The organism is Mesorhizobium sp. B4-1-3, from assembly GCF_006439355.1.
Taxonomy (GTDB): Bacteria; Pseudomonadota; Alphaproteobacteria; order Rhizobiales; family Rhizobiaceae; genus Mesorhizobium.
Genome location: NZ_VFTG01000009.1, coordinates 56,014 through 168,189, shown reverse-complemented (window position 1 = coordinate 168,189; position 112,176 = coordinate 56,014). Strand labels below are relative to the sequence as shown.

The window sequence follows — 112,176 nt, the reverse complement described above, 5'->3', positions numbered from 1 at the left end:
CCGAACCTGTACCGGCCGAATAGCGCTTCAGCTCCTCATGCAGGAAATCCGCCACGCGGCGGATGCGCATGCTGGTGCGTACGTCGCGATGCATGGCGAGCCAGACGGGGAGGACCGGCAGGGGCACATCGGGCAACAGCTTTTCCAGGTCCGGAGCGCGGTCGGCCAGCGGCTCCTGGCCGATGCCGATGCCGTTTCCCGCCCGCACCGCCTCCCACAGCACGATCTGGTTGTCGGTCCTGAAGCGGAAATGGCTGCGGCCGACCGGAACGCCGAACGCGGTGAAGCCGCGAATGATCTCGTCGCTGCGGTCGAAGCCGACCAGGGCGTGCTGGGTAAGGTCGGCGGGTGTTTCCGGGCGGCCGCGCCGGTCGAGATAGGCGCTTGCCGCGCATAGGCAGAGCGGAATGTCGGTGACCTTGCGCGCCAGCAGCTCGTTCTGCGCCGGCCTGACCATGCGGATGGCGATGTCGGCATCGCGGCGCAACAGATTCTCGACCTGATTGGAGGCGACGATCTCGACCTCGATGCCCGGCTCTTCCTCGCCGAGCCGTGCCATCATCGGCGGCAGCACGAAGGCGGCAACCACCTCGCTAGCCGCGATGCGCACCGTGCCTTCGATCGCCTCGACCGAACCCAGCGCCAGCAGCGAGAACGCATTGGCCTGCTCGCTGACCGCCCGCCCGCGCTCGTAGAGCGTGCTGCCGGCTTCCGTCAGCTCATAGCCGCGCCGCCCGCGTCGGAACAGTGTGATGCCGAGAGCGGCCTCCAACTCGGAGATATGGCGGCCGAGCGTCGGCTGGCTGGCCGCGAGCCTGCGCGCGGCGCCCGACAGACTGCCGGTCTCGGCGACCGCGACAAAACTCTTGATCAGGTTCCAGTCGAATTCCTTCATTCATTCTTGAATAACAAATCGCCGATTTCAGTCAATTTCAATTCGTCGATGAAGGCACCAGATTGGCTTGGCAAACGCAAACAACGGAGAAAACACATGACCAAGATCGCAATCCTCGGCGCCAATGGGCGGCTCGGCCGCTTGGTCGGCAAGGCCTTCATCGACGCCGGTTTCGACGTGCGCGCCGTCACCCGCACCGGCAAGGTTCCTGCGGAACTGAAGGGCGCCACAGCAGTCGCCGGCGACGCGCTCGACCGCGCATCCCTGATCCGCGCAACGCAAGGCGTCGACATCGTCTTCAACGGCCTGAACCCGATCTACACCGACTGGGGCAAGTGCATGCCGATGGCCGAGAACGTCATCGCCGCCTGCCGCGAAAATGGCGCGCTGCACCTCTTCCCGGGCACGGTCTACAATTACGGCTCGCCGATGCCGCGGGTGATCACCGAAGCGACACCCTTCCATCCGACGACCGAAAAGGGTCGCATCCGCTGCGCCATGGAAGACCTCTTCCGCGGCGAGGCCGAAGCCGGCCGCGTGCGCACCATTGTGCTCAGGGCGGGCGACTTCTTCGGCGGCACCGGTTCGGGCTCCTGGTTCGACCTCGTCGTCGCCGCCAAGATGGAGAAAGGCGTCTACACCGCGCCCGGCCCGGCCGATCTGACGCACGAATGGGCCTACTTGCCGGACTTCGCCATCGCCTTCGTGGGCCTGGCGAAGAACCTCGACAAAACGGGCTTCTTCGAAGCCATCAACTTCCCCGGTCACGCCATCACCGACCTCGACATGAAGGCGGCGGCCGAGAAGGCGCTCGGCCGCAAGCTGAAGCTGTCCTTCATGCCCTGGTGGGTGCTGCGCGCCGGCAGCCCGTTCGTGGCCATGTGGAAGGAGATCGTTTCGATGTCCTATCTGCGCTTCGAGGCCCACCGGCTGGTCTCGACGCGGCTGGAACAAGTCATCGGCGAAATCCCGCTTACCCCGCTCGACCAGGCGGTGGAGGAAGCCTTGCAGGATATCGGTCTCGCCGTCGCAGTCTCGCGTCAGGCCGCCTGATCAGATCCGACCCATCAACAGCAGGATCAGCAGCACGATAAGGATGACGCCGACAATGCCGGACGGTCCATAACCCCAGGAGCGGGAATGCGGCCATGCCGGCACGGCGCCGATCAGGATCAGGATCAGGATTATTACGAGAATTGTGCCGATCGTCATGAAAAACCCTCGCCGTCTGGTTGAACTTCGAGGGAACAATGCAAAAAGCCGCCTAGGAGTTCCCGGGCGGCTTTTTGCCTTGGTACCGCGAAACCGCTCTATTCCGCGGCTTTCGGAAAGGCGACCTCCGGCTCGACGCCGGCATCGCTGGCCGCCTCGCCCGTCGAGACCTCGCCCTTGCCGCGCCGGAACAGGCGGCTGAGCCAGCCGCGCCGCTGGCCGGGCTTCACCTTGGCGCGGGTGAAGACCATCAGCATCGACGGCGTCACCACCAGCGTCAGCAGCGTCGCGAAGGACAGGCCGAAGACGATCGCCGAGGACAGCGAAATCCACCATTGCGTCGACGGCGCGTTGATCGTCGTCTCGTGATGGAAGATTTCGAGACCAAGGCCGAAGGCGATCGGCAGCACGCCGAGGATCGCCGACACCGCCGTCAGCACCACCGGACGGGCGCGTTCACGGCAGGTCTGCAGCACCGCTTCCATCTTGTCCCAGCCTTCCTCGCGCAGCCGGTCATAGGTGTCGATCAAAACGATGTTGTTGTTCACCACCACGCCGGCCAGCGCGATCACGCCGATGCCCGACATGACGATGCCGAAGGCCTCGCCTGTCAGAAGCAATCCTAAGAATACGCCGATCGTCGCCATGACCACGCAGGACAAGACGAGCCACACGCTGGTGAACTTGTTGAACTGCGCCAGCAGCACCAGGAAGATCAGGAAGATCGCCGCGCCAAAGGCCTTGCCGAGGAAGGCGCTGGCTTCCGCGCTGTCCTCGTTGGAGCCGGCGAGCTTCCAGCGGATGCCGCTGCCGAGATCCATGTCGGCGACGGCCTTGGTGACCTGTTCCTGCACCGCCGCCACCTGCGCGCCGGCGCTGACATTGGCCTGCACGACAACGGTGCGCGCGCCATCGATGCGGTTGAGCACGCCGACAGTCGGCTCAGGCTTCCTGACGACGAAGTTCGAGATCGGCACCGACCCTTGCGGGGTCTGCACGCGCAGCTCGTCGAGCGTCGACAGGGTGCGGCGGTCCTCCGGCAGGCGAAGCCGGATGTCGACCGCGTCGTCGGCCCCGGCTGGCCGGTACTCCGACAGCTTGAGGCCGTTGGTCACCAACTGCACCACCGTACCGACAGAGGTCGGGCTGATGCCGTATTGCGCCGCCTTGGCGCGGTCGACCTCGATCGCCCAGTCGACGCCGGGCGGCGGCAGGCCGTCCGAAATGTCGATGACGTTGGGGATCTTGGCGATGCGTGCCGCCACCGCGCGCGCCTTGTCGTCGAGCCCCGCCGGATCCGCGGCCGAGAGCCGGATCTGGATCGGCTTGCCGGTCGGCGGGCCGGCTTCGGGCACGCGCACCTCGACATCGACTCCGGGAATGCCGGCCATCACGCCGCGTAGATCGTCGAGGATCTGGTTGGCGGATTTGCGCTGGCGCCAGTCGACGAACTCATACTGGATGACGCCGACCACGTCCTCGGGAATGTCCTGGCCGCCGCCCTGCGTCTTGCCGACGCGGGTGTAGACCGACTTCACGCCCGGCCAGCCGAGCAGCCGGCTTTCCGCCGTTTTCGTCGCCGCATCCATTTCCGCCAGCGAGAGATTGCCGCGCGCATGCACATAGAGCAGGCCGTAATCCGGCTCCACGCTGGGGAAGAACTCCACGCCGGCGCCATATTTCGAATAGGCGAAGCCGACGCCGACCAGGAGCCCGACGGTGAGCAGGATGACGGTGACCGGGAAGCGTACCGCCTGCTTGACGACCGCCATGTACCAGCCGTCGCGATTGCCCCCCTCTTGATGCTCCGGCGCCTTGGCGAAGATCGCGCCCAAAGTCGGCGCGAAGACCAGCGCGTAGAGCATCGAGGCCGACAGCGTCACGATCAGCGTGATCGGCATGTACTTCATGAAGTCGCCGATGATGCCGGGCCAGAATAAGAGCGGCGAAAAGGCGGCGATGCGCGTCATCGTCGCCGCGATCACCGGTCCGGCCATGCGCTTGGCGGCGAGCGCGAAGGCATCCGCCTTGGGCACGCCCTCGCTCATGCGCCGTTCGGCGAACTCGGTGACGATGATGGCGTCGTCCACCAGCATGCCGACAGCCAGGATGAGGCTGAACAGCACGATCATGTTGATCGTGTAGCCCATCATGGCGAGCAGCAGGATGCCCATCAGGAAGGACGACGGGATGGCAAGGCCGATGAGCAGCGAGGCACGCCCCGACAGCGCGTAGAGGATGACGATGAACACCAGGATGACGGCGATCATCACATGGTTCTGCAGATCGCCCAGCAGCTGGTTGACGAAGACCGACTTGTCCTGCGTGTAGGTGACGTGCATGCCTTCCGGCATCGTCTTGATGAAATTGTCCGACACTTCCCGGACATGGGTCAGCGTGTCGATCAGATTGGCGCCGATGCGCTTCTTCACTTCGATGGCGATGGCGGGCCTGCCGTCGAGGCGGGTGACCGTCTCGGCGTCCTTGAAGGTCGAGCGTATGGTCGCGATGTCCTTGGCCTGCACCACGGCGTTCGGCGTGGCGACCACCGGCAGGTTGGCGACATCCTCGGGCGTCTCGATCAGCGACGGCACCTTGACCGCGTATTTGCCTTCCGAGCCTTCGAGATTGCCGGCCGCGACCAGGCTGTTGGAGGAAGCGACGCCCTGGATCACCTGGTCGAGCTGCAGTCCGTAGGACGAAAGCTTCACCGGATCGATGACCACTTCGACGAGATCGTCGCGCGCGCCCTGCAGCGAGCCTTCGAGCACGCCGGGCACTTCCTCGATGCGGTCGCGCAACTCGCGCGCAGCCGATGTCAGCACGCGCTCAGGCACGTCGCCGGAAAGTGTCACGACCAGAACCGGGAATTCCGAGACGTTGACCTCGTTGACCGTCGGCTCCTCGGCCGCCTGCGGCAGGTCGGCCTTGGCGTCCTGCACCTTGCTGCGCGTATCCTGCAGCGCCGTCGCGAGATCGGTCTGCGGCTGGAATTCGACCAGTACATAGCCGCCGCCCTGGAAGGCGGCCGAACGCATCTCCTTGAGCCCCTTGAGGCTCTTGAGCTTGCTTTCCATCGGCCTCAGCAGCAGCCGCTCGGAATCCTCCGGCGAGATGCCCTGATAGATCAGGCTGACATACATCATCGGAATCGGAACGTCGGGCTCCGCTTCCTTCGGCGTCGACTGATAGGCGACCCAGCCCGCGACGAGCAGGAACAGCAGCGCCGAAATCGTGAGGCGGGCGTTGTTGATGGCGAGTCTGACGATATCCATGACTTCGGCCTGTTATGCTTCAAAGGCTGCGGACCGCCATCGCCGGATTGGTCCGGCAATGACGCGTCGTGCTTTACTGCGTGCCGGCGGTGGCTTCGCTGATCAGCTTGTTGATGGTCGCCTGGTCGGCCTCGACGGGCTTCACCAGGTCGCCTTCCTTCACCAGTTCCTGGCCGGCGACGATGATGCGCGCATCCTCCGGAATGCCGCCCAGCACCAGGCCGTGCGGCGTGTCGTCGACGAGGTCGATCGGGAAGAATGCCACCTTGTCGTCCTTGCCGACGGCGCGGATGCCGAGGTCGCCCTTGTCGCCCAGCGTCACCACCGAGCGCGGCAGCATGACCGCATTGGTCGGCTCGGCGCTGAGCGTGATCTCGGCCGTCATGCCGGCAGGGATGGAGCCGTCGGCATTGGGGATCGCCACTTCGACGCGAAAGGTGCGGGTCTGCGCCGAGGCGTCGCGGCTGATGTAGCGGACCGTGCCGGTGACCTTCTGGTCGTTGACCAGGCGCACATTGGCCTCGTCGCCGATCTTGACGTAACGCAGGTCGCGCTCGCTGATCTCGCCGCGTGCGATGACCGGGTCGAGCTTCAGGATCGTCGCCACCTCGCCGCCCTGCATCACCGAGCTGCCGAGCTCGACCGGGATGCGATCGATGACGCCGTCGAATGGCGCCTTGACCTCGTTGCGATCGAGTTCGGCCTGCGCAGTGTCGAGCTGCGATTGCGCCAGCGTCAGGTTCGAGCGGGCGGTGTCGAGCTGCAGCTTCGGCAGATTGCCGGTCTTGGCCAGGCGCTCGGCGGCGTCGAGCTCGGCCTTGCGCTGGACAAGAAGCTGCTTGGCGTTGTCGACGTTGGAAATCTTCTCTTCGGCCGCGAGCATCAGCACGAGATCGCCCGTCTTGACGCGGTCGCCCTGCTTGACCGGCAGCTTCTCGATAACGCCGGCGACGCGCGTCGCCAGCACGGCGCGCTTGTCGGCCTCTGTGAGACCCGAAATCCGGATCGCCCGCGCGAAGGTCTTGCGCGGCGGCGTGACCACCGCGACGGTACGCAATGCCGCCTTCGGCTCGGCTTCTGCCTTGCTCGGCTTGACCGCCTCCGGCTTGCCGGCGTCGGCTTGTCTGTCGGTAGTAGCCGACTTGCCGGTGGTGACCGACTTGTCGGCGGCGCTGCCGACGGAGGAAAACTCGCCAGTTCCCATCCAGGCAGCGAACCCGATGAGCACGGCAATGGCTGCAAGCTTGTGAAACCTGATTTTCGGCATCATCATTTTTCCGTAGCAGGACCTGGCGAGGTCGGCGCTTCCGACTTGGGCGCGCGGCCGATATGGGTGTGCGCGGGGCCTAGTTCAATTTGCCGTGATCGGCGGACGCGCGCTTCTACCTGAAAGTTGCGGCGCAATATAGTCGGAAAAGTTGCGGGAACATTGCGGCGTGGAACGCTGTGCCTGGACAAACGCAGGCTTTTCCGCCAGTCGGCTGGCGCTTTTTGCCGCCGCGACGGTAGGTTTCCCCAAGGTTACTGGCAGCAGCCGTCAGCATGATGCGAAAAATCGTCCATAAGCCGTGGCAACCACCCGGTTGGAGTGCAGTCTCGCCCCGCTATGGCCGGGTTGAAGCTGTCAAGTGACGAGGTTGAGCAGCCGCAAGATACGCTCGAATGTCCTGCCGTAAGGCGGGCGCAGCAAACCGCCGGCACTGAGCTTCGACTGGATGAAGATCGGCTTTTCCTTGCTGAAGGTGCGGAACCCCCATTCGCCGTGATAGGCGCCGCTACCGCTCTCGCCGACGCCGCCGAAGGGCTGCCGCTCCTGCACCAGATGCAGCATGCAGTCATTGATCGTGACGCCGCCGGCCACCGTCTCGCGCATCATCCTCTGGCGGTTGGCGCTGTCGCTGCCGAACCAGTAGAGCGCCAGCGGCCGCTCGCCCCGGTTCACATGCTCGATGGCCTCGTCGATCGTGTCATATTCGACGATCGGCAGCACCGGCCCAAAGATCTCCTCGCGCATCAGCCGCAGATTGTCGCCGGGGTTGCGCACCAGCACCGGCGCCATCTTGCGGTCGCTGACGCCGAGCGTCTCGTTGGCCGGGTTGACCTCGATGATGTTGGCGCCGCTATCGCGTGCCTCGGCGACCATGTCGCTCAGCCGCCGGTGATGCCGCTCGCTGACGATGGCCGTATAGTCGGGATTATCGCCAAGGCGCGGATAGAGCTTGGCCATGGCGACCGTGAATTTGGCCGCGATCGCCTCGCCCTGGCCTTGCGGGACCAAGAGATAGTCCGGCGCGATGCAGGTCTGGCCCGCATTGAGCAGCTTGCCATAGGCGACGCTGGCGACCGCCGCGTCGAGGTCGCAGGAGGAATCGAAGATCGCCGGTGACTTGCCGCCGAGCTCGAGCGTCACTGGCGTCAGATTGGCAGCGGCGGCCAGCGCCACCTGACGGCCGACGGCGGTCGAGCCGGTGAACAGGAGGTGATCGAAAGGCAGCGATACGAATGCCTTGCCGACATCGGCGTCGCCGATTATCACGCTGACCTCGTCGGCGGCGAAATATCTTTCGACCAGGCTTGCGAGCAGGTCCGAGAACTTCGGCGTCAGCTCCGACGGCTTGATCATGACGCGGTTGCCGGCCGCGAGCGCCGCGGTCGCCGGCGCGACGGCGAGCTGGAACGGATAGTTCCAGGGCGAGACGATGCCGACGACGCCGAGCGGCTGCGGCAGGAGGCGATTGCGGCCGGGCAGGAACGGCAGGCTGGTGGCGACGCGCCGCTGGCGCATCCAGGCGCCGAGATGCGACAGCGCATGCCTGATGCCGGCCCGCACGACGAACAATTCGGCAAGCCGCGTTTCCTCGGCCGAGCGTGCCGAGAAATCGCTGTCGATCGCGGCACATATCTCGGCCTCATGCTTTTCGGTAAGCGCCAGCAGGCGCTTCAGCCTGTCCTTGCGCGCGTCCAGCGTCGGGAACGGCTCTTTCTCAAAGGCCCTGCATTGCGCTTCAAACCGGACCCCGAGAGCGTTCTGTCTGGTCTGCAGCATCGCGACCTCCCGTTTACGTTCAGGTAAGTTACATCGCCCGGACAACCGAATCCAGCATTGCCCGGGTTCCGTTGGGGAATGCTCCGGCGGTGCCCGATCCGAGCGCCTCAAATATGCGTTTGGCACCCGTCATCGACATAGGAAAGCGACCGGTCCGCAAACGGCCCTTTTCGCCGTTCATGCTTTAATCGGGCGTGCGTAAACGGTCCTTGGCGATGGTGCGGCGCGTGGCAAAAACCGCAAGATCGGTCGAGCGCCTCATGTCTGCGCGGCTTAGCTGGTGCTGCCACGGAGAATAACGATGAAGGCGGCAGTTCATAACCACCATGCCCGGATGCAGCGGGTGCTCGATCACATAGACCGGCATCTGGACGACGATCTGAACTTGGACGCGCTGAGCGGTGTCGCAGCCTATTCGAAATATCATTTCCACCGGCAGTTCACCGCAACTTTCGGGCTATTCGTGCATCGCTACATCCAGCTCGCCCGCATGAAGCGCGCTTCATCCCGGCTGGGCTACGCGGACGCCGAAAGCGTCACGGACATAGCGATGGACGCCGGTTACGACGCACCGGATGCCTTCGCCCGCGCCTTTCGTCAACGGTGCGGACAGTCGCCGTCGTCGTTTCGGAGATCTCCCAACTGGGGGTCGTGGCTGATGGCCTTCGGGCCTCTGGACAACGCGAGGAGAAAGCTCATGCAGATAATTTTCACCGATGACGACGTGACGATCCGCGACGTGCCTCCCACCCCGGTGGCGATCATGGAGCATCGTGGGGATCGGGCGATGCTCGGCGACACCATCCAGCGCTTCATCGCCTGGCGCAAGGCAGCTGGCCTGTCGCCAGAGACGAGCCCGACCTTCAACATCTTCCGTTCCGAGAGATGTCCCGCTGTCGCGGCCGACTACAGCATGGACATTTGTGTCGGCACCGACCAGCCGATCGCGGCGGACGACAAGCAGATGAAGGCCGGCGTGATCCCGGGCGGACGTTGCGCCGTGCTGCGCTACCCCGCCAATACCAATAATCTGGAGCCGGCAGCACTCTACCTTTATCGGGAATGGCTTCCCGCCAGCGGCGAGGAAGCACGCGACTTTCCGATCTATTGCCAGCGACGGCTGTCCTTCCTTCCGGAACTGTCGGTGCCCGAGATCGTCGTCGAGCTCTTTCTGCCGCTGAAATAGCGCGGCGGGAATGCGGCCTTTCTCTTCCGGTCGCAAGAACGGACCGGCCGCTATCCACCCGATCTCGGTCTTACGGGGGCTGACGACCTAGCAATCAGGCGCGCCGCCGCGCGGATTCCGGCTTGATGCGCGCCGCCAGGAACTCCTTGACGCGACGCCCCGGCGCCGGACCGCGCAGCGGCTTGAAGCCGTCGTCGAGCTCGCCCGAGAGATCGAGCGTGGCGCGCTGGCCGACGGCGTCATAATTCTCTTCCAGCCAGTCGCTGGCCGCACTTCGGCCGAGGTCGCGCAGATAGGCGATGAAAGCCCATTCGGCATTGACCTTGGACGACGCCGAGAGGTCCTTGAAGGCCTCGTCGGCATCAATGCGGTGCATGCGGATGTCGCGGTATTCGCCATGCGGCAGGCGCCCGGCCGCGATCAGTTCCTTGACGAAGGCGATCGAGCGGAATTCGCGCAGCAGACCGGCATTGAAGGTGATCTCGTCGATGCGGTTCTGGATCTCGTTGGCGCTTTTCGGCGTGCCTTCGCGCACCACCGGATTGATCTGCACCAGAAGCACGTCCTCGGTCGCCGCCGTCTTGAAGAACGGATAGAGCGCCGGATTGCCGCCATAACCGCCATCCCAATAGGGCACGCCCTTGATCTCGACGGCGCGGAACAATTGCGGCAGGCAGGCCGACGCCATCACCGTGTCGAGGTCGATCTCGCCGTCGGAAAAGACGCGCAGCTGTCCGGTCTCGACATTGGTCGCCGAGATGAACAGCTCCATCGACTTGCAGGCGCGCACATTGTCGAAGTCGATCTCCTTCGCCACCACATCGCGCAGCGGGTTGAGGCCGAGCGGGTTGGCGACATAGGGCGAGAACACCCGCGACATCGTGTCGAAGAAGACATAGCCGGGCGTGTTCTCGATCGACCAGTTGCCCCAGACCACGTCCCACGGCATGCGCTGCACGGGGCTGAAACGTCCCTTCGAGGCCACCGCCCGCCAGAAATCATCGAGCTTCTTGCGCGCGCCTTCCACCCCGCCCCGGACGAATCCGTCGGCCAGCGCCACCGCGTTCATGGCGCCCGCGCTGGTGCCGGACACCGCCGCGATCTCCAGCCGCCCATCCTCCAGCAGACGGTCAAGCACGCCCCATGAAAAGGCGCCGTGCGAGCCGCCGCCCTGGAGCGCGATGTTGATCTTCTTCTTTTCCTCCGCCTTGCCGTTCTTCGCCATGGCGTTCCCTGTCTCGATGCGCCGCCTGCCGCCGCGTCATTTGGACGGAGCTGGCGCGGTCAGCCTATGTTGCAGTGCAGCATATAGGGATGGACCAAGGCAAGAACACGAACACGCAAGCGTTATTATGGCATTTTCCTCGCCCCGCGCTGCGGGAGCGAGGAACTACCTCTCAGGCGACCAGATCCGGCACCGGCCCGACATAACGCGACTGCGGCCGGATCAGCCGTCCGGTCGCCTGCTGCTCGCGGGCATGCGCAATCCAGCCGGCGACACGGCCAGCGGCAAAGACGTTGGAGAACGCCTCTTTCGGGAAGCCGACCGCTTCGAGCAGAAGCGCGGTGTAGAACTCGACATTGGTTTGAATGGAGCGCTGCGGCTTGGCGATCCTGAGCACCTCGAGCGCCGCCTGTTCCACTGTTTCGGCGAGGGCTAGCCGGCTACCCGTTTCGTTGCGGGAGCCGAGTTGCCGCACGACCGCTTTGAGCGCATCGGCGCGCGGATCGCGCACGCGGTAGATGCGATGGCCGAAACCCATGATGCGCTCGTCACGCGCGATCTGGTTGCGGAGCCAGGCGGTCGCATCGCCGCTCGCCTCGATGGCGTCCAGCATCTCGATCACCGGCCCCGGCGCGCCGCCATGCAGCGGGCCTTTCAGCGCGCCGAGCCCGGCCAGGATCGCCGAGGTCAGGCCGGCCTGGGTCGACGCCACGACACGGGTCGCGAAGGTCGAAGCATTGAGCCCGTGGTCGCAAACCGTCACCAGATAGCTGTCGAGCGCCTTGGCAAGCGTCGGCGAGGCGATGCCGGCAAGCATCCTGAGCATGTCGCCGGCATGATCGGCTTTTTCGTCGGGAGCGACCGGCGTCTCGCCCCGGCCGAGGCGCAGCAGGGCCGGCGTCAGCACGGCCGGCGCCGCGATGAGCCGCAGCGCGTCGGCAAGCCCGTCGCCGTCCGGCAGGACGGCCATGCCCGCTCTCATGCCGCTGTAGATGTCGAGCGGCGCAAGCTGGGTGAGCAGCGGTTTCACACGATCAAATACGTCCACCCGCGCCTTGCCGATCGCCTTTTCCAGTTCGGCATCGCTGGGAAGATCGTCGAAGAAGCCGTCGAACAGCAAATGCACCACCTGCGCGTAACGCCAGCGGCCGGCGAGCCCCGCCAGCGAATGTCCTCGGATGGTGAGGTGCCCGCCCGAACCGTCGACATCGGAAAGCACCGTGTCGGCCGCCACAACATCATCGAGCCCATTCGCCATGATCGTCTCCTTGACCTTTTGTGCTTTGCAATTAATGCTCGCCAATCAATGCATCAATCTTGATCAAGATAATCAATGTAAGGCGGCAAATGACGGAGTGGCTGACGCGGGAGCAAGCGCTGGAGCGGCTGAACATCCGGCCGCAGACGCTTTATGCCTATGTCAGCCGCGGCCGCGTCGGCATGAGGCCGGACGACGCCGACCCGCGCCGCAGCCAGTACCGCGCCGACGACATCGCCGCGCTTGCCACGCGCCGCGATCGCGGAAGGAGTCCGCAGGCGATCGCCGAAAGCGCCATCGCCTGGGGCGAGCCGGCCATCGCCACCTCGATCTCGACGGTGCTGCATGGCCGCCTCATCTATCGCGGCAAGGACGCGGTGGAATTTTCGACGACGGCGACGCTCGAGGAGACCGCCGGACTGCTGTGGACCTCCGACCGTGCGGTATCGTTCGTCTCGCTGACGCCGTCAGCCGCCCGGCAAAGCGGCACGCCGACCGCCTTCGCCCGGCTCTCGGCGCTTGCGGCCGAAGGCTGGTCATCGCTTGGCCGCAGGCCGGCCATGCTGCAGGAGGACGGCGCCGCCGCGACCAGCGCGCTGGCAACGGCGCTCGGCGCAACGCCGGGATCCGAACCCGTGCACATCAGGCTGGCCCAGGGCTGGTCGATCGAGGCCGCCGGCGCCGATCTCATCCGCAAGGCGCTGGTGCTTTTGGCCGATCACGAGCTCAATGCCTCGACCTTCGCAACCCGCGTCGCGGCCTCCACCGGCGCGCCGATCGCCGCCTGCCTGCTCGCCGGCCTCGCGACGCTCACCGGCCCGCGTCACGGCGGCGCGGGTGCCGCGGCGATCGCGCTGGTCGAGGACGCGGAGCGGCTTGGTGCGGACGAAGCGGTCGCCCGCTGGCTGGCGCATGACCGCCCGCTGCCCGGCTTCGGCCATCCGCTTTATCCGGAAGGCGACCCGCGCGCCGAGGGCGTTTTCTTTGGCATGGAGGTCGACGACGGGCTGTCGCGGCTGCGCAAGGCGGTCCTCGCGGCGACCGGCCTGCACCCCAACATCGATTTCGCGCTGGCCGCGATGACGCGTAGCCTCAATCTTCCCGCCGACGCGCCGTTCCGCCTGTTCACGCTCGGCCGCAGCGTCGGCTGGACCGCGCATGCCATCGAACAGGTGACCAGCAACCGGCTGATCAGGCCCCGCGCCCGCTATGATGGGCCGGTCGAGAGACCGGTGAGCCACGGGTAAAGCGCGTCAGGGTGTCGAGATTCAGGTCAGGCTGAGTCGAGAACGCTGGCTTCCGAGAACCGGAGCGGAACGTACTTTTGGGTACGTGAGCACCGGAAGCAGAGGAAGCCGTCGTTCGCAGGCCGGCCTCACCTGAATATCGGCACACCCGTCAGGACATCGTGTCGAGCTTGCGCTGCATGGCCGCGATCTGCGCCTTCAATTCCTGCAGATCGTCGGACTTCTCTTCCTTCTTCGGCGGCTCGGCCGGCGCGGGGGAATTGCCGCCGGCGGGCGGGAACGGCGTGAACATGCGCATGGCGTTCTGGAACATCTCGACATTGCGGCGTGTCTGTTCCTCGAGCGCCTTCATCGGCGTCTTCATCATGTCCATCGGCGTCTTGCCGAAGGCGCCTTTGAGCTGCTCGCGAAACCGCTCCTGTTCCTTGGAGAAGGCGATCATCGACTGTTCGAGGAAGCTCGGCACGATCATCTGCATCTGATCGCCGTAGAAGGAGATGAGCTGGCGCAGGAACGGGATCGGCAGCATGTTCTGCCCGTCCTTGTTCTCCAGCTCGAAGATGATCTGCGTCAGCACCGGGTGCGTGATGTCATCGCCGGTCTTTGCGTCCTGGACCGTGAACTCCTCGCCCTTCTTGACCATCTCGGCCAAATCCTCGAGCGTCACATAGGTGCTGGTGCCGGTATTGTAGAGCCGGCGATTGGCATACTTCTTGATGACGATCGGGTCGTCTTTTGCGGCCATCCGTATCCTCCCCAGGACACCGGCACCTTTAGGAGTAAGCGGCCGGTAACGATTGCGCCCTTTGACGAGGATACGCGCAAAAGCGTCACAATTCCAAGCGGTTTGTGCACTGCGGCATCATTTAATGCTGCACAGCCATTGCAAAATCCATCGCATGGCCGACGTCACGTTACCGCGACTGGCGCGCACCCTGCTTGCCACGCATGACGGCCATGCCCATTTCCGGTTTGACTCAGGGGTTCGAACGGGCAAGAAAGTCCTAAAGCGATCTCGAAAATACGACACCTCGAAGTCTGGAGAAGAAAATGTCCGCTTCCAATTCCATCGTCGTCGCCAGCGCCGCCCGCACCGCGGTCGGCTCCTTCAACGGCAGCTTCGCCGCAACGCCGGCGCATGAGCTCGGCGCCGTCGTCATCAGGGAACTCCTGGCGCGTGCGAAGGTCGAGGCGGCGGAAGTCGACGAGGTTATTCTCGGCCAGGTGCTGACCGCCGCTCAAGGGCAGAACCCGGCCCGCCAGGCCTCGATCAATGCCGGCCTGCCGAAGGAGACCACCGCCTGGGGCCTCAACCAGGTTTGCGGCTCGGGCTTGCGCGCCATCGCGCTCGGCATGCAGCAGATCGCCACCGGCGACGCCAAGGTGATCGTCGCCGGCGGCCAGGAATCGATGTCGCTGTCGCCGCATGCCGAGCATCTGCGCGCCGGCGTTAAGATGGGTGACTACAAGATGATCGACACCATGATCAAGGACGGCCTGTGGGATGCCTTCAACGGCTACCATATGGGCAACACCGCCGAGAACGTCGCCCGCCAGTTCCAGATCACCCGCGAAACCCAGGACGAGTTCGCGCTGGCCTCGCAGAACAAGGCCGAGGCAGCGCAAAAGGCCGGCAAATTCAAGGACGAGATCGTCGCTTTCACCATCAAGGGCAAGAAGGGCGACACCATCGTCGACCAGGACGAGTACATCCGCCATGGCGCGACGCTCGACGCCATGACCAAGCTGAAGCCCGCTTTCGACAAGGACGGCACGGTCACCGCTGCCAATGCGTCCGGCATCAATGACGGCGCCGCCGGTGCCCTGCTGATGACCGAGGCGGAGGCCGCCCGCCGCGGCATCACCCCGCTGGTGCGCATCGCCTCCTGGGCGACCGCCGGCGTCGATCCGGCGATCATGGGCACGGGTCCGATCCCTGCCTCGAAGCGGGCGCTGGAAAAGGCCGGCTGGTCGGTGAAGGATCTCGATCTCGTCGAGGCCAATGAAGCTTTTGCCGCGCAGGCCTGCGCCGTCAACCAGGGCATGGGTTGGGACCCCTCGATCGTCAACGTCAACGGCGGCGCCATCGCCATCGGCCATCCGATCGGCGCTTCCGGCGCCCGCGTCTTCAACACGCTGGTCTACGAGATGCGCCGCAGAAGTGCCAAGAAGGGCCTTGCCACGCTGTGCATCGGCGGCGGCATGGGCGTTGCCATGTGCGTGGAAGCGCTGTGAGCTAGCGAATAGGGAGTAGCGAGTAGGGAAGAAAAAGCGTCGCGCGGCGGGATATCAAATCCCCTACTCGCTATTTGCTACTCCCTGTTCGCTCTCCCACCAACAGGGAGGAGAACATGAGCAAAGTAGCAATCGTCACCGGCGGATCGCGCGGCATTGGTGCGGCGATATCGGTCGCCCTGAAGAACGCCGGCTATTCGGTCGCGGCCAACTATGCCGGCAATGGCGAAGCGGCGCAGAAATTCAAGGCCGAGACCGGCGTCCCGGTCTACAAATGGTCGGTCGCCGACTACGACGCCTGCGCCGCCGGCATCAAGCAGGTCGAAGCCGATCTCGGTCCGGTCTCTGTGCTGGTCAACAATGCCGGCATCACCCGCGACGCCATGTTCCACAAGATGACGCCCGCGCAGTGGAAGGAAGTGATCGACACCAATCTCTCCGGCGTCTTCAACATGACGCATCCCTTGTGGAGCGGCATGCGCGACCGCAAGTTCGGCCGCGTCATCACAATTTCTTCGATCAACGGCCAGAAGGGCCAGATGGGCCAGGTCAACTATTCGGCCTCGAAAGCCGGCGACATAGGCTTCACCAAGGCGCTGGCCCAAGAGGGGGCTCGCGCGGGCATCACCGTCAATGTTGTCTGCCCCGGCTACATCGCCACCGACATGGTCATGGCCGTGCCGGAAAAAGTGCGGGAATCGATCGTCGCTCAGATTCCGGTCGGCCGCCTCGGCGAGCCGGAAGAGATCGCGCGCTGCGTCGTCTTCCTGGCTTCCGACGAGGCCGGCTTCATCACCGGCTCGACCATCACCGCCAATGGCGGCCAGTACTTCGCCTGACATCGTTTGTCGGCAAGGCGGCTCCGGCGCCGGGGCCGCCTCTTTCGCCAGCTGCAGAGCCGGCGCGACACCTTGCCTCAATTCGGCACGCAAAAGTTAACGGCACGACCGCGGTCGGTGAACAACCCTTCTGACAAACTGTGAATCCTCGGTGGGTAAGCTGTGGAAAACACCATATCTAGGGGCGAACAAACCGGGAAAGTCGCCGGATCGCTGATTCGTCGCCGATTCGTTCCGGCTTTGGCCGAAAAGTTAACGGCGGGCGACCCAAAGCTCGCTAAAATCGTTAAAAGTGATTAAGAAAGTTCAATAATTTCATAATCTTGACGGCGCGTCCCGAGCCGACCGCGACCGTTTCCGGCAAAGGTTAACGGCGGTCCAGCTCCAGCGAAGGCGAAGCATGAATCGGGCCAATTTCCCGATTCAGCATGTGGTGCGACTCGTCGTCAAAAAATCCACATATAGCCGTGAACAAAACCTGAATCAGAGCGAGTCAGCGATTCGTCGCTGATTCGTTCCAGACTCGTTCCAGCCGTTAACAGCAGCCGGTTTTGACCGGTGCGTCCATTCCCGCCTGCCCCCAGAAGAACATTCCGCTTTCGCTCGGCGTCCTAAATCCCTATGTGTCGGCTGTCACACGCGGCGGCGCCGCCGCGCCTCCGACCAAAAGCATGATCCCGAAAAGTGGGAACCGGTTTTCGGAAAAAGATCATGTTTAAACAATCAAAGCGGCAGAAACACTTATTTCCGAGCCGATGAACATCCAGCCGAAACACTCCCAGCCGCTGATCCTTTCGGGCCGCGACGTGACGGCCGTGCTAGGCCCTACCAACACCGGCAAGACCCATCTCGCCATCGAGCGCATGGTGGCGCACGAGACCGGCGTCATCGGGCTGCCGCTGAGGCTGCTTGCCCGCGAGGTCTATGCGCGCGTCTGCGAGAAGGTCGGCGCCCACAAGGTGGCGCTGATCACCGGCGAGGAGAAGATCGTGCCCGCTGGCGCGAGGTATTCAGTCTGCACCGTCGAGGCGATGCCGCGCGAGACCGACGCCGCCTTCGTCGCCATCGACGAGGTGCAGCTCGCCGGCGATCTCGAGCGCGGCCATATCTTCACCGACCGCATCCTGCATCTGCGCGGCCGCCAGGAGACACTGCTCCTGGGCGCGGCCACGATGCATGGCATCCTGCAGCGCCTTCTGAAGGGCGTGTCGGTGGTGACGCGGCCTAGGCTGTCGCATCTCGCCTATGCCGGCTCGAAGAAGCTCACCCGGCTGCCGCGGCGCACGGCGATCGTCGCTTTCTCCGCCGACGAGGTCTACGCCATTGCCGAGCTGATCCGCCGCCAGCAGGGGGGCGCCGCCGTCGTGCTCGGCGCGCTCTCGCCGCGCACCCGCAACGCGCAGGTGGAAATCTTCCAGTCCGGCGATGTCGATTATCTCGTCGCCACCGACGCCATCGGCATGGGCCTGAACCTCGACCTCGACCATGTCGCGTTCGCCCAGAACCGCAAGTTCGACGGCTATCAATATCGCAACCTGACCGCCGCCGAGCTCGGCCAGATCGCCGGCCGCGCCGGCCGGCATCTGCGTGACGGCACGTTCGGCGTCACCGGCCAGGTCGATCCGTTCGACGAGGATCTAGTCGCCAAGATCGAGGCGCATGATTTCGACCCGGTGAAGGTGCTGCAATGGCGCACCGCCGATTTCGATTTTTCCAGCCTCGACGCGCTCAAGCGCTCGACCGAGACCAATGCGCCGGTCGAGGGGCTGACCCGCGCGCTGCCGGCTGTCGACGCGCAGGCGCTGGAGCATCTGTCGAAGGATGGCGACATCCGCGCTTTGGCAACCGGCAAGGAGCGCGTCGCGCTGCTCTGGGAAGCCTGCGCGCTCCCCGACTACCGCAAGATCGCGCCGGCCCAGCACGCCGACCTCATTGCCTCCATCTATATGGACCTTGCGCGCCATGGCCACGTCGATGAGAATTACATGGCCGAGCAGGTGCGGCGCGCCGACACGACGGAAGGCGACATCGACACGCTGTCGCACCGGATCGCGCAGATCCGCACCTGGACTTTCGTCTCCAACCGCCCTGGATGGCTGGCCGATCAGCTACACTGGCAGGAAAAGACGCGCGAAATCGAAGACAGATTGTCGGATGCGCTGCATGAGCGGTTGACGAAACGCTTCGTAGACCGCAGGACTTCCGTCCTCATGCGGCGCCTTAGAGAAAATACCATGCCTGAAGCCGAAATCAGCCCTACCGGAACCGTCCTCGTCGAAGGCCATCATGTCGGCGAGCTGCAAGGGTTCCGCTTCACCGCCGACCAGAGCGCCGGCGGCGAAGACGCCAAGGCGGTGCGCACCGCCGCCCAGAAGGCGCTCGCGGCCGAGTTCGACGCGCGCGCCGAACGCTTCGCCGCCTGCGCCAATGGCGACCTGGCTTTGGGCTCGGATGGAATCCTGCGCTGGATCGGCGCACCGATCGGCACGTTGGTCGCCGGCGAGGATGCGCTGAAGCCGCGCCTGGTCTTGCTTGCCGACGAGCAGCTGACCGGCCCTGCCCGCGACAAGGTCGCGGCGCGTGCCGAGCGTTTCGTCAATTTTCAGATCGAGTCGCTTTTGAAGCCGCTGGTCGACTTGAAGAATGCCGACCAGATCACCGGCATCGCGCGCGGCATCGCCTTCCAGCTGGTCGAGCATTTCGGCTTGATCAACCGCCGCGACATCGCGGAGGAGATGAAGTCGCTCGACCAGGACGGCCGTGCGGCGCTCCGCCGCCTCGGCGTGCGCTTCGGCGCCTACCACGTCTTCGTGCCGGCGCTGATCAAGCCGGCTCCGGCGGGACTGGTGACGCTGCTTTGGGCGCTGAAGAACGACGGCAAGGATAAGCCGGGCTTCGGCGACGTGGTGCACGCGCTGGCCTCCGGCCGCACCTCGGTGGTCATCGACCCGGCCTTCGACAAGACCTTCTACAAGCTCGCCGGCTACCGCAATCTCGGCCGGCGCGCCGTGCGCGTCGACATCCTCGAGCGGCTTGCCGACCTCATCCGCCCGGCGACCAACTGGAAGCCCGGTCTCGGCCAGCGTCCGGACGGCGCCTATGACGGCCACGCCTTCATGGTGACGCCTCCGATGATGTCGATCCTCGGCGCCACGGCCGACGACATGGAGGAGATCCTGAAAGGTCTCGGCTATCGCTCCGAGGCCAAGCCGGCCGCCGAGGTGAAGGCGAAGCTCGACGCGCTGGACGCCGCCGCCCGTGAGCAGGCAGCGGCCAAGCTCGCTGCGGAAGAGATGGCGCCTGCCGCGCAGGCAGCGGCGGCCGAAGTTGCCACGACTGACACGGTTGCCGAGACATCGGCCGAGGGTTCCGAGCCGGCCGCCGTCGAACCCGTAGCCGAAGCTCCCGCTGACGCCGTTGTGGAAGCGGCGGCGGAACCCGCCCCGGGAGAGCTGGCGGAAGCTGCGGCCGAGGTCCCGGAAGAGGCCTACCCCGCAGAGAACACTGTGGTGCTTGAATCGACCGAAACCGCCGAGGCGCCCACCTCCCCCTCTATGGATGAGGTCGCGGCCCGAAGCGACGCGGGTGGGGGTGACGACGCAGGCAGTGCCGATACCAGCGACGCCGGCGCTCCCCCCGCCCCGGCGCTGCGCGCCGACGCTCCCCACGAGGGAGAGGGTAAGGCTGGCGAAGCCCTGGCCGAAGCCGAAGAACCCAAGCCTGTCCTTCTATGGCGCCAGGCGCGTTTCGATCATCAGCGTCCGCGCCATCGCCACGACAACCGCCGCGACAATCGTCCGCGCGCTGGCCAGCCTGCGCGCGAGGCAGGCGCCGGAGGCGGCCAGCCCGGTGACAAGCCGGCACATGAAGGCCGCCGCGACGGCGCCGGGAAGCCGCGCTTCGACCGCTCGAAGTTCAAGCCGAAGCCGGAAACGGGCGACCGGCGCGAAGGCAGACCGCAGGGCGAACGCCCGGATCGCTACGAAGGAGGCCGCCGCGAGGGCCGGCCCGACTGGAAGGGCAACAGGCAGGACGCCAAGGGTAACGCTCCTGGCAGCAAGCCCGCCTTCCAGAGCAGGCCACGCGAGGAACGCCCGCAGCGCTTCGACCCGGATTCGCCTTTCGCCAAGCTCGCCGCCTTGCGCGACCAGCTGAAGAAATAGGTTCGAGCATGATCCCAAAGAGTGGGAACCGGTTTTCGGGCAAGATCATGCTCTATCAAAGAGCCAGCATGATCCCGAACCGAAGGACCGCGTCAGCGAAAAGCGGGAACCGGTTTTCCGATAAGATCATGCTCCGACGAAGCTAGCCCCGATGGTTGGAGAAGGCCGCCAGCGCATCGACAAATGGCTGTTCTTCTCGCGCGCGGTGAAATCGCGCTCGCTGGCGGCGAAGGTCGTCGTCGCCGGACGCGTGCGCATCAATCGCGACAAAGCAGCGCAGGCCTCCGATCTGGTCAAGCCCGGCGACGTGCTGACCATCACCCTCGAGGGCCGCATTCTGGTCTGGAAGGTGGTGAATTGCGGCACGCGGCGCGGACCGGCCGACGAGGCGCGGCTGCTCTACGAGGACATGTCGCCGGCGCCGACGCCCAAAGACGGGGCGGTCCCGGACGCCATTCCGGCGCTGCGCGACGCCGGCAGCGGCCGCCCGACCAAGCGCGAGCGGCGGCAGACCGACCGTCTGCTCGGCGACGAATGAGACAAAACCGGCCCGGGGCGCGGCCGGGGCAATTCCGGCAAAAGCGAGCAGCGGTCCCCCCCTGGTGACTTCGATGCGCTCTTCCGGCGGAATTCCTTTCCGGCCCTCCGGCTCCGCCGGCAATCCCTACCCTTGCATGCGGCGGGCAAAGGCGTTACCTCAGCCAAAAAGCCCAACAAAATGGGACCTTCCGGAGCCTGCAATGACCTATGTCGTGACCGATAATTGCATCAAATGCAAATATATGGACTGCATCGAGGTCTGTCCGGTCGACTGTTTCTACGAGGGCGAGAACATGCTCGTCATCCATCCCGACGAGTGCATCGACTGCGGCGTGTGCGAGCCCGAATGCCCGGCCGACGCGATCAAGCCGGACACTGAGGGCGGCCTCGACAAATGGTTGCAGATCAACTCGGAATACGCCGAGAAATGGCCCAACATCACCGCCAAGAAAGAGCCGCCGGCAGACGCCAAGACCTTTGACGGCGAGACCGGAAAGTTCGAGAAGTATTTTTCGGCGGAGCCCGGGGAAGGCGATTGATAGAGCGGCCGGCAACACCGGCATGACGCGACGTAACGGGACCGATACAATTACTGTCTTGACAGGCAGCGCTGCCGCTTGGGGTTAGCGAATGCAGCAAAACCTTGATTCTTCCGACTTTTTGTGCTACATCAGCGAAACATGCCGGTGACACAACGTCGATTTATGGCGCTAACGCCCCAAATCACTGAAAGGTGAGCTTTTAGATCCGGACCAGAGCGATCTGGGGCAGGCGGTCGCATTCGTGCGATATGCCGGTCCCTGCTTTTCCGGTGGGTTCACCCTGTTGCGCGGCTAACGGTCGGCCACCGCCGACCCCATGGGTTTCGAGCCGGCATGATGCCGGCTGCACAACTAAGGAGTTCAGGGCGTAATGGCAACGACCACCCCGCAGAAGAAGTCCAACGCGGCCCGCCACGGGTTCAAGACCGGCGAGTTCATCGTCTACCCCGCGCATGGCGTCGGCCAGATCGTGGCGATCGACGAGCAGGAAGTTGCGGGTCACAAGCTGGAATTGTTCGTCATCGATTTCCAGAAGGACAAGATGCGGCTCAAGGTTCCGGTCGCCAAGGCGACCTCGATCGGCATGCGCAAGCTGTCGGAAGAGGACTATGTCGACCGTGCGCTCAAGGTCGTGCAGGGTCGCGCCCGCATCAAGCGCACCATGTGGTCGCGCCGCGCGCAGGAGTATGACGCCAAGATCAACTCCGGCGACCTGATCTCGATCTCGGAAGTCGTGCGCGACCTCTACCGCGCCGACAACCAGCCGGAGCAGTCCTATTCCGAGCGTCAGCTCTATGAAGCCGCGCTCGACCGCATGGCTCGCGAAATCGCTGCGGTGAACCGCATGTCGGAGACCGAGGCGGTGCGCCTCATCGAGGTCAACCTCAACAAGGGCCCGAAGCGCGGCGCCAAGGCCGACAACGAGGAAGCCGAGCAGGAAGAGGCTGCCTGAGCTTTTTCGCTTTTGGAGTTCCGAAAAACCCGGCCTCGCGCCGGGTTTTTTGTTTCTGATACCAATTTCTACACCTCACTACCGGCTTCCTTCTGCGCCTCTTCCTGACGCAGCGAGGCGATGAAGCGCTTGGTCCGCTCGCGCTCCGGATTGTCGAAGACGACTGTGGCCGGTCCTTTCTCGACGATCGCGCCGGCATCGAGGAAGATGACCTCCTGGGCGATCTTGGAGGCGAGCCTCAGATCATGCGTGGCCATCACCATGGTCGTGCCTTCGCGCGCGAGTTGCCCAAGCACGTCGACCACTTCCTGCGCCAGCTCCGGATCGAGCGCCGAGGTCGGCTCGTCGCAGAGCAAAACACGCGGCGACGGCGCCAGCGCCCGGGCAATCGCCACGCGCTGCTGCTGGCCGCCCGACAGCGTCGCCGGCCAGGCATCGGCCTTGTGCGTCATGCCGACTTTTTCGAGCAGCGCCAGCGCCCGCTCGCGCGCCCTCGGCTCGGGCCATTTCAGCACCGTCACCAGCCCTTCCATGACATTCTCGATCGCCGTGCGATGCGGAAAGAGCTGGAAATTCTGGAACACCATGCCGGTCTGAAGGCGGATGCGCTGGATATCCTTGGCCGGCACCTTGACGCCTGGATGAAACGCGAGCGTCTCCTCGCCGATGCGCAAGGAACCGGAGGTCGGGATCTCCAAGAGGTTGATGCAGCGCAGGAGCGTGCTCTTGCCGCCGCCCGAAGGGCCGACCAGCGCCGTCACGCTGCCCTCGTTGAGGCTGACCGTGACGCCCTTCAGCACCAGATTGTCGCCGAAGCGCTTCTCGATGTCGGTGAGGCCGATCATGCGTTTGCCTCCAGGAACCCGCCGTAACGGTTGAGCCGCACCTCCAGCCGCGCCTGCAGCGCCGACAGCACCGAGCTCATCACGAGGTAGAGCGCCGCCGCCTCGACATAGAGGATCAGCGGCTCATAGGTGGTGGCGACGATGCGCTGCGCGGCCTGGAACATCTCGGGCACGGTGATCGCAGCCGCCAGCGAGGTGTCCTTGACCAGCGAGATGAAGGTGTTGGAGAGCGGCGGCACCGCGACGCGGCCGGCTTGCGGCAGGATGGTGCGCCGCATCGCCTGGCTCCAGGTCATGCCGATCGAATAGGACGCTTCCCACTGGCCCTTCGGCACCGAGCCGATGACGGCGCGGATGATCTCGGAGGTGTAGGCGCCGATGTTGAGCGTGAAGCCGATCAGCGCGGCGGGAAAGGCATCGAGCAGGATGCCGACCGAGGGCAGCCCGTAGAAGATCAGGAAGAGCTGCACCAGAAGCGGCGTGCCGCGAAAGATCCAGACATAGAAACGCACCAGCGCGACCAGTGGCTTCGGGCCGAACAGCCGGATCAGCGCCGTCACTAGCCCGGCGATGAGCCCGAGCGCGAAGGACAAAAGCGTCAGCGGCACGGTAAAGATCAGCGCCGCCCATAAAAGCGTCGGCAACGATTCCAGCATCAATTGCAGCCAGTCCGGCACGGAGCGCTTCTCCCTTCGAGATACGGCGGGGTTCCCCCCGTATGGACTATCATGCAAAACCCGTCGGGCCGTCAAAGACGGCCCCAACGAATGCCGTGCAAAAAGGGCGGGCCGTCAAAGACGGCCCACGAATGCCGTGCAAAAACCGGCGGGCCGTCATGACGGCCCGCCGGTTCGCGATCAAGAGGACGATTGCCTTACTTCGAAACGTCTTGGCCGAAATATTTGTCGGCGATCTTCTGATAGCTGCCGTCGGCCTTGATATCGGCCAGCGCCTTGTTGATGGCCGCGACCAGCTCCGGATCGCCCTTGCGCACGATGACGCCGGAATAATCGGCGTTCTCTTCCTGCGCGGCGATCTTCACATTGGCGTCCGGCTTGTGCTTCTTGAAGTCGAGGAAGGACAGGCTGTCGTTGATGGTGGCGTCGGCGCGGCCGGTGAGCAGAAGCTGGATCGACTGGTCGAAGCCGTCGGTACCGACGAGCTCGGCGCCGTTCTTCTCCGCGAGCTTGCCGAAGTTTGAGGTCAGCGACTGCGCCGACTTCTTGCCCTTGAGATCGGCAAAGGTCTTGATGTCGGTGTTGTCGCCACGCACGATCAGCACCGCCTTCGAGGCGATGTAGGGATCGGAGAAATCATACTTGGCCTTGCGCGCGTCGGTGATGCCGACCTCGTTGATGACGGCGTCGTAGCGGTTGGCGTCGAGGCCGGCGATCAGCCCGTCCCACTTGCCTTCGAGGAACTCGACCTTGACGCCGAGCTTGTCGCCGATGGCCTTGGCGATCTCGACGTCGAAGCCGACCAGCGCGTTGGACTCGTCGTGATAGGTGAAGGGCGCGTAGGTCCCTTCAGTACCGACCTTGAACACCCCGGCCTGCTTGATCTGATCGAGATTGGCGCCGGCATGGCCGGCAGTGATCGCCAGAACCTGCAGCGTTCCAGCGATAAGGAGCGGTTTGAGCCATTTCATTTTTCTGTGATCCCGTTTTGACCGTTGCCCGGCGCGATTGTGAGAGCGGAAATTGACAGATAGAAGGCCGCAAAATAAGGAACAAGATTTCAAAAATCAGGCTCTACCAGAAATCTGATTCTCAAAATCAGCCAGGAATCCGACAAGCGGCTTTCCCCGGCCGATAACAAAATGTTCCCGCTGGCAACATCTGCCCCCTCGGGCGGCGGAACCATCCCTGCGCCTGACACGTTGCATGGCTGTTGTAGGGCGCGACGGCGTCTTTTCAACCGTTATACGCGCAATCGTCGCAAAAGGAGCCGACATGATCGAGGACGCGGCAGGACGGACACTGGTCCGGGCGGCAATGAAGGCTCCGTACCTCGAGCGTGACGAGGAGCATGTGCTTGCGCTCCGCTGGAAGGAAGAGAACGACCAGCACGCGCTGCACAGGATCACCGTCGCTCATATGCGCTTGGTCATCTCCATGGCCTCGAAATTCCGCCACTACGGCCTGCCGCTCGGCGATCTCATCCAGGAGGGCCATGTCGGCCTGCTTGAGGCGGCGGCGCGTTTCGAGCCCGCGCGCGAAGTTCGCTTCTCGACCTATGCCACCTGGTGGATCCGCGCCTCGATGCAGGATTATATCCTGCGCAACTGGTCGATCGTGCGCGGTGGTACCAGTTCGGCGCAGAAGGCGCTCTTCTTCAACCTCAGGCGCCTGCGCGCACGGCTGGCCAACGGTGCCGAGCCGCTCTCCAACGCCTCGCTCTACCGCGAGGTCTCGGCGGCGCTCGGCGTTCCGGAGGCTGATGTGGCGATGATGGATTCGCGCCTGTCCTCGCCCGACAGCTCGCTCAACGCGCCTTTGGCCGACGAGAACGGCGCCGCCGAGCGAATGGATTTCCTGGTCTCAGAAGACCCTCTTCCCGACGAGATCGTCGGCGAGAGGATCGATGTCCAGCGCCGGGCCGTGTGGCTGAGGAGCGCGCTCGGCGCGCTCAACGCCCGCGAGCTTCGCATTATCGAGGAGCGCAGGCTGAGCGATGACGGCGCCACGCTGGAATCGCTTGGCGAACAGCTCGGCATCTCGAAGGAGCGCGTACGCCAGATCGAGGCCCGCGCCATGGAAAAGCTGAAGCTGGCCCTGGTGAAGCAGAACCCGGAATTTTTGGCGGAAGCCGCCTGAACTTGATCCGGGAAAAATCAAAGATAAGAAATTTATTAAATCAGAATACGCCGCCATCGGCGAAATTCTCTTCGATAATAATCGGGATTGTGAGCTTTTTAACAGACCGTTGAGCCGCGATCGGCTTTTGACTCCTCCAGGTCACAACTTATGGGGGATTTGCTATGCTGCGATGCTGCGCGCTCCTTGCTGCCTTGATCCTCGTGGGTCTCACCACGTTCGAAGCGCATGCCGATCGAAGGGTTGTCCTCGTCATCGGCAATTCGCAATACCGCGAGATCCCGGTCCTCAAGAATCCCGACAAGGACGCCGAGGATGTGTCGAACACCTTCCGGCAGGCCGGTTTCGAGGTCTTTGCGGCCAAGGACCTCACCAGGCTTCAGTTCGAAGAGAAGTTCCGCAACTATCTGGCGGCGGCCGACGGCGCGGATCTGGCGGTCGTCTATTATTCCGGCCACGGCTTTCAGATCGGCGGCGAGAATTTCCTGATCCCGGTCGACGCGTCGCTGAAAGACCCAGCCGACATGGAAGTCCAGGCCATCAAGGTCGACGACATATTGCGGCAGTTGCGCTCAAGATCGAAGATCCAGATGATCATTCTGGACGCCTGCCGCAACAATCCGTTCCCGCGCAAGGACTATTGGCTGCGCGATCAGTTGATCGTCGCCGGCGGCAGCGGTCTTGCGCAGGTGACAGGCTCGCAGAACACGCTGATCGCCTTTGCCACCGAGCCGGGGGCGGTCGCCTATGACGGCTCCGGCGACCTCAGCCCGTTTTCATCCGCCTTCTCCCGCCGCGCGCTGGCGCCGAACCAGGAGATACGCTCGGTGATGGCGGCCGTGCGCCGCGATGTGGTCAAGGCGACCAACGGCAAGCAGGTACCGTGGGAGAACTCATCGCTGATCGACGACGTCGTGCTGATGCGCGGGACCGAGCAACCGGCGCCGCCGCCCGACACTGAGCAGGATCAGCAGACGGCGGAGCGCGGAATCGAAGTCGCCGCCGCTGCCGAGGCGATTGGAAATCGCGAGATCCGCGTCCCGGTCGGCGTCGGCCCCGTGCCGCTGAAGCTGGATTTCCCGGCCAAGGATGCCGGGGTCAGCCTCAAGCTTGCGAGCTACCCGGCGACCGGAACGCTGTCCCTGCCGGATCGCGTGCTGTCGCCGCAATCGAGCCTAATGGCCGGTGAGGTCGGCAATCTGCGCTACGAGCCGCAGATCGGCTCGGCCGCTCCCGTCGACATCGGCTTACAGGTCCGCGTGGGCAACGCCGCGAAACAGGCGACGGTGAAACTGTCGCCGAACGTCGACCCTTGCGACCAGGCCGCCGGCGAGCCGCTCGACCTGCAGGGCGCCGCCCCGGGCCGGTTGCCGAATGAGATCGGCGGCGGGGCTGTCGACGCCTGCCAGGCGGCGGTGAAATCCTATCCCGACATTGCGCGCTTCCGTTACGAGCTGGGGCGGGCGCTGCTGGCGGCGGGCAGGATCGACGAAGCCAGGCAGGCGATCCAGGAGGCGGCGGACAAGGGACATATCCGCGCCCTGTTCGCGCTCGGCTCCATCGCCTCGTCCGGAATGGCTGCCGACTTGTCGAAGGCGAACGACCTCTATTCGAAAGCTTCCGACAATGGAGACCCCTACGCCATGGCCGCCTGGGGCCGCGCTTTGTTCGATGGTCTCGGCGTTCAGCGTGACACCGGCAAGGGATTGGACCTGCTGCTCCAGGCAGCGGCGATGGGGCATGTCGATGCCATAAAGGACCTTGCGGTGATCTTCAAGGAAGGCCGCAATGGCGTGCCCGCCGACCCGGACCGCGCCCTGGCTTTCCTGAAGGCCGGCATGGAACGCCAGAACGTGTACTCGATGGGCATTCTCGGTCTTCCGGCGCACCCCGTGCGTCCCGTGGTCATGGCGTGCAAGGCCCCGAAGGTCATCACAAAGATAAAGGTGGTTCGTGTGCCCGTGTCGAAACCGAAGACCATCACACGGACAATTCCGGGAGCGCCAAAGGTCAAGCCGGTGCCGACGGAAACCGGCAGGACATCCTGGAGTGGCGGTAACCAAGGCGTTGGTCCCGCCAGCCGTGGCAATACCGGCGAAGGTGGCGACACCGGTAGCGACGGCTTGTGACGACAGCTGCTGCCGGCCGGGCGACTGTTCAAACACCCGACGACGCTCGGTCGGGCTGAACCCGCAGGCACCCTACCTGTCGGTGACGATCTTGACCTTGTCGCCGGCCGATACGCTGGCGCCGGGTGACATGGCGTTGAGCACGCGGAAGAGGTCGAGCTTGCGGTCGACGCCGACCATCTGGGCCGCGAGCGAGCCCATCGTCTGGCCGGCCTGGACGGTGACGACCCGGATGTGCAGCGGCTTCAGCGCCGCCTTCTCGGCCGGGCTCAGCACGCGGAAGGAGCCGCTGACCGAGCGCGCGACCGGATCCAGCGCCGTGCTGGCCGAGGGCGCCGCCGTCAGCAGCCTGTAGACCTGCCCGCCGGCGCGGATCACCGCGATGTCGAACTGCCAGCCTTGCGCGGTTGCATGCGCCATCGCCGCTTCGTTGCCGTTGATCGTCTCCTGGCGCACGCTGGCGTCTTCGAGCCCCGCCACCCAGCCGCTGCGGATGTAATCGGTGAGCGAGACCGACTTGTCGATCGCCACGCCGTCGAAGCGGATGGCGATGTCGCCCGGTCCGGTCGCGGTGACGGCGGCCGCCGAATTGTCGATGACGAAGCCGTCCGGTACGGTGAAGGAAACGCCCAGATTGGGGTGCATGAAGGTCTGGCCGCGCACATAGCCTTCTTCCGGCGTGTCGCCATAGAGCAGGCCGTCTATGCCGGCCAGAAATGCGTCGCGATCGCGCGTGCCGACGCCGGGCGGGCCGAAATTGCGCGCAAGGCGCTGCGCCAGCTCGATGCGCTGCGGCGTGTTGGGATGCGTCGCCAGGAAGTCGAGGCTGGCGTCGGTGGCGCCGCTGACCGAGCGGAAATCGGTATAGGCCGACATCGACTGCAGGAAGCGGCCGGCGGCGTAAGGATCGTAGCCCGCCTCGCCGATCGACTTGATGCCGATGGCGTCGGCCTGGAGTTCCTGATTGCGCGAGAATTGCGCGAGCCGGAGCTTGCCGCGGATCAGCGCCGCCTTGGCGGTCGGACTGTCGCCGAGCACGTCGGAGACCACCTTGGTCGCCAGGCCTTCCTCGGCCTCGAGCTGCTGCCGCTGCAGGCCATGATTCGCAGTGACGTGGCCCATCTCATGCGCGATGACGGCGGCAAGCTCGGAGGAATCGTTGGCGAGCGCCAGCAGGCCGCGCGTTACATAGAGATAGCCGCCCGGCAGCGCGAAGGCGTTGACGTTGGGCGAATTGAGGATGGTGATGCGGTAGGTCTGGGTCGGGTTGGCCGACACCACCGTCAGATTGCCGACGACCTTGGCCACCATGCGTTCCAGCTTCGGATCGGAATATTCGCCGCCATAGGTGGCGAGAATCCGCGGATGCTGCGCTTTCGCCATTTCGGCGAGCTTGGCGTTGGCGACGACATTGTCGACGGTGATCGGCTTGTCGGAAGGCTGGAAGCCGCTCTCCTGCACGTCCGGCGGCGTGAACATCTGGCAGCTCGCGAGCACGGCGACGCCCACCAGCGCGAAAAATCGCGCCAGTGGCCTCATCCACACTTTCTCAGCGCCGGTCGACAGGTCGGCTTCCTTTCCAAATCTTTCGGCAAATCACGGCCCAGCCGGACCAGCATGGCCGGACCTAGCCATACTCCCCCGGACAAGGCAAGGAAACGCCGGATCGCCCATTGCCGGTTTGGCCATAAATTATGTCCGCTTCCGGGCAATATGTTGTGATCCGGCAACGGTGCCGCCACGACCGCCGATATAGCGCCTGAACGCATCTGGTCCAGACCGGTCGAAGAAATCGTCGGCCGGCCCGGTCGCCGCGATCGTGCCTTCGTCGAGAAAGGTCACGTCCTGACCGATACGGCGCGCATCCTCCGGCTGGTGCGTGACGAACAGCACCGTCATTTCGCGTTCGGCGTGGATGCCGGCGACAAGATCGAGCATGTCCTCGCGCAGCGCCGGGCCGAGCGATGCGAAAGGCTCGTCGAGCAGCAAGACCGGCCGGTCGCGCAGCAGCACCCTCGCCAGCGCCACGCGCTGCCGCTCGCCGCCGGAAAGCTCTCGCGGCAGCCGCTTTTCCTTACCCGCCAAGCCGACGCGCGCCAGGGCCTCCACGACGGCAATGCGGTCGGCGTCACCGAGTTTCAGCGATGGCGAACGGCCGAGCCCGACATTGGCTTCGACGGAAAGATGCGCGAACAAATTGTTTTCCTGGAACACCATCGACACCGGTCGCGCCGAGGGCAGCGTGTTGCCGATATCGATGCCGCCGATCAGCACCTTGCCCGCATCGGGCGTTTCGAAGCCGGCTATCAGATTGAGCAGCGTCGACTTGCCGGAACCGCTTGGCCCCATGATGGCGGTGATCCTGCCGGCCGCAAATTCGGCATCGAAGCAGAAGGAAGACTCGCCATAACTGAACGAGACGCCGTCCAGCGCGACGGTGAGGCCCTTTTGCGAGCCGTCGGTGCTCGTCGTCATGACTTTCCTTCCCGCCCCAGCCGGTCGGCAACGACCACCAGCATCAGGCAGACGAGGCCGAGCAGCAAGGCAAGCCCGGCGGCGTCGGCGGTCCGGTAGCTCCCCATGCGCGCCAAAAGCAGATAAGGCAAGGTCTGCACGGAATCGCTGCCGAACAGCGCGATCACGCCAAGATCGCCGAGCGACAGCGCCATGGCGAAGGCGAAGCCGGTGGCCAAGGGCCGCCGCAGCGACGGCCAGTCGATCAGGCTGAGCCGGGTCCAGCCGGATATGCCGAGCGCCAGGCAAAGCCGCTCATGGCGCTCGCTCGCCGCGTCATAAGCCGGGCGAATGGCGCGAATGGCGAAGGGCATCGCCATCACCGCGTTGACGGCGACGACCATGACCGGCGCGACGGCGAAGACGTCGGTGATGTTGCGCAACGCCAGGAACCAGCCGGCGCCAATTACGATCGGCGGCACGACGAGCACGAAGCCGGCGCCGGTGTCTGCGGCATGCTCGAGCAGGCCCATGGCGCCGCCTGCCCGGCGCCGCAGGGTCAGCGCGCGCCGCGCCGCGATCAACGCCAGCGACAAGGTCACGCTGAGCAACGCCGCAAGCAAGGCGAGGCCCGCACTGGTGAGCGTCGCGCGGCGCACCGCTTCCTCGCCCGCCAATCGGCCGAGATCGGCCCCCAAGCCTGAGAACACCGTCGCCGCCATCGGTCCGGCGACGAACAGCAGGGCAAGCGTGATGAGGCCGGCATTCAGCATGCTCTCCATGCGGCTCGCCGAAAGGTAGCGGCGTGGCGCCACCGGTAGATTGGCGTCGCCGACCGTGTTGGCACCGAGCCGCGTGAGCGCCACGACCACGATGAAGGTCAGCGCGATCTGCAGCAGCGTCAGCACCACGGCGCGCGCGGGATCGAAATCGAAGCGCAACGCCTGGTAGATGGCGACCTCGAGCGTCGTCGCGGCCGGACCGCCGCCCAGCGTCAGCACGATGGTGAAGGAGGTGACGCAGAGCATGAAGACCAGCCCCGCGACGCCCGGCAAAGCTGCGCGCAACGCCGGCCATTCGATCAGCCGGAAGGCCGGCCGGGCGCCCATGCCGAGTTGGCTCGCCAGTCGCCATTGGTCGGCCGGAATGGTGCCCAGCGCCTCCAGGAACAGGCGCGTCGTCAAGGGCAGGTTGAAGAAGACATGCGCAACCAGGATGCCGGAGAGGCCGTAGATGCCCGGCCACTCTCCGCCGCCAAGCCGGGCGAAGACGCCGGCAAAATACCCGGCCCGGCCATAGAGAGCCAAGACGCCGAGCGCGGCGACGATCGCCGGCAAGGCCAGCGGCACCGTGAACAGTTGCAGGATCAGTCGGCGGCCGGGAAAGGCTGGATGCCGGGACAAGGCGCGCGCCACGAGCAGCGCCGGCGCGACCGACAAGAGCGTCGACAGCAGCGCCTGCCAAAGCGTGAAGCGGGCGACGCGCAGGAGGTAGCCGTCGAAGGCGGCGGCAGCGCCGGAAAGGTCGTGCGCGCCTTCGACGGCGAGGCCGGCGAAGGCACCGCCGATGAGCAGCGCTATGGCCGCCAGCGCGACGACGCCGGCGGTGACGCGGGAGTCACGCGCAGGGTGCACGCTGCACCTGGGTGGAATTCAGCGAAAGCCGCGTTCCTTCGCGCCCCCCTTTGGCCTGCCGGCCATCTCCCCCACAAGGGGGGAGATCGGCAGCGTCCGCGTCTCGCTCACCCCTGCAACGTCGCCAATTGGCGAAATCACCGATGACAGCCAATCTCCCCCCTGGAGGGGGAGATGTCTGGCAGGACAGAGGGGGGCGCCGTAGAGCGATCATCTTGGAAGGACAATAACCAAGACTGACTACTTGCTCATCACCGCCAGCCACTCATCCACCCAGGCTTTGCGATTGGCCGCGACCTCTTCCGGGCTGAACAGCAGGGTCTTGGTCGGCTTGACCAGCTTGTCGAAGGCCGGGTTGAGCGGCTTGTCCGTCTTGCCGGCCGGGAACATCCAGTTGGTCTCCGGAATGACGTCCTGGAACTTCGGCCCGGTCATGAAGGCGATGAATTTCTGCGCCAGCGGGTTCTTCGTGCCGGCCGTGGTGATGCCGGCCACCTCGATCTGCAGGTATTCGCCCTCCTCGAAGGAGGTCGCCTGGTAGCGCTCCGTGTTCTCGGCCACCATGTGGTAGGCCGGCGAGGTGGTGTAGGAGAGCACCATCGGCGCCTCGCCCTTGGTGAACAGCCCATAGGCCTCGCTCCAGCCCGGCGTCACCGTCAGCACTTTCGACTTGAGCTTTGTCCACGCTTCCGGCGCCTTGTCGCGATAGACCGACTTCACCCACAAAAGCAGGCCCAGGCCGGGCGTCGAGGTGCGCGGGTCCTGGATGACGATCTTGTCCGTGCCGCTACCCTCGACCAGTTCCTTCAGGCTCTTGGGCGGGACTTTGAGCTTCTGCGTGTCATAGACGACGGCGAAATAGCCATAGTCGAAGGGCACGAAAGTATCGTCGCTCCAGCCGCCGGGCACATTGATGCCGGAGATTTCGCCATGCGGCGCGAACAGGCCGCTCGCCTTGGCGTCGGCCGTCAGATTGGTGTCGAGGCCAAGCACGATATCGGCCTTGGTGCCGGCGCCTTCCAGCTTGACGCGGTTGAGCAGCGCCACGCCGTCGGCCACCGAGACGAATTCGAGATCGCAGCCGCATTCGGCCTCGAATTCCTTCTTCACCGCCGGGCCGGGACCCCAGTCGGCGGTGAAGCTTTCATAGGTGTAGACGGTGAGCTTGTCCTTGGCCTCGGCAGGCGCGAAGCCCGCCAGAAGCGATAAAAGACCGGTTGCGAGAATGAGATTGGACAGCATTGCGCGCATCGGCGCCTCCTTCGTTCTGAGTGACAAGGAATTGAGGCGCCGGATGGTCCGAAACGTCTAATCCCTCCGCCGGTACAAACCGGATCAGGTTCAGCGGGTTGGCCTGATTGCCTCTCAGCCGGATCACGTCCCGGCACCCCGTTAGAGCGTTTCGACAGATAGGCCCGGCCGAAGCAGCGCGCAAGCGGAAGTTTGCCGGGCAGCTAATGTTCTCCGGCAGAGCTCGCAACCGAAGCGCCATTGCATCCGGCTTCCGTTTCGCTTGGAGGGCTGGTAAGGGCGACGGCCATGGGCACATTCACCATCCTGCTTGGCGGCGAGCTTATCCGCACGCCCCGGCTCGAACGCCAGATCGCTGGTTCGCGCGTCATTGCCGCCGATGCCGGCATCGGCCATGCCCGCATGCTTGGGCTTGTGCCGGAACTCTGGGTCGGCGATTTCGACTCGGTGCCGGCGGACCTGCCCGAAGATCTTGCCGCCGTTCCGCGAAAGGTCTTCCCGGCCGAGAAGGACATGACTGACGGCGAGCTGGCCATAGCGGAAGCATGTCAGCGCGGCGCGACCAGCCTGGTGCTGGCCGGCGCCTTCGGCGGCAAGCGCGCCGACCATGCCTTCCTGCATCTGGCGCTGGCCGTGCGGCTGGCCGAGGCCGGCACAACGGTGCTGCTGACGAGTGGCGCGCAGGAAGGCGTTCCTGTTTTGCCGGTCAGCGCCGCCTTCGACTATGCGGACGGCACCTTGTTTTCGGTGCTCGGCTTCTCCGAGCTCGCCGGTCTGACGGTCACCGGCGCGAAATGGCCGCTCGACCGCGTCGAGGTGGCGTTCGGCTCCTCGCTCACTATATCAAACGAGGTCAAAGGGCGGCTTGGCATCGCGCTGGAGCGCGGCCGGGCGCTGCTTCTGGCCCACCCCTATCCTCTTCCTGAAAGCTGACATGGCCCCGCCTCTCCTTAATCTCGACGGGATAAAACTGACCTTCGGCGGCACCCCGCTGCTTGACGGCGCGGCGCTCAGCGCATCCGCCGGCGAGAAGATCGCGCTGGTCGGCCGCAACGGCTCGGGTAAGTCGACGCTGCTCAAGATCGCCGCCGGCATGATCGAGCCGCAGGATGGCGAGGTGTTCCGCCAGCCTTCGGCTACGGTCCGCTACCTGCCGCAGATGCCGGACATAGATGGCTTCGCCAGCGTGCGCGCCTATGTCGAAGCCGGCCTCGGTCCGGCCGACGATCCGCATCGCGCCACCTATCTGATGGAACATCTCGGCCTCACCGGCGAGGAGCGTCCGAACGACCTGTCCGGCGGCGAGGCACGGCGCGCGGCGCTTGCGCGCGTCATGGCGCCGGAGCCCGACATTCTGTTGCTCGACGAGCCGACCAACCATCTCGACCTTTCCGTGATCGAATGGCTGGAAGAGGAGCTTGCCCGCACCTCTTCCGCCGTTATCCTCATCTCGCACGACCGCCGCTTTCTCGAGCGTGTCTCGCGCGCAACCGTCTGGCTTGACCACGGCCAGACGCGGCAACTGGACAAGGGCTTCGCGCATTTCGAGGAATGGCGCGACCAGGTGCTGGAGGAGGAAGAGCGCGAGCAGCACAAGCTCGGCCGCCAGATCGTGCGAGAGGAGCACTGGCTGCGCTACGGCGTGACCGCAAGGCGCAAGCGCAACATGCGCCGCCTCGGCGAATTGCAGGCCATGCGCCAGCGCTTCCGCAGCCATCGCGGCGCCGAAGGCACCGCCACCATGGTGGCAAGCGACGCCGCCGAATCCGGCAAGCTGGTGATCGAGGCCAAGGGTATCGACAAGAGTTTTGGCGACTTGACCGTGGTAAGGGGTTTCTCCACCCGCATCCAGCGCGGCGACCGCGTCGGTCTGGTGGGTCCCAACGGCGCCGGCAAGACGACGCTGCTGAAGATGCTGACCGGGGAGCTCGCGCCGGACGCCGGTACCGTGCGGCTTGGCGTCAATCTGGAGATCGCGACGCTCGACCAGAAACGCGAAGCCGTCGACCCGCAGGAGACGCTGGCGCATTACCTGACCGACGGGCGCGGCGAGAACTTGCTCGTCAATGGCGAGCAGCGCCACGTCGTCTCCTACATGAAGGATTTCCTGTTCAAGCCGGAGCAGGCGCGCACGCCGGTGCGCGAGTTGTCGGGCGGCGAGCGCGCGCGGCTGCTGCTCGCCCGCGTGCTGGCGCGGCCGGCGAACCTCCTGGTGCTCGACGAGCCGACCAACGATCTCGACATGGAGACGCTGGAGTTGCTGCAGGAACTGGTCGCGGGCTTTGCCGGAACGGTGATCCTGGTCAGCCACGATCGCGACTTCCTCGACCGCACCGTCACCAGCGTAATCGCGCCGGAGGGCAACGGCCGCTGGATCGAATATGCCGGCGGCTATTCCGACATGCTGGCGCAGCGCGGCGGCTCCAAGCTGGAAGACCGCAAGGCCAGATCGAAAGCCGAGGCGACTGAAACTTCACCGAAAGCCGAACAGACATCGCAAAAGGGCCCGGCGAAAAAGCTCTCGTTCAAGCAGAAATTCGCGCTGGACTCCCTGCCGAAGAAGATCGAAGCAGTGACAGCCTCGATCTCGCGCCTGGAAAACAACATCGCCGACCCGTCCTTCTACGAACGCGATCCGGTCTCCTTCCAGAAGACCATCGCCGCGCTCGACAAGGAGCGCACGACGCTTGCCGCGCTCGAGGAAGAGTGGCTGGAGCTGGAGATGCTGCGGGAGGAGATGGAGGGGTAGCATCGTCATTGCGCCGACGCACTGATGCGCATAAAGTATGCGCATATCAAGGTGATGCCATGCGCAAGATCGCGACGAACGCAAACCGCCAGCCAGCCAATCTGTCAATCGATTCGCAACTCATGGCGGAAGCCAAGGGGCTCAACGTGAATGTCTCGCGTGCCGCGGAAGCCGGTATTGCGGAAGCGGTTGCCGCGGAGAAAACGCGGCTGTGGAAGCTTGAGAACCGCGCGACGATGGACGCGTGGAACGACTATGTCGACAAGCACGGCATCCCGCTGGCCGAACATCGGCAATTCTGATGGCACGCTATGACGTCTTCGCCAGCGGCATCGAAGGCGGCTATCTGCTCGACGTTCAATCCGACCTGCTCGACCACTTCAAGACGCGGGTAGTCGTTCCGTTGCTGCCGCTGACCTCGGCGCCTTCGCCGATGCGCAAGCTGCATCCGGTCTTTGAGATCAACGGCCGGAAGATGGTCATGGCCACCCACCTCATCGCGACGGTGGCCGCGACCGAACTCGGCGAAAATCGAACCAATCTTATGAGACACCACGACGAGATCGTCGCGGCGCTCGATATGCTCTTTCAAGGTTTTTAGAGCATGTCTCCCGAAAGTGGGAAGGAAGACATGCGCAAAATCAAAACCTAAAGCGCATGGAGCGAATCTGAAAGATCGCGACGCGCTTTAAGCCGCTTCCACCTCACCCCGACGTCTTCGCAGCCCAGGCCTTCAGCGCCTCGTCGAACACTTTCTCGCCCGGGATGCCCTTTTCCATGGTGAGCAGCGCGCGGCGACCGGTCTTGTAGACCACCGGCACGTCGATCCAGTCCTGGCCACGAAGCAGCGTCAGGTTGGCGTCCTCGTCGGCCTTGGTGTCGTTGAGCGCGACGAGGAAGAAACCGTCGGCGATCTTGGCCGGAATCCCGATCAGCGGGCTGCCGGCATCCTGCTCGGAGCTCTTCATGGCGATGCGCAGGATGTTGTCGACGCCGCCGCCGTCAAACCCTTCGGGCGTCAGGAAGATCATCTCGATGATGTGGCTGGCAGGCAGGGTCTGGTCGGTGTTGCGCCGGATCGTCATGCGCAGCTGGATATTCTTGCCCGGGATCGTCGCCTCGGCGCGGATTGCCGGCTCCGGCGGCAGGTCGCCGCCGGGCGATTCCTGCACCAGCGACCAAACGATGCTGCCGGGCTCGGCCGTGCCCTGCTGGGTGCTGGTGCGCTCCTCATAGAAGATCGCCTTCTGCCCGACCGGCACGGTCGCCTCGGCCGTCGCCGGCGCGGGTGGCGTCGTGCCTCCGGCCGGCGGCGTTGCTCCGGCGGCGGCCGGCGTGGCGCCAGCCGGGGGCGGTGTGGTTCCGGCCGCCGGGGTCGGATTGGGCGCGGCGGTCGCCGGCGGCGCCGGCGTTGTTCCCGTGGCAGGCGCCCCAGGCGTTTGCGCGGCGGCAGCAGGCGGCGTCGTCGCTGGCGCCGTTGCCGGCGCGGCCGGCGGCCGCGACGTCAGCGCCGCGACCGATTCGCCTTCGCCGATCGTGGCCTGTCCGCCGGCGGGGCCGGGATCGGTCTCCTTGCCTTCAGGCGTCAGGCGCTGCGTGAACTTGGTCGGCTCCGCAGGCTCGCTGGCGCCGGCGGGGGCCGGCGCCGCGGCCGCCTCGGTGGCGGGCTTCGCCGGAGCCGGCTTCACCAGCGGCTCGGTCGAGGCCGTCTTGCTGCCGCCGCCAAGGCCGAAGAGCGAGCCGAACGCATTCTTGTTCAGCCATATGCCGTAGCCGCCGCCCGCCAGCACCAGGAGCGCGATGACGGCGGCGATCAAGCCGCCATAGCCGCGCTTGCGCTGCTGCGGCTGTGGCCGCAGGCGCTGAAAAGTGTCGGCCGCCGGCTGCTCGTCATTGGCAAAGACGTCGCCGCCATCATCGGCATCGTCCATGGCCGCCACGCCCACATCGTCTTCACGCGGCGACGGCATCGGCGGCGCCGCCTTCTGCCAGGCAGGCTCCGCCTTCGGCGCGGCCTGCCAGCTTGGCTCGGTCTTTGCCGTGCTCTGCCAGGCTGGCTCGGCCTTCGCAGGGTTTTGCGGCGCGGACTCCGCCTTCGGCGCGCTTTGCCAGCTCGGCTCCGTCCTGGCGGGCGGGGCCGCCGGCTTGAACGGTTCGGATTTGAACGGATCCGGCTTGGCAGGCGCGGACGCAGGCGCCACCGGCTGGCGGGAGTGGTTCGGCTGGTTCTTGTTACGGTCGATGGAGGAGAAGATATGCTCCAACTCCGCCAGCGGATCCTCGGCTGGAGGGCGCTTGGCGTAGTCGCGCTCGACGCTGGAGATGGCGTCTTCCAGCGAACGTTTCTGCCTGCTGATGACGTCGGGCGCAAGCGGCGGGGAATATCCGGCGAGCTTCTTCGCCAGCACCGCGCGGGCACCGTCGTATATCTGCTTGCGCACTTCGAACGAAGGATCACCCTTCTTGTCGAGCTGCTTTTTCAGAACGCTAACGAAATCTGCCATGCGTCAGGTGACCTGCATTCTTTTCCCGCCGGCCGCAAATCAGCCATAGCGCCGGGAAGGGCTGCGAAACTAGTCTTGAAACGGGTCGGTCACAAGTATTGTGTCGTCCCGCTCGGGGCTGGTGGAGAGCAGCGCCACCGGAGCGCCGATCAGCTCCTCGATATGGCGGACATACTTGACGGCTTGCGCCGGCAAATCGTTCCAGCTTCTGGCGCCGGCCGTGGTTCCCTTCCAGCCTTCGAGAGTCTCGTAGATGGGTTCGACCCGCGCTTGCGCGCCCTGGCTAGCCGGCAGGTAGTCGATCGTCTCGCCGTCGAGCCGATAGCCGGTGCAGACCTTGATCTCGTCGAGCCCGTCGAGCACGTCGAGCTTGGTGAGCGCGATGCCCTTGATGCCGTTGACGGCGACGGCCTGGCGCACCAGCACCGCGTCGAACCAGCCGCAGCGGCGTTTGCGGCCGGTGACGACGCCGAACTCGTGGCCGCGGGTGCCGAGGAACTCGCCGATCTCGTTCTTCTGCTCGGTCGGGAACGGTCCCTCGCCGACGCGCGTCGTGTAGGCCTTGGTGATGCCGAGCACATAACCGATGACGCCGGGACCGACGCCGGAACCGGCGGCGGCTTGCCCCGCGACCGTATTGGACGAGGTGACGAAGGGATAGGTGCCGTGATCGATGTCGAGCAGCGTGCCCTGCGCGCCCTCGAACAGGATACGCTCGCCGGCGCGGCGCTTGTCGTCGAGCACTTTCCAGACGCGGTCCATGTAAGGCAGGATCTCGGCGGCCACGGAAGTCAGCTCCTGCATGATCGCCTCATGCGTCGCTTCCGGATGGCCGAGCCCGCGGCGCAGCGCGTTGTGGTGCGTCAGCAGCCGGTCGACCTTCAAGGGAAGCGTTTCCAAATCCGCCAAATCCATCACCCGCACCGCGCGCCGGCCCACCTTGTCCTCGTAGGCGGGGCCGATGCCGCGGCGGGTCGTGCCAATCTTGGTTCCGGAATTCGAGGCGGCGTCTTCGCGGAACCCGTCCAGCTCCCGGTGCAGCGACAGGATAAGCGCGGTGTTTTCGGCTATTTTCAGGCGCTCCGGCGTGACCTCCACACCCTGCTCCTTGAGCTTCTTGGCTTCGGCGACGAAGGCATGGGGGTCGAACACCACGCCATTTCCGATGATCGAAAGCTTGCCCTGCCTGACCACGCCCGAGGGCAGCAGCGACAGCTTGTAGACCTTGCCGTCGACGACCAGCGTATGGCCGGCATTGTGGCCGCCCTGGAAGCGCACGACCACATCGGCCCGTTCCGACAGCCAGTCGACGATCTTGCCCTTGCCTTCGTCGCCCCACTGCGAGCCGACGACCACCACATTGGCCATGTTCTTTTCCCTTGAAATGCCGCGCGGGCGGCCTGAAACGACAGGCCTCTATAGCGTCAAGCGCCGGCTGGCGCGACCCTTTCTTTGCCGCCGAAATCATCCTTGAAGGATGATCCCCAAGCCGAAGCTCGGCGAACGCAAAAGCGGGTACCGGCTCTCGCAGGAGACCATGCTCCGGCCAGGAGTCGGATCAAAAGACGCCGCCGGCGAAGGTCAAACCGGTCCAGGCACAACAAAATCCGGCTTTCGCATCATTTACTTGTCGCCGCTGCCGCTCTAGGTCGGCCTGAACCCTCGGATACCCTGCAGGGCCGGATCCTCCATGCACCGAGCCGCCTATCTGTTCCTTCTGTCGACCATGCTCTTGTGGGGCGGCAATTCGGTGGCGGGCAAGCTTGCCGTCGGCCATGTATCACCGATGACGCTGGTGTTCCTGCGCTGGGTGATAGCGGTGCTGATCCTGCTGCCCGTCGGCTGGCGGACGCTGCGTGAGGATTGGCCCGAAGTGCGCAGCCACTGGAAGCTGCTTGCCGGCCTCGGCGCTTGCGGCTTCACCATCTTCAACGTCATCTTCTACACCGCGCTCAACTACACCACCGCCATCAACGTCTCGATCGAGCAGGCGGCCATTCCGATTGTCATCATCCTTGCCAATTTCGTGCTGTTCAGGCTGCGTGTGCAGCCTCTGCAGATCGTCGGCGTCGTGCTCACCATCGTCGGCGTCGCGCTGACCGCCAGCCATGGCGACCTCGGCCAGTTGCTGAAGCTCGACCTCAATTTCGGCGACGCCATCATGCTCGTCGCGGTGCTTTGCTACAGCCTCTATTCGGTGGGACTGCGCCTCAAGCCGGCAATCCGCTGGCAAAGTTTCATGCTGGCGTTGTCGATCGCCGCGCTGCTGACGTCAGTGCCGTTCTTCATGTGGGAGGTCGTGGCCGGCCACGTCATCGTGCCGGACGCGCGTGGATGGGCGCTCACGCTCTACACGGCGCTCGGCGCTTCGGTCGTCTCGCAGGTGCTTTATATCAAGGGCAACGAATTGATCGGCGCCAACCGCGCCGGCCTGTTCATCAACCTGGTGCCGATCTTCGGCACGCTGCTTTCGGTGCTGATCGTCGGCGAGCAGTTTCAGGCCTATCAGGCTTTCGCGCTGGCGCTTGTCCTCGGCGGCATTGCGCTTGCCGAGTACAGCGGCAGCCGAGCAGCGCTGCAGGCAGGGTGATGTCCCAAATCATGCGCCAAGCAGCCGCCGGGTGAAGGCCATATCATAAATTAGCGGCCCGCCTGCTGCTGCAGCCGGGGGCACTTCATGTCGGACGATGGATGATCGGCTACTCGGCGCCGACGTCGAAACGAAGACGCTTCGCCGAATCGATCGACTTGTGCGCGCGCACCTGCTCCAGCACTTTTTCCGGGAAGGGCGCATCGAGATAGAGCAGCGCGATCGCATCGCCGCCCGGCCGGTTGCGGCCGAGCTGGAAGTTGGCGATGTTGACGCCGTTCTCGCCGCACACCGTGCCGAGCAGGCCGATAATGCCCGGCGCGTCGGCATTGGTCGTGTAGAGCATGTGCTGGCCCACCTCGGCGTCGAGATTGATGCCCTTGATCTGGATGAAGCGCGGCTTGCCGTCGGAGAAGCAGGTACCGGCGATCGAGCGCGTCATGTGCTCGGTCTTGACGGTGAGCTTGATATAGCCGTCGAACACGCCCGACTTGTCGCGCTTGACCTCGGCGACGATGATGCCGCGCTCCTTCACCATGATCGGCGCCGAGACCATGTTGACGTCGGAGACCTGCGGCCGGATGAGGCCGGCAAGGGCGGCGCTCACCAGCGCGCGCGTGTTCATCGTCGCTGTCGAGCCGTCGAACAGGATCTCGACCTCCTTGATCGGGTCCTCGGTGACCTGGCCGACAAAGGCGCCGAGCACTTCGGCGAGCTTGACGAAGGGTTTTAGCCGCGGCGCCTCCTCCGCGGTGATCGAGGGCATGTTGATGGCGTTGGAGACGGCGCCCTTGATGAGATAGTCGCTCATCTGCTCGGCCACCTGCAGCGCGACATTCTCCTGCGCCTCGGTGGTCGAGGCCCCGAGATGCGGGGTCGCCACGACATTCTCCATGCCGAACAGCGGGTTGTTCTCCGCCGGCTCGACTTCGAAGACGTCAATGCCGACGCCTGCCACCTTGCCGCTCTTCAACGCCGCGACCAGGTCGGCCTCGACGACCAGCCCGCCGCGGGCGCAATTGATGATGCGCACGCCGTCCTTCATCTTGGCGATCGCCGCCGCGTCGATGATGTTGCGCGTCTTGTCGGTCAGCGGCGTGTGCAAGGTGATGAAATCGGCGCGGGCGAAGAGCTCGTCGAGTTCGACCTTCTCGACGCCGAGCTCCTCGGCGCGGCTGTCCGAAAGGAACGGGTCGAAGGCAATCACATGCATCTTCAGGCCGACCCCGCGCGTGGCGACGATCGAGCCGATATTGCCGCAGCCGATCACGCCGAGCGTCTTGCTGGTGATCTCGACGCCCATGAAGCGGTTCTTTTCCCATTTTCCCGCATGCGTCGAGGCATTGGCCTCCGGGATCTGCCGCGCCAGGGCGAAGATCATGGCGACGGCATGCTCGGCCGTGGTAATCGAATTGCCGAAGGGCGTATTCATCACGATGATACCCCTGCGGCTGGCGGCCGGGATATCGACGTTGTCGACGCCGATGCCGGCGCGTCCGACGACCTTGAGCCTGCTGGCGGCATTGATCAGCTTCTCGGTGACCTTGGTCGCCGAGCGGATGGCGAGGCCGTCATACTGGCCGATCACCTCGGCGAGCTTTTCCTTGTCCTTGCCGAGATCGGGCAAATAGTCGACGTGGATGCCGCGATCCTTGAAGATCTGCACGGCGGTGGTTGAAAGTTTATCCGAAACGAGAACGCGGGGCGCCATTGCGGCCTCCTTGACGTGGAAATGGATATGTCGGGAAATGGCGGCCATGGACCGCCATGGAACTCAGGCCGCTGCTTTCAGCGACGCCTTCTGCGTGGCGAAGGCCCAGTCGAGCCAGGGCAGCAGCGCTTCGAGATCGGTGGTCTCGACGGTTGCGCCGCACCAGATGCGCAGGCCGGGCGGGGCATCGCGATAGGAGCCGATGTCATAGGCGACGCCTTCCTTGTCGAGCGCCGACACGATCCCCTTGGCAAAGGCCGCCTGGCCGTCGGCGTCGAGCGCCGCCACTTGCGCGTCGGTGAAAGAGAGGCACACGGAGGTGTTCGAGCGCGTCGCCGGATCGACGGCGAGATGGCCGAGCCAGGGCGACTTCGCCACGAACCGGTCGAGCACCGCGGCATTGGCGTCGGCGCGGGCGATCAGCGCTTCCAGGCCGCCGATCGATTTCGCCCACTGAAGAGCATCGAGATAATCCTCCACGCACAGCATCGACGGCGTGTTGATGGTCTCACCCCTGAAGATGCCCTCGATCAGCTTGCCGCCCGAGGTGAGGCGGAAGATTTTCGGCAGCGGCCACGCCGGCTTGTAGGTCTCCAGCCGCTCGACGGCGCGGGGCGACAGGATCAGCATGCCATGCGCGCCCTCGCCGCCCAGCACCTTCTGCCAGGAGAAGGTGACGACATCGAGTTTCTCGAAATCGAGCCTTTGCGCGAACGCCGCCGAGGTCGCGTCGCAGATGGTCAGGCCCTTGCGGTTCGCCGGAATGAAATCGCCGTTCGGCACGCGCACGCCCGAAGTGGTGCCGTTCCAGGTGAAGACCACGTCGCGATCGAAATCGATCTGCTTGAGGTCAGGCAGCTTGCCGTAGCCGGCCTCGAACTTGCGCACGTCGGCGAGCTTGAGCTGCTTGACGACATCCGTCACCCAGCCGGAGCCGAAGCTTTCCCAGGCGACCATGTCGACGCCGCGCTCGCCGAGCAGCGACCACAGCGCCATCTCGACCGCGCCGGTGTCCGACGCCGGCACGATGCCGATGCGATAGTCTGTGGGAACCTTCAGGATTTCGCGCGTCAGCTCGATCGCCTGCTCGAGCTTCGCCTTGCCGATCTTGGCGCGGTGCGAGCGCCCGAGCGCGGCGCCTTTCAGCGCCTCGACCGACCAGCCGGGGCGTTTTGCGCAGGGACCTGAAGAGAAATTGGGGTTTTCCGGACGGAGTCCGGGCTTGGTAGGTGTCGTCATCGTGGTCTATCCTTCCAGATAGTAGCCCCTCGTTGGGGAGGGGTGGCCCACGGACGGCGATATGCGGTCACGCTTCCGGCGTCAAGGGGAAAGTTTTTGTCGCTGACGGGATACCAGGCGATCACGTGACTTCATGTGCAATAGAAAACGGCGGGCCCAAGCCCGCCGTTGCAATTGCCGGATCCGCCATTCTACCAAAGGTCGTAGCGTAATCCGAGCTTGACCGTCTGGTAGTCGATGCCCTTGTGGATGTTGAAGGCGCCGCCGTCATACGCGACATATTTGGCGCCCGGCACCGAAAAATACTCGTAGCCGAGATCGACAGAAACGTTTTTGGTCACCTGATAGGACAGGCCGCCACCGATCGAGTACGCAAGATTGAACTTGCCCTCGCTGTCGGTCTGGCCTTCGTACCCAGCGGGATCGTCGCAGGAAAACCCGCCTGTACCGGCAGAATTAGGGGCAGTCTCAACGCAGTCGCGCGCACCTATGCTCCTATAGTATTTATTGTAAGCGAGACCGATGCCGCCGCCGAGATATGGGGTGATCCCGACATAAGTGCCCAGATCAACATAGCCGTTGGCCATGATGCTGTAGCCTTTGTTCGAGCCGTTGTCAGTGAGGTCGCACGCCTGGGTGGCAGCGACGGAATTGATGGTGCCGAAACCATCGTCCACCAGCGTATGTCCGTCGCAGGTCGCCGCCAGCTTGGCGCTCTCTGTGAATTTGTCGGTTGGCAGAATCCCGCCGTTCAACTCGACCCGGAGATAGTCGTTGATGTGGTAGCCCATACCGATGCTGCCGGTGAAAAGGCTCGCCTCATCGGTGAAGCTGTTAAGAGGGCCGGAGGATACCTCCTTGTGCTCGAACGGATGGCTGAAGGCATAACCGACATCGCCGCGCAGATACCAGCCGGAGCCGACCTCGACCGGCTGATAGTCCGGCGCCTGGTCGACATAGATCGGCGGATCGTAGTCGGCTGCAAGCGCCGGCGTCATCGGCAACAGGATGATTGCGGCAAGCGCTGACGCGATACGCGATCTGGATATCATGGTCCCCGGCTCCTGAAATTGGCGCCAGCCGCGAACGCGAGCGCCGTTTCAAGGAGCTATTGTTAACCATAGTGGTTAAGTGGCGGTTAAGGATAACGGGCGGTTACCGAATTGATTTCGACCAATATATATCGGCGACGCAGAAACGAAAACCGCCCGGCTGGCGCCGGGCGGCTTGGAATTCTAGGATCTAGGAAGCGATTACTTGGTGTAGATCGGCTCCGGTTCCGGCTGATAGGCGACCACCGGCGCGGCACAGCCATTGTTGCCGCCGAACTGGTAACGCAGGCCGCCGCGCACCTCGTGGGTGTTGATGCCGCGATCGAAGCCCGGACCCGTGCTGGTCGGGCTCCATTCGAACATGCGGCCGCCCTGGATGTGCGTGAAGCGGTAGCCGGCGTCGAGGATCACCCTGTCGGTCAGGCAGTAGGATGCGCCGGCCATGAGCGCATAGGCGAAGCGCCAGTTGGAGGAGCCCGGATTGGTCTCGGGGGTGTTCGGATCGTGGACAGTGTCCCACTTGATGTGCGCGCCGCCGATACCGGCGCCGACATAGGGCGTGATGCCATGCCATGTGCCGATATCAACATAAGCGTTGGCGAGCAGCAGCAGCGCGCTCATCTTCGACACTTCAACCGACGTTGCGCCGCTCAGATCCGAAGTTCCGCCGTTGAAGTTCGACTTGAACCAGTAGTCCGCGGTCACGTCCGTGCGGAAGTAATCGTTGATCTTGTAGCCGACGCCGCCGCCGAGCGAGAAGCCGCCCTTCAGCTTGCCGAAATCGAAGCTCTTGCTGCCGGGAGTGACCGAGCAGTTACAAGGATCGACGGCGTAGGTCATGTAGTCGATACCGCGCACGGTCGACTTGTGATAGTCGATGTCGCCGCGGATATACCAGCCGCCCACATCGACGGGCAGCGCTTCGACGACCGGCGGCGGAGCCTCTTCGATCGGCTGCGGAAGATCGGCCGCCAGCGCCGGGCCGGCTAGCCCCGCGAACAGCGCGGCAAGCACTGCCATTCTCTTTATATTGAACATGCTGTCACCCCTAAGGAGCCTCGGGACGACGACGCCCGAAGATGGTTGCCTCGGGTGTGGATAATGAATTGCAAAGGTTAAGAGCCGTTTAACCGTATCGATTAACCACGAATCTATACAATTTTAGAGGGAGCGCCGTTGTCCGAGCGGCACAAGAAAACGACAGCCCGCCGCGATGGCGGGCTTTCGGATAAGGAGAACTTCCGCCTGGCGGCCGGGTTCAGGCGGCGCTGCGGGTGTCCTGCAGGATGCCGACGATATCGTTGACGACCGCTTCGACCAGTTGCGGATCGTCGCCCTCGGCCATGACGCGGATGAGCGGCTCGGTGCCGGAGGGCCGGATGACGAGGCGGCCGGACGAGCCGAGCCGGTTGCGTCCCTCCTCGATCGCCGCCTTGACCGGCGCCTCCTCCAGCGGCTTGCCGCCGGAGATGCGGACGTTCTTCAGAAGCTGCGGCACCGGCTCGAACTTCTTCGACAATTCGCTGACCGGGCGGTTCTGCCGCTTGATGCAGGCGAGCACCTGCAAGGCGGAGACCAGGCCGTCGCCCGTCGTCGAGAAATCGGAAAGCACGATGTGGCCCGACTGTTCGCCGCCGACATTCAAGCCATGCGCGCGCATATGCTCGACCACATAGCGGTCGCCGACCTTTGTGCGATGCAGCTGCAGCTTCATGGCGCCGAGGAAGCGTTCCAGGCCGAGATTGGACATCACCGTGGAAACGACGCCGCCGCCGGCCAGTCGTCCGCTCTGGTGCCAGGATTCGGCGATCAGCGCCATGATCTGGTCGCCGTCGACGATCGCTCCGTTCTCATCGACGATGACGACGCGGTCGGCGTCGCCGTCGAGCGCGATGCCGATGTCGGCGCGCACCTCGTGTACCTTCTTCTGCAGGCCGGCCGGATGGGTCGAGCCGCACTCCTTGTTGATGTTGAAGCCGTTCGGCTCGACATTGATCGCCACCACCTCGGCGCCGAGCTCCCACAGCGCCTCCGGCGCCACCTTGTAGGACGCGCCGTTGGCGCAGTCGACGACGATCCTCAGGCCCGAAAGCGACATCGACCGCGGCAGCGTGCGCTTGGCGAATTCGATATAGCGGTCATGCACGCCATCGACGCGCTTGGCCCGGCCGAGCCCGTCGGAATCGGCGAGCGCAAGATCGATGTCCTTGTCGAGCATGCTCTCGATGCGCTCCTCGATCTCGTCGGAAAGCTTGTAGCCGTCGGGCCCGAACAGCTTGATGCCATTGTCGTAATAAGGATTGTGCGAGGCCGAGATCATCACGCCGATGTCGGCGCGCAGCGAACGCACCAGCATGGCGACGGCGGGCGTCGGGATCGGGCCGAGCAGGAACACGTCCATGCCGGCGGCGCACAGGCCGGCCACCATAGCGTTCTCGATCATGTAGCCGGAAAGCCGCGTATCCTTGCCGAGCACGACACGGTGACGGTGATTGCCGCGCTGGAACGAAAGTCCGGCAGCCATGCCGACGCGCATGGCGACCTCTGCCGTCATCGGAAATTTGTTGGCGCGACCGCGAATGCCGTCTGTGCCGAAATACTGCCCTGCCATGCTTAAGTCCCCGTCGGGTTTTCAGCCGCCCGTATTGCCACAATTGGGCCGCATCCGATCATCAAATTTCGTAATTGTATATTACCAATCCTTAGAAAAACATTGTCGCGGGCGGTGCAAGTGGTTCGGCAGCCTATCACCACCTTGACCTGGCAGCGCTACACCTGCCGGCGCGAGGCTGTTCGACGCCCAACCCACGGCGAACCTTGGCTGGCGCGAACCCGCAAGCAATTTATCACCATATCGGGAGGAACACACTTTGTGACGGGCCTCGCGTCGGAAGCATCTGGCGCAACCGGACATTGAGAGCTATTGATTTGGCATAGGGACACTTATTGGCGCAGCAAGGGAGAAAACGCCATGCTTATTCATAGACTTGCAGCTTTGACGGGTCTCGCCGTCGCAACCTTGTTCATGGCAGCGCCAGCCAGCGCGCTGACCATGGCCGAGTGCAGCACCAAGTATAACGCGGCCAAGGATGCGGGAACGCTCGCCGGCCAGACCTGGAATCAGTTCCGCAAGGCGCAGTGCGGCAGCGATGCTTCCGCCGCCACCGACACCAAGGCGGCGACCGATACCAAGGCCGCCGACACCAAGACGACTAAGAAAGCAAAGACCGCCGCCGCTGCCGACGACGCGGCCAAGGGCCTGAGCTCCAAGGAGTGCAGCGCCAAGTACCAGGCTGCAAAATCCGCCGGCACGCTCAACGGCATGAAGTGGAACGACTTCCGCAAGGCCGAGTGCGGTCCTGGCGCAACCGCCGCGGCTGCTGCCCCGGCCACCACGACCAAGACCTCGACCGCCGCTGCCGATGGCGGCAAGGGCCTGACCATGGCCCAATGCAGCACCAAGTACCAGGCCGCGAAGACCGCCAACAAGCTCAACGGCATGAAGTGGAACGATTTCCGCAAGGCCGAGTGCGGCGCCAGCGCCGCCGACGACGACACCGTGCCGGCTCCGACGGAAGCGACCTACACCAGCGAGCCGGCAAAGCCGAGCGTCGCGGCGCCGAAGGGCGTGACCTTCCCGACGGCGATCTCGCCGAAATTTGCCAACGAGACCCCGGCGAAGGGCCGCATGCACACCTGCCTTGAGCAGTATTATGCCAACAAGGACGCCAACACGCTGAACGGTCTCAAGTGGATCCAGAAGGGCGGCGGCTTCTACAGCCTGTGCAATGCCAAGCTGAAGAGCTGATCGCTTAGCTCGCAATATTCCCCGGACAAGGGCCCGCGCATCGCAAGATGCGCAGGCTTTTTGTTGCGGGCGAAGACGCCCGCAATCTTGCTCGCATCTGGACTGTCGGCATCATCGATTCGCCCGCACTGCTCACCGCCAGGGTTTGTCCGTGGTCGCAAAGATTCCAGTTGAACATATATGGAACAAACAGTATACAAAAGGCGTCAACTTGTTATAAATCAGGAGGGTGTAAATGTTCAGTTTGAAATTGGCGACGTTGGCTGTGACGGCACTGGTCGCTTGGAGCGCCTCACCTGCGAGCGCGCTGACGATGAAGGAGTGCGGCGAGACCTATCGGGCAGCCAAGGAGGGCGGCACTCTGAACGGCATGGACTGGGCCACTTTCCGCAAGGAGAAATGCGCGACGTCCGCCGCGGAGAGTGTCAGCTCGGAGTCGTCCGAAACCGCGGAGCAGCAGAAGAAGGACACCAGCGCGGCGGTCGCCCCCACTGTAGCGCCGGCGGGCGTGACATTCCCGACCACCCTCGCCGCCGAGTTCAAGACCGAAAAGCCCGCGAAGGCCCGGATGAAGACCTGCCTGCAGGGTTACCACGACAACAAGGAGGCGGGTACGTTGAACGGCCTTCGCTGGATCCAGAAGGGCGGCGGCTACTACAGCCTCTGCAATGCGCGGCTGAAAGCTGAATCATAAAAAATCAAATATCAAATACGGCGGATAAAGTGGTTCACCGTTTTTCCCGCAGACGTTGAGCCATCATCCTCGGGCGTATCCAGAAATCTGCTGTTTGGCGATATCTGGAGCAATTCCAGGAAGTGTGATCGGTTTTCCGTCCGGAATTGCGTAAAAACAAAGAGATAGAGCGGTTCGCCGTTTCCGTGAAACGGTGAAACGCTCTAGGCGCCAGGAGGAGGGAAGCCTTGCCTTGTCTCCAATTCCCAAACAAAAACGCCGCGGACCAGCCGCGGCATTTCTCGATCGGTCTTTCGCGCACCAACCTCAGCTTGACGGCTGCGGTTCCATGCCGCCTTCAGGCTCCGGGCCCTTCTTGCGGCGGCCGCCGGTGCCGGCCTTCGGCACGGCCGAACCACGGCTGGGCGGCGTGTCGTCACCGAGGTCGCGGGCCGGCTTGTTGCCCGCAATCAGCTGCTTGATCTCGTCACCGGACAGCGTCTCGTATTCGAGCAGCCCTTCGGCCAATGCGATCCAGTCCTTCTTCTTCTTGGTCAGCACCGACTTCGCGGTCGAATAGGCGTCGTCGATCAGCCGCCGCACTTCGGCGTCGATGATCTGAGCCGTCTCTTCCGAGATGTTCTGCTGGCGCGCCACCGAGTGGCCGAGGAAGACCTCTTCCTGGTTGTCGCCATAGGCTACATGGCCGAGCTTGTCGGAGAAACCCCAGCGCGTGACCATGGCGCGCGCCAGCTTGGTCGCCTGCTCGATGTCGGAGGAGGCGCCCGAGGTGATGTTCTCCTTGCCGAATTTGAACTCCTCGGCGACGCGGCCGCCCATCATGATCGCGAGCCTGGAGATCATGTATTTGTAGCTCATCGAATAGCGGTCGCCTTCCGGCAGCTGCATGACCATGCCCAGCGCGCGGCCGCGCGGGATGATGGTCGCCTTGTGCAGCGGATCGGCCGTCGGCACGTTGAGCGCCAAGATGGCATGGCCGGCCTCGTGATAGGCGGTCAGCTCCTTCTCGGCCTGCGTCATCGCCGACGAGCGGCGCTCGGCGCCCATCATGATCTTGTCCTTGGCGTCCTCGAACTCGGCCATGGTGACAAGCCGCTTGTTGCGGCGCGCCGCCATCAGCGCGGATTCGTTGACGAGGTTCATCAGGTCGGCGCCGGAGAAGCCGGGCGTGCCGCGCGCGATGACCTTGAGGTCGACATTCGGCGCCAGCGGCACGTTGCGCACATGCACCTTGAGGATCTTCTCGCGGCCGACGATGTCGGGGTTCGGCACCACGACCTGGCGGTCGAAGCGGCCGGGCCTCAGCAACGCCGGGTCGAGCACGTCGGGCCGGTTGGTGGCGGCGATCAGGATGATCGACTCGTTGGACTCGAAGCCGTCCATCTCGACCAGCAGCTGGTTCAGCGTCTGCTCGCGCTCGTCATTGCCGCCGCCGAGACCGGCGCCGCGATGGCGGCCGACCGCATCGATTTCGTCGATGAAGATGATGCAGGGCGCGTTCTTCTTGGCCTGGTCGAACATGTCGCGCACGCGGCTCGCGCCGACGCCGACGAACATCTCGACGAAGTCCGAGCCGGAAATGGTGAAGAACGGCACGTTGGCTTCGCCGGCCACCGAGCGAGCGAGCAGCGTCTTGCCGGTGCCGGGCGGGCCGACCAAGAGCACGCCGCGCGGGATCTTGCCGCCGAGGCGCTGGAACTTCTGCGGATCGCGCAGGAACTCGACGATCTCCTCGAGGTCTTCTTTAGCCTCGTCGACGCCGGCAACGTCCTGGAATGTGACGCGGCCATGCGCCTCGGTGAGCAGCTTGGCCTTCGACTTGCCGAAGCCCATGGCGCGACCGGAACCGGATTGCATCTGGCGCATGAAGAATATCCACACGCCGAGGATCAGGATCATCGGCAGCCACGAGATCAGATAGCCGAACAGCGAATTGGAGCCGTCGGTCTCGGGCTTGGCGGTGATGGTGACGTTCTTGTCCTGCAGCCTTGAGACCAGCGACGGGTCGCCTGGCGAATAGGTCTGGAAGCCGTTGGCGTTGTCCGTGTAATTGCCGAAGATGCGGGCGCCGGCGATGGTCACGCTCTTGACCCGGCCGGAGGCGACATCCTGCAGGAACTGCGAATAGGCGATATCCGTCGTGGCACCGCGCGTCTGTGGCGTCTGGAACAGATTGAACAAGGCGATGAGCAGGACGGCTATGATCGCCCAGAGCGCGAGGTTGCGATAATTCGGATTCATCTATTGTCCCGTTGGGGTCCGCGCGCGGACCCGCGATGATGGAGAAGCTTGGGCTTAACATAGGGAGAGCGCCTCCCCTTGCCAAGCAGAACAGCATGTATCGGTTAAGCTTTCGCCCACCCTCGGCCACCATCATGGCGGTGGAATGGCGGCGCCGGCAATGGCGGCGCGCCGACAAGCGACGCGATGGCGGCGGCCGGCTCGATGTCGAAGGACGGCAGGAAGCGCGCGAAAGGGGCCACCGCCGGAACGGCCGAGACCGGCAGCAGGCCGGCATCGCCGCCCGCAAAACCAAGGCATACGCCGCCGGACCACAACGAAGGCTCCGCGGCCAGCGCCGCGCGTGAGAGGCTTTGCGGAACATCCTCGCTCAAGGACGCCTGCCTGGCGGCGGCGGTCCCCAGGGGCGCGATCACCAAGTCGCCTTGCCCGTCTTTCAAAGTGATACGTTCGTTGAAAGTGATGCTGCGGCGGTTGTCCCAGAGCCAGTTGTCCACCGGCGGCGCGGGCGCGGGCAGGTTGCGGTTTTCGCGGTGGAGGAAAATGCCTGTCCGGCGCACGCCGACCACCGTCCGCGACAATGAGGCGCAAAGCGATCCCAGCTGCAGACGGCAAAACAGCGCAGCGCAGCGCGCCTCGTCGGCAAGAAAGGACACGCCGCCGACGGCGGCCAAAAGAATGCGCAGCGCATAGATGGCCGCCTCGCCATCCTCATGCGCGGCGAAATCGCAATCGAGGCGGATGAGGCCCGGACACGGTCTGTCGGCGAGGGCGTCGATGAGCATGGCGGCGCGGCGGCCTTTATCCCGACGTTCGAGAGCCGCCTGTCGCGACCGTGCCAATACCTCCGCGATACGCCGTTCGCCTTCGCCCGCCAGGAGCTTCGCCCGTACGCGCGGCCGCTCGAAACGGATATCGATGTTGCTCGGGTCCTCGATCCAGCCCACGTTGCGGTGCCGCAGCATGTCGCGCAGCGCCGCGCGCCTTGTGCCGAGCAGCGGCCGGACGATCCATGTCCGCCAGTCGTGCAGCGTGGTGGGCGCCATGCCGGCGAGGCCGCGGCCGTCATTGTCGCGCGCCTGCCGCATCAGCACCGTCTCGGCCTGGTCGTCGGCTGTGTGGCCGGTCAGGATCAGCTTGATGCCTTCGGCAGCGGCTGCTTCGGCAAGCAGCCCGTAGCGCGCCTCCCGCGCCGCCGCAGGCAGACCGCTTGCAGGCTTGTCGCCGCGCCAGACGAGAATGCGATGCGCGATGCCGCGCTCGGCGCAGAAATCGGCGACCTGCCGCGCCTCGACGGCCGAGTCCGGCCTCAAGCCGTGATCGATCGTCACCGCAAGCAGTTTGGTGCCCGATGCGGTCCGGTCGAGGTGATCTTTTAGGAGGAGAAGAAGGGCGGTCGAGTCGCTGCCGCCGGATACGGCTGCAACGGCGCCGCTCGAAAAGTCCAGGTCGAAGAAAAGACGGTCTGAGAGGTTGGCTTTGGTATCGGGCGTCAGCACGCCGCCAGCGCCTTTTCCTGTTTGATGCGTTCCTTGAGCGTGCCGGAAACGTCGGGATAGCGCTTGCCGATCTCGTTGAAAGTGGCGCAGGCCACGTCGTTCTGCTTCAGGCCCACCAGCGAAACTCCGAGCTTGAGCAGCATGTCGGGCGCCTTCTTGGCCTTGGGATAATCCTTGCTGGCCGCGAGGAAGACCTCCGCCGCGTCACGGTATTTCTGCTGACCGAGCAGCGACTCGCCCAGCCAGTAATGCGCATCCGCCGCCTTGGCGTCCTTGGGAAAGCGCGAGATATGGTCGCGAAAGCCCTGCTCGGCGGTCGGGTAATCGCCCGACAGGATGAACTGGTAGGAATTGCGGTAGAGTTCGTCAGGATTGTTGGTCGACGGCAGGGCCGCGACTTCGGTGCCGCCGGCTTTGTTCTTCCTGGCCGGGGTCTCGGCGGAAGGAGCGCTTGCCATCGGAGCCTGCGCCGGCGCGCTGGCCTGCGGGTCGGTCTCGGCATTGACCACGTTGCCGTTCTTGTCGACGGTGATGGTGCCGAAATTCTTCGGCGGTGCGCCGGTGATCAGCTTGCCGGGGTCGCCGGTTTGCGATTCCACGATGACGTCGCCGACTGTTTTGCCGCCGCTATTTTGCCCGCCGGTGTCGGCCGGCGCCTGCGTCGCCGGGGCCTGGGCGACGCTGTTGTCGGTGCCGGCTCCGCCGGTGCCGGAATCCCCGGTGCCGGCGTCGCCGAGATTGGTCTTGCCGCCATTGCTGTTTCCATCCTGGGGCGCGGCTTCCGATTTCTTCTGCCCGGCCGGCTTGGCGCCGCTTTGCGCGCCGCCCTCGAGCTGCTGGAAGCGGAACTCATTATCTTCCTGCTGCTTGCGGATTTGTTCCTGCATCTGCAGGATCTGGAAATTCATCTCCTCGATCTTGCCGTTCAGCTGGCGCAGTTGGTCTTCGAGACCGGTCACGCCGCCGCTGCTGTCCTGCGCGAGTTGCGCCTGCTCCGGCTCCTTCTTGTCGCCGAAGATGCCGAGTGTCGGCAGGTGGAAGGTGAATCCGCTGTCGGAACCCCGTCCGGCGCTGTCGGCCGACGCGGCGAGGCTTGGTAGGCTTGATACGAGCAGCAGCGCAAGCGTGCCGCTCAGGACCGTTCTGAAATGCATTCTGTCTCTCGCGGTGGATGTGTTGGCCTGATGCGCCTTTCCAAATCAAACAGTGGGAGCAAGCGCCCTCGCGCTCATAGCAGGACGCGAGACTTCGGCCAAATTTTGTTTCCGCATGTTGCAAATGAAAAAGGCGGCCCTGAGGCCGCCTTTCAATTCTGCAATGTTGTATTTTTGTCGCCCGTGGCGCCGCGCCAACGTGGCGGCCGCGGGACCTGGCTCTTAGGAGCCGGCGCCGGACAGCGTCGTGACGGCGCGGCGGTTCTGCGACCAGCAGGAGATGTCGTCGCAGACGGCGACCGGACGCTCCTTGCCGTAAGAGATGGTCTTCAGGCGGCCGGCGGAGACGCCCTTGGAGATCAGGAAGTCGCGCGTGGCGGCGGCGCGGCGGGCGCCCAGCGCCAGATTGTACTCGCGCGTGCCGCGCTCGTCGGCATGGCCTTCGATGACGATCGCGTACTGGCGATACTGGTTGAGCCACTGCGCCTGGCGCGACAGCGTGGTCTGCGCATCGGCGCGGATCGACGAGGAGTCGGTGTCGAAGAAGATGCGGTCGCCGATGTTGACGGTGAAGTCCTGCGCCGAACCCGGCGTCGCGGCGCCGGCGCCGTTGAGGCCGAGATCGGCCGCGCTGTTCGGGGTCTTCTTCGAGGCGCAACCGGTGATGGCGAGAGCCGCCACCAGCGCGATCATTGCCGGGTTTCTGGTAAGTGCTGCGATACGGCCCATGCCGCCTCTCCTTCGCATATGAGTGATTTCGTTGATCACCCAGTAACCACGTTTGGGTTAACCGGCATTCAAGAAACACGGTTAATGTTTGGTTTCGAGCCGCCCTCCGCGACTGCTAAGCCCCACGCGTTTACCAGGGAGGACATTCAGCGCGGACCGTAGGCCGAAATGCGGCTAAAACATGAAAAAAAGGGGAACTGAGGAACTGAAGAACTGAGGAACTGAAGAAAGAGATCAATTGAGCCTCTCTCTGAGGCTGACGAGCATCCCATGGATTTGGGCATAGGATGCCGCCGGGCGTCGAGTTGGGGCTGAGAAATGTATTGAAGGTCGAACGCGTAGGATATCCAGGTTTCCACTTCGCTGCATGACCCAATCGCCATCGAAACGAAGCGGGCAAATTCAGCTTTGGAGTGGCTCTGCTTGGCAAATCCCTCTGCCAGATTAGCACATATGCCCTTACTCGGGCGGCGCAATTGATCAGCTAGCGCGTATTGCTCGATTTTCGGGAAAGTGAGAGTGGCTTTGTGCACCTCAAGAGAGACTGTGTAAGCACGCTGGTAGACCTCCATATCCCTCGCGCGCTCAACGAAGCGCCCCGGCCTCTCCATTCCTCAGTTCCTCAGTTCTTCAGTTCCTACTCAAGCAGCGGCGACCAAGCCGGGTCCGACGCATAGTTCGCCGTCGGGATCTGCTGCTCGTTGCGGCCGGTGAGATCGACCGAGACCAGCTTGGGGCCGCCGGCGGAATCGCGGAAGAACATCAAGACGCGGCCGTTCGGCGCCCAGGTCGGCCCCTCTTGCTGGAAACCGGAGGACAGGATGCGCTCGCCCGAGCCGTCGGTCTTCATGACGCCGATCTGGAATTCGCCGCCGCTCTGCTTGGTGAAGGCGATGAGGTCGCCGCGCGGCGACCAGACCGGCGTCGAATAGACTCCGTCGCCGAAGGAGATGCGGTGCGGGTTGGAGCCGTCCGCGCCCATGACATAGATCTGCGAGCGGCCGCTGCCACCGCCGCGGTCGGAGGTGAAGACGATCTGCGAGCCGTCCGGCGAATAGGAGGGCGAGGTGTCGATCGCGGTCGAGTCGGTCAGCCGCGTCGTCGAGCGGCTCCTCAGATCCATGGCGAAGATGTTGGAGTTGCCGTCGTCGCGCAGCAGGCTCATGATCACCTTCTGGCCGTCGGGCGAAAACCGCGGCGCGAACGTCATGCCCGGGAAGTTGCCGACCAGCTCGCGCTGCCCCGTTTCGATCTGCAGCAGATAGACCTTCGGCTGCCCGCTCTCATAGGACATGTAGGTGATTTCCTGCCGGTTCGGCGAGAAGCGCGGCGTCAGCACGATCGAGCGGCCATCCGACAGATAGCGCACATTGGCGCCGTCCTGATCCATGATGGCGAGCCGCTTCTTGCGCGCGTTCTTGGCGCCGGATTCGTCGACGAAGACGACGCGTGTGTCGAAATAGCCTTTTTCGCCGGTGATCTTCTCATAGATCGCGTCGGCGATGATATGCGCCACACGGCGTTGATTGGCGTCATTGGCGAAAAACTGCTCGCCGGCCAACTGCTGGTTGCCGAAAATATCCCACAGGCGGTACTGGGCGCGGATACGGCCATCCGCCTCCTTGCTCACGCTGCCGGTGACCAGCGCCTGCGCGTTGATGACCTTCCAGTCGTCGAAGCGGGGCGTGGCGTCGGGATTGGTAATCTTTTCGACAAAGGCGGCCTTATCGATCGGCGCGAACAGTCCTGACCGTTTCAGATCGGCTGTGACGATCTCCGATATCTGCGGGCCAAGCCCCCCCTGGAAGTCGGGGATGGCGATCGGCATCGGCTCGACATTGCCCTTGTTGACGTTCAGCTCGAGAGTTGCCTGGGCAGGCAAGATGGCGACGGAACTTATGCCCATCGCCATCGCGGTGACCATCAGGAGCGGCTTGAGGATGGATTTCATGTCTTCTCGCTTCTCTTGCTGATTTTCTGGACGCTCAGGCTTAGAGGCCAAGCATCGCTCTCGGATCGAAGTTGACGCGGATGTCGGACCAGATGTCTTGCTTTCCGGCGGGAACCTGCAGCCCGGCGACATCGCATTTCTGCACGGCGCGAACCGCGCTGGCGTCGAACTGGGGGTTGCCGCTGGACTTCTCGACGGTCGGGCGGCCCTCCAGCTTGCCGGAGGCATTGAGGTTGAAACGAATAACCACGGTGAAGTTCTCGGAGCCTTCGAGGCCGACCGGAAGGGTCCAGCAACCGCCGAGCTGATCCTCCAACGCGCCTTGCTCCGACCTGGAGAGCTTCTGGCCCTGATTCTTTTCGCCGCCGAGCGACGCCTGCTGGGTCGAGCGCTTGGCGCCGCCGCCGGACGGCTTCTGCTTGTCGAGCAGAGCCGTTATCTCGTCGGCGTTGAACTGCTTTTCGTCCGATTTCTTCTTGGAGGACGCTTCCTTCACCGGCTTTTCGGCGTCTTTGCGATCCGGGGCCTTGGCGCTCTCGGCCTGGGCCGGCTGCGGCTTCGGCCGCGCTTCCGGCGCCGGCGCCGAATCCGGAAGCTTTGCTTCCTCGGTCGGCTGATCCTGCGAGATCGCCTCGGCCACCGCGTCGGGCTTGACCTCTTCCTTCTGGATAGCCGCGGTCTTGTCCGGCTGCGGCGCGGGCGCCGGCTCCTTGGCCGGCGTCGGCTTGGGCTCGGTCTGCTTGACCGGCTCGGGCTTGACTTCTTCCTTCGGCGTCGGCGTCGGCGCGACTTCGGTCGCAGGCGTCGGCTTCGGCTTCTCCTGCGGCTTCGGCACGTCCTCGACCGCCGGCTTCTCGGTCGGCGTCGGCGCGGGCGGCGGCGCCGCCGTCTTGTCGACCGGCTTCGGCTTGGCTTCGTCCGTCACCGGCTTGTCGGTGTCGACGGTGTTCTCTCCAACCTTCTGGGCATCCGGAACGACATCGGGGCGCTTCGTCGGAACAGGCGCCGGCTTGTCATGCATGACCGCCTTCTTGTCGCCCTGCAGCGTCTGCGCGATCGCTTCCATCGGCACGATGTCCACCGCCACCGATTCCACATCGGAGGCAGGCATGGCCGGCGGCGACGACAGCGTGAACAGCCCGAAGGCCAGCGCCACCGCATGCAAGATCACCGAAGAGGTGAGACCGGTCCGCATCTGGCGCGCCTACTGATCCTGTTCCTGCAGCGACACCAGGCCGATATTCTTGTAGCCGGCCGCCGAGATGCGGGCCATGACCTTCATCGCTGTGCCGTAGTCGGTCGACTTGTCGCCGCGGATGAAGATCCGCTCGTCATAGCCGGTCTTGGAAATCGCCTGCAGCTTGGCCACCAGCTCCTCGATCGGGATCTCGGTTTCCTGCAGATAGATCTGGCCGGCGGCGTTGATCGACACGGTGATCGGCTGCGTGTCGACATTCATCGCCTTGGCCTGCGTGTCCGGCAGGTCGATCGGAACTCCGACGGTGAGCAGGGGCGCCGCGACCATGAAGATGATCAAGAGCACCAGCATCACGTCGACCATCGGCGTGACGTTGATTTCAGACATCAGCGCATGATGGCGGCCACGGCGCCTATGACCGCGCCCGCCTCGCCCCGTGCCACCTGCGCCAGCAGCAGACATCCCCATGATCGTTCCTCAGGCCTTCTGCGCTACTTTTTCATCGATTTGGCGCGAGAGTATGGCGGAGAACTCGTCCGAGAACCCTTCCATGCGCACGCCGAGCTTGTTCGCGTCCGATGACAGCTTGTTGTAGGCGATGACCGCGGGAATGGCCGCGAGCAGGCCGATCGCGGTCGCGAGCAGCGCTTCCGCGATACCGGGCGCCACCACCGACAGGCTGGTGTTTTTCGACGCGGCGATCGCCTGGAACGATGTCATGATGCCGATGACGGTGCCGAACAGGCCGATGAAGGGCGCGGCCGAGCCGGTGGTGGCGAGGAAGCCGAGGCGGCCCTCCAGCCTTTCCATCTCGCGCGTCAATGCCAGGTCCATGGCCTTGTCGATGCGCGTCTGCAGCGCCAGCGGCGATTTCGCGCCTTTTTCGAAGCTCTTCTTCCATTCGCGCATGGCGGCCACGAAGATCGCGCCCATGCCGGTGGTCTTGCGGTCGGCCAGCGTGCGGTAGAGGTCCTCGAGCGACTGTCCCGACCAGAAAACCTGCTCGAAGCGATTAAGAGCGAGGCGCATGCGGCTATAGGCGACGAGCTTGTCGATGATGATCGCCCAGGTCCAGATCGAGGCGCAGAGCAGTCCGATCATGACCAGCTTGACCACCCAGCCGGCCTGCATGAACAACGCCCAGATCGATAAATGCGCTGCCGGATCGGCGAGTGCGATGTTTTCCATGACTTAAGTCCTTAAGATTTTCCGGGCATCGCTGGCGGCTGGCCCATGGGCATCCCTTTGGTCCGATCGCGCGAAGCTTGAAGCTTGCGGGATAAGCCCCGAATGCACCGTTTCGCGGCCTTTTCGAGGCAAATATTGGTGAAAGGAAGGCGCGGGAATTGCGCCAATCTTCGCCAATTCCTTCATGAACCGTTATGGTTAAGGATGGGTTAGGACGCCGGGCGCGGCGCATTGCCGCGCTTGGCTGGGCCGGCGGGCAACTAGAGTCGTCTGCTTAATGGCTTCGAGACCGTGCCAGCCGCCGAAGGCTCAGGCCTTCGCCCTCGGCATGAAGGCGGCAATCCACTCCTTTGGGAACCGCTTCGGGCGGCCGTGTTCGCCGACGATCGCTGCCTCGACTTTCGCCTCGACCAGCACGTCGCCGCCGCGTTTCAACTGCTGGCCCATGAAGATGCGGGCGCCGGAGATGTCGCCGGTGCGCGTGTCGATGGTGAGTATATCGTCCATGCGCGCCGGCGAGCGGAAGTCGATCTCCATGCGCCGGACCACCCAGACGATCCGCTCGCCATGCTTGCCGTCCAGGAGCTCGGTGTGATGGACGCCCGCCAGCCTCAGATAGTCGGAGCGGCCGCGCTCGAGGAATTCGAGATAGCGCGCGTGGTAGACGACGCCGGAGAAATCGGTATCGGCATAATAGACCCTGGCCATCAGCCGATGGCCGAAATCCGTCAGCGCGCCGGAAAGCCCGGCGCTGAGCGCCGCCGATTCACCATGATCGTCCATCGCGCTTTCCTTTTTCGGCCCAGAAAGGCAGGTGTTTCTCGCGCGAGAACGGGATGGCACTGTTGGGCTCGATGATCAAGACCTTGATGGCGGCGCTGCTTGCGTTTGCCGCTTTGGCGTTGCCCGCCGGAGCAGCGACCTTCTCGATGAAGCGCGGCCTCAATCTCGACCAGTGGGTGACCTGGCCGGCCGAGGACAAATGGGGCGAGCGCCAGGCGATCCTGCCTTATCCGGAGTGGCGCAAATTCCTCAAGGAGGACGATCTCAGGGCGCTCAAGGATGCCGGTCTCGATTTCTTGCGCATGCCGATCGATCCCTCGCCCTTTCTCTCCGACCGGACCGCGGCCCTTCGCGACGACCTCTATGCCAGCGTGTTGGATTCGGCGCGGATGATCAACCGCGCCGGTCTGAAGGTGGTCGTCGACCTGCATCTGATTCCCGCCGGAGGCAATCGCAAGATCGGCATGAGCGAGGTCATGCACGACCCGGCCGTCTTCGAGGCCTATACCGAGCTGGTGCGCAAGATGGCGCGGACCTTGGCCAGGGAGGATCCGAAGCTTGTCGCGCTGGAATTGATGAATGAGCCGCTGGTCGATTGCGAGGCGAATGGCACCAACCTTTGGCCCGACCGCCAGAAGCAATTGTTCGCGGCCGCGCGCGCCTCCGCCACCGGGCTGACGCTGATCCTGACCGGCGGCTGCTATTCGAACGCGGAATCGCTGGCCAGGATCGATCCCAGGGCGATCGCGGACGACAACATCATCTGGGCCTTCCACTCCTACGATCCGTTCCTTCTGACGCATCAGGGCGCCACCTGGGCCGGCGATTTCATCCAATACGTCACTGGTCTGCCCTACCCGCTGACGGCCGTCCCGAAATCGCAGCTGGCCATGACGCTGGACACGGTCCGCGACCGGATAAAGGCCGAGGCACCCTGGGCGCGCCGGAGCGGCCTGCTCGCCTATCTCGATGAACAGGTGGCAGCGATGGACAGTCCCGAAAAGCTGCTTGGCGTGATGGATGCGCCGTTCGCGACCGTCGACGCCTGGGCGAAGGCCAACGGCATCAAGCCGCAGGACATCACGCTCGGCGAATTCGGCATGATCCGCAAGGAATACGGCAACGGCTTCGTCATGCCGGCGGCTTACCGCGCGGCCTATGTGCGCGACATGATCGCCCGCGCCGAGGCGCATGGCTTTTCCTGGTCGGTGTGGAGCTATGGCGGCGCCTTCGGCATCGTCGACGCCTTCGACGGCGAAAAGGCGGAACCCGATGTAATGGATATGATCAGGTCGCTGCAATAATGCGGCGAGCCAAGGCCCGCCTGAATATCGACGCGGCTTAGCCGAGATCAATCTGCAGAATCTCGGGCCGCACCCCAAAACGCACCGGCAGGATGCTGAAACCGAGCCCGCCCGAGACGATCAGGTTGCGGTCATTCTCCACGACATGGCCGTAGGCGAAGCGGTTGCCATAGTCCGAAGGCACGATCGGCGAATAGCCGAACACCCGCACCTGTCCGCCATGCGTGTGTCCGGACAGTGTCAGCGACACCCGCTCCGGCACCTTCGTGAAAATGTCGGGCTCGTGCGCAAGCAGGATGATCGGCTCGCTCCTCTGAACCTTGGCCAAGGTGCCGGGGAGATCGTCGAAGCCCTGGAAACTGTCGCGTCCCTTGGCCTTGTTCGGTAGCAGCGCGAGTTGATCGGCCAGCCCGGCGATCCAGAAACCATGACCATCCTTTTCCAGCCGCACGACGTCGTTTTCCAGCACTGGTATTCCGACATGCTCGAGCGCCTTGCGCGATTGGGTCGGGCCGGCTTCCGCTCGCTGGGCGAAGAAATCCGTCCACCAGTCGTGATTGCCAAGGATCGATAGCACACCAAGCGGCGCCTTGAGCCCCGACAATGCCTCGGCCCACTCCTCCACCCGCACCCGGCCCGTAACCAGCTTTGTCCCCGCTGTATAGTCGCCGAGCAGCACGATCAGATCCGGCTGCAACGCATTGGTCTCTTCGGAAAGTGCTGCGATCCGTTCCGGTGTCATCCAGGGCCGGCAGGCATGGATGTCGGCCAGCGCCACGACGCGCAGCTTGAGTCCGGCCGGCCAATGCGGCGGCGTCAAATTGTAGCGCTTCACGTGGGTGAGCAGCATCGGCTCGATGCCGACCGCATAGGCGCTGAGCGATACCATCGCGAAGGCCGAGCCGCCAATAAGGCGGAGGAAAGCGCGTCTGGTGATCATAGGTCGCCCCAAGCCCCTAGGATTGCGTCAGATAGGCTATCCTAGACGCTGCAATTGCGCCCTCAGTCAGGCCGAGGCGCGCAGATTCTGCGCAGATCGGCCCGCTGCGCCGCCGAAACGGCGAACAAATCTGCGTTACTCTTCCTGGAACAGGCTGATCTGCTGCTGGGCGACGTCCTTCGGCGGATCGAGGCCGAGATGGCGCCAGGCATTGGCGGTCAGCACGCGGCCGCGCGGCGTGCGCTGGATGAAGCCCTGCTGGATGAGATAGGGCTCGATGATGTCCTCGATCGCGTCGCGCGGTTCGGAGAGCCCGGCCGCGATCGTCTCGATGCCGACCGGGCCGCCGCCGAAATTGCGTGCGATCATCGACAGGTAGCGGCGGTCGAGCGCATCGAGGCCGAGCGCGTCGACCTCCAGCCTGGTCAGCGCCTCGTCGGCGATCTTCCTGTCGACATGCGCGGCGCCGGCGACGCTGGCGAAATCGCGCACCCGGCGCAACAGCCGGCCGGCGATGCGCGGCGTGCCGCGCGCGCGGCGCGCGATCTCCACCGCGCCGCCGTCGCCGAGCGGCATCGAGAGGATCCGGGCGCCGCGACGCACGATCTGCTCCAACTCCTCGACCGTGTAGAAATTGAGCCGCACCGGAATGCCGAAACGGTCGCGCAGCGGATTGGTCAGGAGCCCGAGCCTCGTCGTCGCCGCGACCAGCGTGAAATGGGCAAGATCGATCTTGACCGAGCGCGCAGCCGGCCCCTCGCCGATGATGAGGTCGAGCTGGAAATCCTCCATCGCCGGATAGAGGATTTCCTCGACCGCCGGATTGAGGCGATGGATCTCGTCGATGAAGAGAACGTCGCGTTCCTCGAGATTGGTGAGCAGCGCCGCCAGATCGCCGGCCTTGGCGATGACCGGGCCGGAGGTGGAGCGGAAGTTGACGCCGAGCTCGCGCGCCATGATCTGCGCCAGCGTCGTCTTGCCGAGCCCCGGCGGGCCGACGAACAGCACATGGTCGAGCGCCTCGCCACGGCTCTTCGCGGCATCGACGAAGACCTTGAGGTTGGCGCGCACCGCCGCCTGGCCGACGAACTCGTCGAGCGACTGCGGCCGCAACGTCTGGTCGGCATCCTCGCCGCGCTTGTCGGGAGCAATGAGGCGGGGCGAAAGGGTCATGCCGCCTTCCTTGCATAGGGCCGATGGCGAGACAAGCGTCGCCTCACCGCGCCAGTTCCTTCAGGCCGAAACGGATCAACTTCGAGGCATCCGCGCCCTCGCCGGCCGATTTCAGCGCCGCCGAGACCGCGTTCGCCGCGATGTCGCGCGAGTAACCGAGATTGACGAGGGCCGAGACCGCGTCCGTGATCGGCGCGGCCGCCACCCCTTCGCCGAGCTCCTGCTTGAGGCCGATCGTGCCGGTGGCCGCGCCCGCATAGGCAGGCGCCTTGGTGCGCAATTCGGTGACGATGCGCTCGGCCACCTTCTTGCCGACGCCGGGCGCGCGAGAGACCATGGCAATGTCGCGCAGCGCGATCGCGTTGGCGAGATCGGCCGGCGCCAGCGTCGACAGGATAGCCAGCGCCACCTTTGCGCCGACGCCCTGCACATTGTTCATCAGGAGACGGAACCACTCGCGTTCCAATCCGGTCTGGAAGCCGTAGAGCCGGATCATGTCCTCACGCACATAGGTCTCGATGAACAGCACCACCGCCTCCCCCGGCGAAGGCAGCGCGGCAAGCGTGCGCGCCGAGCAATGGGCGACATAGCCGACGCCGTGCACGTCGATGACGCAGCTATCCTCGTCGATCTCTTCCAGCGTGCCTTTCAGCTTGCCGATCATGTTTTTCCCCTCACCCCGCCACTGCCATGCGATAGGCGACGCTCGGGCGGTGATGCGCATGGCAGATGGCGATGGCAAGGGCGTCGGCGGCGTCGTCGGTGTCGAAGAACGCCTTCGGCATCAGCACCTTCACCATCATGTGGATCTGCTTCTTCTCGCCATGGCCGACGCCGATCACGGCCTTCTTGACGGCATTGGGGGCATATTCGGCGACCACCAGTCCGGCGCGCGCCGGCACCAGCATGGCGATGCCGCGCGCCTGGCCGAGCTTCAGCGTCGCGGTCGCGTCCTTATTGACGAAAGTCTGCTCGACCGCTGCCTCATGCGGCATGGCTTGGTGCAGCACCTCGGCCAAGCCGTCATGCAGTTGGCAGAGCCTTGTCGCCAACGACTCCTTCTCGTCGGACCGCACCGTACCGGACGCGACGAAGCGCAGCGAATTGCCCACGCTGTCGATAATACCCCAACCGGTGCGCCTCAGGCCCGGATCGATGCCGATGATGCGAATCGCTTCCCCCATGTGCCGAGTTTAGCCTCGGCGGCAAGGGATGCCAGCGAAATGTGAACAAACCAGAAACAGTCGCGATCTCGGGAACGCACCCGAAATCCATCGACCCGGCGATCGCGGGCTATCCCGTACGATCCCCGGGTCTAGTTCGTCACGCGACGGAGGGTTTTCGACAGCCGCGTGAGAAATGCCGGCCTGGACGATGCGACCAGCTTCCACGCCAGGACCGCGTTACCCATGCGCCGCGGCAGGACTCCGATGCTGAGGAACCAGGCCGCCAGGGCAGCCCGCCGCCGCCAGGACGCATTCATTTCCAGGCTGGCGGCGGCGCCTGCTCTTGCCAATGCCAGCCGGGAGTCGGTTTCAACCAGATGCTGGGGCTCGTCGACGCAGAGTGAGGCCAGCCGCTCTTCCAGGTGAACCGGATCGTGAAGGCCGGCATCCGGCGGCACGGTCAAACCTATCTCGGACGCCCGGTCGGATAAGGCTTCAAGGCGCCGGAAGTCATGCTCCACGCGCCAGCGCGCCCGCTCGGCAAGCTTTTCCGCAAAGACCGAATGATTGGAGCCATGGACGCGGTAGGCGCCAAGGCAGGTGTCGATGGATTTCACCTCTCCGTGCAGCGGCGCGAGTGTCGCGAGATAGCCATCGGCGCCCTGCCGGAAATCGCCTTCAGGCATGGGCATTATCGGTTCCAGCGCCTCGCGGTCGAAAGCCAGCCCGCTTGTCACCGTCGTCCGGTAGCGCCCCTTGCGCAGCAATTCCGGGACGACGTCGCCTGAATCGAACGGCTGCTCCGGTGGCGGAAAGACATCCTTGATATTTTGGTTCTCATCGACGAGATGCAGCCGGAATTGCGCCTGCACGATATCCGCGTCCCATTCGTCCAGGACCTCGGAGACGGCGTTCGGGTAGAGATAATCGTCGGCGTCGAGGAAAAGAACGATCGCCCCGGTGCTCGCTTTGAACCCGGTGTTGAATGCTGCGCCATGCCCGCCATTCCTGCGCCTGAGGCACGGACGGATTTTGTCGCCGTAGGATTCGATGACGGCCACCGATGCATCCGTCGATGCGTCGTCGACGACCACGACCTCGACATTGCGGTGGTCCTGCTCCAACGCGCTGTCGATGGCGCGTCCGAGAAACTGTTCGTAATTATAGTTGGGAATGATGATCGATACCGGGATGCGGTCCAATGGCGAATGCACGGGATCAAGCCTCGCAATCTGCTTTGGTCACGGTGACGGTGATTTCTTGCAGGACCGGCTCGGGTCGACCCGGTTGCGGCGAACGGCCCCAATTAGGGTTCCGTCGCTTCGAGGCAAGGGTGATATTCGCCGCGAAGACCGGCTTGCGTTCAAATACGATGACGGCTGCCGCCATGTCGAAGAGCGGCCGGGGTCGCGAGTGTTCGGCTGCGCGCCAAAGCCATGGCTCGCCAAATCGCCGCCCGATCAAGGAAGTGCCGGTTCCTGCGCGCCGCCATCACGGCGTTTGCTGCAAACGCGGGTTCAGCCGCGCGCGAACGCCGTGTTCAAAAGGCTGATCTGGTCGGAAACCGGGTTGGCCCGCCGGCCGGGCGCGTGCGTGTCGCCGATGACACCGCCGTAGATTTCCTCGTCCATGCGCCGCACCAGCGACTGCAGGCGCAGCGAGCGCGTCACGAGGTCCATAAAATCCTTGGGTAGCTCGTTCCAGCCAAGCGCCTCGTCATGCGCGGACGCGGTGTCGAGCCGCACCTTGGATTTCTCCGAAGCCACCTGGTCGCGCGTCATCTCGCCGGAATTCGCCGCCCGCTGCAAAAGCAGCCAGGAGGCGACCTGCATGAGCCGCGTGGTCAGCCGCATCGATTCGGCCGCATAGAGAGTCGCGGCCGTGCGCGACAATTTCTTGGCTTCGAGCCTGCCCTTGCCATCGAGATATTCGGCGGCCTGCTCGACCAGCCCCATGCCTTCCTGGTAGAGCGGCTTGAAGGATTGGGAGAAAACCCGGCGCTCCGCCAGTTTGATGGTTTTCGCGCTGCCCTTCGAAGGCTCGTTCATCGATACGCCCCTGCACTGCCGCCAGCCGATTCGGCAATCCTTGCCGACGCGGCCCGCACCCTAAATGACTGAGGCTTGAAAATGCGCTTCGACGCCCATGAAGGCAAGCGCATGTTTAACAAACGGTTAACGCCGGTCGCGTTCCAGCCATCCGCAAGCAGATGGCGCGGGCCCGCCGCGTGCGGACAAAAAAAGAGCCGCGGATAAGGCGGCTCTCAGGAGTTTAACAGGGAGGCGTCAAACAAAGTGGCTCCAACCACTCGGTAAGAATCCAGCAAAACTGGATGCGCATAGTAAACGCCCGTAAAGCTTAATGAACCCTTAACGCGGCGGCGATTTTTTAAGCGAACGCGCATTCCTGTGCCGGAACAGGACAGCGTGGCCGGGATCGTCTGAAAACCGGAGTTTCGGGCGCCGGCCTTTGGCGGCCGTAACATGTTGGCTGCTGCCGCGGCATCGTTCCGAAACACGCGCCGCGCAAAAGCCCGCTCCTCTGAGGCGGCGCGCAGTTCCGCGCCCCGCTCGAAATCTGCGGGATATCCGGGAGCAAACCATGGATTGGTATTCGATCGTCAAATTCCTTCACGTCGTTTCGGCTATTTTGTGGGTCGGCGGCGGCTTCGTGCTGTTCCTGCTCGGCGTGCTGGCCGAGCGTGCCGGCAACATCGAGGACAAGCTGCAGGCAATGCGCGCCAGCGGACAGCTCGGCGGCAAGTTCTTCGCGCCGATGTCGATGCTGACGCTGGTCTTCGGCCTCATCATGTGCGGCTTCTGGGTCGGCTTCGCCGAGCTGTGGATCGTCATCGGCCTCGTTGGCTATGCCACGACCTTCTCCATCGGCATGCTGATCTTCAAGCCGACCGGCGAGCGCATGGGCGCCATGGTCGCCAAGGACGGCGTGACACCCGCCGTCCTTGCCATCGGTCAGCGCATGATGAGCTGGGCGCGTCTCGACTACGCAGTGATGCTGGTGATCATCGCCGACATGGTGCTGAAACCCACTGTGCACGACGTCGGCATCCTGGCCGGCATGGCGATGGTGGTAGCGCTTGGCGCCGCGTTCGCCTTCGGCGGCGGCCGCCAGATGGCGACGAGCGCCGCCTGAGCGCCGCGAGGCGGCTGGAAGGCCGCCTCGTTTCTACATCAGGCCCGCAATGCCGTCCCAAAGCAACTTGACGGCGACCACCGCGACGGTGGCGTAGGTGAACGGGTAGAAGATTTCCGGCCGCATGCGGCGCACCAGCCAGGCGCCGGCGATCGTCGACAGCGGCGCCAGCGGCATCAGCGCGGCGGAGGCGATCAGGTTGGTGGCGTCGAACTGGCCGAGCGCGAAATAAGGAACGAGCTTCAGCGCATTGGTGACGGCAAAGAAGATCGCCGCGGTGCCCGACAGCACCTTCGGGTCGAGCCGGATCGGCAGCGCATAGACCTGGAAGGGCGGACCGCCGACATGGGCGACGAAGCTGGTGAAGCCGGCGACCGTGCCCCAGAAGGCGGCGGCGACGCGGTTCGGCTCCGCTGCATGATCGGCGCCATGGCGAAGCTGCAGGTAGACCCAACGCAGCACGAACACCAGCGCGACGGCGCCGACGATCAGCCGCACCATCTCCTCGGTGACCAAAGCCGCGGTCAGCCAGCCGAGCCCGATGCCGATGACGGCGCCCGGCATCATGTCGACCAGCATCTTGCGGTCGTAGACGCCCCACCATGTCCACACCGAAACGACATCCATCAGGCACAGGATCGGCAGCAGAATCGCGGCCGCCTGCACCGGTGGGATGGCCAGTGCCATCAGTGGCACGCCGACGAAACCGACCGCGCCGCCGAAGCCGCCTTTCGACAGGCCGACAAGGATCACCGCCGGAATGGCGGCGGCATAGAACCACGGATCGCTGAGCAGGCCTGACATCGGCAAGGGGAAGGTTGGAGAAGGCGGGGAACCCAGCCATAGCGCAGAACAGCGCCTCCGAGATAGCCATTAATGCCGGCATCCGCTATCCCGGCAATGCAAACAGAGCCGACCGGTCAAAATCCCTGTGCAGCGCCATTAGCCCTTCGTGTAGTCAGGCCCGAAACGTGTCGGCAGGCCGTCGGCGAGTTCCAACCAAGGGAGCTTCTCCTCGAAAGCGACATGCAGCGTAGGCGCGAATTTTTCCGGCTCCGCCATCGCCGCAGCAAAGAAATGCATCACGCCGGACATGTTCTTTGAGCGGAAGGAAAGCGGCGAACCGCAGCGATCGCAAAATGTTCTTTCTACGCCGGGAGAGGAGTTGAACACCTTCGGTGGCTTGCCAAGCCATCGCCATTGGCCGTCCAGGACGCCAATGTAGGTGGTCATCGGTGCGGAACATTGCCGCCGACAGCTTTCACAATGGCAGGCCACGCAGGCCTGCGCCGGGCCATCGACTTCAAAAGCGATAGCGCCGCATAAGCAACGACCACGCATGCGAAACCTCCTCGAGGCAGCACGGACGGCTCAGACTAGTGCCGGGCGCGCGCGGGTGTCGCCAAGAAATGCGTCGAACTGCGCCTGAACCCGACATTCGGCGCTGGGCGCCATTCGAGGCCGGCGATTGTGAGCGCGTGCGCGAGGCGTTGACCTCAAGTTGAGTTCATCAGCCGTCGCGCCTGGACCAGCAGGAACATCGGCCGCTCGAGCTCTTCGGCCAGTTCCGGCCGGGCGGCGATCTGCTCGTCCGTCGGGCGGAATTCCTCGACACGCCCGATGCTGAAGCCGGCCTTGATAGCGAATTGAGCGTGGTGCCGATGGTGCGGTGATGCTTGACCACGCCCTTGGTGAACCAGTCGGTGGTGCGCGGTCCCTCGACCAGATATTGGTCGACCGGCCATGTCTTCCGGCCCGCGGCGTCGATCGACCAGCCCGGGTTCGTCGGCGCCATATAGATCGGATGTTCCGTCGAGAAGACGAAGGCTCCGCCGGGAACCAGGGCCTGGTGAACGGTCACGAACAGGCGCGCGGCATCGCCGACATAGTGCAAGGCAAGCGAACTGTAGGCGAGGTTGAAACGCGCCTTCGGCAGGCTGAGCTCATCGAGGTCGGCGCGCCGATAGGTGATGGCGTCGTCGGCCCCGGCGGCGCGTGCGCGGGCAAGCATCTTCTCCGACAGGTCGAGGCCGAGCACATCCTTGGCGCCATGCGCGCGCCCCCAGCGGCAGAACCAGCCGAAGCCGCAGCCGAGGTCGACGATGCTCAAGCCTTCGACGTCGGGCAGCATGGCGCGCAACACAGGCCATTCGGGCGCGCCGTCCAGGCCCTCGACCGAGCGGCCAAGGCGGCTATAGCCTTCGAAGAATTCCGGACGGTCGTAGATGTTTTGCGCCATATGCCTGTTCCTGCCCTGTCCGTGCACCGGTTGCAGGCCGTCGGCAAGTCCAAAATACCGACATTTGCATTGGTGCCGGAAAAGCACTTATGCAATGAATGAGCCCGCGGAAGTGGCGGGTGGCAAAGTGGAAAATCAACCCTTTCAAGGTCGGCTGTTGCCGCATGAGCGCATCTTGTGGAGTGGAACGCCCGCGCAGGGACTGCTCTTCTCAAGTCGCGACGTCTTCCTGATACCGTTCAGCCTGCTCTGGTGCGGCTTTGCGATTTTCTGGACCTATTCGGCCACAAGGCAGGGCGCGCCATTGTTCTTCGACGCCTGGGGAGCGATGTTCGTCTGCATCGGCCTCTTCATGGTTTTCGGCAGATTCGTATTCGACGCCTGGTTGAGGCAGCGGATACACTATGCCGTCACGAACAGGCGCATCCTGATCCTGCGCCGCGCCCCATCGGCCAACTTCACCTCGATCGATCTCGAACGTGTTCCCGATGTTCAGTTGACTGGGGAGACCGCAACGCGGGGGACTTTGCGCTTCGGAGCCGCCACGTCGGCATATCCACGGATAAACGGATGGTTCCCGGCTCTCGATCCCGTCCCGCAGTTTCTCGGTATAGAGCAGCCGCGGCGCGTGTTCGACCTCATCATGAAGACCCGGCGTGACGATGCTCGAGCGGACCGATCCTCGTCCGCCGCATAGCCGACTGTTCAAGCCGCTCCCTTTGCTCTATGCCGCAATGCAACCATGTTCGCCCGGCATAGGCGAAACCGGGATCGAAGGCCAATGAACGACGCAAACCCGCCCAATCGCTGCCGCATCGTGCTGATTGCCCCGCCGCTCTTGCCGGCGGAGCAGATCTGCGCGGCCTTCGAGGGCGGCGACATCGCCTCGCTGATCCTGCCCGACAACGGCATGGACGATGTGTCCTTCCAAGCCTTCGCCGAGAGGATCGTGCCGGTCGCTCAAGCCGCCGGCATCGCCGTTATCATCGCCGGCGACAGCCGCATCGCCGGGCGCGTCCAGGCCGACGGCATCCATGTCGAAGTCAAACCCCGGGAGCTCGCCGAGACAATCGAGCGCCTGGCCGGCAAGATGATGGTCGGCGCCGGCGGCGCGAAGACCCGCGACGAGGCGCTGGAGCTCGGCGAGGGACGGCCCGACTACATGTTCTTCGGCCGCTTCGGCTATGACAACAAGCCGGAGCCGCACCATCGCAACCTCGCTCTCGGCGAATGGTGGGCGGAGATGATCTCGATCCCCTGCATCGTCATGGGCGGCTCCGAGCTAGCTTCCGTCGAGACGGTGGCCGCGACGGGCGCCGAGTTCGTGGCGTTGTCCAGCGCCGTCTTTGCCGACGGTCGCGACCCGCGCGCGGCGATCGCCGCCGCCAACGCGCTGCTCGATGAAACCGCGCCGCGTTTCGAGGACTGACATGCGCCTGCGTGGCCCTTGCCTGTTGGTCCTGGCCGGCTTGTTTGCGCAGGCCGCGACGGCAGCAGAGACCGTCCCGCTGCCGCAGTCGCGGCCGGAGACGAGCGCGCCGGACAAAAGCGCACCCGAGGCAGCCAAGCCGGATGAAGGCACGCCGGATACGGGCAAACCGGCAACGGCCACGCCGGACGCCGGCGCGCCGGATCCGAGCAGATTCGGCGGCGGTCCGCATATCGACAAGCCGATCCAGAACACCTTGCCGCAGCCGGCCACCATGACGCCGCCATCGGCCGATACCATCAATCCCGACCGCTTCGGCGCCAAGCAGCCGGACGCCGCCTACGGCGCCTTCCAGCGCGGCCTTTACAAGACCGCCTACAACCTTGCCATGGAGCGCGCCAAGAACGGCGATCCGGCGGCCGAGACGCTGGTCGCCGAAATCCTGTCGCGCGGACTGGGTGTGCCGCTCAATCCGGCCGAGGCCGCGAAATGGTATGCGCTGGCGGCCGAACAGGGCGTACCGGAAGCGCAGTTCCAATATGCGCTGATGCTATTGGACGGCCGTTATGTGAAGAAGGACGAAAAAGGCGCCTTTGCGCTGATGCAAGCCTCGGCCGAGGCCGGCAACCGCCTTGCGCAGTTCAACTTCGCCCAGTTGCTCGTCCAGCAGGATCCAGGCGATGCCGGCCTGGCAAAGGCCGCCGTCTACTATGAGCGCGCGGCCGCCACCGGACTCGCCGATGCGCAATATGCGATGGCGCAGCTCTATGCCAACGGCGTCGGCGGCAAGCCGCATGACGACTCCCAGGCCCGCATGCTGCTGACGCAGGCAGCGCGACAGAACTACGACACTGCGCAGATCGACCTCGCCACCTGGATGATCGAGGGACGCGGCGGCGGGCGCGACCTGAAATCGGGCTTTGCCTGGATGAAGCGGGCGGCGCAAGGCGGCAATGTCGCCGCCCAGAACCGACTCGCCAAGCTCTATATGGGCGGCATCGGCACCGACCCGGACCTGATCCTCGCCGGCGCCTGGTACATCGTCGCCCGCCGCGCCGGGCTGATCGACCCGCGGATGGACGATTTCCTGCAGGGCCTCGACGACGACCAGACCAAGCAGGCGCTGCAGAAGGCAAATCGCCTGCCTTGACGCGTAGCTCCACGGACGGCCATGTCCGGGCCGCCTTTGGGCTCCCTCCCTTGCCACTATGCGCGATTTGTGGTCTTGGAGGCGCCAAAGCGCGACCCCGCGCCGAAAAATCTCACTCGGATCAGTTCACCATGGCCAAGATCAGCGGCAGCGAAATCCGTCCCGGCTATGTCATCGAGCATGATGGCGGACTGTGGGTGGCGGTCAAGACCAACACCGTCAAGCCCGGCAAGGGCGGCGCCTACAACCAGGTCGAATTGAAGAACCTGATCAACGGCACCAAGCTCAACGAGCGCTTCCGCTCGGCCGAGACCGTCGAGCAAATACGGCTCGATCTCAAGGATTTTTCGTTCCTCTACGAGCAGGGCGACGCGCTGGTCTTCATGGACACCGAAAGCTACGAGCAGCTAGAGCTGGCCAAGGACTTCGTCGGCGAGCGCGCCGCCTTCCTGCAGGACGGCATGATGGTGACGGTGCAGCTCTATGAGGAGCAGCCGATCGGCATCTCGCTGCCCGACCAGGTGACGCTGACCGTCACCGAGGCCGACCCGGTGGTGCGGGGCCAGACGGCCGCCTCCTCCTACAAGCCGGCGGTGCTGGAGAACGGCATCCGCGTGCTGGTGCCGCCCTTCATTTCGGCCGGCGAGCGCATCATCGTCGACACCAACGAAATCACCTACATGCGCCGCGCGGACTGAGCATGATCTCGAACCGAAGGTCAGCGCAGCAAAAAGTTGCAGACTTTTCGGAAAAGATCATGCTTCAAGGAAGATAGCCGGCCGGTAGAAGACAAAGCCAGGAAGAAAAATGGCGCGTTCCGCTCTCCTCAACGTCATGGTCCAGGCCGCGATGAAGGCCGGCCGTTCGCTGTCGCGCGACTTCGGCGAGGTGCAGAACCTGCAGGTTTCGATGAAAGGACCGGGCGACTATGTCAGCCAGGCCGACCGCAAGGCCGAAGAGATCGTATTCGCCGAGTTGTCGAAGGCGCGGCCGGGCTACGCCTTCCTGATGGAAGAGCGCGGAGCCGTCGAAGGCGAGGACGCCCAGCACCGCTGGATCGTCGATCCGCTCGACGGCACCACCAACTTCCTGCACGGCATCCCGCTCTTCTCGGTGTCAATCGCGCTCGAGCGCCAGGGCCAGGTCGTCGCCGGCGTCGTCTACAATCCGGCGATGGACGAGCTCTACACGGCCGAGCGCGGCGGCGGCGCCTTCATGAACGATCGCCGGCTTCGCGTTGCCGGGCGCTTGAAGCTGACCGACGCCGTGATCGGCTGTGGCGTGCCGCATCTCGGACGCGGCCAGCACGGCAATTTCCTGATCGAATTGCGCAATGTCATGGCCGAAGTCTCCGGCGTTCGCCGCCTGGGCTCCGCCGCGCTCGACCTCGCCTATGTCGCGGCCGGACGCATGGACGGTTTCTGGGAAACCGGCCTGTCGTCCTGGGACATCGCCGCCGGCATCCTTTTGGTGCGCGAGGCCGGCGGATTCGTCTCCGACATGGATGGCGGACAGGACATGCTGGACAATGGCGAGGTCGTCGCCGGCAACGAGTCCATCCAGCGCGCGCTGCTGAAGACCGTGAAGAAGCCGCTGGCTCCTCGCTGACTGATTTAAGGCGCCCTTGCGCGTCGAAAGGACGCGCGGCTTTGGTCGCAAAACCGCAACCGAAGCTTGAAATAGTGGTCCGCGAGCGCCCAGATTAGGCGTTACAGGATCATTCATGAACGACGCCCGGCCGGACACCCAGCTTGAAATCCCCCTTGAGATCCCCTTCGTGGGTCGCTGGCACTATTCGCGCGCCGAAATGATCGCCGACGGCATCGTCCATGCGGTGGGCATCGTGCTCGCGATCGCCGCCGGCTCGGCTTTCCTGGCGTTGGCCGCCTTCCACGCCGGCCCCGGCGAATATGTCGCCGCGGTGTTCTATGTGGTCTCGCTGCTCACTGTGCTCTCGGTGTCGCTGGCCTATAATCTATGGCCTGTCTCGTGGCCGGCGAAATGGATCCTGCGCCGTTTCGACCATGCCGCGATCTACCTTCTGATCGCCGCTACCTACACCCCCTTTCTCGCCCAGCTCGACAATTCGCCGCTGGCGCTGCCCATGATCGTCGTCGTGTGGAGCGCGGCGGCGGCCGGCATCGCCATCAAGATGTTCCTGCCCGGCCGCTACGACCGGCTGGCCATCGTCTTTTATCTCGCCATCGGCTGGAGCGGTGTCGTGCTCGCCGGACCGCTGGTCCGCACGCTGCCGACGACCTCGGTGGCACTGCTCGTCGCCGGCGGTATGGTCTATTCCCTGGGCGTCATCTTCTTCGCCTGGAAGGGCCTGCGCTTCCACAATGCCGTCTGGCACGGCTTCGTCGTCACCGGCGCCGGCCTGCATCTGGCCGCCATGGTCGACTGCCTGGTCGTTAACCGATTCTAGTCCTATGGCGCGGGCCTATCGGCCATATTGCCAAGCGCCATTCAATTTGGTCACAATTCCGTTTAGAGTCCGCGGCAATTCTGCGGCGGTGGCATCGGAAACGGGGCACGGATGGCTTTTCTCAGATCCTTCGGCAGGCGATCGGACGTCCTGGTCTATGATCCGCACAAGCTGTCGAGCCCGCAGGTCTTCCTGCTCACCATGGTGATCTTCCTGATCATCGTCGCTTTCATCGCCGCCATCCTCACCCGCCAGATCTCGACAGCCTTTTCCAGCAATCCGGGCCTCAACGGATTGATCGTCGGCGTGCTGGCGGTCGGCATCCTGCTCGCCTTCGTCCAGGTCGGGCGGCTGTTCCGCGAGGTGCGCTGGGTCAATTCCTTCCGCGCCGGCTCCGAAACCACCGAGCCGGTGCTTTTGGCGCCGATGAAGGCGATGATCGGCCGCTCGTCGACGATCGCGTTCTCGACCTCGTCGATGCGCACGATGCTGGATTCCATCGCCACTCGCCTCGACGAGAGCCGCGACACCTCGCGTTATCTGGTCGGCCTGCTTGTGTTCCTCGGCCTGCTCGGCACCTTCTGGGGCCTGCTCAACACCATCGCCTCGATCCGCGAGACGATCGAGGCGCTGGACCCGGGCACCGGCGATGCGGCGGCTGTGCTCGACGCGTTGAAGCAGGGCCTGTCGGCGCCGCTCGCCGGCATGGGCACCGCGTTTTCGTCCTCGCTGTTCGGCCTTTCCGGCTCGTTGGTGCTCGGCTTTCTCGACCTGCAGGCCGGCCGCGCCCAGACCCGCTTCTACACCGAGCTCGAGAACTGGCTGTCCTCGGTCACCGACCTCTCGTCGGACATCGTCGTCTCCGATACGGCCAAGACCGAGTCCTCCGAGGACATCCGGCTCCTGTCGGAGCGGCTGCGCAGCCTGCAGGAGAATGGCGGCGCGTCAAACCCACGTGTCGCCACCGCCATGGCGAATCTTGCCGACGGCATCTCGGGGCTGGTCAAGAACATGCGCTCCGAGCAGCAGATCATGCGCGACTGGGTCGAAGCCCAATCCGACGAGCAGAAGGCCATGCGCAACACGCTGGAAAAGATCGCCGACGCGCTGAAGAAGCAAGGGGTTCACTGACGTGGCGCTGGCAAGACGGCGCGCCGACCGCCGCATCGACTACTGGCCGGGTTTCGTCGACGCGCTGTCGACGCTGCTGCTCGCGATCATGTTCCTGCTCACCGTCTTCGTGCTGGCGCAGTTTCTGCTCAGCCGCGAGATTTCCGGCAAGGACGCGGTGCTGAACCGCCTCAACTCGCAGATCAACGAGCTGACCCAGCTGCTTGCGCTGGAACGCACGAACAGCCAGGACAAGGAAGATTCGCTCGCCAACCTGCAGGCATCGCTGTCGGCCGCGCAGGCCGAGAAGAGCCGCCTCGAACAATTGCTGGCGCAGGGCGCCGGCGCCGGCGACGCGGCCAACAAGCGGGCGGACCAGCTTTCCGGCGAGCTCAGCAACCAGCGCCAGATCAGCCAGCAGGCGCTGAGCCAGGTCGAAATCCTCAATCAGCAGATCGCGGCGCTGCGCAAGCAGATCGCGGCGCTCGAGGACGCGCTCAACGTCTCCGAGCAGCGCGACCAGGAATCCAACACCAAGATCGCCGATCTCGGCCGCCGCCTGAATGTCGCGCTGGCGCAGCGCGTCCAGGAGCTCAACCGCTACCGTTCCGACTTCTTCGGCCGACTGCGCGAGATCCTCGCCGACCGCGAGAACATCCGTATCGTCGGCGACCGCTTCGTCTTCCAGTCGGAGGTGCTGTTTCCGACCGGCTCCGACGTGATCAACGACGCCGGCAAGGTCGAGATGAAGAAGCTCGCCGACGCCATCATCGAATTGCAGAAGGAAATCCCGCCGGAGATCAGCTGGGTGCTGCGCGTCGACGGCCACACGGACAACAAGCCGTTGTCCGGCACCGGCCGCTATCGCGACAACTGGGAACTGTCTACCGCGCGCGCCACCTCGGTGGTGAAGTTCCTGATCGAGAACGGCGTGCCGGCCAACCGGCTGGTGGCCGCAGGCTTCGGCGAGTTCCAGCCGCTCGATCCAGCCGACACCGACGAGGCGCGTAGCAAGAACCGCCGCATTGAGCTGAAGCTCACTGAACGGTGATTATCACATGCAGTCACGGGAAGTCGTTTGTCGAACGGCTGACGTGTTCGGAGGAAGGGACCATTGGCGCCCCTGGAACCTGGCCCCGAGGGCGTCCTTTTTCGATCATCGTCCCGATTACAGGCCGAGCCAAAGCGCGACGATGGCGAGCACCGCCGGCACCGTCTGGATGAAGAGGATCTTACGGCCGACGGTCGCCGCGCCGTAGAGGCCGGCTATCGCGACGCAGAGCAGGAAGAACATCTTGATCTGAAATCCGGCGGCGCCGAGGTAGAGACCCCAGATCAGGCCCGCGGCGAGAAAGCCGTTATAGAGCCCCTGATTGGCGGCGAGCACCTTGGAGGCGCTGGCGAATTCCGGCGTCAGGCCGAACGCCTTGCGGCCGCTCGGCGTGTCCCACAACGCCATCTCCAGACAGACGATATAGCAATGGATCAACGCCACCAGCCCGACCAGGATATTGCCGACCATTGTCCCCTCCAGCTTGTTCCCGGCATTGATCACGCAGTCCCCCTTGCAAGGCAAGACCGCTGATTCCATGCCGGCCGATAAGGGTTGCCAAGGTCGGCGCCTTGGTATCTTTTCGCGCCAGCCAAATTGAAGCCCGGAATCCATCATGTCCTTCCAGAAACTAGACGAACTCGGCCACAAGCTCGAAGCGCTGGAACACGCGCTGGCCATCCTCGGCGCCGACGAGGCGACGCATATGGCGGTCGGCGGCGGCGAAAAGCGCGCCGAAGCGATGTCCTCGCTTGCCGGCATGCTGCATCGCCAGGCGACCGCGCCCGAGATCGGCGACTGGATTTCGGTCGCCGAAGCCGAGCCCCTCAGCGAAGAACAGCAGGCGGCGGTCAGGGAACTGCGCCGCCAGTACACCAACCTCACGTGCCTGCCGGCCGAGTTCGTGGAGCGACAGACGGTGGCGCGCATGCGCTCCGAGCAGCTCTGGCGGAGCTTGCGCGCCACGAACGACTGGGCGAACTTCCTACCGGCGCTGGAAGGCGTCGTGGCGCTGGTGCGCGAGGAGGCCGCGCTGCGCGCCGATGCGCTCGGCCTGGCGCCCTATGATGCGCTGATGGAGCAGTATGATCCCGGCAACCGCGCCGCCGACATCACGCCGGTGTTTGCCGAGCTGAAAGCCTTCCTCCGGGATTTCCTGCCGCACGCGCTGGCGGTGCAGGATGCGCGATTGGCAAAGCGTCCGTTGAAGCCGCTGTCGGGCAGCTATGCCGTCGACCGCCAGCGCGAGCTCGGCCTTGCCATGATGGCGGCCGTCGGTTTCGACCTCACCCATGGCTCGCTGTCGGTATCGCACCATCCCTTCTGCGGCGGCGTACCGACCGACGTGCGCATCACCACCCGCTACAAGACCTCCGACTTCCTGTCGGCGCTGATGGGCGTGCTGCACGAGACCGGCCACGCGCTCTACGAGCAGAACCTGCCGAAAACCTGGTCGCATTGGCCGCTCGGCAAGGCGCGCGGCATGGCCGTGCATGAGAGCCAGAGCCTGTTCGTCGAAAAGCAGATCGGCCGCAATCCGGCCTTCTGGCGCTGGGCGCTGCCGGTGGTCGAAAAGCATCTCGGCGAAACCTGGTCGCTCGACGACATCCTGCCGCATGTCCACCACGTCGAGCGCGGCCTGATCCGCGTCGACGCCGACGAGGTCACCTATCCGCTGCATGTCATCCTGCGCTACGAGCTCGAGCAGGAGCTCGTCGCCGGCCAGTTGGAAGTCGCCGATCTGCCCGAGGCCTGGGACGCCAAGATGCGCGACTATCTCGGCCTCTCGACCATCGACAACCCGGCCGACGGGCCGATGCAGGACGTGCACTGGCCGGGCGCCGCCTTCGGCTATTTCCCCTCCTACACGCTGGGCGCCATGATGGCGGCGCAGCAATGGGCGGCTTTGACCAGGGACCACCCGTCCGCCGACGAGGACCTCGCCAAGGGCGATTTCAGCGCCATCAACGAGTGGCGTCGCGCAAGGATTTGGTCGCAGGGCTCGCGATGGTCGACGCCCGAGCTGCTTGAGCGCGCTACTGGCGAGAAGCTAAACGCCGCTTACTTCGCCGAGCACCTGCGCAGACGCTACGGGAACTGACCCACGGCAGGTTCGAAACCAGCCGGGTACGGCGTACCTACTCCGCCGCGCCCTTGAAGGCGCCGGCTCCGGTCTCGAACTGCAGCTTGGCGAGCCGCGCATAGGTGCCGCCCTTGGTGACCAGGCTCTGATGCGTGCCTTCCTCGACGATGCGCCCGCCATCCATGACCAGGATGCGGTCGGCCTTGAGCACCGTCGCCAGCCTGTGCGCGATGACGATGGTGGTGCGGCCGCGCATCAGGCGCTCCAGCGCCCTTTGCACCAGCGTCTCGCTCTCGGCGTCAAGCGCCGAGGTCGCCTCGTCGAGCAGGAGGATCGGCGCGTCGCGCAGGATGGCCCGGGCGATCGCGATGCGCTGGCGCTGGCCGCCGGACAGCGTCACACCGCGCTCGCCCACCTGGCTGTCATAGCCCTTGTCGAGCCTGGCGATGAATTCATCGGCAAGGGCCGCCTTGGCCGCGGCCTCGATCTCGGCGTCGCTGGCGCCCTGCCTGCCGAAGCCGATATTTTCGGCAGCACTTGCCGCAAAGATGGTGACGTCCTGCGGCACGATGGCGATGCGTTGGCGGAGGCCGGCCGGATCAGCCTCGCGTACATCGACGCCGTCGACGACGACGCGGCCGCTCTCGGGATCGTAGAAGCGCAGGATCAGCGAGAAGACGGTGCTCTTGCCCGCGCCTGAGGGCCCGACGATCGCCACTGTCTCGCCGGGCTTCACCTGGAAGCTCAGGCCATGCACCGCGGCGCGGTCCGGCCGAGCCGGATAGGAGAAGGAGACGTCGTCGAAGCTGATCGCGCCCTTGGCCGTGGCCGGCAGCGGAACGGGATCGGCAGGCCGCTGGATCGTCGGCGTCTCGGCCAGGATTTCGGTCAGCCGCTCGGCGGCGCCCGCCGCCTGCGACAGCTCGCTCCACACCTCCGACAAGGCACCCAGCGCGCCGGCGGCAAACACCGAATAGAGCAGGAACTGGCCGAGTGTGCCCGGCGACAGCGTGCCGGCAAGCACGTCGCGCGAGCCGAACCACAACACCGCGACCACCGAGGAGAAAATCATGAAGATGGCGAAGAAGGTCAGGAACGAGCGCGCGAACACCGATGCCCGCGCCGCCTCGAAGGCGGCGTCGACGGCGTCCGCAAAACGGCCGGTGACCAGCTTCTCGTTGGTGAAGGCCTGCAGCGTGCGCACCGCGCCGATCTGCTCGCTGGCATAGGCGGTGGCTTCGGCGAGCGTATCCTGCGCTTGCCGGGACTTGCGCCGCACCGAGCGGCCGAAGGCGACCAGCGGCAGCACGATCACCGGGATCGCCACCAGCACGAGGCCGGAGAGCTTCGGGCTGGTGACGACCATCATCGCCACCGCGCCGAGGCCGAGGATGAGGTTGCGCAACGCGACCGAGGCGGTGGCGCCGACAGCCGACTTCACCTGGGTGGTGTCGGCGGCAAGCCGCGACACGATCTCGCCCGAATGCGCGCGATCGAAGAAGGCGGGCGACAGTGTCGTAACATGGGAGAAAACGTCGCGGCGGATGTCGGCGACGACCCGCTCGCCGAGCGTGATGACGAAATAGTAGCGGCTGGCCGAGGCGGCCGCGAGCAGCGCGGCCATCAGTACCAGTGCGGCGAAATACTCCGCGATGAAGGTGGAACCGGAAGCTTGGAAGCCGTGGTCGATCATGCGCCGCACGGCCATCGGCAGGGCAAGCGTCGTCACCGCCGCCACGATCAGCGAGATGATGGCGCCTATTACCAGCTTTCGGTAGCGGGTAACGTACGGAAAGAGACTGCGGAGCGGCCGGACCGAGCGTCTGCGCTCGCTTGCGCTGCCACCGATTTCCGCCATGAGCATTTCCTCTGGCCGCTTGGCGGGACCGTGCTTCAATATGCGCCCGCCGCGGCCTTGTGATTCAATTCCGGCTGATGTATAGGCTCGCCGACCGTTTTAGAAGCCGTGGCTTTTCATTAGCTGCGGCTTCGAGTTTTAAAAAGGGGCGCATCGACGCAGGCCTTAGGCCCGTTGCCAGCGCCGGCAGCCAGGAAACACGACAATGAAGGCCGATATCCATCCCGACTACCACACCATCAAGGTCGTCATGACCGATGGCACCGAATACCAGACCCGTTCGACCTGGGGCAAGGAAGGCGACACGATGAACCTCGACATCGACCCGACCACCCACCCGGCCTGGACCGGCGGCCAGCAGACGCTGCTCGACCGCGGCGGCCGCCTGTCGAAGTTCAAGAAGCGCTTCGAAGGTTTCGGCCTCTAAGCCGGATACATCGGCAGATTTTGAAAAACCCGCCTTCGAGGCGGGTTTTTTGTTCTCCCTTCTCGCCGTTCAACGGGGAGAAGGTGCCCGAAGGTCGGATGAGGGGCAGCGCCAGCGGTTGAAAGTTCAAGGTTCCTCGCCCCACGAAGTGGGGAGAGGTGGCTCGGCGAAGCCGAGACGGAGAGGGGAGTGCCCTACGAGGGCCCCCGCTCCGTCCGGTCGCGGACACCTCTCCCCGTCCTTGGCGGGGGCGAGGAACCCAGGCCCTGCGACGCTGCGGAATTCGTTCCTACCCGCCCACCAGTTCCCTCAGCGCCATGCGCTTGTAGGCCCCGACCAGCCTGTCCCCCTCGTCCCGCTCGACCGAGATCGCCAGCCGCACGGCCGCTTCGCCCATCTGCCAGACCAGAAATGCCGTCGTCTCCAGCTCGACCGGATCGGCATCGGGCCTTAGCTGCTTCAGCATCGCGACCAGGAATTCGGCGTTAGCCCGGCTGTCGGCAAGCTCGAGCTCGCGCAGCGCCTTGTCGGCCTGCGTGCCGGACCAGACGTCGCGTATCACCGGCTCGGCCAGAAACAGCTGATAATAAATATCTACCAGCTCAGAAAACGCGCTCTTGAAACCCTCGACTCCGCTCACATCCTTCAGCGCCGCGGAGATGCAGGCCTGGCTTTCGGCCGTGTAGCGCGAGCTATCGGGGGCAGTTCGTCAGGCAGGATCTTCTTCGCGATCCTTGCGGTCGGCGTGGCCGAGATCCCGATCCGGATCGATGACGTCGCGGACCAGTTGCTTCAGCTTTGCCGCATCCGGAAAGCCGCCGTCACGCTTACGGTCCCAGATGAGCTGATCGTTGCAGGAAATGGTGAAGATGCCGCCGGTGCCCGGCACCAGCGTCACCTCGCCGAGATCGGTGCCGAAGGTCGAGAGCAGTTCCTGCGCCATCCAGCCGGCTCTGAGCAACCATTGGCATTGCGTGCAATAGGTGATGCGGATGACGGGCAGCGGCTTCTCACTCATATCGGCTCGCGTGACCGGTCAGGCCGCGCTGAGCTTGGCCATCGTCTCGTCGTCGACCTCGAAATTGGCGTAGACGCTCTGCACGTCGTCATCGTCCTCGAGCGTAGCGACCAGTTTCATGAGTGACTGCGCCCGCTCTTCGTCGACCGGGACATTGTTCTGCGGCTGCCAGATCGGCTTGACCGATTCCGCCTCGCCGAGCGCCGCTTCCAGCGACTTCGACACGTCGCCGAGATTTTCGAAGGCGCAGTAGATCGTATGGCCTTCCTCATCCGACTCGACGTCGTCGGCGCCGGCCTCGATCGCGGCTTCCATCACCTTGTCGGCGCTGCCGGCCGAGGCCGGGTAATAGATCTCGCCGACACGGTTCCACATGAACGACACCGAGCCGGTTTCGCCGAGCGCTCCGCCGGCCTTGGTGAAGGCGGCGCGCACATTGGAGGCTGAGCGGTTGCGGTTGTCGGTCAGCACTTCGACGATCAGCGCCACGCCGCCCGGACCGTAGCCTTCGTAGCGCACCGCCTCGTAGTTTTCGGCGTCACCCGCGGACGCCTTGTTGATGGCGCGCTGGATGTTGTCCTTCGGCATCGACACCGCCTTGGCGTTCTGCACGGCAAGGCGCAGCCTGGGGTTCATCGCCGGGTCCGGCGTGCCGGTCTTGGCGGCGACGGTGATTTCGCGCGCCAGCTTGGAAAACATTTTCGACCGCACCGCGTCCTGACGGCCCTTGCGGTGCATGATGTTCTTAAACTGCGAATGGCCAGCCATGGCACCCCTGTCGTGTTCGGCTAGAGCATCTCGAAGCGAGGTGTCGTCACCGTGTCTTCGGCAAAATGCTCGAATTCAATCTTTTAGAACGCTACGAGCATGCCTGCGAAGGCACGCGGCGCTCTTTGTCGGAATGGCCGGCTTATAGATAAATCGGCTCAATTCGTCCAGACGCGCCGTTACTTTGGCGTTGAGCCGGCCCCTCACCCCTCCAGATCGGACTTCAGCCGATCGAGGATGCTGATGGCGTGGCCGGCATACTGGCTGATCCAGCGGTCGTGGATCTGCTTGATCGGCAGCGCGTTGAGATGGTTCCAGCGTTCGCGCCCCTCACGCTTCGCCACCACCAGGTCGGCCTCCTCCAGCACCTTCAAATGCATCATCACCGTGCAGCGGTCCATGTCCGGGAATGCCTCGCAAAGCGCGCCGGTGGTCTGCGGCTGATCCTTCAGGCGATCCAGCAATTCACGCCGGCGCGGATGCGCCAAGGCCTTGAAAACATGATCGTCCGCGGTTTGGCTTGACATGTTATATTTATATAACATATTGTTTCAAGCAGCAAGGAAGGAGCTGTGGATATGTCCCTTGGATTCAGGATTTCCGGGCGCATCGGCAAACCGGTCGCCGAGGTCTTCGACGCCGTCGTCAACCCGACGAAGCTCAGCGGTTATTTCACCACCATCGGCGGCGCCTCGGCTCCGCTTGTCGCGGGCACCACCGTCACCTGGTGGAAGTCCGTGCCGGTGGAGGTCGACGAAGTGACCAAGGACAAGCGCATCGTGCTGCGCTGGGACGCGACCGACGCCGATGGCAAACCCGCCTACAAGACCCGCATCGAGATGAATTTCGAGCCGCTGGACGACGGCGGCACCTTCGTCACCATCGCCGAGCAAGGCTGGCGCGAGGGCGAGGTCGGCCTGAAGAAGTCGTACCTCAACTGCGAGGGCTGGTCGCAGATGCTCGCCTGCATGAAGGCCTATCTCGAATACGGGATCAATCTGCGCGACGGCTACTACCGCAGCGAGCTGCGCGGCGAGCCCGCCAACGAAACCAATATCTGAGTCCGCTGTTCAAATTCCGATATCCGGCAGGAGGAGGCCGCCCGATGACGAAAGCAACGCCGTTCCTGATGTTCGAGGGAAAGGCCGAGGAGGCCATGACCCTCTATTGCGAGACAATTCCCGATAGCCGTGTCCTCGACATCACGCGCTATGGTCCGGGCGAGGACGGGACGGAAGGAATGCTCAAGCTGGCGCGCGCCATGGTCGGCGGCGTAGAGGTCAGGATCTACAACAGTCCCGTGCACCACGCCTTCACCTTTACGCCGTCCTTCTCCTTCTTCGTCGACTGCTCGTCCGAGGAGGAACTCGAGCACATCGTCGGCGTTCTTTCGAAGGGCGGCGGCTTCCTGATGCCGACCGGCAATTATGGCTTCAGCCGTCGCTTCGCCTGGCTGAATGACCGCTTCGGCGTCTCTTGGCAGATCAACCTGCCCTGAACAATCCCAGGAGCAAAAACCGTGGACCTGGAAGAAGCTCCGATCGCCGAAGCCGCCATGCTGATCCGCCGGCCGGTCGCCGAGGTCTTCGAGGCGATCGTCGATCCGGCGATCACCACGAAATTCTGGTTCACGCATTCCAGCGGCCGGCTGGACGGCGGCAAGCCGGTCAAGTGGGAGTGGCGCATGTACGGGGTCTCGACCAGGATAGAGGTCAGCGAGATCGTCTCCAACGAGAAGATCGTCATGCAATGGAGCGATCCGCCGACCACCGTCGTCTGGACCTTCACCGAGATGCCAGACGAGGCGACCTTCCTCGAAGTCCGCAATTTCGGCTTCGTCGGTTCCGGCGACGAACAAGTAAAGCAGGCGGTCGGCTCGACCGGCGGCTTCTCGCTGGTGATGGCCGGCGCCAAGGCTTGGCTGGAACAGGGCCTGACGCTCGGCCTGATCGGCGACCGTCACCCGAAGGGCATTTCGGCCTAGAAGCAATTCCAGGAAAAGTCTGAGCGGTTTTCCGCCCGGAATTGCGTAAAAACAAAGAGATAGGGCGTTTCACCGTTTCCGTGAAACGGTGAAACGAACTAGTGCCCGCCGCCAGACCCCTGCTTCTTACGATTCCTTGCCAGCATGTTGAGGCCCTCGACCAGCGCCGAAAAGCCCATGGCGGCGTAGATGTAGCCCTTGGGCACATGGTAGCCCATGCCGTCGGCGATCAGCGTCATGCCGATCATCAGCAGGAAGCCGAGCGCCAGCATGACGATAGAGGGGTTCCTGGCGATGAAGTTGGCGAGCGGCGTCGCCGCCAGCATCATCACGCTCACCGCCACGATCACCGCGATATACATGATGGCGATCTCGTCGGTCATGCCGACGGCTGTGATGATGGAATCGATCGAGAAGACGAGGTCGAGCAGCAGGATCTGGAAGATCGCTCCGGCAAGGCTCATCTGCAGCGTGCCGCCGACCATGGTGTCCTGATGGTCCTGCGGATCGACCGTGTGGTGGATTTCCTTGGTCGCCTTCCAGACCAGGAACAGGCCGCCGGCGATCAGGATCAGGTCGCGCCAGGAAAAGCCGTGGCCGAAGGCGGTGAACACCGGCGTCGTCAGCTGCACGATGATAGAGATGGTGGCGAGCAGGATGAGGCGCATGACCAGCGCCGCCGAGATGCCCAGCCGTCGGGCACGAGCGCGTTGCGCTTCCGGCAGCTTGTTGGTCAGGATCGAGATGAAGATCAGATTGTCGATGCCGAGCACGACCTCGAGCACAACCAGGGTCAAAAGCGCGACCCACGCGGTCGGATCGGAAACAAAATGAAAGTGCGGCGCCAGAAATTCGACAAGCTGCATGAAGGTCGTCCCCTCTACGATCTAGAGCAGTTTTCGCGGTTTCGTCGCCAGTTAGGTATTGATCTCGCTTATATCAATGTCATGACCAGAAGGACGGCGCCGTTTCTTCCAGCCGCGGCCCGCGACGAAACGGCGCGATCCTCTCCGCAAGCCCGGTGCGGTCTGAAATATCGACGCCGATGCCGCAGAGCGTCGCGGGCCCTGACGACGCCTCGAACCGGCCTTTCGGCACCTTGGAAAGGAACCGGTTGAGCGGCTCTTCCTTGTCCATGCCCAGCGAGGAATCGTAATCGCCGCACATGCCGGCGTCCGAAATATAGGCCGTGCCGCCATTGAGGATCTGATGGTCGGCCGTCGGCTGATGCGTGTGCGTGCCGACCACGAGGCTGGCGCGACCGTCGACGAAATGCGCGAAGCACATTTTCTCCGAGGTCGCCTCGGCGTGGAAGTCGATCACCGCCGCATCCGCCTGCTCGCCGAGCGGGCATGCGGCGAGCTCGCGCTCGCCGGCCTGGAACGGGTCGTCGAGCTCCGGATGCATGAAGACGCGGCCCATGATGTTGGCGACCAGCACGCGCGCGCCATTGCGGGCGATATAGACACCCGAGCCGCGCCCCGGCGTGCCCTTGGGAAAATTGGAGGGCCGCAGGAAGCGCTCCTCGCGCGGCGCGAAGATCAGCGCGTCGCGCTGGTCCCAGACGTGATTGCCGGTGGTGACGACATCCGCACCGGCCGCGAGCGTCTCGCGAAAGATCTCCTCGGTGATGCCGAAGCCGCCGGCGGCGTTCTCGCCATTGACGATGACGAAATCGAGCTTGAAATCGGAAATCAGCCCCGGCAGCTGTTCCCAGACTGCCGTGCGCCCTGTTTTGCCAACCATGTCGCCGAGGAAGAGAAGTCTCATACGATCCCGAGCCGAAGTCTGCCAAGCTGCATGACTTCCGCGAAGACCATCAGCCTCGCCGACTATCTATAATTGGGGCGCGAAGCGGCGCAACCCGCTCTCGGTCAGTATTTCCGGAATGATGACGTCATGGTTCTCTTCCGGCACCCGCTCGACTTCCTGGCAGTCGAACGCGATGCCGATCAACCTGGGCGCAATGCCCTTGTCGGCCAGCCTGGCGATGGCACGGTCGTAATAGCCGGCGCCGTAGCCGATACGGTGGCCGCGGGCGTCGAAGGCGGCGAGCGGCACCAGCATCAGCGTCGGGTCGAGCACTTCCGCCTTTTCATGCGGCCCGACCGTGCCGAACCCCATCTCGACCATCGGCGCGCCGCGCACCAGCTCGCGAAAGACGATCGTGGCCTTGTCGAGGATCGCCGGCAGGCAGAGCCTGGCGCCCTTTTCGCGCAGCGCGAACATCAGCGGACGCACATCGACCTCCGAGCGCATCGGCCAGAAGCCGGAGACGACCCGGCCGGGTTCGAAGTCGATTTTTTCCTTCGCGGTCTCGGCCATTTCGAGCGCGATCTCCACGCGCCAGAATTCGTCGAGCGCATCGCGTCGCGCCAGCGCTTCCTTGCGAAGCTGTTTCTTCAGGTCTTTCGGTGAGGTCATGTGCGGACGCTAGAAAAGGCCGGATCGGGGTGGCGTTGCAGGAGCGACGTTTTCTAGCGCACGTCTCCCAAAATCGTGAGAGCGGCGATCCACACAACCGGTGGAGAGGTCGATCCCGGGTGCCTACAAAGTAGGTGGGCGCCGTGTGAGAAAACCCACGGGTCTTCCCAGGGACAGCTCCCTAAGGATCGATAAGGCCCCGGGGATAAGTTTCTCCTGCCGGGAAGCGCAGACCGCCGGGAGCAAATATAGGCCGATGGTTAGCCGTGCGCCAGAGAGACGAGCGACCATTTGCGCTTAATTCGGCTTGCAGGCTATCCCGACCAGAGGCTCTTCGGCAACCGCCCTTGCGCGGTCCGTCCGGCCTCCTTACGGTCCGGCCGCACGGACAGGAGAAAAAATGCGTTTCGAAGGCACAGCGGCTTATGTCGCCGACAAGGATCTGATGGTCGCAGTCAACGCCGCGATCGCGCTGGAGAGGCCCTTGCTGGTCAAGGGCGAGCCCGGCACCGGCAAGACCGAGCTGGCACGCCAGGTGGCTTCGGCGCTTGGGCTCGAGTTCATCGAATGGAACGTCAAGTCGACCACCAAGGCGCAGCAGGGCCTCTACGAATATGACGCCGTCTCGCGGCTGCGCGACAGCCAGCTCGGCGACGAGCGCTTCAACGACATCGCCAATTACATCAAGCGCGGCAAGCTGTGGGACGCCCTCGCGGCGCAAAAGAAAGTGGTGCTGTTGATCGACGAGATCGACAAGGCCGACATCGAGTTCCCCAACGACCTCCTGCAGGAGCTCGACCGGATGGAGTTCTTCGTCTACGAGACCGGCGAGACGATCCGCGCCGAATTCCGCCCGATCGTCATCATCACGTCGAACAACGAGAAGGAACTGCCGGACGCCTTCCTGCGCCGCTGCTTCTTCCACTATATCCGCTTCCCCGACATCGACACGCTGCACCGCATCGTCGAGGTGCATTATCCCGGCATCAAGCAGAATTTGGTGCGGGCGGCGCTCACCCAATTCTACGAGATCCGCGAGGTGCCGGGCCTGAAGAAGAAGCCGTCGACCTCCGAGGCGCTCGACTGGATCCGCCTGCTGGTCGCCGACGACATCGCGCCAGAGGACTTGCGCGCCGACCCGAAGAACATGCTGCCGAAACTGCATGGTGCGCTGCTGAAGAACGAGCAGGACGTGCACCTGTTCGAGCGCCTGGCCTTTATGACGAGGCGCCAGCAATAGCGCTTTCCCCGTCTGTGGACCGTTGCCGGCAAGCGGCCGCTGCCGCAGCTTCGGGCCAAAATGCTGGAGAAAAAAAATGTCCGAGATCACCATCCGCCCGCTCGCGCAGTCCGATCACGCCGACTGGCGCCGGCTGTGGACGGCCTATCTGACCTTCTACGAAACCAAGCTGCCGGATGAGGTCTATGACCTCACCTGGAAGCGGCTGTTCACGGGGGGCGAATTCGAGCCGAAGGGTTTCATCGCCACGCTCGACGGCAAGGCGGTTGGGCTGACCCACTATCTCTACCACCGCTCCTGCTGGTCTGAGAAAAACAACTGCTATCTGCAGGACCTGTTCGCCGATCCGGAGGTGCGCGGCAAGGGCGTCGGAGCGGGGCTGATCAAGGCCGTGCAGGACGAGGCCGGCAAGATCGGCGTCAAGAACGTCTACTGGATGACGCACGAGACCAATGCCACCGCGCGCCGGCTCTATGACCATGTGGCGCGGCGGACGGGCTTCATCGAGTACGATCTGCTGTAGGGCACCTATGTTCATCCCCTTCTTCCTCGAACTGAAGGCCGCGCGGGTTCCCGTTTCGCTCAGGGAATATCTGTCGCTGCTGGAAGGGCTGGGAGCCGGGCTGGTCGACTATGACGTTGAGGCTTTCTACTACCTCGCGCGCTCGGCCCTGGTGAAGGATGAGTGCCATATCGACCGTTTCGACCAGGTCTTCGCGCACGTCTTCAAGGGCGTCGAGACCCTCGGCGGCCCCGATGCCGTCGATGTCGCCAATATCCCGGAGGAATGGCTGCGCCGGCTGGCCGAGAAGCACCTGACCGAGGAAGAGAAAAAGCTGGTCGAGGCTTTGGGCGGCTTCGACAAGCTGATGGAGACCTTGAAGCAGCGCCTCCAAGAGCAAGAAGGCCGCCACCGGGGCGGCTCGAAATGGATTGGCACCGGCGGCACCTCGCCCTTCGGCGCCTATGGCTACAACCCCGAAGGGGTTCGCATCGGCCAGCACGAGAGCCGGCATCGCCGGGCGGTGAAAGTCTGGGACAAGCGCGAATTCAAAAATTTCGACGATACTGTCGAGCTCGGCACCCGCAACATCAAGGTCGCGCTGAAGCGCCTGCGCCGTTGGGTGCGCGAGGGCGCCGAGGAAGAATTCGACCTGCCAGGCACCATCCATGCCACCGCCGAGCACGGCTATCTCGACGTCAAGACCAGGCCCGAGCGGCGCAATGCGGTGAAGCTCTTGATGTTCTTCGATGTCGGCGGCTCGATGGACGACCACATCCGCGGTGTCGAGGAGCTGTTCTCGGCCGCGCGCGCCGAGTTCCGTCAGCTTGAATATTTCTACTTCCACAACTGCCTCTACGAGCGTGTCTGGAAGGACAATCGCCGTCGCCTGGCCGAGACGATCCCGACCTTCGACCTCATCCACAAATACGGGCCGGACTATAAGGTGATCGTCGTCGGCGACGCCTCGATGAGCCCCTACGAGATCGCGCATCCGGGCGGTTCGGTCGAGCACTGGAATCCGGAGGCCGGCAGTGTGTGGCTGATGCGCCTGTTGCAGCAATGGCCGAACGCGATTTGGCTCAATCCCGAAGCCGAGAAGAACTGGCGTTACACCCACTCGATCGCCATGGTCAGCGAGATCTTCGGCGGCCGCATGTTCCCGCTGACATTGGCCGGACTGGAAGCGGCGACGAGGCAGTTGTCACGCAGGCACTAATCTGCTGGGATACAACGTTGAAATTCAGGTCAGGCCGCGTCGAAAATGTTGGCATCCGAGAACCGGAGCGGAGCGTACTTAAAGTACGTGAGCACCGGAAGCGCAGGATGACGGCATTTGCAGACCGGCCTCACCTGAATATGGCTGTAACAAATGCCTATATTTCAGCGAATACCCGTTGCAAGCAACAACGAGCCGCCAAGGCCGAGGAGATTTCATGGACACCCACGCCTATCCCGTCACCCGCACCGATGCCGAATGGCGCGCCCGGCTGACGCCGGAGCAATATGCCGTCATGCGCAACCACGGCACCGAGCGCCCCGGCAGCTGCGCCCTGCTCTATGAGAAGCGCGCCGGCACTTTCTATTGCGTCGGCTGCGACCAGCCGCTGTTCGAATCCAAGCTGAAATTCGAGAGCGGCACCGGCTGGCCGAGCTTCAACGATCCGGTCCCGGGCTCGATCGAGACCACTGTCGACCGCAGCTACGGCATGGTCCGCACCGAATGCCACTGCTCGCGCTGCGGCAGCCATCTCGGCCACGTCTTCGAGGACGGCCCGCCGCCGACCGGCCTGCGCTATTGCATCAACGGCGTGGCGCTGCGCTTCGAGCCGGCGGCTTGATACCTTGGAAACGCTTCGCAAAGGGCGGCCCCGGCCGCCCTTTTTCGCGTGGAGCAATTCCAGGAAAGTGTGACGCGGTTTTCCGTTAGGAATTGCTCAGTAGGGAAGATTCTCAAACAACGACCGTTGCGATCAGCCAGAGCGCCGAACCCAGCATCATCAGCTGCGCCTTCAGGCCGCCGGCCTTCTCCGCCGTTCGCCAGACGGCGATCGTCAGGAAGAGGTTGTAGGGAACGGGGAGGAAATGCACCGCCAGCACCAGCCAGAGCGGCAGCTTCAACCCAAGCAGGATCAGCGCCAGCGCCGAAGAGGCGATACTCAAGATCGTCCCGACGAGCAGCGTGTCGCGCCAGAACAGCCGATCGAGCGGCGCTTTACCTCTCCAGCGCGTACGGAAAAAGTCCGTCATCCCGGGGACCTAGTTCTGCCCCAGGACATCGGTCACCGCTTGTTCGAAGCGCGAGCACTCCGTCACCAGCCAGTCGGTCATGGCCGGCCAATTGTCCTCGGCGTAGCAGTTCACGTGCCATAGGGAATTGATGCCGAGGTCCTGCGCGCTCTGGTCGGGCCTGAGCTTCAGCCTGGCCTCGATCGCCGGCTGGAACGGTTTCAGCCGCGACCACGACTCCGTGGCGCCGAACTTCTCGTTACGCCCGAAGAAGACGCCGACATGGTTCTGCGCCGGCGCGACATACATCGAAAGGACCAAAGCGAAATCCGGCAGACCACGCTGCCAGAACCACGGCCCGCGTCGCGCCATCCTTGGCCTTTCCTCCGGGTGCCGTTCGGCGAACAGCGCCCAGAAGCCGCGATGGCGGAACTCCGAGGCGCGACGGCCACCGAAGTCGAATTCGTTCATGGCCGCTCCCCGGCCACGAGCCCTTACACCATGCCGAGAGCAGCTTTATACAGGTCGAGGATGGACTCCTCTTCCTGCCGCTCCGCCTGGTCCTTCTTGCGCAGCCGCACGATGGTGCGGATCGCCTTGGTGTCGAAGCCGGTGCCCTTGGCCTCGGCATAGACGTCCTTGATGTCGTCGGAGATCGTCTTCTTCTCTTCCTCGAGCCGCTCGATGCGCTCGATGATGGTGCGCAGCTGGCCGGCGGCTACAGTCTGGCTGGTCTCGGTGATTTCGTCGGCCATTTTTCTCTCCGCGTCTTCTTGAAGCCGTGGCGATTCCCGGCACGGCGAATTGGAGCGGGTTCCCTGCCCGAGCGGGCGCGGCGGGTCAAGACACTATCGACGACGCCGGAAGGTGTGTTGGGATTCACGCCTGGCCGAGTCGAAAATGACGGCTGCCGAGAACGGAGCGGAAGCGTACTTAAGTCCGTGAGCACCGCGCAGGCGGCCGTCATTTGCAGGCCGGCCTCGCCTGAACATCGACACACCTTCATTTGAAGGCGATCAGCAGATCCTTCGCATCGATCTGGTCGCCGGCCTTGACCAGCACCTCGGCGATCTCGCCGTCGCGTTCGGCATGCAGCGCGGTTTCCATTTTCATCGCCTCGATCGACAAGAGCACGTCGCCCGCCTTGACCGCCTGTCCGGCCGCCACGGCGAGCGCCGACACCACGCCGGGCATCGGTGCGCCGACATGCCCCTCATTGCCCGGCTCGGCCTTGCGGCGCGCCTTGGCGGCGGAGGCGCCATGTGCCCGGTCCGGCACCTTGACGCGGCGCGGCTGGCCGTTGAGTTCGAAGAACACGGTGACCATGCCCTTGTCGTCGACTTCGCCGAACGCCTGGCAGCGCACCACCAGGGTCTTGCCCTTCTCGATGTCGAGGAAGATCTCGTCTTCCGGCTTCATGCCGTAGAAGTAGGTAGGCGTCGGCAGCACGCTGACCGGCCCGTAGGTCTCCTGTGCGGCGGCGAAGTCGGTGAACACTTTCGGATACATCAGCCACGAGGCGAATTCGTATTCCGAGAGCTTGCGTTCGAGCTTTGTCTCGATGTCCTTGCGGCTGGCCTTGAGGTCGGCGAGCTTCAACAGCGAGCCGGGCCTGACCGTGATCGGCTTGTCCCCCTTCAGCGCCTTCTTCTGCAGCGCCGCCGGCCAACCGCCGGGCGACTGGCCGAGATCGCCGCGCAGCATCGACACGACCGAATCCGGGAAGGCGATGTCCTTGGCCGGGTTCTCGACATCGGCGACGGTGAGGTCCTGGCTCACCATCATCAGCGCCATGTCGCCGACCACCTTGGAGGACGGCGTCACCTTGACGATGTCGCCGAACATCAGGTTGACGTCGTGATAGGCCTGCGCCACCTCGTGCCAACGCGTTTCCAGCCCGAGCGAGCGCGCCTGTTCCTTGAGGTTGGTGAACTGGCCGCCCGGCATTTCGTGCAGATAGACTTCCGAGGCCGGTCCCTTGAGATCGCTCTCGAAGGCCGCGTACTGGTTGCGCACCGCCTCCCAGTAGAAGGAGACGTGGCGGATCCATTGCGGGTCGAGGCCCGGATCGCGCTCGGTGCCCTTCAGCGCCTCGACGATCGAGCCGAGGCAGGGCTGCGAGGTGTTGCCGGAGAAGGAATCCATCGCCGCGTCGATGGCATCGGCGCCGCTTTCCACCGCCGCCAGCACCGTCGCCGCCGAAAGACCCGACGTGTCGTGCGTGTGGAAATGGATCGGCAGGTCGGTGGCCTCGCGCAGCGCCTTGAACAGCACGCGGGCCGCGGCCGGCTTCAGCAGGCCGGCCATGTCCTTCACGGCGATGATGTGCGCGCCAGCGGCTTCCAGCTCCTTGGCCAGCCCGACATAATATTTGAGATCGTATTTGGCGCGGGCCGGATCGAGGATGTCGCCGGTGTAGCACATCGCCGCTTCGACCAGCTTGCCCTCGGCGCCGACGGCATCCATGGCGACCCGCATGTTCTCCACCCAGTTCAGGCAGTCGAAGACGCGAAACAGGTCGACGCCGCCGCTTGCCGCTTGGCGGACGAAATGCTGGACGACATTGTCGGGATAGTTGGTGTAGCCGACGCCGTTGGCGCCGCGCAGAAGCATCTGCAGCAGAAGGTTGGGCGCGGCCTCGCGCACTTTGCTCAGCCGCTCCCACGGATCCTCGGTGAGGAAGCGCATGGCGACGTCGAACGTCGCGCCGCCCCAGCATTCCAGCGACAAGAGCTGCGGCAGCGCACGCGCATAGGTGCCGGCGATGCCGACGATGTCATAGGTGCGCATGCGCGTGGCGAGCAGCGACTGGTGACCGTCGCGCATCGTCGTGTCGGTGACCAACACCTGGCGCTGCTCCCGCATCCAAGCGGCGAATTTCTCGGGCCCGAGCGCATCGAGCCTCTGCTTGCTGCCGTCCGGGATTTTCCCGTTGAGATAAGGCACCACCGGCGCGGCCGCATTGGCCTTCGGCATCGGCCGGCCACGCGTCTCGGGATGGCCGTTGACGCTGACATCGGCCAGATAGGTGAGCAGCTTGGTGGCGCGGTCCTGCCGCTTCACCTGCTCGAACAGCTCCGGCGTCATGTCGATGAACTTGGTCGTGTAGGAATTGTCGGCGAAGCGCGGGTGGTTGATGATCGCTTCGAGGAAAGTGAGGTTGGTGGCGACGCCCCGGATGCGGAACTCGCGCAGCGCCCGGTTCATGCGTGAGATCGCCTCGCCGGGCGTCGGCGCCCAGGCCGTCACCTTTTCGAGCAGCGGATCGTAGAAGCGGGTGATGACCGCGCCCGAATAGGCGGTGCCGCCGTCGAGCCGGATGCCGAAACCGGCCGCCTCGCGATAGGCGGTGATACGGCCATAGTCCGGGATGAAATTGTGCTCAGGATCCTCGGTGGTGATGCGGCACTGCAGCGCGTGGCCGTTGAGCCTGATCTCCTTCTGCGCCGGCACGCCCGATTGCTTGGTGCCGATGGCGAAGCCGTCGAGAATGTGGATCTGCGCCTTGACGATGTCGATGCCGGTGACCTGCTCAGTGACGGTGTGCTCGACCTGGATGCGCGGATTGACCTCGATGAAGTAGAATTTGCCGGTGTCGGCATCCTGCAGGAATTCGACCGTGCCGGCGCCGATATAGCTGGTCTCGCGCGCGATCTTGAGCGCATGGCCGCAAAGTTCCTGGCGCAGCTCTTCGCTGAGATAGGGCGCCGGCGCCCGCTCCACGACCTTCTGGTTGCGGCGCTGGATCGAGCAGTCGCGCTCGAAGAGATGCACCGCATTGCCGTGGGTGTCGCCCAGCACCTGCACTTCGACATGGCGGGCGCGCTCGATCAGCTTTTCGAGATAGACCTCATCCTTGCCGAAGGCGGCCTTCGCCTCGCGCTTGCCCTCCATCACCTCGCGCGCGAGGTCGGCTTCGGAACGGATGGCGCGCATGCCGCGTCCGCCGCCGCCCCACGAGGCCTTCAGCATCACCGGATAGCCGATTTGCGCGGCGAGCTTCTTCACCTCGTCCATGTCGTCGGGCAGCGGATCGGTCGCCGGCACGACCGGCACGCCGACCTCGATCGCCAGGTTGCGCGCGGCGACCTTGTTGCCCAGCCGGCGCATCGTTTCCGGTTTCGGGCCAATGAAGGTGATGCCGGCCGCCGCGCAGGCCTCGGCGAATTCAGGGCTTTCCGAGAGCAGGCCATAGCCGGGATGGATTGCGTCGGCGCCCGACAGCCTCGCGATCCGGATCACCTCCTCGATCGACAGGTAGCTCTCGATGGGGCCCATATCCTTGGCGAGATGCGGCCCGCGCCCGACCTGATAGCTCTCGTCGGCCTTGAAGCGGTGCAGCGAATATTTGTCCTCCTCCGCCCAGATCGCCACGGTTTTGAGACCAAGCTCGTTGGCCGCGCGGAACACGCGGATGGCGATTTCGGACCGGTTGGCGACGAGGATCTTCGTGATGGCCAAGGACTGGGCTCCAGCAGCGTAAGGGAGATGAACCGGCGCAATGATTAGCGTGAAAATGCTGCAGTGCAAACAAATTTGCGCGACAGCTAAAACGATTTAACTCGCTTGTTTGCGCCAAACCGTCATTGCCGTTCTGCCAATAGCGGCAGCCGGCGGTGGGCGGGCATTCCGGGCGCGCGGCGCGGAGCTTTCCGGCAAGCCGCAAACCCGCAAACGAAAATGCCCGGCGCAAGCGCCGGGCATCCCGAAAGTCGGCTTGAATTCGCCGGCTTATTTCTCGAAGTAGGCGTACTTGCCGTCGTCGCCCTTCTTCCATTCGTAGATGACATAGTCCGGACGGGTGATGTCGCCCTTGGCGTCGTAGCCGATGTCGCCGATCGCCGTCTTCCAGGTGTTGGCCCGGATCGTCTCGGCAACCTTCTGCGCATCGTCGGCCGAGCCGGTCTTGGCGATGGCCTGGGCGATGATCTGCACGGCGGCATAGGAGTAGAGCGTGTAGGCTTCCGGCTCGAAGCCGGCGGCGCGGAACTTCTCGACCACTTCCTTGGCAGCCGGATTCTTGCGCGGATCCGGAGCGAAGGTGTTGAGCGTGCCGGCAACGGCATCACCCGCGATCGAGGCCAGTTCGTTGGAGACGATGCCGTCACCCGAGAACAGCGGCGCCTTCAGGCCCTGGTCGGCCGACTGACGGATGATCAGGCCGGCTTCGGTGTGCAGGCCGCCCCAGTAGATGAGCGTGACGCCGTTTTCCTTCATCTTGGCGATGAGGGCCGAGAAGTCCTTGTCGCCGACATTCACGCCTTCGTACAACACTTCCTTGATGCCGTTGGCATTGAGGTTCTTCTTGGTTTCATCCGCGAGACCCTGGCCGTAAGGCGTCTTGTCGTGGACGATGGCGATCTTGGCGTCCTTGAAGTTCTTGGCGATGTAGTCGCCGGCCACCTTGCCCTGCTGGTCGTCGCGACCGCAGGTGCGGAAGGTGTTCCACATGCCGCGCTCGGTGAACTTCGGATTGGTCGCGGCCGGCGTGATCTCGAGGATGCCGTTCTCCTGATAGACTTCTGACGCCGGGATGGAGACGCCCGAATTGAAGTGGCCGTCGACATACTTGACGCCATCGGCGACGAACTTGTTGGCGACAGAGATGCCTTGCTTCGGGTCGGAGACGTCGTCACCGATCTCGAGCTTGAGCTGCTGGCCAAGGATGCCGCCCGCCGCGTTGATGTCGGCGACCGCCTGTTCCGCGCCCTTCTGCAACTGTGCGCCGAAGGCGGCGTTCGGACCAGTGACCGGACCGGCGACGCCGATCAGGATGTCAGCCCACGCGCTGCCGCTGAACGCGACGAACGCGGTCAGCGCCACGGCGGACAAAAGTGATTTTTTCATTGAAACGCTCCCATTTACGGAGTGGGCGTGGATGATACTTTCATGCGATGCCCACCCTTATCGCAGAAAGCATAGAATGCCGATTTTCAGGCACTTGTCACGCCGATTCATCCCCGAAACGGCGTAATGGTGAACGTCAAGCTTTCGGTTTCCAGCTTAACAAGGAAGCTCTTTCATAGAGCCAGTTATACTGTGTGACCATTTGGTTGGTCCGGGTGTATTGATAGCCAAGGAAACCGAAAATCATCAGCACGATGGTGTCGATGATATAGTAATGCAGCGAGAACATCGTGCCCTCGAACAAAGCGTGATGGATGAACCTGACGCCAATGCCGAGGCCGAGCATGTAGAAGAACAGCTGCAGATACGTGCTCCATGTCTGAGCCGCCGCTTTGCCTGTCATCCATGCCGCCCCGCCGCCAAGCAGGCCTGTGACGAACAGGAACTGCCAGATCGTGGCCTCTTCGTAGATGATACCCTGCATGATTGATGCCCCCAGATCTTAGCATGATCCCGAAAAGTTGCAGGCTTTTCGGAGGAAATCATGCTTCAAGAACAAAGCCTTAGAGCGGAATGACGATCCTGGGAAAGTCATCGCGCTCTAGTGATGTCCGCCTTCGAGATAGGCGGCGCGCACTTCCGGATTGGCAAGCAATTCCTTGCCGGTGCCGCTCATCGTCACATTGCCGTTGACCATGACATAACCGCGCGTCGCCAGTTTGAGCGCGCCGAAGGCGTTCTGCTCCACCAGGAACACGGTCAGCCCTTGCGTCCTGTTGAGCTCGCGGATGGCGTCGAAGATCTGCTTGACGATCAGCGGCGCGAGACCCAGCGACGGCTCGTCGAGCAAAAGCAGTTTCGGCCGCGCCATGAGCGCGCGCCCGATCGACAGCATCTGCTGCTCGCCGCCTGACAGCGTGCCGCCGCGCTGGGTGATGCGCTCTTTCAGCCGCGGGAACAGCGTGAACACCTTCTCGACGTCCTCGTCATAATGTTTGAGGTTGTCGAGACTGGCGCCCATCTGCAGGTTTTCCATCACCGTCATGCGCGGGAAGATGCGTCGTCCTTCCGGCGACTGGGCGATGCGCAGGCGGGCAATCTCGTGCGTCGGCAACTGGGTGATGTCGGTGCCGGCGAAGGTGATGGTGCCGGTTCGCGCGCGCGGAGCGCCGAAGATGGTCATCATCAGGGTCGACTTGCCGGCGCCGTTGGCGCCGATAAGCGCCACGATCTCACCCTGGTTGACCTGCACATTGACGCCGTTCAGCGCCCGGATGTTGCCGTAGTAGGTCTCGACCCCCTTAATGTCGAGCAGCGTTGTGCCGGCCATTATTTGCGCCCTCCACGCGTCGCGGGCTTGGCCGCCGCTTCCTTCGCCAGCGCCTTCGCCTGGCCGATCCAGTCTTCGCGCGCGATGCGCCCGTCAAAGGCGAGATAGGCTTCCGCCGCTTCGATGTCGGCCTGCTTCCAGGCGGCGATCTGGTCGAAATGGAAGATGCCGTGCTCGTTCAGCTTCCGCTCGTTGACCGGGCCGATGCCCTTGATGCGGATCAGGCTGTCGGCCTTGCCGCCGCGCGGCGCGTCGAGGCGGTTGGAGATGCTCGAGGCTTTTGCGGCGGGAGCCTTCGCGCCCGCCTTTGTCGACCGCGTTTTTGCTGCCGGCTTCTTCGCCGCTACCGGAGCGACAATCGGCTTGCTGGCGACTGCCGCGGCGCGCGCGTCGACCTGCGCCGCCTTCGAGGCGCCTTTCGACACCGTGACGCGCTCGCCCTCGTCGGCGTGTTCGACGCTGTCGGAAACCGGCCCCGCCATCATCGACGCGGAGCTGCCGGGCCCATGCGCGGAATCGGGGCCGGTATCGAGCTGCTCGATCACGTCCTCGTCGCCGACCTCGGTCAGCACCGTCTCGACCTCTTCGTCGTCGACGCCGAGATAGGCTGCGATGACGCGCGGATCGGTGCGCACCGACTGCGGATTGCCGTCGGAAATTTTGCGGCCGTATTCGAGCACCACGACATGATCGGAGATCTGCATCACCACCGACATGTCGTGCTCGATGAGCAGGATCGATGTGCCGGTACTTTTGATATCCATCAACAGCTCGTTGAGCGCGGCCGATTCCTTCGGATTGAGGCCGGCGGCCGGCTCGTCGAGGCACAGGAGCTCCGGCCCCGTGCACATGGCCCGCGCGATCTCCAGGCGCCGCTGGGCGCCATAGGGCAGGTCGCCGGCGGGATCGTCGGCACGATCGACGAGATCGGCCTTCTCCAGCCAGTGCCTGGCGAGCTCGATCGATTCGGCCGATGCCTGTCGATAGCTCGGGAAGCCGAACAGGCCGAGGAAGGTGTAGCCCGATGCCTTCATTAGCTTGTTGTGCTGCGCGACCAGAAGGTTCTCGAGCAACGTCATGCCGGAGAACAGGCGGATGTTCTGGAAGGTGCGCGCCACCTTGGCGCGCGCCGGGATCTCGTGGTTGGGCAGGCGCTCGAGCAGATAGGTCGAGCCGTCTCCCCGGTTCAGGGTGATCATGCCTTCCGACGGTTTATAGAAACCGGTGATGCAGTTGAACACCGTGGTCTTGCCCGCGCCGTTCGGTCCGATCAGCGCGGTGATCTCGCCGCGCCTGGCCTGGAACGACAGGTCGCCGATCGCGACTAGGCCGCCGAACTTCATCGACAGATGCTCGACCTGCAGGATGAAATCGTTCGAGGAAGGGGTCGCGTTCATCAGCCGTGGCCCTCCTTGGTGAACGAGGCCGAGACCGCTCTTCGTTCCTTGAGGAAGGCCGTGGGCTCGCGGCTGCCGACGAAGCCGCGCGGCTTCCACAGCATGACGATCACCATGGCCATGCCGAACAGGAGCATGCGGTAGAGTTCGGGCGTGAAGTCCGGTCCGAACACAGCTTTGAGGAAGTCGAGCTCGCGCAGGATCTCGGTGCCGCCGATCATCACCAGCGCCGCCACCGCGATGCCGCCCAGCGAACCCATGCCGCCGAGCACGACGATGGCGAGGATGATCGCCGATTCCAGGAAGACGAAGGATTCAGGGCTGACGAAGCCTTGCCGCGCGGCGAAGAAGGAGCCGGCGAAGCCGCCGAACATGGCGCCGGTGGCGAATGCCGTCAGCTTGGTGGTGGTCGTGTTGATGCCGAGCGAGCGGCAGGCGATCTCGTCCTCGCGCAACGCTTCCCAGGCGCGGCCGACAGGCAGGCGGCGAAGCCTGATGGTGACGAAGGCGGTGAGCAGGCACAGCGCCAGAGCGAGATAATAGAGGAAGATCTTGTAGTAGGCGCCCGATTGAGCGATGTGCAGAACCTTGGCGATGTAGTTCGGATCGGAAACGTTGAACGACATCAGGCCGAAGAACGAGACTTTCGGAATACCGGAGATCCCGGCCGAACCGTTGGTCACTTCGCGCCAGTTGATCAACACGAGCCGGATGATCTCGCCAAAGGCGAGCGTGACGATCGCAAGATAGTCGCCGCGCAATCGTAGCACCGGAAATCCGAGCATGACGCCCCAGAAGGCGGCCATGCAGCCGGCCGCCGGCAGCAGGATCCAGAAGGACAGGCCGAAATGCGTGCCGAGCAGCGCGTAGGCATAGGCGCCGACGGCATAGAAGGCGACATAACCGAGATCAAGCAGGCCGGCCAGCCCGATGACGATGTTCAGCCCCCAAGCCAGCATCACATAGATGAGGATCTGGATGCCAAAATTGTCGACCCATTTGAGCGAGCCCTGGAAGCCGAACAGCAGCACCATCGCCACGGGGTAGAGGATGAGGATGGCCAGGCCGATTTTGTTGAAATTCTGCCGCACGAAGCTCGGTTCGGCCGCGATGGCCGGCGCCTGCACCCGCGCTTTTTCGGCCTTGGACCGCTCCATCGCCGGCACGGCGTAGGCAATATAGAGGAAACGTCCAACGGCAACGGCAATGACGACCAGTGCAAGCAGCCCCCAGCGCTGCACCAGGATCAGTTCATTGCTGATGTTCTGGTCGGTCCTGAGACCGATGAACAGCACGAACAGTCCAAGCGAAATGGCGCCGGCGTAAAGCGCCTCGCGGAAAGCACGTTGGATGGGAGTAGCGACGGCGTCGCGCTCCGAAGACACGGTAGCGGCCATGAGGATCAGACCTTTTCGACTTCAGGCCGGCCGAGGATGCCGGAGGGCAGGAAGATCAGCACGATCGCCAGGATCGAGAAAGCGGCGACGTCCTTGTAGTCGATCGAGAAATAGGCCGACCACATGCTCTCGATGAAGCCGATCAGCAACCCGCCGAGCACAGCGCCCGGCAGCGACCCGATGCCGCCGAGCACCGCCGCCGTGAAGGCTTTCACGCCCGGCACGAAGCCGTCCGAGAACACCACGACGCCGTAATACATCAGGAACAGCGTGCCTGCGACGGCCGCAAGGGCCGCGCCCATGATGAAGGTGATGGAGATGGTGCGGTCGACGTCGATACCGAGCAGCGCCGCCATCTTGCGGTCCTGCTCGCAGGCGCGCTGCGCCCGCCCGAGCGCGGTCCGGTTGACGAGGTACCAGAAGATCGCCAGCAATATGACGGTGACGATCACGATGATGATCTGCTTCAGCGAGATGCTGATGCCGTCGATCGTGTAGACCTGGCTGACCAGCGGCGGGATCGGCTTGTTGCGCGGGCCCTGCGTGACCTGCACGAAGTTGGACAACGCGATCGACATGCCGATGGCGGTGATCAGCGGCGCCAGGCGGAAGGAGCCGCGCAGGGGCCGGTAGGCCACCTTCTCGATGGTCCAGTTGTAGAGGCTGGTGAGAAGCATCGCCACGATCATCATGATCAGAAGCGCCACCACGACCGGCACCGAGTAGAACAGCGCGCCGAGGATCAGGAAGACGATGAGCGCGGTGAAGGCGCCGATCATGAAGATGTCGCCATGGGCGAAATTGATCATGCCGATGATGCCGTAGACCATCGTATAGCCGATCGCGATCAGTCCATAGATCGATCCCAGCGTCAGCCCGTTGATAAGCTGCTGGACGAAATATTGCATATTTATGCGGCTCCCCTGGAATGTCGCCTTTCAGGACGCATTCCTTTTCGTATTTCCCCTAGTCGTAAAGTTTCGAGCCCGGATTGCAACGTGATTTTTCAATCGCTCCGCGTGGTTTGGAAGCACGCGCCCGATTGCCCGTTTTTTCACATCCGACCCCTGGACTATCGCGGACCCTATCATTGGCACAACGCAATGTCTTTGACGATTCAACCTTATGATGAGCCTCCTGTCGAAGGAATCAGCGTCAAAATAAGTTGATGAGAAGAATCCTTGCACGAACCGAAGCATGCGGCTTTGCGCCGCCGCATCTTCCGCAAGGTCAAGATTTTGCCTTGTGTGACGGCCATGTGACGGCGGGCCGCCCTCGATGGATACGCCTCTTCAAAATAGAAGAGCCTTGAAGCAAAGTCTCGGGAAGCAGAGCCTGCCTGTCCATTGAGATTGTGTTTTCAATCCCCTCGAGCCACGGATGAAGACGCCCGCCGGCACCATGTCGCCTGGGCGGTCGGCCCGAGGCCTGAGTGTATCCCGGCCGACCCTGTCACGTCACGATGAACCCATGCGCGAATGGATCGCGGTCGTCGATGAAGATGGTGTTCAACCCGGTCATCCGTGCCCAGCCGCCGATCGAGGGAATGATCGCCGGCTTGCCGGCCACGCTGACCTCCTTTTCGACCCTGCCCTTGAACAGCGAGCCGATGATCGATTCATGTACGAAACTGTCGCCTTCCTTGAGCCTGCCCTTGGCATGGAGCTGCGCCATGCGTGCCGAGGTGCCGGTGCCACAAGGCGAGCGGTCGATCGCCTTGTCGCCATAGAAGACCGCGTTGCGCGCATCGGCCTCGGCATGTTTTGGCTTGCCGGTCCACAGCATGTGCGACAGCCGGTTGATGCCGGGATTCTCCGGATGCACGAAGGAGTATTTCTCGTTGAGGCGCTGGCGCACCACCGGGCTCCAGGCGATGAGGTCGCCCGCCGAATAATCGGCCATGTCGCGATAATTCTTTTGCGGCTCGACGATGGCGTAGAAATTGCCGCCATAGGCGACGTCGACGCTGATCTCGCCGAGCACCGGGCATTCGACGGTCAGGCCTTCGGCATAGAGGAATGAGGGCACATTGGTGATGCGCACCTCCTCGACATATTCGCCAAGCTGCTTGTATTCGGCGATGACGAGGCCGGCCGGCGTGTCGAGCCTCAAGACGCCCGGCGTCTTCGGCTTCACCAGCCCGTGCTCGATCGCCATCGTCACCGTGCCGATCGTCCCATGGCCGCACATCGGCAGGCAGCCCGACGTCTCGATGAACAGGATGGCGATATCGCAATCCTCGCGCGTCGGCGGATAGAGGATAGAGCCCGACATCACGTCATGGCCGCGCGGCTCGAACATCAGTCCGGTGCGGATCCAGTCATATTCGGCCAGAAAATGCGCCCGTCGCTCCATCATCGTCGAGCCCTCGAGCAGCGGCCCACCGCCGGCGACCAGGCGCACCGGGTTGCCGCAGGTGTGGCCGTCGATGCAGAAGAAGGATTTTTTCGCCATGATGCACTCTTTTCAGAAACGCTGCGGACTGAAGGGCGTGAGATCGAGCGGCAGAGTCTGCCCGAGAACGACATCGCGGATCAAGCGGCCGGTCGCCGCCGACTGGGTGAGGCCGAGATGGCCGTGGCCGAAGGCATAATAGACATTCGGCGCGCGCGCCGCGCCGATGACCGGCAATGAATCCGGCAGCGACGGGCGGAAACCCATCCATTCGCGGCCGCCGGACGGATCGAGCCCGGGCAGAAAACGCTTCGCCTTCTCCAGCATCGCCTTGGAACGCGCGAAGTTGGGCGGCCTCTCGATGCCGCCGAGCTCCACGGCCCCGCCGACGCGCAGGCCGGTTTCGAGCGGCGTAATGACGAAGCCATGCCCGGAAAAGATCAGCTGCCGCTTCACGTCGAAAGCCGACGCCGGCAGCGTCGTGTTGTAGCCGCGCTCGGTTTCGAGCGGGATGCGGTCGCCGAGAGCCCTTGCCAGGAGGTGGGACCAGGCGCCCGCGGCGATCAGGAGCTTCTTCGCCGTCCGCCTGGTACCGTCGGCAAGCACGATCGTGGCGCCGTTTGCGCCAGCCTCGATGCGCTCGACCCGCGCATGCTCGAACCGTGCGTCGAGCTTTTCAGCATAGGCCCAGACCGCCTTGCCGAGCAGCTTGGGATCGGCGACCGTCTTCCATCCCGGCACGAAGGTGCCCTTGACGAAGCGCGGCGAAAGACCCGGCTGGAGCGCGGCCATCTCCTCGCCCTCGACATGGCGGAAGCCGATGCCGAAACGCTGGCGCTCGCCCCAGCCGGGCAGCGAGGCGCGGAACTCCGCCTCGCTCTCATAGAATTCCAGCGAGCCGTCCTCGCGCAGCATCGGCCGCGTGCCGGAGCGGTCGAGCAGCCCCATCCATTCGGCTTCGGCGAGCTTCATCATGCCCGCCTGCGTGGCGAGGCTCGTCTCGTAGTGCTTCGCCGCACCCGCCCGCCAGAAGCGGATCAGCCAGGGCAGGAGCTTGGGCAGATAGGCCGGCGGAATGGCCAACGGCCCGAGCGGATCGGCGAGCCATTTCGGCAATTGCCGGATCATTCCCTTATGCGCCAGCGGCAGCACGTCGGAGAAGGCGAAGGCGGCGGCATTGCCGGAGCTCGTCTCCTCGCAGACCCCCGTGCGGTCGAAGACGGTGACGCTGCGTCCCGCTTCGGACAGGAAGGCCGCGGCGCAGATGCCTATGATGCCGCCACCGATAATGGCGATGTCTTCCCCTTTTCCCCGTTCACGGGGGTGAGGAGTGTTCCGCGTAGCGGGCGGAAAGCCAGTTGCTTGGCTTTCCGAATGACGAACGCCCGCAGCGACAGCGGCGGGCCGCGGCGCCCGAAGGGCGGATGAGGGGCGGCGCCCCTCCTCGGAATTTTCCTGCACGCGAACCCTGCCTCTTACTCGGCTGCCGCCATTCTCTCCACTGGTCGAGAAAGATCCGACGGCAGCATCGGCCGCACCGCCAGCGCATCCCGGACGATCTTCTCGACCGCCTCGCGGCGTTCGCCCGACAGCGGCTGGCGCGGCATGCGCACGCGGTCATTGGTACCGATCGCCAGCACTTCGGCAAGCTTGATGTTTTGGACCAGATAGGTCGAGACATCGAGGTCGAGCAAGGGCCGGAACCAGCGGTAGATCGTCAGCGCCTCGTCACGGCGGCCCTGCCGCATCAGCTGATAGATGGCGACCGTCTCGCGCGGAAAGGCGGTGACCAGTCCGGCGACCCAGCCGATTGCGCCGACCGACAGTGCCTCGAAGGCAAGGTTGTCGACGCCGGTGAAGAGGTCGTAGCGGTCGCCGAAGCGGTTGATGATCTCGGTCGAGCGGCGGATGTCGTCGGAGGATTCCTTGATGGCGACGAAGCGCTTGTCGGATGCCAGCTCCTCCATCAGCTCGACGGTTACGTCGACGCGATAGGCAAGCCGGTTGGAGTAGATCATCACCGGCAGGTCGCCGGCTTCCGCGACAGCGCGAAGCGCCGAGACGGTTTCCTGCGGGTTGGTGTGGTAGATCGGGCTCGGCACCACCATCAGCCCGTCGGCGCCTTCCTTGGCGGCGCGCCTGGCAATAGCAGCCGCCTCGCGCGTGCCGGGCTCGTTGACGGTCAAGAGCACCGGCTTCTTGCCGGCGACTGTCTGCGCCGTTTTCAGCACCTCGATCTTCTCGTCATGCGACAGCATCGGCCCCTCGCCGAGCGAGCCGCAGACGATGATGCCGTCGCAGCCGGCCTCCATCTGCAGCGAATAGCAGCGCTCCATCTCGGCATGGTCGAGGCGGTCGTCGGCGGCGAATTTGGTCGTGACGGCGGGGAAAACTCCGGCCCACATGGCTGTCTCTCCAATTGATATATCAGTCGTATATCTAATAAGAGCTGGCTCGTCAATGCTGAATCCGTTATGATATATGAAAAATATATCAGGAGCCGGCCATTGATCTCCCCGCTGATATCCGCTGATGCCAACGCGACCTTCGAGCCGGCGGCGACCAAGGCCTATCGCGCGCTGGAGCACATGATCGTCACGCTCGAGCTGGCGCCGTCGAGCTTCGTCACCGAAGGCGCGCTGATCGACCGGCTGGGTCTCGGACGCACGCCGGTGCGCGAAGCGATCCAGCGGCTCGCCTGGGAAGGACTTCTCGACATCAGGCCTCGCGCGGGGATCGCGGTCGCGCCGCTTCACGCCGGCGACTGGCTGCGGGTGCTGGATGCACGGCGCGGCATCGAGGTCGTGCTCGCCCGCTCGGCCGCCCGCTTCGTCACCCGCGAGGCCGCCGACCTGTTCCACGAGGCGGCTCTGGCGATGCAGAAGGCGGTGATCTCGGGCAACGTGCTTGCCTTCATCCAGGCCGACAAGGCGCTCGACGAAGCGCTGGCGATCGCCGCCGACAACCACTTCGCGGCGCGTGTCGCCGCCCCCTTGCAGACCCACAGCCGCCGCTTCTGGTATCGCTACAAGGCCGATACCGGGCTGGCCGAATCGGCCGAGCACCACGTCGCGTTGATCCGCTCTATCCTCGACGGTGACGAGGAAGCCGCCGCCAAGGATGCCAAGAAACTGATGGCGCTGCTGCGCGGCCACGCCGAAGTCGCCGCCACGCGGTAGGGCAATTTCAGATAACTGCGACGCCGGTTGTCCGGCCACCGCATTTTCAAAAAACGCTGTCGTTTTCAGGCGCCTGGCATCGCCGCGGTGATCGTCGGGCTATCCCAGCCCTCGCCCACGGAGAGCACGCAACTCTGGCCCTTGGTGTCGGACGCGAGCACCGTCCAGCTTCCTTGATCCGAGACAAAGATCTCGAGCACGACGTTCGGGTTGATCAGGCCGCGTCCGGCCTCGGTTTCGTGGAACTTGTCGCCAAGCGCCTTGATGATATCGGCCCGCGCCGCGCATTGCGCCGCCGCGCTCGCCGGCGCGGCTCCAGCGATCATCCCCGCCGCCGCCAATAGTGCTGCCGCAAAAAATCGTGTCATCTGACACCTCCTCGCGCCAGACGAGAACCCCGGCTTGACCGGCGCTGCTTGGTTGCCTGCACGCATGGCAGGAATACAGCCTAAGGCAGATGGTGGTCTGTTGGTTCCATCACACGGCTATGGAATTATTAGAAGGTACGGATGCTCTCAACGTGACGCGCCTCGAACCACGCACCTTGAGTTGCGCCGCCGCGATGACGGCAGCAAGAAAGGCGATAGGTTGACCCGGCATAAAGAAAAAAGCGCGATTTGCACCGCGCTTTTTTCAATGCCCGCTTGAAGGCGGTCCGCTCAGTACATCGTCGGGATGACGAACTCCGCGCCGTCCTTGATGCCCGACGGCCAGCGCGAGGTGACCGTCTTGGTCTTGGTGTAGAAGCGGAACGCATCCGGGCCATGCTGGTTGAGGTCGCCGAAGGACGACGCCTTCCAGCCGCCGAACGTGTAATAGGCGATCGGAACCGGGATCGGCACGTTGATGCCGACCATGCCGACCTGGACGCGCGAGGCGAAGTCACGCGCGGCGTCGCCGTCGCGGGTGAAGATGGCGACGCCGTTGCCCATCTCGTGGTCGTTGGCGAGCTTGATGGCGTCCTCATAGCGCGGCGCGCGCACCACCGAGAGCACCGGCCCGAAGATTTCTTCCTTGTAGATGCGCATGTCGGCGGTGACATTGTCGAACAGGCAGCCGCCCATATAGTAGCCGTTCTCATAGCCCTGCATCTTGAAGCCGCGGCCGTCGACGACGAGCTTGGCACCTTCCTTGACGCCGATATCGACATAACCCTTCACGCGCTCCAGCGCTTGCGCCGTCACCAGCGGGCCGAAATCGGCGGACGAATCCGTCGAGGGGCCGACCTTCAGGCTTTCGACGCGCGGCACCAGCTTTTCCATGAGCCGGTTGGCGGTGTCGTTGCCGACCGGGACCGCCACCGAGATCGCCATGCAGCGCTCGCCGGCCGAGCCGTAGCCGGCGCCGATGAGGGCGTCGACCGTCTGGTCCATGTCGGCGTCGGGCATGATGATCATGTGGTTCTTGGCACCGCCGAAGCACTGCACGCGCTTGCCCGAGGCGGTGCCGCGCGAATAGATGTAATGCGCGATCGGCGTCGAGCCGACGAAGCCGATGGCCTTGATGTCCGGATCGTCGAGGATGGCGTCGACCACTTCCTTGTCGCCGTTGACGACGTTGAGGATACCGGCCGGGAGGCCGGCCTCGATGAAGAGCTCGGCAATGCGGATCGGCACGCCCGGATCGCGCTCCGAGGGCTTCAGGATGAAGGCGTTGCCGCAGGCGATGGCCGGAGCGATCTTCCACAGCGGGATCATGGCCGGGAAGTTGAACGGGGTGATGCCGGCGACGACGCCCAGCGGCTGGCGCATCGAATAGACGTCGATGCCGGGGCCGGCGCCGTCGGTGAACTCGCCCTTCATCATATGCGGCGCGCCGATGCAGACCTCGACCACTTCGAGGCCGCGCTGGATGTCGCCGCGCGCATCGGCGATGGTCTTGCCGTGCTCGCGCGCCAGGATGTCGGCCAGCTCGTCATAGTCGCGCTGGACCAGCTCGAGGAACTTCATCAGCACGCGCACGCGGCGCTGCGGGTTGGTGGCCGCCCATTTCGGCTGCGCCGCCTTGGCGTTCTCGACCGCGGCGCGCAGTTCCGCCTGCGAGGCTAAAGCCACCGTGCCGCGCACGGAGCCGTCCATCGGCTGCATCACATCCTGCTTGCGCCCGCTGGTGCCGGCGACACGCTTGCCGCCGATGAAATGACCGTATTCGATCATGGTTCTCTCCCTGTCTTGGTGATGATCCCATTGTCCGCTTTCGCGGCCGCGATGGCAACGCGAGGAAGATCGCAACCGTTGTGCGGAAAATAGACAACGACAGCGCAGTGTGCATTAATTGTCGCAATACCTCCCGCGAGGATTTCTCAGGTTGAGTCTTGTCACGCCCCCCTCTGGCCTGCCGGCCATCTCCCCCTCTAGGGGGGAGATCAGCAGCTTCGCCGGCAGCACCTTCTTCCGCATCGGCGATTGGCGAAAACCGGCGCGACATCTGATCTCCTCCCTGAAAGGGGAGATGTCCGGCAGGACAGAGGGGGGCGCGAAGGAACGCGACCTAGATAATCACAGAACGGGCTCCGTCCATGAACTGGGATGACGTCCGCATCTTCCTGGCCGTGGCGCGTGCCGGGCAGATCCTCGGCGCGGCCAAACGCCTGGAGCTCAACCACGCTACCGTCTCGCGCCGCATCGCCGCGCTGGAGGAGGCGCTTCGCACGAAACTCTTCCGCCGCCTGACTACCGGCAGCGAGCTGACGCCGGCCGGCGAGCGCTTCCTCGACATCGCCGAGCGCATGGAAGGCGACATGATCGCCGCGCGCTCGACCATTGCCGGCGAAGGCGACGACGTTTCGGGCACGGTACGCATCGGCGCGCCGGACGGCTTCGGCGTCGCTTTCCTGGCAAAGCGGCTGGGCGAACTGACCGCTCTGCACCGTGAGCTCACCATCCAGCTGGTGCCGGTGCCGCGCTCCTTCTCGCTGTCGCGCCGCGAGGCCGATATCGCGATCACCGTCGAGCGTCCGACCGAAGGCCGGCTGGTGGCCGGCAAGCTGGTCGACTACACGCTCGGCCTCTTCGCCTCCCGCAGCTATGCCGAAGCCAACGGCCTGCCAAAAACGCCGGCCGAGCTCGGCCGGCACACGCTGATCGGCTATGTGCCGGACCTCATCGTCAGCCCCTCGCTCGACTATGCCGCCGAATTCAGCCCCGAATGGCGCACCAGCTTCGCCATCTCCTCGGCGCTCGGCCAGGCCGAAGCGGTGCGCTCCGGCGCCGGCATCGGTATCCTGCACACGTTCGTCGCCCGTTCGATGCCGGAGCTGGTGTCGGTCGACATCGTCGCGCCCATCCGCCGCGCCTACTGGCTGGTCTATCACGAATCGGTGCGGCCGCTGCGCCGCGTGCAGTTGGTTGCCAACTTCATCACCAAGGCGGTGGAACGCGAGCGCGGCCTTTTTGTCTAGAGCAATTCCCGGAAAAGTGTGAGCGGTTTTCCGTCCGGAATTGCTTAAAAACAAAGAGATAGAGCATGATCCCGAAAAGTGGAAACCGGCTTTCGGAGAAAGATCATGCTCCAACAAAGAGTTAGATCGTGAGGGCGATTCAACGAAACGCCATCACGATCTAATCCGCGTCGAGCACGAAGGAGCTCACGATCTTCTCGGCCTCGTCCGCAAGCGGCGCCCATTTCCGCTTTATCTCTTCGGAGCTGTCGCCCGCGACGCAATCGACAAAGCCGTAATGCGAGTTGCGCAGCGTCAGCGCGATGCGGGAATGGCCGTAGAAGCTGACATTTTCGTCGGCATAATGGAATCCATGTCGCCTATGCGCACCGGATAGCCGTCCGGGAAATGCGCCAGCCTGTCCTGGCGGAAGGCGGCCGACTGATAAGCGACTCCGACCATGGTCTGCCAATTGCTCACCTGCCAATCTTCCTCCATGAATGCCCTGACGTCGGGTGGATTGTCAGGAGCGGTCGGATCATAGGCATTTTCCGACACGCGGCAGGTGAGTCCTTGTTCGCCGGATTTGATCTTGAGCCGAATGGTGTCGTCAAAAGCGGTTTCGCTCGCCCATTCCTCGGGATAGGTCAGCGAAAAGCCGTGCTCCCTATCGTGAACGGCCTTGTCCGCGGCAAGCGCCGCCGCGGCGCAGGTCAGATATGCGGCCGCCGTCGCCAAAAGAA

Annotated in this window: 104 protein-coding genes, 1 other RNA gene, 2 pseudogenes and 1 riboswitch (3 of these 108 running past the window's edge); of the genes and pseudogenes, 40 read left to right on the top strand and 67 right to left on the bottom strand. The window is 64.2% G+C overall.

Features of this window, described 5'->3' with window-relative positions; translation table 11 throughout:
- Positions 1-23, top strand: the end of a protein-coding gene (locus FJW06_RS14575; RefSeq protein WP_140752781.1) for an MFS transporter. 1,159 nt of this gene lie to the left of the window's left edge; the window shows 23 of its 1,182 coding nt (coding positions 1,160-1,182); the start codon falls outside the window, past its left edge; it ends in the stop codon at positions 21-23.
- Here the strand turns inward: FJW06_RS14575 and FJW06_RS14570 are convergent.
- A protein-coding gene (locus tag FJW06_RS14570) for a LysR family transcriptional regulator (RefSeq protein WP_140752779.1) crosses the window boundary here: on the bottom strand, positions 1-895 show its 5' portion. The gene continues 20 nt to the left of window position 1, outside the view; 895 of the gene's 915 nt are visible here — the first part of the coding sequence; its start codon is at positions 893-895; the stop codon falls past the left edge of the window. The genes FJW06_RS14575 and FJW06_RS14570 overlap by 43 nt on opposite strands.
- Before the next feature lie 96 nt (positions 896-991).
- Here FJW06_RS14570 and FJW06_RS14565 point away from each other — a divergent pair, with 96 nt between their 5' ends.
- Entirely contained in the window at positions 992-1,948 is a 957-nt protein-coding gene (locus FJW06_RS14565; protein ID WP_140752777.1) for an SDR family oxidoreductase, read from the top strand.
- Here FJW06_RS14565 and FJW06_RS14560 read toward each other — a convergent pair whose 3' ends face one another.
- The 4 genes from FJW06_RS14560 to FJW06_RS14545 all read right to left on the bottom strand — a co-directional run bounded on the left by FJW06_RS14560 (position 1,949) and on the right by FJW06_RS14545 (position 8,428).
- A complete protein-coding gene (locus tag FJW06_RS14560) occupies positions 1,949-2,107 on the bottom strand; it encodes a DUF3309 family protein (RefSeq protein WP_041000854.1) in 159 nt (52 codons plus the stop codon).
- Between the two features lie 98 nt (positions 2,108-2,205).
- Positions 2,206-5,382, bottom strand: coding sequence for an efflux RND transporter permease subunit (locus FJW06_RS14555; protein ID WP_140752775.1), 3,177 nt, complete (start codon positions 5,380-5,382; stop codon positions 2,206-2,208).
- Positions 5,383-5,455: 73 nt separating this feature from the next.
- On the bottom strand, positions 5,456-6,649 hold the full coding sequence (locus tag FJW06_RS14550) for an efflux RND transporter periplasmic adaptor subunit (RefSeq protein ID WP_140752858.1): 1,194 nt from the start codon (positions 6,647-6,649) through the stop codon (positions 5,456-5,458).
- Positions 6,650-7,006: 357 nt separating this feature from the next.
- The gene (locus FJW06_RS14545; RefSeq protein WP_140752773.1) at positions 7,007-8,428 is read right to left on the bottom strand and encodes a coniferyl aldehyde dehydrogenase; all 1,422 of its coding nucleotides are present in this window, start codon (positions 8,426-8,428) and stop codon (positions 7,007-7,009) included.
- Between the two features lie 301 nt (positions 8,429-8,729).
- Between FJW06_RS14545 and FJW06_RS14540 the strand changes: the two genes are divergently transcribed.
- Positions 8,730-9,614: an AraC family transcriptional regulator gene (locus FJW06_RS14540; protein ID WP_140752771.1), complete on the top strand. Its 885-nt coding sequence runs from the start codon at positions 8,730-8,732 to the stop codon at positions 9,612-9,614.
- A gap of 94 nt (positions 9,615-9,708) precedes the next feature.
- On the opposite strand, the gene FJW06_RS14535 is transcribed toward FJW06_RS14540, so the two are convergent.
- Together FJW06_RS14535 and FJW06_RS14530 are read right to left on the bottom strand one after the other, a co-directional pair.
- On the bottom strand, positions 9,709-10,839 hold the full coding sequence (locus tag FJW06_RS14535; protein ID WP_140752769.1) for a patatin-like phospholipase family protein: 1,131 nt from the start codon (positions 10,837-10,839) through the stop codon (positions 9,709-9,711).
- Between the two features lie 172 nt (positions 10,840-11,011).
- The gene (locus tag FJW06_RS14530; RefSeq protein WP_140752767.1) at positions 11,012-12,097 is read right to left on the bottom strand and encodes a citrate synthase/methylcitrate synthase; all 1,086 of its coding nucleotides are present in this window, start codon (positions 12,095-12,097) and stop codon (positions 11,012-11,014) included.
- A gap of 89 nt (positions 12,098-12,186) precedes the next feature.
- Between FJW06_RS14530 and FJW06_RS14525 the strand changes: the two genes are divergently transcribed.
- Entirely contained in the window at positions 12,187-13,344 is a 1,158-nt protein-coding gene (locus FJW06_RS14525; RefSeq protein ID WP_140752765.1) for a citrate synthase, read from the top strand.
- A gap of 151 nt (positions 13,345-13,495) precedes the next feature.
- Here FJW06_RS14525 and phaR read toward each other — a convergent pair whose 3' ends face one another.
- Positions 13,496-14,089 (bottom strand): polyhydroxyalkanoate synthesis repressor PhaR, encoded by a 594-nt coding sequence (phaR, locus tag FJW06_RS14520; RefSeq protein WP_140752763.1) that lies wholly within the window; start codon positions 14,087-14,089, stop codon positions 13,496-13,498.
- Positions 14,090-14,394: 305 nt separating this feature from the next.
- Here phaR and FJW06_RS14515 point away from each other — a divergent pair, with 305 nt between their 5' ends.
- The 6 genes from FJW06_RS14515 (at position 14,395) to FJW06_RS14490 (ending at position 22,615) form a co-directional block, all read left to right on the top strand.
- Entirely contained in the window at positions 14,395-15,579 is a 1,185-nt protein-coding gene (locus FJW06_RS14515; RefSeq protein ID WP_140752761.1) for an acetyl-CoA C-acetyltransferase, read from the top strand.
- Between the two features lie 116 nt (positions 15,580-15,695).
- Positions 15,696-16,418 (top strand): beta-ketoacyl-ACP reductase, encoded by a 723-nt coding sequence (locus tag FJW06_RS14510; RefSeq protein WP_140752759.1) that lies wholly within the window; start codon positions 15,696-15,698, stop codon positions 16,416-16,418.
- Between the two features lie 755 nt (positions 16,419-17,173).
- Positions 17,174-20,581: a helicase-related protein gene (locus FJW06_RS14505; RefSeq protein ID WP_140752757.1), complete on the top strand. Its 3,408-nt coding sequence runs from the start codon at positions 17,174-17,176 to the stop codon at positions 20,579-20,581.
- A gap of 151 nt (positions 20,582-20,732) precedes the next feature.
- Complete coding sequence (locus tag FJW06_RS14500) at positions 20,733-21,119, top strand: RNA-binding S4 domain-containing protein (protein ID WP_140752755.1); 387 nt, start codon at positions 20,733-20,735, stop codon at positions 21,117-21,119.
- A gap of 202 nt (positions 21,120-21,321) precedes the next feature.
- The gene (gene fdxA / locus FJW06_RS14495) at positions 21,322-21,660 is read left to right on the top strand and encodes a ferredoxin FdxA (RefSeq protein ID WP_095767304.1); all 339 of its coding nucleotides are present in this window, start codon (positions 21,322-21,324) and stop codon (positions 21,658-21,660) included.
- A gap of 373 nt (positions 21,661-22,033) precedes the next feature.
- A complete protein-coding gene (locus FJW06_RS14490) occupies positions 22,034-22,615 on the top strand; it encodes a CarD family transcriptional regulator (RefSeq protein ID WP_140752753.1) in 582 nt (193 codons plus the stop codon).
- Positions 22,616-22,683: 68 nt separating this feature from the next.
- On the opposite strand, the gene FJW06_RS14485 is transcribed toward FJW06_RS14490, so the two are convergent.
- From FJW06_RS14485 to FJW06_RS14475, 3 genes are all read right to left on the bottom strand, one after another.
- Positions 22,684-23,460: an amino acid ABC transporter ATP-binding protein gene (locus FJW06_RS14485; RefSeq protein ID WP_140752752.1), complete on the bottom strand. Its 777-nt coding sequence runs from the start codon at positions 23,458-23,460 to the stop codon at positions 22,684-22,686.
- Positions 23,457-24,137, bottom strand: a complete 681-nt coding sequence (locus FJW06_RS14480; protein WP_140752751.1) for an ABC transporter permease subunit — start codon at positions 24,135-24,137, stop codon at positions 23,457-23,459. The genes FJW06_RS14485 and FJW06_RS14480 overlap by 4 nt, the downstream gene beginning before the upstream one ends.
- 197 nt (positions 24,138-24,334) lie before the next feature.
- Positions 24,335-25,108, bottom strand: a complete 774-nt coding sequence (locus tag FJW06_RS14475; protein WP_140752750.1) for an amino acid ABC transporter substrate-binding protein — start codon at positions 25,106-25,108, stop codon at positions 24,335-24,337.
- Between the two features lie 304 nt (positions 25,109-25,412).
- On the opposite strand from FJW06_RS14475, the gene FJW06_RS14470 reads away from it, so the two are divergent.
- Positions 25,413-26,276: an RNA polymerase factor sigma-32 gene (locus FJW06_RS14470; RefSeq protein ID WP_140752749.1), complete on the top strand. Its 864-nt coding sequence runs from the start codon at positions 25,413-25,415 to the stop codon at positions 26,274-26,276.
- Positions 26,277-26,440: 164 nt separating this feature from the next.
- Positions 26,441-28,405: a caspase family protein gene (locus FJW06_RS14465; protein ID WP_140752748.1), complete on the top strand. Its 1,965-nt coding sequence runs from the start codon at positions 26,441-26,443 to the stop codon at positions 28,403-28,405.
- A gap of 72 nt (positions 28,406-28,477) precedes the next feature.
- Here FJW06_RS14465 and FJW06_RS14460 read toward each other — a convergent pair whose 3' ends face one another.
- The 4 genes from FJW06_RS14460 to thiB form a co-directional block, all read right to left on the bottom strand.
- Positions 28,478-29,944: a M48 family metalloprotease gene (locus FJW06_RS14460; RefSeq protein ID WP_140752747.1), complete on the bottom strand. Its 1,467-nt coding sequence runs from the start codon at positions 29,942-29,944 to the stop codon at positions 28,478-28,480.
- 153 nt (positions 29,945-30,097) lie between these two features.
- On the bottom strand, positions 30,098-30,880 hold the full coding sequence (gene thiQ, locus FJW06_RS14455) for a thiamine ABC transporter ATP-binding protein (RefSeq protein ID WP_140752746.1): 783 nt from the start codon (positions 30,878-30,880) through the stop codon (positions 30,098-30,100).
- Complete coding sequence (gene thiP / locus FJW06_RS14450) at positions 30,877-32,493, bottom strand: thiamine/thiamine pyrophosphate ABC transporter permease (RefSeq protein WP_140752744.1); 1,617 nt, start codon at positions 32,491-32,493, stop codon at positions 30,877-30,879. The genes thiQ and thiP overlap by 4 nt, the downstream gene beginning before the upstream one ends.
- 240 nt (positions 32,494-32,733) lie before the next feature.
- A complete protein-coding gene (gene thiB, locus FJW06_RS14440) occupies positions 32,734-33,744 on the bottom strand; it encodes a thiamine ABC transporter substrate binding subunit (protein ID WP_140752742.1) in 1,011 nt (336 codons plus the stop codon).
- A gap of 44 nt (positions 33,745-33,788) precedes the next feature.
- Positions 33,789-33,895: riboswitch (TPP riboswitch) on the bottom strand.
- A 137-nt stretch (positions 33,896-34,032) separates the two neighbouring features.
- On the opposite strand from thiB, the gene FJW06_RS14435 reads away from it, so the two are divergent.
- Genes FJW06_RS14435 through FJW06_RS14420 form a run of 4 tightly spaced genes read left to right on the top strand, consistent with a single transcriptional unit; the run spans position 34,033 to position 37,094 of the window.
- Complete coding sequence (locus FJW06_RS14435; protein WP_140752740.1) at positions 34,033-34,677, top strand: thiamine diphosphokinase; 645 nt, start codon at positions 34,033-34,035, stop codon at positions 34,675-34,677.
- Position 34,678: 1 nt separating this feature from the next.
- Positions 34,679-36,493, top strand: coding sequence for an ABC-F family ATP-binding cassette domain-containing protein (locus FJW06_RS14430; RefSeq protein ID WP_140752738.1), 1,815 nt, complete (start codon positions 34,679-34,681; stop codon positions 36,491-36,493).
- 59 nt (positions 36,494-36,552) lie between these two features.
- The gene (locus tag FJW06_RS14425; RefSeq protein ID WP_128258894.1) at positions 36,553-36,795 is read left to right on the top strand and encodes a type II toxin-antitoxin system CcdA family antitoxin; all 243 of its coding nucleotides are present in this window, start codon (positions 36,553-36,555) and stop codon (positions 36,793-36,795) included.
- On the top strand, positions 36,795-37,094 hold the full coding sequence (locus FJW06_RS14420) for a CcdB family protein (RefSeq protein ID WP_140752736.1): 300 nt from the start codon (positions 36,795-36,797) through the stop codon (positions 37,092-37,094). The genes FJW06_RS14425 and FJW06_RS14420 overlap by 1 nt, the downstream gene beginning before the upstream one ends.
- A gap of 103 nt (positions 37,095-37,197) precedes the next feature.
- Here the strand turns inward: FJW06_RS14420 and FJW06_RS14415 are convergent, their stop codons facing one another.
- Both FJW06_RS14415 and FJW06_RS14410 read right to left on the bottom strand, forming a co-directional pair.
- Entirely contained in the window at positions 37,198-38,997 is a 1,800-nt protein-coding gene (locus FJW06_RS14415; RefSeq protein WP_140752734.1) for a hypothetical protein, read from the bottom strand.
- Positions 38,998-39,066: 69 nt separating this feature from the next.
- The gene (locus tag FJW06_RS14410; RefSeq protein WP_140752732.1) at positions 39,067-40,365 is read right to left on the bottom strand and encodes an adenylosuccinate synthase; all 1,299 of its coding nucleotides are present in this window, start codon (positions 40,363-40,365) and stop codon (positions 39,067-39,069) included.
- Positions 40,366-40,687: 322 nt separating this feature from the next.
- Here FJW06_RS14410 and FJW06_RS14405 point away from each other — a divergent pair, with 322 nt between their 5' ends.
- A complete protein-coding gene (locus FJW06_RS14405) occupies positions 40,688-41,587 on the top strand; it encodes a DMT family transporter (RefSeq protein WP_140752730.1) in 900 nt (299 codons plus the stop codon).
- Positions 41,588-41,696: 109 nt separating this feature from the next.
- Here FJW06_RS14405 and serA read toward each other — a convergent pair whose 3' ends face one another.
- The 5 genes from serA to glmM form a co-directional block, all read right to left on the bottom strand.
- Positions 41,697-43,298: a phosphoglycerate dehydrogenase gene (serA, locus tag FJW06_RS14400; RefSeq protein WP_140752728.1), complete on the bottom strand. Its 1,602-nt coding sequence runs from the start codon at positions 43,296-43,298 to the stop codon at positions 41,697-41,699.
- 63 nt (positions 43,299-43,361) lie between these two features.
- A complete protein-coding gene (locus tag FJW06_RS14395) occupies positions 43,362-44,537 on the bottom strand; it encodes a phosphoserine transaminase (RefSeq protein ID WP_140752726.1) in 1,176 nt (391 codons plus the stop codon).
- 191 nt (positions 44,538-44,728) lie between these two features.
- Positions 44,729-45,589 (bottom strand): outer membrane beta-barrel protein, encoded by an 861-nt coding sequence (locus tag FJW06_RS14390; protein WP_140752724.1) that lies wholly within the window; start codon positions 45,587-45,589, stop codon positions 44,729-44,731.
- A gap of 201 nt (positions 45,590-45,790) precedes the next feature.
- Positions 45,791-46,627, bottom strand: a complete 837-nt coding sequence (locus FJW06_RS14385; RefSeq protein ID WP_140752722.1) for an outer membrane protein — start codon at positions 46,625-46,627, stop codon at positions 45,791-45,793.
- A 220-nt stretch (positions 46,628-46,847) separates the two neighbouring features.
- A complete protein-coding gene (gene glmM, locus FJW06_RS14380) occupies positions 46,848-48,200 on the bottom strand; it encodes a phosphoglucosamine mutase (RefSeq protein ID WP_140752720.1) in 1,353 nt (450 codons plus the stop codon).
- Between the two features lie 360 nt (positions 48,201-48,560).
- Between glmM and FJW06_RS14375 the strand changes: the two genes are divergently transcribed.
- Together FJW06_RS14375 and FJW06_RS14370 are read left to right on the top strand one after the other, a co-directional pair.
- The gene (locus tag FJW06_RS14375) at positions 48,561-49,397 is read left to right on the top strand and encodes a hypothetical protein (protein WP_140752718.1); all 837 of its coding nucleotides are present in this window, start codon (positions 48,561-48,563) and stop codon (positions 49,395-49,397) included.
- Between the two features lie 235 nt (positions 49,398-49,632).
- Positions 49,633-50,091, top strand: a complete 459-nt coding sequence (locus FJW06_RS14370; RefSeq protein WP_140752716.1) for a hypothetical protein — start codon at positions 49,633-49,635, stop codon at positions 50,089-50,091.
- A gap of 306 nt (positions 50,092-50,397) precedes the next feature.
- Here FJW06_RS14370 and ftsH read toward each other — a convergent pair whose 3' ends face one another.
- The 10 genes from ftsH to ybgC form a co-directional block, all read right to left on the bottom strand.
- Positions 50,398-52,332, bottom strand: coding sequence for an ATP-dependent zinc metalloprotease FtsH (gene ftsH / locus FJW06_RS14365; protein WP_140752714.1), 1,935 nt, complete (start codon positions 52,330-52,332; stop codon positions 50,398-50,400).
- A gap of 104 nt (positions 52,333-52,436) precedes the next feature.
- Positions 52,437-53,831: a tRNA lysidine(34) synthetase TilS gene (tilS, locus tag FJW06_RS14360; RefSeq protein WP_246674611.1), complete on the bottom strand. Its 1,395-nt coding sequence runs from the start codon at positions 53,829-53,831 to the stop codon at positions 52,437-52,439.
- On the bottom strand, positions 53,825-54,985 hold the full coding sequence (gene ybgF, locus FJW06_RS14355) for a tol-pal system protein YbgF (protein WP_140752712.1): 1,161 nt from the start codon (positions 54,983-54,985) through the stop codon (positions 53,825-53,827). The genes tilS and ybgF overlap by 7 nt, the downstream gene beginning before the upstream one ends.
- 222 nt (positions 54,986-55,207) lie before the next feature.
- Positions 55,208-55,714: a peptidoglycan-associated lipoprotein Pal gene (gene pal / locus FJW06_RS14350; RefSeq protein WP_140752710.1), complete on the bottom strand. Its 507-nt coding sequence runs from the start codon at positions 55,712-55,714 to the stop codon at positions 55,208-55,210.
- A 146-nt stretch (positions 55,715-55,860) separates the two neighbouring features.
- A complete protein-coding gene (locus tag FJW06_RS14345; RefSeq protein WP_246674610.1) occupies positions 55,861-56,286 on the bottom strand; it encodes a four helix bundle protein in 426 nt (141 codons plus the stop codon).
- Positions 56,287-56,351: 65 nt separating this feature from the next.
- A complete protein-coding gene (gene tolB, locus FJW06_RS14340; protein ID WP_246674612.1) occupies positions 56,352-57,638 on the bottom strand; it encodes a Tol-Pal system beta propeller repeat protein TolB in 1,287 nt (428 codons plus the stop codon).
- Positions 57,639-57,705: 67 nt separating this feature from the next.
- Positions 57,706-58,860 (bottom strand): energy transducer TonB, encoded by a 1,155-nt coding sequence (locus FJW06_RS14335; protein ID WP_140752706.1) that lies wholly within the window; start codon positions 58,858-58,860, stop codon positions 57,706-57,708.
- A gap of 9 nt (positions 58,861-58,869) precedes the next feature.
- On the bottom strand, positions 58,870-59,331 hold the full coding sequence (tolR, locus tag FJW06_RS14330; RefSeq protein ID WP_140752704.1) for a protein TolR: 462 nt from the start codon (positions 59,329-59,331) through the stop codon (positions 58,870-58,872).
- 9 nt (positions 59,332-59,340) lie between these two features.
- Positions 59,341-60,051 (bottom strand): protein TolQ, encoded by a 711-nt coding sequence (tolQ, locus tag FJW06_RS14325; protein WP_112129689.1) that lies wholly within the window; start codon positions 60,049-60,051, stop codon positions 59,341-59,343.
- 309 nt (positions 60,052-60,360) lie between these two features.
- Positions 60,361-60,834, bottom strand: coding sequence for a tol-pal system-associated acyl-CoA thioesterase (ybgC, locus tag FJW06_RS14320; RefSeq protein ID WP_140752702.1), 474 nt, complete (start codon positions 60,832-60,834; stop codon positions 60,361-60,363).
- A gap of 53 nt (positions 60,835-60,887) precedes the next feature.
- Between ybgC and FJW06_RS14315 the strand changes: the two genes are divergently transcribed.
- Entirely contained in the window at positions 60,888-62,138 is a 1,251-nt protein-coding gene (locus FJW06_RS14315) for a cellulase family glycosylhydrolase (protein ID WP_140752700.1), read from the top strand.
- Between the two features lie 37 nt (positions 62,139-62,175).
- Here FJW06_RS14315 and FJW06_RS14310 read toward each other — a convergent pair whose 3' ends face one another.
- From FJW06_RS14310 to FJW06_RS14285, 6 genes are all read right to left on the bottom strand, one after another.
- Positions 62,176-63,078, bottom strand: coding sequence for a metallophosphoesterase (locus FJW06_RS14310; RefSeq protein ID WP_140752698.1), 903 nt, complete (start codon positions 63,076-63,078; stop codon positions 62,176-62,178).
- Between the two features lie 135 nt (positions 63,079-63,213).
- On the bottom strand, positions 63,214-64,251 hold the full coding sequence (gene ruvB / locus FJW06_RS14305) for a Holliday junction branch migration DNA helicase RuvB (protein WP_140752696.1): 1,038 nt from the start codon (positions 64,249-64,251) through the stop codon (positions 63,214-63,216).
- A gap of 43 nt (positions 64,252-64,294) precedes the next feature.
- Positions 64,295-64,915, bottom strand: coding sequence for a Holliday junction branch migration protein RuvA (gene ruvA, locus FJW06_RS14300; protein ID WP_140752694.1), 621 nt, complete (start codon positions 64,913-64,915; stop codon positions 64,295-64,297).
- Between the two features lie 10 nt (positions 64,916-64,925).
- Positions 64,926-65,435 carry a crossover junction endodeoxyribonuclease RuvC gene (ruvC, locus tag FJW06_RS14295; protein ID WP_140752692.1) on the bottom strand — a complete coding sequence of 170 codons (510 nt, stop codon included), beginning with the start codon at positions 65,433-65,435 and terminating at the stop codon, positions 64,926-64,928.
- A gap of 131 nt (positions 65,436-65,566) precedes the next feature.
- Positions 65,567-66,631 carry a glycosyltransferase family 2 protein gene (locus FJW06_RS14290; RefSeq protein ID WP_140752690.1) on the bottom strand — a complete coding sequence of 355 codons (1,065 nt, stop codon included), beginning with the start codon at positions 66,629-66,631 and terminating at the stop codon, positions 65,567-65,569.
- Positions 66,632-66,934: 303 nt separating this feature from the next.
- Positions 66,935-67,465 (bottom strand): DUF1465 family protein, encoded by a 531-nt coding sequence (locus FJW06_RS14285; protein ID WP_140752688.1) that lies wholly within the window; start codon positions 67,463-67,465, stop codon positions 66,935-66,937.
- Positions 67,466-68,018: 553 nt separating this feature from the next.
- On the opposite strand from FJW06_RS14285, the gene FJW06_RS14280 reads away from it, so the two are divergent.
- On the top strand, positions 68,019-68,570 hold the full coding sequence (locus FJW06_RS14280; RefSeq protein ID WP_140752686.1) for a DUF2269 family protein: 552 nt from the start codon (positions 68,019-68,021) through the stop codon (positions 68,568-68,570).
- A 33-nt stretch (positions 68,571-68,603) separates the two neighbouring features.
- Here FJW06_RS14280 and FJW06_RS14275 read toward each other — a convergent pair whose 3' ends face one another.
- The 3 genes and pseudogenes from FJW06_RS14275 to FJW06_RS14265 form a co-directional block, all read right to left on the bottom strand.
- On the bottom strand, positions 68,604-69,374 hold the full coding sequence (locus tag FJW06_RS14275; RefSeq protein ID WP_140752854.1) for a sulfite exporter TauE/SafE family protein: 771 nt from the start codon (positions 69,372-69,374) through the stop codon (positions 68,604-68,606).
- Between the two features lie 138 nt (positions 69,375-69,512).
- Complete coding sequence (locus FJW06_RS14270; protein WP_140752684.1) at positions 69,513-69,911, bottom strand: GFA family protein; 399 nt, start codon at positions 69,909-69,911, stop codon at positions 69,513-69,515.
- A 155-nt stretch (positions 69,912-70,066) separates the two neighbouring features.
- Positions 70,067-70,809: pseudogene (locus FJW06_RS14265) on the bottom strand (class I SAM-dependent methyltransferase).
- Between FJW06_RS14265 and FJW06_RS14260 the strand changes: the two are divergent.
- The 8 genes from FJW06_RS14260 (at position 70,796) to FJW06_RS14225 (ending at position 77,977) form a co-directional block, all read left to right on the top strand.
- On the top strand, positions 70,796-71,506 hold the full coding sequence (locus FJW06_RS14260) for a PH domain-containing protein (protein WP_140752682.1): 711 nt from the start codon (positions 70,796-70,798) through the stop codon (positions 71,504-71,506). The pseudogene FJW06_RS14265 and the gene FJW06_RS14260 sit on opposite strands and share 14 nt — an antisense overlap.
- An 84-nt stretch (positions 71,507-71,590) precedes the next feature.
- Complete coding sequence (locus FJW06_RS14255; RefSeq protein WP_140752680.1) at positions 71,591-72,238, top strand: thiamine phosphate synthase; 648 nt, start codon at positions 71,591-71,593, stop codon at positions 72,236-72,238.
- A 1-nt stretch (position 72,239) separates the two neighbouring features.
- Complete coding sequence (locus FJW06_RS14250) at positions 72,240-73,388, top strand: tetratricopeptide repeat protein (RefSeq protein WP_140752678.1); 1,149 nt, start codon at positions 72,240-72,242, stop codon at positions 73,386-73,388.
- Between the two features lie 131 nt (positions 73,389-73,519).
- Entirely contained in the window at positions 73,520-74,086 is a 567-nt protein-coding gene (gene efp / locus FJW06_RS14245) for an elongation factor P (RefSeq protein ID WP_140752676.1), read from the top strand.
- 109 nt (positions 74,087-74,195) lie between these two features.
- Positions 74,196-74,996, top strand: a complete 801-nt coding sequence (locus tag FJW06_RS14240) for an inositol monophosphatase family protein (protein ID WP_140752674.1) — start codon at positions 74,196-74,198, stop codon at positions 74,994-74,996.
- Between the two features lie 115 nt (positions 74,997-75,111).
- Complete coding sequence (locus FJW06_RS14235; RefSeq protein WP_140752672.1) at positions 75,112-75,816, top strand: hemolysin III family protein; 705 nt, start codon at positions 75,112-75,114, stop codon at positions 75,814-75,816.
- Between the two features lie 111 nt (positions 75,817-75,927).
- Positions 75,928-76,947, top strand: a complete 1,020-nt coding sequence (locus FJW06_RS14230) for a MotA/TolQ/ExbB proton channel family protein (protein WP_140752670.1) — start codon at positions 75,928-75,930, stop codon at positions 76,945-76,947.
- A gap of 1 nt (position 76,948) precedes the next feature.
- Positions 76,949-77,977, top strand: a complete 1,029-nt coding sequence (locus FJW06_RS14225; RefSeq protein ID WP_140752668.1) for a peptidoglycan -binding protein — start codon at positions 76,949-76,951, stop codon at positions 77,975-77,977.
- A 117-nt stretch (positions 77,978-78,094) separates the two neighbouring features.
- Here FJW06_RS14225 and FJW06_RS14220 read toward each other — a convergent pair whose 3' ends face one another.
- Positions 78,095-78,448 carry a DUF1304 domain-containing protein gene (locus tag FJW06_RS14220; protein ID WP_140752666.1) on the bottom strand — a complete coding sequence of 118 codons (354 nt, stop codon included), beginning with the start codon at positions 78,446-78,448 and terminating at the stop codon, positions 78,095-78,097.
- A 145-nt stretch (positions 78,449-78,593) separates the two neighbouring features.
- Here FJW06_RS14220 and FJW06_RS14215 point away from each other — a divergent pair, with 145 nt between their 5' ends.
- Positions 78,594-80,078: a carboxypeptidase M32 gene (locus FJW06_RS14215; RefSeq protein WP_140752664.1), complete on the top strand. Its 1,485-nt coding sequence runs from the start codon at positions 78,594-78,596 to the stop codon at positions 80,076-80,078.
- Positions 80,079-80,115: 37 nt separating this feature from the next.
- Here the strand turns inward: FJW06_RS14215 and FJW06_RS14210 are convergent, their stop codons facing one another.
- Complete coding sequence (locus tag FJW06_RS14210; protein ID WP_140752662.1) at positions 80,116-81,918, bottom strand: ABC transporter transmembrane domain-containing protein; 1,803 nt, start codon at positions 81,916-81,918, stop codon at positions 80,116-80,118.
- Positions 81,919-82,123: 205 nt separating this feature from the next.
- On the opposite strand from FJW06_RS14210, the gene rpmE reads away from it, so the two are divergent.
- Positions 82,124-82,345, top strand: coding sequence for a 50S ribosomal protein L31 (gene rpmE / locus FJW06_RS14205; protein WP_027166741.1), 222 nt, complete (start codon positions 82,124-82,126; stop codon positions 82,343-82,345).
- Between the two features lie 289 nt (positions 82,346-82,634).
- On the opposite strand, the pseudogene FJW06_RS14200 reads toward rpmE, so the two are convergent.
- The 4 genes and pseudogenes from FJW06_RS14200 to FJW06_RS14185 all read right to left on the bottom strand — a co-directional run.
- Positions 82,635-83,033, bottom strand: a pseudogene (locus tag FJW06_RS14200) (TetR/AcrR family transcriptional regulator); the annotation flags it as partial.
- A 21-nt stretch (positions 83,034-83,054) separates the two neighbouring features.
- The gene (locus FJW06_RS14195) at positions 83,055-83,363 is read right to left on the bottom strand and encodes a SelT/SelW/SelH family protein (protein WP_140752660.1); all 309 of its coding nucleotides are present in this window, start codon (positions 83,361-83,363) and stop codon (positions 83,055-83,057) included.
- Between the two features lie 18 nt (positions 83,364-83,381).
- Positions 83,382-84,131 carry a YebC/PmpR family DNA-binding transcriptional regulator gene (locus FJW06_RS14190; RefSeq protein ID WP_140752658.1) on the bottom strand — a complete coding sequence of 250 codons (750 nt, stop codon included), beginning with the start codon at positions 84,129-84,131 and terminating at the stop codon, positions 83,382-83,384.
- Positions 84,132-84,334: 203 nt separating this feature from the next.
- Positions 84,335-84,658 carry a helix-turn-helix domain-containing protein gene (locus FJW06_RS14185; protein ID WP_040991659.1) on the bottom strand — a complete coding sequence of 108 codons (324 nt, stop codon included), beginning with the start codon at positions 84,656-84,658 and terminating at the stop codon, positions 84,335-84,337.
- 51 nt (positions 84,659-84,709) lie between these two features.
- On the opposite strand from FJW06_RS14185, the gene FJW06_RS14180 reads away from it, so the two are divergent.
- From FJW06_RS14180 to FJW06_RS14170, 3 genes are read left to right on the top strand one after another with little or no spacing between them, the layout of a single operon-like run.
- On the top strand, positions 84,710-85,192 hold the full coding sequence (locus tag FJW06_RS14180) for an SRPBCC domain-containing protein (RefSeq protein WP_140752656.1): 483 nt from the start codon (positions 84,710-84,712) through the stop codon (positions 85,190-85,192).
- 44 nt (positions 85,193-85,236) lie between these two features.
- A complete protein-coding gene (locus FJW06_RS14175) occupies positions 85,237-85,629 on the top strand; it encodes a VOC family protein (RefSeq protein ID WP_140752654.1) in 393 nt (130 codons plus the stop codon).
- Between the two features lie 21 nt (positions 85,630-85,650).
- Complete coding sequence (locus FJW06_RS14170; RefSeq protein ID WP_140752652.1) at positions 85,651-86,115, top strand: SRPBCC family protein; 465 nt, start codon at positions 85,651-85,653, stop codon at positions 86,113-86,115.
- Positions 86,116-86,213: 98 nt separating this feature from the next.
- On the opposite strand, the gene FJW06_RS14165 is transcribed toward FJW06_RS14170, so the two are convergent.
- The 4 genes from FJW06_RS14165 to ssrS all read right to left on the bottom strand — a co-directional run bounded on the left by FJW06_RS14165 (position 86,214) and on the right by ssrS (position 88,777).
- Positions 86,214-86,981 carry a TerC family protein gene (locus FJW06_RS14165; protein ID WP_140752650.1) on the bottom strand — a complete coding sequence of 256 codons (768 nt, stop codon included), beginning with the start codon at positions 86,979-86,981 and terminating at the stop codon, positions 86,214-86,216.
- Positions 86,982-87,060: 79 nt separating this feature from the next.
- Positions 87,061-87,885 carry a YmdB family metallophosphoesterase gene (locus FJW06_RS14160; RefSeq protein WP_140752648.1) on the bottom strand — a complete coding sequence of 275 codons (825 nt, stop codon included), beginning with the start codon at positions 87,883-87,885 and terminating at the stop codon, positions 87,061-87,063.
- A gap of 66 nt (positions 87,886-87,951) precedes the next feature.
- Positions 87,952-88,539, bottom strand: coding sequence for a 5-formyltetrahydrofolate cyclo-ligase (locus tag FJW06_RS14155; RefSeq protein WP_140752646.1), 588 nt, complete (start codon positions 88,537-88,539; stop codon positions 87,952-87,954).
- Between the two features lie 82 nt (positions 88,540-88,621).
- Positions 88,622-88,777: non-coding RNA, 6S RNA (gene ssrS / locus FJW06_RS14150), on the bottom strand.
- Between the two features lie 162 nt (positions 88,778-88,939).
- On the opposite strand from ssrS, the gene FJW06_RS14145 reads away from it, so the two are divergent.
- From FJW06_RS14145 to msrB, 4 genes are all read left to right on the top strand, one after another.
- On the top strand, positions 88,940-89,779 hold the full coding sequence (locus tag FJW06_RS14145; protein ID WP_140752644.1) for a MoxR family ATPase: 840 nt from the start codon (positions 88,940-88,942) through the stop codon (positions 89,777-89,779).
- 76 nt (positions 89,780-89,855) lie between these two features.
- Positions 89,856-90,302: a GNAT family N-acetyltransferase gene (locus FJW06_RS14140; RefSeq protein WP_140752642.1), complete on the top strand. Its 447-nt coding sequence runs from the start codon at positions 89,856-89,858 to the stop codon at positions 90,300-90,302.
- 7 nt (positions 90,303-90,309) lie between these two features.
- Entirely contained in the window at positions 90,310-91,500 is a 1,191-nt protein-coding gene (locus tag FJW06_RS14135) for a VWA domain-containing protein (protein ID WP_140752640.1), read from the top strand.
- Between the two features lie 217 nt (positions 91,501-91,717).
- Positions 91,718-92,122: a peptide-methionine (R)-S-oxide reductase MsrB gene (msrB, locus tag FJW06_RS14130; protein WP_041004627.1), complete on the top strand. Its 405-nt coding sequence runs from the start codon at positions 91,718-91,720 to the stop codon at positions 92,120-92,122.
- Positions 92,123-92,234: 112 nt separating this feature from the next.
- On the opposite strand, the gene FJW06_RS14125 is transcribed toward msrB, so the two are convergent.
- From FJW06_RS14125 to FJW06_RS14065, 13 genes are all read right to left on the bottom strand, one after another.
- Positions 92,235-92,531 carry a hypothetical protein gene (locus FJW06_RS14125; protein ID WP_140752638.1) on the bottom strand — a complete coding sequence of 99 codons (297 nt, stop codon included), beginning with the start codon at positions 92,529-92,531 and terminating at the stop codon, positions 92,235-92,237.
- Positions 92,532-92,540: 9 nt separating this feature from the next.
- Complete coding sequence (locus FJW06_RS14120; RefSeq protein ID WP_140752636.1) at positions 92,541-92,981, bottom strand: hypothetical protein; 441 nt, start codon at positions 92,979-92,981, stop codon at positions 92,541-92,543.
- A 23-nt stretch (positions 92,982-93,004) separates the two neighbouring features.
- Complete coding sequence (locus tag FJW06_RS14115) at positions 93,005-93,265, bottom strand: DUF2312 domain-containing protein (RefSeq protein WP_040991643.1); 261 nt, start codon at positions 93,263-93,265, stop codon at positions 93,005-93,007.
- 247 nt (positions 93,266-93,512) lie between these two features.
- Complete coding sequence (gene pyc / locus FJW06_RS14110) at positions 93,513-96,971, bottom strand: pyruvate carboxylase (RefSeq protein ID WP_140752634.1); 3,459 nt, start codon at positions 96,969-96,971, stop codon at positions 93,513-93,515.
- Between the two features lie 270 nt (positions 96,972-97,241).
- Positions 97,242-98,357: a branched-chain amino acid ABC transporter substrate-binding protein gene (locus FJW06_RS14105; RefSeq protein ID WP_140752632.1), complete on the bottom strand. Its 1,116-nt coding sequence runs from the start codon at positions 98,355-98,357 to the stop codon at positions 97,242-97,244.
- Between the two features lie 136 nt (positions 98,358-98,493).
- Positions 98,494-98,841 (bottom strand): DUF6867 family protein, encoded by a 348-nt coding sequence (locus FJW06_RS14100; protein ID WP_140752630.1) that lies wholly within the window; start codon positions 98,839-98,841, stop codon positions 98,494-98,496.
- A gap of 117 nt (positions 98,842-98,958) precedes the next feature.
- Complete coding sequence (locus FJW06_RS14095) at positions 98,959-99,687, bottom strand: ABC transporter ATP-binding protein (RefSeq protein WP_140752628.1); 729 nt, start codon at positions 99,685-99,687, stop codon at positions 98,959-98,961.
- Positions 99,687-101,084 carry an ATP-binding cassette domain-containing protein gene (locus FJW06_RS14090; protein ID WP_140752626.1) on the bottom strand — a complete coding sequence of 466 codons (1,398 nt, stop codon included), beginning with the start codon at positions 101,082-101,084 and terminating at the stop codon, positions 99,687-99,689. The genes FJW06_RS14095 and FJW06_RS14090 overlap by 1 nt, the downstream gene beginning before the upstream one ends.
- Complete coding sequence (gene livM / locus FJW06_RS14085) at positions 101,084-102,481, bottom strand: high-affinity branched-chain amino acid ABC transporter permease LivM (RefSeq protein ID WP_140752624.1); 1,398 nt, start codon at positions 102,479-102,481, stop codon at positions 101,084-101,086. Before livM ends, FJW06_RS14090 begins: the two co-directional genes overlap by 1 nt.
- Before the next feature lie 5 nt (positions 102,482-102,486).
- Entirely contained in the window at positions 102,487-103,389 is a 903-nt protein-coding gene (locus tag FJW06_RS14080) for a branched-chain amino acid ABC transporter permease LivH (protein ID WP_140752622.1), read from the bottom strand.
- Between the two features lie 544 nt (positions 103,390-103,933).
- Positions 103,934-104,935 carry a 4-hydroxyproline epimerase gene (locus FJW06_RS14075; RefSeq protein WP_140752620.1) on the bottom strand — a complete coding sequence of 334 codons (1,002 nt, stop codon included), beginning with the start codon at positions 104,933-104,935 and terminating at the stop codon, positions 103,934-103,936.
- A gap of 12 nt (positions 104,936-104,947) precedes the next feature.
- Positions 104,948-106,171, bottom strand: a complete 1,224-nt coding sequence (locus FJW06_RS14070) for an FAD-binding oxidoreductase (protein ID WP_140752852.1) — start codon at positions 106,169-106,171, stop codon at positions 104,948-104,950.
- A 179-nt stretch (positions 106,172-106,350) separates the two neighbouring features.
- A complete protein-coding gene (locus FJW06_RS14065) occupies positions 106,351-107,280 on the bottom strand; it encodes a dihydrodipicolinate synthase family protein (protein ID WP_140752618.1) in 930 nt (309 codons plus the stop codon).
- A 69-nt stretch (positions 107,281-107,349) separates the two neighbouring features.
- Here FJW06_RS14065 and FJW06_RS14060 point away from each other — a divergent pair, with 69 nt between their 5' ends.
- Positions 107,350-108,054 carry a GntR family transcriptional regulator gene (locus FJW06_RS14060; RefSeq protein ID WP_246674609.1) on the top strand — a complete coding sequence of 235 codons (705 nt, stop codon included), beginning with the start codon at positions 107,350-107,352 and terminating at the stop codon, positions 108,052-108,054.
- 65 nt (positions 108,055-108,119) lie between these two features.
- Here FJW06_RS14060 and FJW06_RS14055 read toward each other — a convergent pair whose 3' ends face one another.
- Complete coding sequence (locus FJW06_RS14055; RefSeq protein ID WP_140752616.1) at positions 108,120-108,422, bottom strand: hypothetical protein; 303 nt, start codon at positions 108,420-108,422, stop codon at positions 108,120-108,122.
- Positions 108,423-108,713: 291 nt separating this feature from the next.
- Positions 108,714-110,210 carry a CoA-acylating methylmalonate-semialdehyde dehydrogenase gene (locus FJW06_RS14050; protein WP_140752614.1) on the bottom strand — a complete coding sequence of 499 codons (1,497 nt, stop codon included), beginning with the start codon at positions 110,208-110,210 and terminating at the stop codon, positions 108,714-108,716.
- Positions 110,211-110,572: 362 nt separating this feature from the next.
- Here FJW06_RS14050 and FJW06_RS14040 point away from each other — a divergent pair, with 362 nt between their 5' ends.
- Positions 110,573-111,454 carry a LysR family transcriptional regulator gene (locus tag FJW06_RS14040; protein ID WP_140752612.1) on the top strand — a complete coding sequence of 294 codons (882 nt, stop codon included), beginning with the start codon at positions 110,573-110,575 and terminating at the stop codon, positions 111,452-111,454.
- 294 nt (positions 111,455-111,748) lie between these two features.
- On the opposite strand, the gene FJW06_RS14035 is transcribed toward FJW06_RS14040, so the two are convergent.
- Positions 111,749-112,176 carry the 3' portion of a hypothetical protein gene (locus FJW06_RS14035; RefSeq protein ID WP_246674608.1) on the bottom strand. Its footprint extends 10 nt past the window's final position, so only the last 428 of its 438 coding nucleotides appear in the window; the start codon falls outside the window, past its right edge; the stop codon is at positions 111,749-111,751.

Excerpts from the sequence above, each read along its gene's own strand:
- FJW06_RS14565 (WP_140752777.1), top strand. The coding sequence starts at position 992 with ATGACCAAGATCGCAATCCTCGGCGCCAATGGGCGGCTCGGCCGCTTG.
- FJW06_RS14560 (WP_041000854.1), bottom strand. The coding sequence starts at position 2,107 with ATGACGATCGGCACAATTCTCGTAATAATCCTGATCCTGATCCTGATC.
- FJW06_RS14555 (WP_140752775.1), bottom strand. The coding sequence starts at position 5,382 with ATGGATATCGTCAGACTCGCCATCAACAACGCCCGCCTCACGATTTCG.
- FJW06_RS14550 (WP_140752858.1), bottom strand. The coding sequence starts at position 6,649 with ATGCCGAAAATCAGGTTTCACAAGCTTGCAGCCATTGCCGTGCTCATC.
- FJW06_RS14545 (WP_140752773.1), bottom strand. The coding sequence starts at position 8,428 with ATGCTGCAGACCAGACAGAACGCTCTCGGGGTCCGGTTTGAAGCGCAA.
- FJW06_RS14540 (WP_140752771.1), top strand. The coding sequence starts at position 8,730 with ATGAAGGCGGCAGTTCATAACCACCATGCCCGGATGCAGCGGGTGCTC.
- FJW06_RS14535 (WP_140752769.1), bottom strand. The coding sequence starts at position 10,839 with ATGGCGAAGAACGGCAAGGCGGAGGAAAAGAAGAAGATCAACATCGCG.
- FJW06_RS14530 (WP_140752767.1), bottom strand. The coding sequence starts at position 12,097 with ATGGCGAATGGGCTCGATGATGTTGTGGCGGCCGACACGGTGCTTTCC.
- FJW06_RS14525 (WP_140752765.1), top strand. The coding sequence starts at position 12,187 with ATGACGGAGTGGCTGACGCGGGAGCAAGCGCTGGAGCGGCTGAACATC.
- phaR (WP_140752763.1), bottom strand. The coding sequence starts at position 14,089 with ATGGCCGCAAAAGACGACCCGATCGTCATCAAGAAGTATGCCAATCGC.
- FJW06_RS14515 (WP_140752761.1), top strand. The coding sequence starts at position 14,395 with ATGTCCGCTTCCAATTCCATCGTCGTCGCCAGCGCCGCCCGCACCGCG.
- FJW06_RS14510 (WP_140752759.1), top strand. The coding sequence starts at position 15,696 with ATGAGCAAAGTAGCAATCGTCACCGGCGGATCGCGCGGCATTGGTGCG.
- FJW06_RS14505 (WP_140752757.1), top strand. The coding sequence starts at position 17,174 with ATGAACATCCAGCCGAAACACTCCCAGCCGCTGATCCTTTCGGGCCGC.
- FJW06_RS14500 (WP_140752755.1), top strand. The coding sequence starts at position 20,733 with ATGGTTGGAGAAGGCCGCCAGCGCATCGACAAATGGCTGTTCTTCTCG.
- fdxA (WP_095767304.1), top strand. The coding sequence starts at position 21,322 with ATGACCTATGTCGTGACCGATAATTGCATCAAATGCAAATATATGGAC.
- FJW06_RS14490 (WP_140752753.1), top strand. The coding sequence starts at position 22,034 with ATGGCAACGACCACCCCGCAGAAGAAGTCCAACGCGGCCCGCCACGGG.
- FJW06_RS14485 (WP_140752752.1), bottom strand. The coding sequence starts at position 23,460 with ATGATCGGCCTCACCGACATCGAGAAGCGCTTCGGCGACAATCTGGTG.
- FJW06_RS14475 (WP_140752750.1), bottom strand. The coding sequence starts at position 25,108 with ATGAAATGGCTCAAACCGCTCCTTATCGCTGGAACGCTGCAGGTTCTG.
- FJW06_RS14470 (WP_140752749.1), top strand. The coding sequence starts at position 25,413 with ATGATCGAGGACGCGGCAGGACGGACACTGGTCCGGGCGGCAATGAAG.
- FJW06_RS14465 (WP_140752748.1), top strand. The coding sequence starts at position 26,441 with ATGCTGCGATGCTGCGCGCTCCTTGCTGCCTTGATCCTCGTGGGTCTC.
- FJW06_RS14460 (WP_140752747.1), bottom strand. The coding sequence starts at position 29,944 with ATGAGGCCACTGGCGCGATTTTTCGCGCTGGTGGGCGTCGCCGTGCTC.
- thiQ (WP_140752746.1), bottom strand. The coding sequence starts at position 30,880 with ATGACGACGAGCACCGACGGCTCGCAAAAGGGCCTCACCGTCGCGCTG.
- thiB (WP_140752742.1), bottom strand. The coding sequence starts at position 33,744 with ATGCGCGCAATGCTGTCCAATCTCATTCTCGCAACCGGTCTTTTATCG.
- FJW06_RS14435 (WP_140752740.1), top strand. The coding sequence starts at position 34,033 with ATGGGCACATTCACCATCCTGCTTGGCGGCGAGCTTATCCGCACGCCC.
- FJW06_RS14430 (WP_140752738.1), top strand. The coding sequence starts at position 34,679 with ATGGCCCCGCCTCTCCTTAATCTCGACGGGATAAAACTGACCTTCGGC.
- FJW06_RS14425 (WP_128258894.1), top strand. The coding sequence starts at position 36,553 with ATGCGCAAGATCGCGACGAACGCAAACCGCCAGCCAGCCAATCTGTCA.
- FJW06_RS14420 (WP_140752736.1), top strand. The coding sequence starts at position 36,795 with ATGGCACGCTATGACGTCTTCGCCAGCGGCATCGAAGGCGGCTATCTG.
- FJW06_RS14415 (WP_140752734.1), bottom strand. The coding sequence starts at position 38,997 with ATGGCAGATTTCGTTAGCGTTCTGAAAAAGCAGCTCGACAAGAAGGGT.
- FJW06_RS14410 (WP_140752732.1), bottom strand. The coding sequence starts at position 40,365 with ATGGCCAATGTGGTGGTCGTCGGCTCGCAGTGGGGCGACGAAGGCAAG.
- FJW06_RS14405 (WP_140752730.1), top strand. The coding sequence starts at position 40,688 with ATGCACCGAGCCGCCTATCTGTTCCTTCTGTCGACCATGCTCTTGTGG.
- serA (WP_140752728.1), bottom strand. The coding sequence starts at position 43,298 with ATGGCGCCCCGCGTTCTCGTTTCGGATAAACTTTCAACCACCGCCGTG.
- FJW06_RS14395 (WP_140752726.1), bottom strand. The coding sequence starts at position 44,537 with ATGACGACACCTACCAAGCCCGGACTCCGTCCGGAAAACCCCAATTTC.
- FJW06_RS14390 (WP_140752724.1), bottom strand. The coding sequence starts at position 45,589 with ATGATATCCAGATCGCGTATCGCGTCAGCGCTTGCCGCAATCATCCTG.
- FJW06_RS14385 (WP_140752722.1), bottom strand. The coding sequence starts at position 46,627 with ATGTTCAATATAAAGAGAATGGCAGTGCTTGCCGCGCTGTTCGCGGGG.
- glmM (WP_140752720.1), bottom strand. The coding sequence starts at position 48,200 with ATGGCAGGGCAGTATTTCGGCACAGACGGCATTCGCGGTCGCGCCAAC.
- FJW06_RS14375 (WP_140752718.1), top strand. The coding sequence starts at position 48,561 with ATGCTTATTCATAGACTTGCAGCTTTGACGGGTCTCGCCGTCGCAACC.
- FJW06_RS14370 (WP_140752716.1), top strand. The coding sequence starts at position 49,633 with ATGTTCAGTTTGAAATTGGCGACGTTGGCTGTGACGGCACTGGTCGCT.
- ftsH (WP_140752714.1), bottom strand. The coding sequence starts at position 52,332 with ATGAATCCGAATTATCGCAACCTCGCGCTCTGGGCGATCATAGCCGTC.
- ybgF (WP_140752712.1), bottom strand. The coding sequence starts at position 54,985 with ATGCATTTCAGAACGGTCCTGAGCGGCACGCTTGCGCTGCTGCTCGTA.
- pal (WP_140752710.1), bottom strand. The coding sequence starts at position 55,714 with ATGGGCCGTATCGCAGCACTTACCAGAAACCCGGCAATGATCGCGCTG.
- FJW06_RS14345 (WP_246674610.1), bottom strand. The coding sequence starts at position 56,286 with ATGGAGGTCTACCAGCGTGCTTACACAGTCTCTCTTGAGGTGCACAAA.
- tolB (WP_246674612.1), bottom strand. The coding sequence starts at position 57,638 with ATGGTCACCGCGATGGCGATGGGCATAAGTTCCGTCGCCATCTTGCCT.
- FJW06_RS14335 (WP_140752706.1), bottom strand. The coding sequence starts at position 58,860 with ATGCGGACCGGTCTCACCTCTTCGGTGATCTTGCATGCGGTGGCGCTG.
- tolR (WP_140752704.1), bottom strand. The coding sequence starts at position 59,331 with ATGGGGATGTCTGCTGCTGGCGCAGGTGGCACGGGGCGAGGCGGGCGC.
- tolQ (WP_112129689.1), bottom strand. The coding sequence starts at position 60,051 with ATGGAAAACATCGCACTCGCCGATCCGGCAGCGCATTTATCGATCTGG.
- ybgC (WP_140752702.1), bottom strand. The coding sequence starts at position 60,834 with ATGGACGATCATGGTGAATCGGCGGCGCTCAGCGCCGGGCTTTCCGGC.
- FJW06_RS14315 (WP_140752700.1), top strand. The coding sequence starts at position 60,888 with ATGGCACTGTTGGGCTCGATGATCAAGACCTTGATGGCGGCGCTGCTT.
- FJW06_RS14310 (WP_140752698.1), bottom strand. The coding sequence starts at position 63,078 with ATGATCACCAGACGCGCTTTCCTCCGCCTTATTGGCGGCTCGGCCTTC.
- ruvB (WP_140752696.1), bottom strand. The coding sequence starts at position 64,251 with ATGACCCTTTCGCCCCGCCTCATTGCTCCCGACAAGCGCGGCGAGGAT.
- ruvA (WP_140752694.1), bottom strand. The coding sequence starts at position 64,915 with ATGATCGGCAAGCTGAAAGGCACGCTGGAAGAGATCGACGAGGATAGC.
- ruvC (WP_140752692.1), bottom strand. The coding sequence starts at position 65,435 with ATGGGGGAAGCGATTCGCATCATCGGCATCGATCCGGGCCTGAGGCGC.
- FJW06_RS14285 (WP_140752688.1), bottom strand. The coding sequence starts at position 67,465 with ATGAACGAGCCTTCGAAGGGCAGCGCGAAAACCATCAAACTGGCGGAG.
- FJW06_RS14280 (WP_140752686.1), top strand. The coding sequence starts at position 68,019 with ATGGATTGGTATTCGATCGTCAAATTCCTTCACGTCGTTTCGGCTATT.
- FJW06_RS14275 (WP_140752854.1), bottom strand. The coding sequence starts at position 69,374 with ATGTCAGGCCTGCTCAGCGATCCGTGGTTCTATGCCGCCGCCATTCCG.
- FJW06_RS14270 (WP_140752684.1), bottom strand. The coding sequence starts at position 69,911 with ATGCGTGGTCGTTGCTTATGCGGCGCTATCGCTTTTGAAGTCGATGGC.
- FJW06_RS14260 (WP_140752682.1), top strand. The coding sequence starts at position 70,796 with ATGTTTTGCGCCATATGCCTGTTCCTGCCCTGTCCGTGCACCGGTTGC.
- FJW06_RS14255 (WP_140752680.1), top strand. The coding sequence starts at position 71,591 with ATGAACGACGCAAACCCGCCCAATCGCTGCCGCATCGTGCTGATTGCC.
- FJW06_RS14250 (WP_140752678.1), top strand. The coding sequence starts at position 72,240 with ATGCGCCTGCGTGGCCCTTGCCTGTTGGTCCTGGCCGGCTTGTTTGCG.
- efp (WP_140752676.1), top strand. The coding sequence starts at position 73,520 with ATGGCCAAGATCAGCGGCAGCGAAATCCGTCCCGGCTATGTCATCGAG.
- FJW06_RS14240 (WP_140752674.1), top strand. The coding sequence starts at position 74,196 with ATGGCGCGTTCCGCTCTCCTCAACGTCATGGTCCAGGCCGCGATGAAG.
- FJW06_RS14235 (WP_140752672.1), top strand. The coding sequence starts at position 75,112 with ATGAACGACGCCCGGCCGGACACCCAGCTTGAAATCCCCCTTGAGATC.
- FJW06_RS14230 (WP_140752670.1), top strand. The coding sequence starts at position 75,928 with ATGGCTTTTCTCAGATCCTTCGGCAGGCGATCGGACGTCCTGGTCTAT.
- FJW06_RS14220 (WP_140752666.1), bottom strand. The coding sequence starts at position 78,448 with ATGGTCGGCAATATCCTGGTCGGGCTGGTGGCGTTGATCCATTGCTAT.
- FJW06_RS14215 (WP_140752664.1), top strand. The coding sequence starts at position 78,594 with ATGTCCTTCCAGAAACTAGACGAACTCGGCCACAAGCTCGAAGCGCTG.
- FJW06_RS14210 (WP_140752662.1), bottom strand. The coding sequence starts at position 81,918 with ATGGCGGAAATCGGTGGCAGCGCAAGCGAGCGCAGACGCTCGGTCCGG.
- rpmE (WP_027166741.1), top strand. The coding sequence starts at position 82,124 with ATGAAGGCCGATATCCATCCCGACTACCACACCATCAAGGTCGTCATG.
- FJW06_RS14195 (WP_140752660.1), bottom strand. The coding sequence starts at position 83,363 with ATGAGTGAGAAGCCGCTGCCCGTCATCCGCATCACCTATTGCACGCAA.
- FJW06_RS14190 (WP_140752658.1), bottom strand. The coding sequence starts at position 84,131 with ATGGCTGGCCATTCGCAGTTTAAGAACATCATGCACCGCAAGGGCCGT.
- FJW06_RS14185 (WP_040991659.1), bottom strand. The coding sequence starts at position 84,658 with ATGTCAAGCCAAACCGCGGACGATCATGTTTTCAAGGCCTTGGCGCAT.
- FJW06_RS14180 (WP_140752656.1), top strand. The coding sequence starts at position 84,710 with ATGTCCCTTGGATTCAGGATTTCCGGGCGCATCGGCAAACCGGTCGCC.
- FJW06_RS14175 (WP_140752654.1), top strand. The coding sequence starts at position 85,237 with ATGACGAAAGCAACGCCGTTCCTGATGTTCGAGGGAAAGGCCGAGGAG.
- FJW06_RS14165 (WP_140752650.1), bottom strand. The coding sequence starts at position 86,981 with ATGCAGCTTGTCGAATTTCTGGCGCCGCACTTTCATTTTGTTTCCGAT.
- FJW06_RS14160 (WP_140752648.1), bottom strand. The coding sequence starts at position 87,885 with ATGAGACTTCTCTTCCTCGGCGACATGGTTGGCAAAACAGGGCGCACG.
- FJW06_RS14155 (WP_140752646.1), bottom strand. The coding sequence starts at position 88,539 with ATGACCTCACCGAAAGACCTGAAGAAACAGCTTCGCAAGGAAGCGCTG.
- FJW06_RS14145 (WP_140752644.1), top strand. The coding sequence starts at position 88,940 with ATGCGTTTCGAAGGCACAGCGGCTTATGTCGCCGACAAGGATCTGATG.
- FJW06_RS14140 (WP_140752642.1), top strand. The coding sequence starts at position 89,856 with ATGTCCGAGATCACCATCCGCCCGCTCGCGCAGTCCGATCACGCCGAC.
- FJW06_RS14135 (WP_140752640.1), top strand. The coding sequence starts at position 90,310 with ATGTTCATCCCCTTCTTCCTCGAACTGAAGGCCGCGCGGGTTCCCGTT.
- msrB (WP_041004627.1), top strand. The coding sequence starts at position 91,718 with ATGGACACCCACGCCTATCCCGTCACCCGCACCGATGCCGAATGGCGC.
- FJW06_RS14125 (WP_140752638.1), bottom strand. The coding sequence starts at position 92,531 with ATGACGGACTTTTTCCGTACGCGCTGGAGAGGTAAAGCGCCGCTCGAT.
- FJW06_RS14120 (WP_140752636.1), bottom strand. The coding sequence starts at position 92,981 with ATGAACGAATTCGACTTCGGTGGCCGTCGCGCCTCGGAGTTCCGCCAT.
- FJW06_RS14115 (WP_040991643.1), bottom strand. The coding sequence starts at position 93,265 with ATGGCCGACGAAATCACCGAGACCAGCCAGACTGTAGCCGCCGGCCAG.
- FJW06_RS14105 (WP_140752632.1), bottom strand. The coding sequence starts at position 98,357 with ATGAAAAAATCACTTTTGTCCGCCGTGGCGCTGACCGCGTTCGTCGCG.
- FJW06_RS14100 (WP_140752630.1), bottom strand. The coding sequence starts at position 98,841 with ATGCAGGGTATCATCTACGAAGAGGCCACGATCTGGCAGTTCCTGTTC.
- FJW06_RS14095 (WP_140752628.1), bottom strand. The coding sequence starts at position 99,687 with ATGGCCGGCACAACGCTGCTCGACATTAAGGGGGTCGAGACCTACTAC.
- FJW06_RS14090 (WP_140752626.1), bottom strand. The coding sequence starts at position 101,084 with ATGAACGCGACCCCTTCCTCGAACGATTTCATCCTGCAGGTCGAGCAT.
- livM (WP_140752624.1), bottom strand. The coding sequence starts at position 102,481 with ATGGCCGCTACCGTGTCTTCGGAGCGCGACGCCGTCGCTACTCCCATC.
- FJW06_RS14080 (WP_140752622.1), bottom strand. The coding sequence starts at position 103,389 with ATGCAATATTTCGTCCAGCAGCTTATCAACGGGCTGACGCTGGGATCG.
- FJW06_RS14075 (WP_140752620.1), bottom strand. The coding sequence starts at position 104,935 with ATGGCGAAAAAATCCTTCTTCTGCATCGACGGCCACACCTGCGGCAAC.
- FJW06_RS14065 (WP_140752618.1), bottom strand. The coding sequence starts at position 107,280 with ATGTGGGCCGGAGTTTTCCCCGCCGTCACGACCAAATTCGCCGCCGAC.
- FJW06_RS14060 (WP_246674609.1), top strand. The coding sequence starts at position 107,350 with ATGATATATGAAAAATATATCAGGAGCCGGCCATTGATCTCCCCGCTG.
- FJW06_RS14055 (WP_140752616.1), bottom strand. The coding sequence starts at position 108,422 with ATGACACGATTTTTTGCGGCAGCACTATTGGCGGCGGCGGGGATGATC.
- FJW06_RS14050 (WP_140752614.1), bottom strand. The coding sequence starts at position 110,210 with ATGATCGAATACGGTCATTTCATCGGCGGCAAGCGTGTCGCCGGCACC.
- FJW06_RS14040 (WP_140752612.1), top strand. The coding sequence starts at position 110,573 with ATGAACTGGGATGACGTCCGCATCTTCCTGGCCGTGGCGCGTGCCGGG.